General features: G+C 72.5%; 89 protein-coding genes, 4 pseudogenes and 2 riboswitches (1 of these 95 cut by a window edge). Of the genes and pseudogenes, 37 read left to right on the forward strand and 56 right to left on the reverse strand.

Translation table 11 applies throughout. The features are described 5' to 3' along the window. Positions 1-1,663, forward strand: partial view of a 5-methyltetrahydropteroyltriglutamate--homocysteine S-methyltransferase gene (gene metE / locus ACZ6AA_RS07170; RefSeq protein WP_468457987.1) — the 3' portion only. It extends 656 nt beyond the left edge of the window; the window shows 1,663 of its 2,319 coding nt (coding positions 657-2,319); its start codon lies off the left edge, out of view; its stop codon occupies positions 1,661-1,663. Between the two features lie 51 nt (positions 1,664-1,714). On the opposite strand, the gene ACZ6AA_RS07175 is transcribed toward metE, so the two are convergent. Together ACZ6AA_RS07175 and cimA are read right to left on the reverse strand one after the other, a co-directional pair. Then, positions 1,715-4,042 (reverse strand): transketolase-like TK C-terminal-containing protein, encoded by a 2,328-nt coding sequence (locus tag ACZ6AA_RS07175; protein WP_471456704.1) that lies wholly within the window; start codon positions 4,040-4,042, stop codon positions 1,715-1,717. A gap of 108 nt (positions 4,043-4,150) precedes the next feature. Then, a complete protein-coding gene (gene cimA, locus ACZ6AA_RS07180; protein ID WP_468457983.1) occupies positions 4,151-5,878 on the reverse strand; it encodes a citramalate synthase in 1,728 nt (575 codons plus the stop codon). Between the two features lie 590 nt (positions 5,879-6,468). Then, positions 6,469-6,565, reverse strand: a riboswitch (adenosylcobalamin (AdoCbl) riboswitch). Between the two features lie 139 nt (positions 6,566-6,704). Then, positions 6,705-6,900: riboswitch (cobalamin riboswitch) on the forward strand. A gap of 189 nt (positions 6,901-7,089) precedes the next feature. Here cimA and ACZ6AA_RS07185 point away from each other — a divergent pair. From ACZ6AA_RS07185 to cpt, 3 genes are all read left to right on the forward strand, one after another. Continuing rightward, positions 7,090-7,470, forward strand: coding sequence for a hypothetical protein (locus ACZ6AA_RS07185; RefSeq protein ID WP_468457981.1), 381 nt, complete (start codon positions 7,090-7,092; stop codon positions 7,468-7,470). 112 nt (positions 7,471-7,582) lie between these two features. Next, entirely contained in the window at positions 7,583-8,053 is a 471-nt protein-coding gene (locus ACZ6AA_RS07190) for an NUDIX hydrolase (protein ID WP_471456706.1), read from the forward strand. A 104-nt stretch (positions 8,054-8,157) separates the two neighbouring features. After that, the gene (gene cpt / locus ACZ6AA_RS07195; RefSeq protein ID WP_468457977.1) at positions 8,158-8,691 is read left to right on the forward strand and encodes a chloramphenicol phosphotransferase CPT; all 534 of its coding nucleotides are present in this window, start codon (positions 8,158-8,160) and stop codon (positions 8,689-8,691) included. On the opposite strand, the gene ACZ6AA_RS07200 is transcribed toward cpt, so the two are convergent. Then, a complete protein-coding gene (locus ACZ6AA_RS07200) occupies positions 8,684-9,709 on the reverse strand; it encodes a GlxA family transcriptional regulator (protein ID WP_471456708.1) in 1,026 nt (341 codons plus the stop codon). The genes cpt and ACZ6AA_RS07200 overlap by 8 nt on opposite strands. Positions 9,710-9,876: 167 nt before the next feature. Between ACZ6AA_RS07200 and ACZ6AA_RS07205 the strand changes: the two genes are divergently transcribed. The 4 genes from ACZ6AA_RS07205 (at position 9,877) to ACZ6AA_RS07220 (ending at position 14,310) form a co-directional block, all read left to right on the forward strand. Next, entirely contained in the window at positions 9,877-10,719 is an 843-nt protein-coding gene (locus tag ACZ6AA_RS07205; protein WP_468457973.1) for a dienelactone hydrolase family protein, read from the forward strand. Between the two features lie 98 nt (positions 10,720-10,817). Then, positions 10,818-11,234 (forward strand): DUF6463 family protein, encoded by a 417-nt coding sequence (locus ACZ6AA_RS07210; protein ID WP_468457971.1) that lies wholly within the window; start codon positions 10,818-10,820, stop codon positions 11,232-11,234. A 177-nt stretch (positions 11,235-11,411) separates the two neighbouring features. Then, the gene (locus tag ACZ6AA_RS07215) at positions 11,412-13,043 is read left to right on the forward strand and encodes a serine/threonine-protein kinase (RefSeq protein WP_471456710.1); all 1,632 of its coding nucleotides are present in this window, start codon (positions 11,412-11,414) and stop codon (positions 13,041-13,043) included. 157 nt (positions 13,044-13,200) lie between these two features. Further along, a complete protein-coding gene (locus ACZ6AA_RS07220) occupies positions 13,201-14,310 on the forward strand; it encodes an alpha/beta hydrolase (RefSeq protein ID WP_468457967.1) in 1,110 nt (369 codons plus the stop codon). On the opposite strand, the gene ACZ6AA_RS07225 is transcribed toward ACZ6AA_RS07220, so the two are convergent. From ACZ6AA_RS07225 to ACZ6AA_RS07250, 6 genes are all read right to left on the reverse strand, one after another. Next, positions 14,264-14,776 carry a hypothetical protein gene (locus ACZ6AA_RS07225; RefSeq protein ID WP_468457965.1) on the reverse strand — a complete coding sequence of 171 codons (513 nt, stop codon included), beginning with the start codon at positions 14,774-14,776 and terminating at the stop codon, positions 14,264-14,266. The genes ACZ6AA_RS07220 and ACZ6AA_RS07225 overlap by 47 nt on opposite strands. Before the next feature lie 109 nt (positions 14,777-14,885). After that, the gene (locus ACZ6AA_RS07230) at positions 14,886-15,656 is read right to left on the reverse strand and encodes a hypothetical protein (RefSeq protein WP_471456713.1); all 771 of its coding nucleotides are present in this window, start codon (positions 15,654-15,656) and stop codon (positions 14,886-14,888) included. Positions 15,657-15,980: 324 nt separating this feature from the next. After that, complete coding sequence (locus tag ACZ6AA_RS07235; protein WP_471456715.1) at positions 15,981-17,888, reverse strand: ATP-binding cassette domain-containing protein; 1,908 nt, start codon at positions 17,886-17,888, stop codon at positions 15,981-15,983. A gap of 304 nt (positions 17,889-18,192) precedes the next feature. Continuing rightward, positions 18,193-20,175, reverse strand: coding sequence for a tetratricopeptide repeat protein (locus ACZ6AA_RS07240; protein ID WP_471456717.1), 1,983 nt, complete (start codon positions 20,173-20,175; stop codon positions 18,193-18,195). Continuing rightward, positions 20,172-20,621 (reverse strand): hypothetical protein, encoded by a 450-nt coding sequence (locus ACZ6AA_RS07245; RefSeq protein ID WP_471456718.1) that lies wholly within the window; start codon positions 20,619-20,621, stop codon positions 20,172-20,174. Before ACZ6AA_RS07245 ends, ACZ6AA_RS07240 begins: the two co-directional genes overlap by 4 nt. A 201-nt stretch (positions 20,622-20,822) precedes the next feature. After that, positions 20,823-21,386, reverse strand: coding sequence for a DinB family protein (locus tag ACZ6AA_RS07250; protein ID WP_471456720.1), 564 nt, complete (start codon positions 21,384-21,386; stop codon positions 20,823-20,825). Positions 21,387-21,607: 221 nt separating this feature from the next. Between ACZ6AA_RS07250 and ACZ6AA_RS07255 the strand changes: the two genes are divergently transcribed. Next, positions 21,608-22,219: a dihydrofolate reductase family protein gene (locus tag ACZ6AA_RS07255; RefSeq protein ID WP_468457952.1), complete on the forward strand. Its 612-nt coding sequence runs from the start codon at positions 21,608-21,610 to the stop codon at positions 22,217-22,219. 42 nt (positions 22,220-22,261) lie between these two features. On the opposite strand, the gene ACZ6AA_RS07260 is transcribed toward ACZ6AA_RS07255, so the two are convergent. The 5 genes from ACZ6AA_RS07260 to ACZ6AA_RS07280 form a co-directional block, all read right to left on the reverse strand. Beyond that, positions 22,262-23,401, reverse strand: coding sequence for an alpha/beta hydrolase (locus ACZ6AA_RS07260; RefSeq protein ID WP_471456722.1), 1,140 nt, complete (start codon positions 23,399-23,401; stop codon positions 22,262-22,264). 222 nt (positions 23,402-23,623) lie between these two features. After that, positions 23,624-24,226, reverse strand: a complete 603-nt coding sequence (locus tag ACZ6AA_RS07265; protein WP_471456724.1) for a DinB family protein — start codon at positions 24,224-24,226, stop codon at positions 23,624-23,626. Positions 24,227-24,262: 36 nt separating this feature from the next. Further along, positions 24,263-24,802: a DUF1707 SHOCT-like domain-containing protein gene (locus tag ACZ6AA_RS07270; RefSeq protein WP_471456726.1), complete on the reverse strand. Its 540-nt coding sequence runs from the start codon at positions 24,800-24,802 to the stop codon at positions 24,263-24,265. 122 nt (positions 24,803-24,924) lie between these two features. Beyond that, on the reverse strand, positions 24,925-25,950 hold the full coding sequence (locus ACZ6AA_RS07275; RefSeq protein ID WP_471456728.1) for a YncE family protein: 1,026 nt from the start codon (positions 25,948-25,950) through the stop codon (positions 24,925-24,927). A 177-nt stretch (positions 25,951-26,127) separates the two neighbouring features. Further along, a complete protein-coding gene (locus ACZ6AA_RS07280) occupies positions 26,128-27,177 on the reverse strand; it encodes an aldo/keto reductase (RefSeq protein ID WP_471456730.1) in 1,050 nt (349 codons plus the stop codon). 178 nt (positions 27,178-27,355) lie between these two features. On the opposite strand from ACZ6AA_RS07280, the gene ACZ6AA_RS07285 reads away from it, so the two are divergent. After that, positions 27,356-28,051 carry a M15 family metallopeptidase gene (locus ACZ6AA_RS07285; protein ID WP_471456732.1) on the forward strand — a complete coding sequence of 232 codons (696 nt, stop codon included), beginning with the start codon at positions 27,356-27,358 and terminating at the stop codon, positions 28,049-28,051. Between the two features lie 15 nt (positions 28,052-28,066). Here ACZ6AA_RS07285 and ACZ6AA_RS07290 read toward each other — a convergent pair whose 3' ends face one another. The 7 genes from ACZ6AA_RS07290 to ACZ6AA_RS07320 all read right to left on the reverse strand — a co-directional run bounded on the left by ACZ6AA_RS07290 (position 28,067) and on the right by ACZ6AA_RS07320 (position 36,537). After that, complete coding sequence (locus tag ACZ6AA_RS07290) at positions 28,067-29,308, reverse strand: glycosyltransferase (protein WP_468457937.1); 1,242 nt, start codon at positions 29,306-29,308, stop codon at positions 28,067-28,069. A 42-nt stretch (positions 29,309-29,350) separates the two neighbouring features. Then, positions 29,351-30,685, reverse strand: a complete 1,335-nt coding sequence (locus tag ACZ6AA_RS07295) for a HAMP domain-containing sensor histidine kinase (RefSeq protein ID WP_468458089.1) — start codon at positions 30,683-30,685, stop codon at positions 29,351-29,353. Continuing rightward, positions 30,685-31,383 (reverse strand): response regulator transcription factor, encoded by a 699-nt coding sequence (locus ACZ6AA_RS07300; RefSeq protein ID WP_468457934.1) that lies wholly within the window; start codon positions 31,381-31,383, stop codon positions 30,685-30,687. Before ACZ6AA_RS07300 ends, ACZ6AA_RS07295 begins: the two co-directional genes overlap by 1 nt. Before the next feature lie 46 nt (positions 31,384-31,429). Continuing rightward, positions 31,430-32,980, reverse strand: a complete 1,551-nt coding sequence (locus ACZ6AA_RS07305; RefSeq protein ID WP_471456735.1) for an alpha/beta fold hydrolase — start codon at positions 32,978-32,980, stop codon at positions 31,430-31,432. A 163-nt stretch (positions 32,981-33,143) separates the two neighbouring features. Next, positions 33,144-34,115 (reverse strand): immunity 49 family protein, encoded by a 972-nt coding sequence (locus tag ACZ6AA_RS07310; RefSeq protein WP_471456737.1) that lies wholly within the window; start codon positions 34,113-34,115, stop codon positions 33,144-33,146. Between the two features lie 109 nt (positions 34,116-34,224). Next, a complete protein-coding gene (locus ACZ6AA_RS07315) occupies positions 34,225-35,007 on the reverse strand; it encodes a thioesterase family protein (protein ID WP_471456739.1) in 783 nt (260 codons plus the stop codon). Between the two features lie 123 nt (positions 35,008-35,130). Next, positions 35,131-36,537 carry an MFS transporter gene (locus ACZ6AA_RS07320; RefSeq protein WP_471456741.1) on the reverse strand — a complete coding sequence of 469 codons (1,407 nt, stop codon included), beginning with the start codon at positions 36,535-36,537 and terminating at the stop codon, positions 35,131-35,133. Positions 36,538-36,608: 71 nt separating this feature from the next. Here ACZ6AA_RS07320 and ACZ6AA_RS07325 point away from each other — a divergent pair, with 71 nt between their 5' ends. After that, positions 36,609-37,598, forward strand: coding sequence for a helix-turn-helix domain-containing protein (locus ACZ6AA_RS07325; protein ID WP_471456743.1), 990 nt, complete (start codon positions 36,609-36,611; stop codon positions 37,596-37,598). A gap of 95 nt (positions 37,599-37,693) precedes the next feature. After that, positions 37,694-38,575, forward strand: coding sequence for a barstar family protein (locus ACZ6AA_RS07330; RefSeq protein WP_471456745.1), 882 nt, complete (start codon positions 37,694-37,696; stop codon positions 38,573-38,575). An 81-nt stretch (positions 38,576-38,656) separates the two neighbouring features. Here ACZ6AA_RS07330 and ACZ6AA_RS07335 read toward each other — a convergent pair whose 3' ends face one another. The 3 genes from ACZ6AA_RS07335 to ACZ6AA_RS07345 all read right to left on the reverse strand — a co-directional run bounded on the left by ACZ6AA_RS07335 (position 38,657) and on the right by ACZ6AA_RS07345 (position 42,532). Further along, positions 38,657-39,391, reverse strand: coding sequence for a hypothetical protein (locus tag ACZ6AA_RS07335; RefSeq protein ID WP_468457920.1), 735 nt, complete (start codon positions 39,389-39,391; stop codon positions 38,657-38,659). Between the two features lie 248 nt (positions 39,392-39,639). Next, positions 39,640-41,094, reverse strand: a complete 1,455-nt coding sequence (locus ACZ6AA_RS07340) for a DEAD/DEAH box helicase (protein ID WP_471456747.1) — start codon at positions 41,092-41,094, stop codon at positions 39,640-39,642. 214 nt (positions 41,095-41,308) lie between these two features. Beyond that, positions 41,309-42,532 (reverse strand): MFS transporter, encoded by a 1,224-nt coding sequence (locus ACZ6AA_RS07345; RefSeq protein WP_471456749.1) that lies wholly within the window; start codon positions 42,530-42,532, stop codon positions 41,309-41,311. A gap of 100 nt (positions 42,533-42,632) precedes the next feature. On the opposite strand from ACZ6AA_RS07345, the gene ACZ6AA_RS07350 reads away from it, so the two are divergent. Next, entirely contained in the window at positions 42,633-43,112 is a 480-nt protein-coding gene (locus ACZ6AA_RS07350; RefSeq protein WP_468457914.1) for a winged helix-turn-helix transcriptional regulator, read from the forward strand. Here the strand turns inward: ACZ6AA_RS07350 and ACZ6AA_RS07355 are convergent. Then, the gene (locus ACZ6AA_RS07355) at positions 43,109-43,795 is read right to left on the reverse strand and encodes a response regulator (protein ID WP_471456751.1); all 687 of its coding nucleotides are present in this window, start codon (positions 43,793-43,795) and stop codon (positions 43,109-43,111) included. The two genes, ACZ6AA_RS07350 and ACZ6AA_RS07355, sit on opposite strands and share 4 nt — an antisense overlap. After that, positions 43,792-44,976, reverse strand: coding sequence for a sensor histidine kinase (locus ACZ6AA_RS07360; RefSeq protein ID WP_468482386.1), 1,185 nt, complete (start codon positions 44,974-44,976; stop codon positions 43,792-43,794). Before ACZ6AA_RS07360 ends, ACZ6AA_RS07355 begins: the two co-directional genes overlap by 4 nt. Before the next feature lie 111 nt (positions 44,977-45,087). On the opposite strand from ACZ6AA_RS07360, the gene ACZ6AA_RS07365 reads away from it, so the two are divergent. The 3 genes from ACZ6AA_RS07365 (at position 45,088) to ACZ6AA_RS07375 (ending at position 48,478) form a co-directional block, all read left to right on the forward strand. Beyond that, positions 45,088-46,056 (forward strand): ABC transporter ATP-binding protein, encoded by a 969-nt coding sequence (locus ACZ6AA_RS07365; protein WP_468482387.1) that lies wholly within the window; start codon positions 45,088-45,090, stop codon positions 46,054-46,056. Beyond that, positions 46,053-47,600: an ABC transporter permease subunit gene (locus ACZ6AA_RS07370; protein ID WP_471456753.1), complete on the forward strand. Its 1,548-nt coding sequence runs from the start codon at positions 46,053-46,055 to the stop codon at positions 47,598-47,600. The genes ACZ6AA_RS07365 and ACZ6AA_RS07370 overlap by 4 nt, the downstream gene beginning before the upstream one ends. 92 nt (positions 47,601-47,692) lie before the next feature. Next, positions 47,693-48,478: an ABC transporter permease gene (locus ACZ6AA_RS07375; RefSeq protein WP_471456755.1), complete on the forward strand. Its 786-nt coding sequence runs from the start codon at positions 47,693-47,695 to the stop codon at positions 48,476-48,478. Between the two features lie 45 nt (positions 48,479-48,523). Here the strand turns inward: ACZ6AA_RS07375 and ACZ6AA_RS07380 are convergent, their stop codons facing one another. Both ACZ6AA_RS07380 and ACZ6AA_RS07385 read right to left on the reverse strand, forming a co-directional pair. Continuing rightward, positions 48,524-49,786: a sensor histidine kinase gene (locus ACZ6AA_RS07380; protein WP_471456757.1), complete on the reverse strand. Its 1,263-nt coding sequence runs from the start codon at positions 49,784-49,786 to the stop codon at positions 48,524-48,526. Position 49,787: 1 nt separating this feature from the next. Next, the gene (locus ACZ6AA_RS07385) at positions 49,788-50,456 is read right to left on the reverse strand and encodes a response regulator transcription factor (protein WP_471456759.1); all 669 of its coding nucleotides are present in this window, start codon (positions 50,454-50,456) and stop codon (positions 49,788-49,790) included. Between the two features lie 157 nt (positions 50,457-50,613). Between ACZ6AA_RS07385 and ACZ6AA_RS07390 the strand changes: the two genes are divergently transcribed. Next, complete coding sequence (locus ACZ6AA_RS07390; RefSeq protein WP_471456761.1) at positions 50,614-51,228, forward strand: hypothetical protein; 615 nt, start codon at positions 50,614-50,616, stop codon at positions 51,226-51,228. Between the two features lie 139 nt (positions 51,229-51,367). Here the strand turns inward: ACZ6AA_RS07390 and ACZ6AA_RS07395 are convergent. The 5 genes and pseudogenes from ACZ6AA_RS07395 to ACZ6AA_RS07415 form a co-directional block, all read right to left on the reverse strand. Next, positions 51,368-51,637 (reverse strand): annotated as a pseudogene (locus ACZ6AA_RS07395) (recombinase family protein); the annotation flags it as partial. 26 nt (positions 51,638-51,663) lie between these two features. Beyond that, positions 51,664-52,545, reverse strand: coding sequence for an alpha/beta fold hydrolase (locus ACZ6AA_RS07400; RefSeq protein WP_468457897.1), 882 nt, complete (start codon positions 52,543-52,545; stop codon positions 51,664-51,666). A gap of 117 nt (positions 52,546-52,662) precedes the next feature. Next, positions 52,663-53,241, reverse strand: coding sequence for a TetR/AcrR family transcriptional regulator (locus ACZ6AA_RS07405; RefSeq protein ID WP_471457825.1), 579 nt, complete (start codon positions 53,239-53,241; stop codon positions 52,663-52,665). A 39-nt stretch (positions 53,242-53,280) separates the two neighbouring features. Beyond that, positions 53,281-53,879 (reverse strand): annotated as a pseudogene (locus ACZ6AA_RS07410) (Tn3 family transposase); the annotation flags it as partial. Positions 53,880-54,044: 165 nt separating this feature from the next. After that, positions 54,045-55,232: a serine hydrolase domain-containing protein gene (locus ACZ6AA_RS07415; protein WP_471456763.1), complete on the reverse strand. Its 1,188-nt coding sequence runs from the start codon at positions 55,230-55,232 to the stop codon at positions 54,045-54,047. A 355-nt stretch (positions 55,233-55,587) separates the two neighbouring features. On the opposite strand from ACZ6AA_RS07415, the gene ACZ6AA_RS07420 reads away from it, so the two are divergent. Then, positions 55,588-56,736: a serine hydrolase domain-containing protein gene (locus ACZ6AA_RS07420; RefSeq protein ID WP_471456765.1), complete on the forward strand. Its 1,149-nt coding sequence runs from the start codon at positions 55,588-55,590 to the stop codon at positions 56,734-56,736. 45 nt (positions 56,737-56,781) lie between these two features. On the opposite strand, the gene ACZ6AA_RS07425 is transcribed toward ACZ6AA_RS07420, so the two are convergent. The 3 genes from ACZ6AA_RS07425 to ACZ6AA_RS07435 all read right to left on the reverse strand — a co-directional run bounded on the left by ACZ6AA_RS07425 (position 56,782) and on the right by ACZ6AA_RS07435 (position 58,279). Next, the gene (locus ACZ6AA_RS07425; RefSeq protein ID WP_468457891.1) at positions 56,782-57,288 is read right to left on the reverse strand and encodes a carboxymuconolactone decarboxylase family protein; all 507 of its coding nucleotides are present in this window, start codon (positions 57,286-57,288) and stop codon (positions 56,782-56,784) included. A gap of 107 nt (positions 57,289-57,395) precedes the next feature. After that, positions 57,396-57,764, reverse strand: a complete 369-nt coding sequence (locus ACZ6AA_RS07430; RefSeq protein WP_468457889.1) for a hypothetical protein — start codon at positions 57,762-57,764, stop codon at positions 57,396-57,398. A gap of 128 nt (positions 57,765-57,892) precedes the next feature. Continuing rightward, positions 57,893-58,279, reverse strand: a complete 387-nt coding sequence (locus ACZ6AA_RS07435) for an HGxxPAAW family protein (protein WP_468482393.1) — start codon at positions 58,277-58,279, stop codon at positions 57,893-57,895. Positions 58,280-58,386: 107 nt separating this feature from the next. On the opposite strand from ACZ6AA_RS07435, the gene ACZ6AA_RS07440 reads away from it, so the two are divergent. After that, positions 58,387-58,896 carry a MarR family winged helix-turn-helix transcriptional regulator gene (locus ACZ6AA_RS07440; RefSeq protein WP_468457885.1) on the forward strand — a complete coding sequence of 170 codons (510 nt, stop codon included), beginning with the start codon at positions 58,387-58,389 and terminating at the stop codon, positions 58,894-58,896. 61 nt (positions 58,897-58,957) lie between these two features. Here ACZ6AA_RS07440 and ACZ6AA_RS07445 read toward each other — a convergent pair whose 3' ends face one another. Together ACZ6AA_RS07445 and ACZ6AA_RS07450 are read right to left on the reverse strand one after the other, a co-directional pair. Continuing rightward, entirely contained in the window at positions 58,958-60,085 is a 1,128-nt protein-coding gene (locus ACZ6AA_RS07445; protein ID WP_471456767.1) for an alpha/beta fold hydrolase, read from the reverse strand. 311 nt (positions 60,086-60,396) lie between these two features. Beyond that, the gene (locus ACZ6AA_RS07450; protein ID WP_471456769.1) at positions 60,397-61,137 is read right to left on the reverse strand and encodes an SDR family oxidoreductase; all 741 of its coding nucleotides are present in this window, start codon (positions 61,135-61,137) and stop codon (positions 60,397-60,399) included. 136 nt (positions 61,138-61,273) lie between these two features. Between ACZ6AA_RS07450 and ACZ6AA_RS07455 the strand changes: the two genes are divergently transcribed. Next, the gene (locus tag ACZ6AA_RS07455; RefSeq protein WP_471456771.1) at positions 61,274-61,765 is read left to right on the forward strand and encodes an RrF2 family transcriptional regulator; all 492 of its coding nucleotides are present in this window, start codon (positions 61,274-61,276) and stop codon (positions 61,763-61,765) included. 39 nt (positions 61,766-61,804) lie between these two features. On the opposite strand, the gene ACZ6AA_RS07460 is transcribed toward ACZ6AA_RS07455, so the two are convergent. After that, a complete protein-coding gene (locus tag ACZ6AA_RS07460) occupies positions 61,805-62,584 on the reverse strand; it encodes a hypothetical protein (RefSeq protein WP_471456773.1) in 780 nt (259 codons plus the stop codon). A 233-nt stretch (positions 62,585-62,817) separates the two neighbouring features. Between ACZ6AA_RS07460 and ACZ6AA_RS07465 the strand changes: the two genes are divergently transcribed. Together ACZ6AA_RS07465 and ACZ6AA_RS07470 are read left to right on the forward strand one after the other, a co-directional pair. Further along, positions 62,818-63,618 carry an SAM-dependent methyltransferase gene (locus tag ACZ6AA_RS07465; protein ID WP_468457876.1) on the forward strand — a complete coding sequence of 267 codons (801 nt, stop codon included), beginning with the start codon at positions 62,818-62,820 and terminating at the stop codon, positions 63,616-63,618. Between the two features lie 75 nt (positions 63,619-63,693). Continuing rightward, on the forward strand, positions 63,694-64,275 hold the full coding sequence (locus tag ACZ6AA_RS07470) for a snapalysin family zinc-dependent metalloprotease (protein ID WP_471456775.1): 582 nt from the start codon (positions 63,694-63,696) through the stop codon (positions 64,273-64,275). A 109-nt stretch (positions 64,276-64,384) separates the two neighbouring features. On the opposite strand, the gene ACZ6AA_RS07475 is transcribed toward ACZ6AA_RS07470, so the two are convergent. The 3 genes from ACZ6AA_RS07475 to ACZ6AA_RS07485 all read right to left on the reverse strand — a co-directional run bounded on the left by ACZ6AA_RS07475 (position 64,385) and on the right by ACZ6AA_RS07485 (position 68,589). Next, the gene (locus ACZ6AA_RS07475; RefSeq protein WP_468482395.1) at positions 64,385-66,115 is read right to left on the reverse strand and encodes an acyl-CoA dehydrogenase family protein; all 1,731 of its coding nucleotides are present in this window, start codon (positions 66,113-66,115) and stop codon (positions 64,385-64,387) included. Positions 66,116-66,186: 71 nt separating this feature from the next. Beyond that, positions 66,187-66,744, reverse strand: coding sequence for a PadR family transcriptional regulator (locus ACZ6AA_RS07480; protein WP_468457871.1), 558 nt, complete (start codon positions 66,742-66,744; stop codon positions 66,187-66,189). Positions 66,745-66,840: 96 nt separating this feature from the next. Then, on the reverse strand, positions 66,841-68,589 hold the full coding sequence (locus tag ACZ6AA_RS07485; RefSeq protein ID WP_468482397.1) for a dihydroxyacetone kinase family protein: 1,749 nt from the start codon (positions 68,587-68,589) through the stop codon (positions 66,841-66,843). Positions 68,590-68,839: 250 nt separating this feature from the next. Between ACZ6AA_RS07485 and ACZ6AA_RS07490 the strand changes: the two genes are divergently transcribed. After that, on the forward strand, positions 68,840-69,643 hold the full coding sequence (locus tag ACZ6AA_RS07490; protein WP_471456778.1) for a helix-turn-helix domain-containing protein: 804 nt from the start codon (positions 68,840-68,842) through the stop codon (positions 69,641-69,643). A 12-nt stretch (positions 69,644-69,655) separates the two neighbouring features. Here ACZ6AA_RS07490 and ACZ6AA_RS07495 read toward each other — a convergent pair whose 3' ends face one another. The 3 genes from ACZ6AA_RS07495 to ACZ6AA_RS07505 all read right to left on the reverse strand — a co-directional run bounded on the left by ACZ6AA_RS07495 (position 69,656) and on the right by ACZ6AA_RS07505 (position 72,734). Then, entirely contained in the window at positions 69,656-70,861 is a 1,206-nt protein-coding gene (locus ACZ6AA_RS07495; RefSeq protein ID WP_468457866.1) for a serine hydrolase domain-containing protein, read from the reverse strand. 97 nt (positions 70,862-70,958) lie between these two features. Then, positions 70,959-71,399, reverse strand: a complete 441-nt coding sequence (locus ACZ6AA_RS07500) for a cupin domain-containing protein (RefSeq protein WP_471456780.1) — start codon at positions 71,397-71,399, stop codon at positions 70,959-70,961. 75 nt (positions 71,400-71,474) lie between these two features. Then, entirely contained in the window at positions 71,475-72,734 is a 1,260-nt protein-coding gene (locus ACZ6AA_RS07505; RefSeq protein WP_471456782.1) for a serine hydrolase domain-containing protein, read from the reverse strand. Between the two features lie 245 nt (positions 72,735-72,979). On the opposite strand from ACZ6AA_RS07505, the gene ACZ6AA_RS07510 reads away from it, so the two are divergent. Then, the gene (locus ACZ6AA_RS07510) at positions 72,980-74,512 is read left to right on the forward strand and encodes a sensor histidine kinase (RefSeq protein ID WP_471456784.1); all 1,533 of its coding nucleotides are present in this window, start codon (positions 72,980-72,982) and stop codon (positions 74,510-74,512) included. Further along, positions 74,512-75,339, forward strand: coding sequence for a response regulator transcription factor (locus ACZ6AA_RS07515; RefSeq protein WP_468482402.1), 828 nt, complete (start codon positions 74,512-74,514; stop codon positions 75,337-75,339). The genes ACZ6AA_RS07510 and ACZ6AA_RS07515 overlap by 1 nt, the downstream gene beginning before the upstream one ends. A gap of 62 nt (positions 75,340-75,401) precedes the next feature. Here ACZ6AA_RS07515 and ACZ6AA_RS07520 read toward each other — a convergent pair whose 3' ends face one another. Further along, a complete protein-coding gene (locus ACZ6AA_RS07520) occupies positions 75,402-75,749 on the reverse strand; it encodes an ASCH domain-containing protein (RefSeq protein ID WP_468457857.1) in 348 nt (115 codons plus the stop codon). A 157-nt stretch (positions 75,750-75,906) separates the two neighbouring features. Between ACZ6AA_RS07520 and ACZ6AA_RS07525 the strand changes: the two genes are divergently transcribed. From ACZ6AA_RS07525 to ACZ6AA_RS07550, 6 genes are all read left to right on the forward strand, one after another. After that, positions 75,907-76,851, forward strand: a complete 945-nt coding sequence (locus tag ACZ6AA_RS07525; RefSeq protein ID WP_468457855.1) for an NADP-dependent oxidoreductase — start codon at positions 75,907-75,909, stop codon at positions 76,849-76,851. A 167-nt stretch (positions 76,852-77,018) separates the two neighbouring features. Then, positions 77,019-77,672 carry a DNA alkylation repair protein gene (locus tag ACZ6AA_RS07530; protein ID WP_471457827.1) on the forward strand — a complete coding sequence of 218 codons (654 nt, stop codon included), beginning with the start codon at positions 77,019-77,021 and terminating at the stop codon, positions 77,670-77,672. An 84-nt stretch (positions 77,673-77,756) separates the two neighbouring features. Then, positions 77,757-78,425, forward strand: a complete 669-nt coding sequence (locus tag ACZ6AA_RS07535; RefSeq protein WP_468457853.1) for a HEAT repeat domain-containing protein — start codon at positions 77,757-77,759, stop codon at positions 78,423-78,425. Between the two features lie 27 nt (positions 78,426-78,452). Then, the gene (locus ACZ6AA_RS07540) at positions 78,453-79,457 is read left to right on the forward strand and encodes a HEAT repeat domain-containing protein (protein WP_468457851.1); all 1,005 of its coding nucleotides are present in this window, start codon (positions 78,453-78,455) and stop codon (positions 79,455-79,457) included. Between the two features lie 161 nt (positions 79,458-79,618). Then, entirely contained in the window at positions 79,619-80,575 is a 957-nt protein-coding gene (locus tag ACZ6AA_RS07545) for a GlxA family transcriptional regulator (RefSeq protein WP_468457849.1), read from the forward strand. A gap of 62 nt (positions 80,576-80,637) precedes the next feature. Continuing rightward, positions 80,638-81,036 carry a GNAT family N-acetyltransferase gene (locus tag ACZ6AA_RS07550; protein ID WP_468457847.1) on the forward strand — a complete coding sequence of 133 codons (399 nt, stop codon included), beginning with the start codon at positions 80,638-80,640 and terminating at the stop codon, positions 81,034-81,036. A gap of 49 nt (positions 81,037-81,085) precedes the next feature. On the opposite strand, the gene ACZ6AA_RS07555 is transcribed toward ACZ6AA_RS07550, so the two are convergent. From ACZ6AA_RS07555 to ACZ6AA_RS07570, 4 genes are all read right to left on the reverse strand, one after another. After that, complete coding sequence (locus ACZ6AA_RS07555; RefSeq protein WP_468457845.1) at positions 81,086-81,757, reverse strand: hypothetical protein; 672 nt, start codon at positions 81,755-81,757, stop codon at positions 81,086-81,088. Further along, positions 81,754-82,398: an RNA polymerase sigma factor gene (locus tag ACZ6AA_RS07560; RefSeq protein ID WP_468457843.1), complete on the reverse strand. Its 645-nt coding sequence runs from the start codon at positions 82,396-82,398 to the stop codon at positions 81,754-81,756. Before ACZ6AA_RS07560 ends, ACZ6AA_RS07555 begins: the two co-directional genes overlap by 4 nt. 94 nt (positions 82,399-82,492) lie before the next feature. After that, positions 82,493-84,370 carry a reprolysin-like metallopeptidase gene (locus ACZ6AA_RS07565; RefSeq protein WP_471456785.1) on the reverse strand — a complete coding sequence of 626 codons (1,878 nt, stop codon included), beginning with the start codon at positions 84,368-84,370 and terminating at the stop codon, positions 82,493-82,495. Positions 84,371-84,604: 234 nt separating this feature from the next. After that, positions 84,605-86,161 carry a carboxylesterase/lipase family protein gene (locus ACZ6AA_RS07570; RefSeq protein ID WP_471456786.1) on the reverse strand — a complete coding sequence of 519 codons (1,557 nt, stop codon included), beginning with the start codon at positions 86,159-86,161 and terminating at the stop codon, positions 84,605-84,607. 333 nt (positions 86,162-86,494) lie between these two features. Here ACZ6AA_RS07570 and ACZ6AA_RS07575 point away from each other — a divergent pair. The 3 genes and pseudogenes from ACZ6AA_RS07575 to ACZ6AA_RS07585 form a co-directional block, all read left to right on the forward strand. Further along, positions 86,495-87,151: pseudogene (locus tag ACZ6AA_RS07575) on the forward strand (GntR family transcriptional regulator); the annotation flags it as partial. After that, positions 87,152-88,211 (forward strand): annotated as a pseudogene (locus ACZ6AA_RS07580) (HEAT repeat domain-containing protein); the annotation flags it as partial. It lies immediately after the preceding pseudogene. Positions 88,212-88,369: 158 nt separating this feature from the next. Next, the gene (locus ACZ6AA_RS07585; RefSeq protein WP_468457837.1) at positions 88,370-88,813 is read left to right on the forward strand and encodes a nuclear transport factor 2 family protein; all 444 of its coding nucleotides are present in this window, start codon (positions 88,370-88,372) and stop codon (positions 88,811-88,813) included. A gap of 72 nt (positions 88,814-88,885) precedes the next feature. Here ACZ6AA_RS07585 and ACZ6AA_RS07590 read toward each other — a convergent pair whose 3' ends face one another. Then, entirely contained in the window at positions 88,886-89,455 is a 570-nt protein-coding gene (locus ACZ6AA_RS07590) for a TetR/AcrR family transcriptional regulator (protein ID WP_471456787.1), read from the reverse strand. Positions 89,456-89,524: 69 nt separating this feature from the next. On the opposite strand from ACZ6AA_RS07590, the gene ACZ6AA_RS07595 reads away from it, so the two are divergent. Together ACZ6AA_RS07595 and ACZ6AA_RS07600 are read left to right on the forward strand one after the other, a co-directional pair. Next, complete coding sequence (locus tag ACZ6AA_RS07595; RefSeq protein ID WP_468457833.1) at positions 89,525-90,418, forward strand: NADP-dependent oxidoreductase; 894 nt, start codon at positions 89,525-89,527, stop codon at positions 90,416-90,418. A gap of 124 nt (positions 90,419-90,542) precedes the next feature. After that, entirely contained in the window at positions 90,543-91,682 is a 1,140-nt protein-coding gene (locus ACZ6AA_RS07600) for an FAD-dependent oxidoreductase (protein ID WP_471456788.1), read from the forward strand. On the opposite strand, the gene ACZ6AA_RS07605 is transcribed toward ACZ6AA_RS07600, so the two are convergent. The 5 genes from ACZ6AA_RS07605 to ACZ6AA_RS07625 all read right to left on the reverse strand — a co-directional run bounded on the left by ACZ6AA_RS07605 (position 91,627) and on the right by ACZ6AA_RS07625 (position 96,457). Next, positions 91,627-92,424 carry an ABC transporter ATP-binding protein gene (locus ACZ6AA_RS07605; protein ID WP_468482409.1) on the reverse strand — a complete coding sequence of 266 codons (798 nt, stop codon included), beginning with the start codon at positions 92,422-92,424 and terminating at the stop codon, positions 91,627-91,629. The genes ACZ6AA_RS07600 and ACZ6AA_RS07605 overlap by 56 nt on opposite strands. Continuing rightward, entirely contained in the window at positions 92,421-93,416 is a 996-nt protein-coding gene (locus ACZ6AA_RS07610; protein WP_468482484.1) for a FecCD family ABC transporter permease, read from the reverse strand. Before ACZ6AA_RS07610 ends, ACZ6AA_RS07605 begins: the two co-directional genes overlap by 4 nt. A gap of 44 nt (positions 93,417-93,460) precedes the next feature. Further along, entirely contained in the window at positions 93,461-94,483 is a 1,023-nt protein-coding gene (locus ACZ6AA_RS07615) for a FecCD family ABC transporter permease (RefSeq protein ID WP_471456789.1), read from the reverse strand. Beyond that, on the reverse strand, positions 94,480-95,475 hold the full coding sequence (locus ACZ6AA_RS07620) for an ABC transporter substrate-binding protein (RefSeq protein ID WP_471456790.1): 996 nt from the start codon (positions 95,473-95,475) through the stop codon (positions 94,480-94,482). Before ACZ6AA_RS07620 ends, ACZ6AA_RS07615 begins: the two co-directional genes overlap by 4 nt. An 85-nt stretch (positions 95,476-95,560) precedes the next feature. Beyond that, the gene (locus ACZ6AA_RS07625) at positions 95,561-96,457 is read right to left on the reverse strand and encodes a siderophore-interacting protein (protein ID WP_468457823.1); all 897 of its coding nucleotides are present in this window, start codon (positions 96,455-96,457) and stop codon (positions 95,561-95,563) included. A gap of 498 nt (positions 96,458-96,955) precedes the next feature. Here ACZ6AA_RS07625 and ACZ6AA_RS07630 point away from each other — a divergent pair, with 498 nt between their 5' ends. Beyond that, positions 96,956-98,884 (forward strand): family 20 glycosylhydrolase, encoded by a 1,929-nt coding sequence (locus ACZ6AA_RS07630; RefSeq protein ID WP_471457830.1) that lies wholly within the window; start codon positions 96,956-96,958, stop codon positions 98,882-98,884. Positions 98,885-99,000 lie beyond the last annotated feature (116 nt).

Consider the following 99,000-nt stretch of genomic DNA (forward strand, 5'->3'; position numbering starts at 1 on the left):
GGTCCAGGACCGCACCCCGGCCGACCTGAACGCCGCCGAGCGCGCCTACCGCGACCTCGGCGCCCTCACCGACCGGCCGAAGCTCCTCGTCGCCTCCTACTTCGACCGGCTCGGCGACGCCCTGCCGGTCCTGGCGAAGGCCCCGATCGACGGCCTCGCGCTCGACTTCACCGACGCGGCCGCCGCCAACCTCGACGCGCTCGCGGCGGTGGGCGGACTGCCCGGCAAGCGCCTCGTCGCCGGTGTCGTCAACGGCCGCAACATCTGGATCAACGACCTGGAGAAGTCCCTGTCGACCCTCGGGACGCTCCTCGGCCTCGCCGACCAGGTCGACGTCGCCGCGTCCTGCTCGCTCCTGCACGTCCCGATCGACGCCGCGGCCGAGCGGGACATCGACCCGCAGATCCTGCGCTGGCTCGCCTTCGCCCAGCAGAAGACCGGCGAGATCGTCACCCTGGCCAAGGGCCTCGCCCAGGGCACGGACACCATCGCCGCCGAACTCGCCGCGAACCGGGCCGACCTGGCCTCCCGCGCCGGTTCCGCGATCACCCACGACCCGGCCGTCCGGGCCAGGGCCGCGGCCGTCACCGACGCCGACGGGCGCCGCTCCCAGCCGTACGCCACGCGGGCCGCCGCCCAGCGTGCCCACCTCGGCCTGCCGCTGCTCCCCACGACCACCATCGGCTCGTTCCCGCAGACCACGGAGTTGCGCACGGCCCGCGCCGACCTGCGCGCGGGGCGCATCGACACCGTCGGGTACGAGCAGCGCATCGAGCACGAGATCCGCGAGGTCATCTCCTTCCAGGAGAAGACCGGCATCGACGTCCTGGTGCACGGCGAGCCCGAGCGCAACGACATGGTGCAGTACTTCGCCGAGCAGCTCACCGGCTATCTCGCCACGCAGCACGGCTGGGTCCAGTCGTACGGCACCCGCTATGTGCGCCCGCCGGTCCTCGCCGGCGACATCTCCCGCCCCGAGCCGATGACGGTGCGCTGGACGTCGTACGCCAACTCCCTGACGGAGCGCCCGGTCAAGGGCATGCTCACCGGGCCCGTGACCATGCTCGCCTGGTCCTTCGTGCGCGACGACCAGCCGCTCGGCGACACCGCGCGCCAGGTGGCCCTCGCCCTGCGCGACGAGGTGAACGACCTGGAGGCGGCGGGCACTTCGGTCATCCAGGTCGACGAGCCCGCCCTGCGCGAGACGCTGCCGCTGCGCGCCGCCGACCGCCCGGCCTATCTGGACTGGGCCACCGAGTCCTTCCGCCTCACCACCAGTGGGGTGCGGCCCGACACCCAGATCCACACCCACATGTGCTACGCGGAGTTCGGCGACATCGTCCAGGCCATCGACGACCTCGACGCCGACGTCATCAGCCTGGAGGCCGCCCGCTCGCACATGCAGGTGGCCCGCGAACTGGCCGAGCACGGCTATCCGCGCGAGGCGGGCCCGGGCGTCTACGACATCCACTCCCCGCGCGTGCCCGGCACGGAGGAGGCCGCGGCCCTGCTGCGCAAGGGACTTGAGGCCATCCCCGCCGAGCGCCTGTGGGTCAACCCGGACTGCGGCCTGAAGACCCGCGGCTGGCCCGAGACCCGTGCCTCGCTGGAGAACCTGGTCGCGGCGGCCCGCACGGTCCGCGGGGAGCTGTCCGCGTCCTGACCGCCGTCCCTCCCGGGGCCGGGGCACCCGTGGGTGCCCCGGCCCCGGGTCTCAGTCGGTGACGTCGAGGGCGGCGGCCACGATGCTGTCGGCGTCGATCCCGTGGTGCCGGTAGACGTCGGTGAGCGAACCGGACTGGCCGAACCCCGTGACGCCGAGTGCGCTGGTGGCGACCTTGTTCACCGTGGCCAGGAACGACAGCGTGTGCGGATGACCGTCGAGAACCGTGACCAACGGTGTGGCGCGGTCCGCGGGGAACACCTGGTCCAGGATCCAGCTGTCGGCCTGCTCGTCGTGGCCCTGCCGGGCGCGCAGGGCTCGGTACAGCAGATCGGGGCTCGTCACGCAGACGACGTCGGCGGCCACCTGCTCCTGCTCCAGCCGGTCGGCCGCGGCCAGGGCCTCCGTGACCACGGCCCCCATGGCCACGATGGTCACCTGCGCGCCGGTGCGCCGCCGCAGCGGGTAGGCCCCAGCCACGACTTGGCGGCGGCGCCGCTCCCGAGCGGCCGGATCGGCCGGGACGGCGGCCAGCGACTGGTCCACGGGACGGGTGGAAAGGCGCAGGTAGGAGGAGCTGCCGTCGGCGCGGCCCAGCCGGGAGAGGCAGGCGAGCAGGGCCCATTCGGTGTCGATCGCGAAGGCCGGTTCGTACGTCACGCACCCCGGCTGTTGCAGGCCGATCGACGGGGTCTTGAGGGACTGGTGGGCTCCGCCCTCGGCGGCGAGGGAGACGCCGGACGGGGTGCCGACGAGGAGGGACTGTCCGCCCGCGTAGATTCCGTAGGACCAGGGTTCCAGCGCCCGTTCGATGAACGGGTCGTACAGGACTCCGATCGGCAGCAAGGGCTCGCCCCAGCGGCTCCAGGTCGCGCCGAGTTCGGACAGCAGGCCCACCAGGTTGGTCTCGGCGATGCCCAGTTCGATGTGCTGTCCGGTGGGCTTCTCGCGCCAGTGCAGGATGGTCTCCGCGTCGTCGGCGAACCAGTCCCGGCGTTCCCGCGGGGACCAGACGCCCACCTTGTTCACCCAGCCCCCGAGGTTGGTCGTGGAGCTGACGTCCGGGCTGACGGTCACGATCCTGCGGGCGGCTCCGGGGGCCTGCCGGGTCAGGTCGAGCAGGACGCGGCCCAGGGCCGCCTGTGTGGTGCCCGTTCCCTTGGGGGTGCGGCCGAAGTCCGTGGGCAGTTCGGGCGGCACGGACTGCTTGACGGCAGGGCGGCGCAGCAGTTCGCCCGTCTTCCCGCACAGACGGTGCGCCTCGCCGGTGGCGGGGAGGGCACGCCACGGGTCGTCCGGGTGCGCGCCGACGCGGGCGGCGAGGTCCCGCATCTCCTGCGTGGTCAGGAGCGCCGAGTGGTTCTGCGGATGCCCCTTCGTCGCCAGGCGGTGGCCCTTGACGGTGTACGCGAGGACGACGGTCGGCCGGGTGTCGTCGATCGCGGTGAAGGCGGCGTCGAGGGCGTGCAGGTCGTGGCCGCCGAGGTGGGCCACCGCTTCGACGAGGGTGTCGTCGTCGACATCGGCGATCAGTTCGGCGATGCGGGGTGCGGCCGGTCCGGTGCCGGGCAGTCGCCGGCGCAGTTCGGGGCCCTCGCAGCGCAGCAGCCGCTGGTACTCGGGGTTGGTCATCTCGTCGAGGCGCAGGCGGAGTTCGTCGCCGCCGGGGCGGGCGAAGATCTCCTCCAGCAACCGGCCGTACTTCACCGTCAGGACCTGCCACCCGGCGGCGGCGAACATGCCGCGGAGCTTCTCGGCCGCGATGCCGGGCACGACCCGGTCCAGCGACTGCCGGTTCATGTCGACGACCCAGACGATCTCGCCGAGGTCGGCCACCGCCGGGTCGAGGACCGCCTCCCAGATCGCTCCCTCGTCCAGCTCGGCGTCGCCGAGCAGCGAGTACTGGCGTCCCGTGCCCGGATCGCCCCCCGCCGACGCCGTGTAGCGGCGTGCGAGAGCGCCCCAGATCGTGGCGGTGGCGCCGATGCCGACCGACCCGGTCGAGTAGTCCACCGGGTCCGGGTCCTTGGTCCTGCTCGGGTAGCTCTGCAGGCCCCCGAACTCCCGCAGCCGCGTCAGATACGAGGCGTCGAGCTCCCCGAGCAGGTGGTTGATCGCATGGAGCACGGGGGACGCGTGCGGCTTCACCGAGACCCGGTCCTCGGGCCGCAGATGCCGGAACCACAACAACGTCATGATCGACACCATGGACGCGGACGAGGCCTGGTGCCCGCCGACCTTGAGGCCGGACGGATTCGGGCGCACCCGGTTGGCGTGGTGGACGATCGCCGAGGAGAGCCACAGCACCCGGTCCTCTATCTCGGCCAGAACCTCAAGCTCCGCGCCGACCGGTGGCGCGCCGGTCGTGGAGTCATTCATCGTCGAACCTCTTCCGCATGATTCCTGCATGTTCCTGTGTTCCTCGGGCCCTTCGAGCGATTCGTCCGGGCGGGCCGGGCCGGTACGCGGTGTGCCTCGTGGCGTGCCTCAAGGGCTGGGGACAGTCGCCTTGGTCTTCGCGCGGGAGCGTGCGTCGCTCAAGGCCTTGTGGGTGAGGCCGTCGCGGAGCGCGAGCAGGGCGGCCGCGGCCACGCCGGTGTGGACGCCGACGGTGGTCCACTCGCGTTCCGCGTCCCGGGTGACGACGAGCACGCGGGTCACGGCGGGGCCGCCGGAAGCGCTGTCGAGGACGCGCACGCTGTGGCCGACGAGGGCGGTCTCCGCGACCCACGGCAGACACGGGGCGAGTGCGCGGCGCAGGGCCGAGTCCAGGGCGCCGACCGGCCCTTCGCCCTCGGACGTCGCACCGACTTCCCTGGCGCCTCCCCCGGGGGGACGGCCGCCGTCGGGGGTCGGCGTATCGTCGGAGGCGCCCGCAGACTGTTCCACCCGCAGCCGCACGCTCGCCTCGAAGGTGACGCGGTCGTCCGTGGCACGGCGCTCGACGACCTGGTAGGTCAGGGGCGTGAAGGCCTGGGGATGCCGTCGCGTTCCGTTCGCGGCCGTGTCGGCCAGTTCCTCGTGCAGGAGCAGTTCGAGCGACGCGTCGGCGGCCTCGAAGGACCAGCCGTCTGCCTCCAGTCGCTTGACGCGGGTGACGGCGCGGGTGACGGCCTCCGTGTCCTGGATGTCGAGGCCGAGTTGAAGGCACTTCAGCTCCAGGCTGGCGCGCCCGGCCATCTCCGTCACCAGGATGCGGGACGCGTTGCCGACGACGTCCGGGTCGATGTGCTGATAGAGCCCGGGATCGACCTTCATCGCGCTGGCGTGCAGGCCCGCCTTGTGCGCGAAGGCGGCGGCGCCCACATAGGGCTGGTGGCGGTCGGGGCTGACGTGGGCGGTCGCGGCCAGGGCCTGGGCGGTCCTGGTGAGTTCGGGCAGTCGCTCCTGCGGCAGCACGGGCAGGTCCAGCTTGGTGGCGAGGTTCCCGATGACCGCGAACAGGTCCGCGTTGCCCGTGCGTTCGCCGTAGCCGTTGCCGGTGCACTGGACGTGGGTGGCGCCGGCCTCGACGGCCGCGATCGTGTTGGCCACGGCGCATCCGGTGTCGTCCTGGCAGTGGATGCCGATCCGGAATCCGGTGCGCTCGATGACCTGGGCGACGGTGTCGGCGAGACGGCCGGGGAGCTGGCCTCCGTTGGTGTCGCAGAGCACGGCGACGTCGGCGCCCGCCGCCATGGCCGCGTCCAGGACGCGCAGCGCGGTGTCGGGGTCGTCGGCGTACCCGTCGAAGAAGTGCTCGCCGTCGAGGAACACCCTGCGCCCCTCGGCCGCGAGGAAGCGGACGGTGTCCCGGACCATCGCGCAGTTCTCCGCCACGTCCGTGCGCAGCGCACGCTCGATGTGTCGCCTGTCGGTCTTGGCGACCAGGGTGATCACCGGGGCGTGCGACTCCAGCAGCGCGCGGACCTGCGGGTCCTGGTCCGCTCTGCGGCCCGCCTTGCGCGTGCTGCCGAAGGCGACCAGCGCCGCGTGTCTCAGGTCGAGTTCGGTGGCGGCGCGCGCGAAGAAGGCGGTGTCCTTGGGCAGGGCGCCGGGCCAGCCGCCTTCGATGAAGCCGACACCGAGCGAGTCCAGTAAGCGGGCCGTGGCGAGTTTGTCGTGGACGGAGTAGGAGATTCCCTCGCCCTGCGCGCCGTCGCGCAGGGTGGTGTCGTAGAGGTGGAAGCTGTCGCCGAGCGGGGTTTCGGCCGGTGTGGTGCGCGTGTGAGTCACCGGGCGTCCTTCCTGAGCGGTTGTCGTTGTGGGGTTGCCTGGTTCGGCGGGCGCCGTCGGCCGCGCGTGGGCGCTCTTCGAACCAGGGCCGCGGCGTCGGGGCAGGCCGCGAGGGCAGGTGGACGCCGCCGCGGGAGGGGGGGACACGCGGGGTCGGCGCAGGGGGCGCGGGTGAGCGCGGGGGCACCTGGCCCGAGGGACCGTTTCCGTGCCGTCTTGCCGCCAACCCTGTTGGGGCGGGGGCGAGCATCGGCGTCGGCCGTCCGGTCTTCGGGTACGAAGTCGCTCGGAGTCGGCCACGCGGAAACAGCGGCACAACGCTGTGCCTGCTTCGCCGGGCCGCCTGAGGTGGTCCACGGCGATGGACATGCTTGCTTCAAGGGCGTGCGTACGACTGGAAAGTCAGGCGGGCCGCGGCGCGGGGCGTCGAAGGCGCGGGCCGCCGCGCACCGTTCACATCAGGGCAGGTCCGCCCCGCCCCTGTGCGGAGAACGGGCGGCTGCGGCTCCGCTCGTGCGGGAGAAGACGCGGCAAGGCATGCAGGGGACTCCCCGACGTTTCGGCTCCATCCTCGTGGGCCTCGTCGTGGTACCCGCGGACGGCGATCTGACTTCCGGGAGCGTGGGCTCGTCCGGTCACAGTGGCGGGACCGTGCCGGATTCTCACCGGCTTCCCCGTGCCGCAGGTTTGACGTCCCCATGTGTAGCAGCCGCTCCCGTCCCCGTCACCCCCTAGTGACCCCCACCCAGCCGCACCGGGCGGGGTGCCCTTACGGATTCCCACGGCCCTGTTCCGCGCGGATCGACAGCCCGTAGGCTGGCCGCAGCAGCTGGTTCGACCCGTCCGCCAGGCGGGGGCGTCGCAAGAGGGAACCCGGTGGGAGTCCGGGACTGCCCCGCAGCGGTGAGCGGGAACGACCGCCGTCACACGCACTGGGCCCGACGAACGGGGCCCGGGAAGCGACGGCCAGTAGGTGTCCTCCCTCGGGGGGCGGGTCCGCGAGTCCGAAGACCTGCCAACTGCCCGCGTGCGGACCACTCCGCGCACGGACATCCCGGTGACCTCGAGGGCGGGTCGGCGTACAGATCGGACGGACGATCGCGCCATGCCTCGCGGGGTCGATTCCGTCCCGTCCGTCATGCCTTCGCGCTCCCACCCCGTCGCCGGTACCTCAGGGCACCGCCCTGACCAAGGCGCGAAGGGGGCCATCGGTGCGGAACAACAGACCGCAGGAGATCATCGTGGACGGCAAGCCCATGATGGCTGTGGCCGTGAAGGAGTTCGAGAGTCTGCTCGCCACCCGCAGACAGCTCGGGAGCCAGACCGCGAGGCTGCGGATGCTGCGCGACACACTCGTCGACATGACCGAGTTCCTGGACACCCTGGTCGAGGCGCTCGACGACGACGCCCCGCCCCGGACGCCGAGTCCGGGCCCTCCGGACACCCGCCCGGCACTGGTCACCGAGATACGGCGACGCGCGCACCAGGTGCGTGCCATCACCGGAGCAGGGCGCACCGGACGCGGCGGTCACCCGACCGAACGCAGACTGGGCAAGGCCGAGGACACCGCCGACGGCAATGGGGACTGCTGATGCCGGAGTCCGCACCGCCCTTGACGCCCTCGCCCGGAGCGACGCACGCGTACAGCCCCTCGTTCGTCAGTAGTTCTCGGACGCCGCAACGGCGTCCTGCAGGAGGTGTCGGATGAGTTTCCGGCTCGCGGCGTACGCCGTGTGCGTCGAGGACGGCCGGGTGCTGCTCGCCCGGCACGTGCCGCCGAGCGGCGAGAGCAACTGGACTCTGCCGGGCGGCAGGGTGGAGCACGCGGAGGATCCGTTCGACGCGGTGATCCGGGAAGTCGCCGAGGAGACGGGCTGCGACGCGGTGGTCGAACGCCTCCTGGGCGTGGACTCACGGTTGATCCCCGCGGCGGACCGCGCCCCCGGCCTCCCCGACCACCAGAACGTCGGCATCTTCTACCACTGCCGCATCACCGGCGGCCACCTGCGCCCCGAACCGAACGGCGAGACCGCCGAGTCCCGCTGGACCCCGATCCCGGACGTCGCCCGCCTGCGGCGGTCGTCACTGGTCGACATCGGCCTCGACCTGGCACGGACGGTCCCGCCGACCGGGCATGTGGAGCCTGTCGCGGTCGGTGGCCTCATCCAGCACTGACCGCCGCGCCGACGCCGAGCAGAGAGTCGCAAGGGTGGCCATCCGCGCACCCCGGCCCCTGAAATCTGTTTGGTGTGGTGTCACCGCGTGCCTAGTGTGGCGCCGTGAAGACCCAGGTGATCGTTCTCAACGGTGGTTCCAGCTCGGGGAAGTCCGGGATCGTGCGGTGTCTGCAGGACGTGCTGCCGGGGCCGTGGTTGGCCTTCGGGGTCGACACGTTCGTTGACGCGCTGCCCGCGGCGATGCGGGCGTCGGATGCGGGGATCGCGTTCGGGCCGGACGGCGAGGTGGTCGTCGGGCCGGAGTTCCGGGCGCTGGAGGGGGCCTGGATCGCGGGGCTCGCCGCGATGGCCGGTGCGGGGGCGCGAATCATCGTCGACGAGGTCTTCCTCGGCGGTGCACAGTCGCAGCGGCGGTGGCAGGAGGCGCTGGGCGGGCTGCGGGTGCTGTGGGTGGGCGTGCGGTGCGACAGCGCCATCGCCGCGGACCGTGAGATCGCACGCGGGGACCGCGTCGTCGGGATGGCGGCGTCCCAGGCCGATGTGGTCCACCGGGGCATGGTGTACGACGTGGAGGTGGACACCGGGCATGCCGAGTCGATGGCGTGTGCGCGGGCCATCGCGGGGCGTGTCAGGTAGGCGCGGGCGCGGTGCGGGCGGGTGCGGGGGGCTCCGGGGTGTCGTGGCGGCGGAAGGTCGCGCGGTACGTGCTCGGCTGGTGGCCCGTGTGGCGGATGAAGACCTGGGCGAAGGCGCCGGGGTTGCGGTATCCGACGTCGGCGGCGACGCGTGCGACGGTTCTGTCCGTTGTCTCCAGCAGGTGTCTGGCTCGCCGTACCCGGGCGGTGTGCAGGTAGGACAGGGGGGTCTCGCCGGCTTCGTCGCCGAAGCGGCGGAGCAGGGTTCTCGTGCTGACGCCGAACTCCTTGGCGAGGGCGGACAGGTCGTAGCGCGCCCCGAGGTTCTGGTCGAGCCACCGCTTCACGCCGAGCGAGAAGCTCCTGCCCACGGCGGGCAGGAGCCCCACGTCCACGTACGCGGACTGCGTGGCACGGGCGTCGTCGAGCAGGGCGATGCGCGCCGTGCTGCGGGCCACGCGGGGGCCGTCGTGCTCGCGGACGAAGCGGAGCGCGAAGTCGTACATCGCGCTGAAGGCCGCCGTGGTCGTCACGCCGCGGTCGGTCACGACCAGCTTCTCGGCGCGGACCGCCACATCGGCGTACCGCCGCGCGAACCGGTCCGCGTACAGCCAGGACGTCGTCGCCTCGCGGCCCGCGAGCAGTCCGGCCTCGGCGAGGAGGAAGGCGCCCACGCAGATCGACACGACCGCCGTCCCGGCGGCGACCCGCGCGCGGATGGCCGCCACTTCCGGCTTCAGGTCAGCGAGGGTGGCGTCGAGGTCGAGCGCGGGTGAGATCTCGAATCCCGGCACGATCAGTACGTCCGCGGGGCGCATCGCCGACACGTCGACGCCCGTGCCGCCGGACACGGTCACCCGTCGGCGGGGCGAGACGACCGAGGTCTCGTACGACGACTCCCCCGCTCCGTGCGCGGCGGCGACGTGCCCGGCCATGGTGAGGAGGTCGAGGACGCCGAACACCTCCGACCCGAAGCAGCCGGGGTAGGCGAGCACACTCACACGCAGCGGGACCACCATGCGGCATCTGCCTCCGACACTTGGGTACTTCGAGACTCTTGGTACTTCGGCACTTCGCCGCTGCGGCTCTTCGGCGCTTCGGCGCTTCGGCGCTTGGCGAGATCGCGGTGAAGCGTGGCGATGTCGCCGCTTCTCGGTGGGGGCAGCATCTCGTCATCCTGTGCGTCATGACAACCGTGCGAGGGCAACGTGACGACCTCCTTGGGGACTTCTCCCGGAGGACCGTCGACGTCGATGGCATCAGCAAGACCGTGTACGTCTGCGGGGCCGGACCGGCCGTCGTCCTCATGCCGGAGATGCCGGGCATCAGCCCCGACCTCGCGCGGTTCGCACGCTGGATGCGCGACGCGGGCTTCTCCGTCTACATGCCGTCCCTGTTCGGGACCGACGGCGCCCATCCGCTCGTCGAGGCGGGCGAGGCCGTCGTGCGCCGCGCCTGTGTCAGCGCCGAGTTCCGGGCCTTCGCCGGTGGCGGCACCAGCCCCGTCGTCTCCTGGCTGCGCGGTCTCGCCCGCATCGCCCACGCCGAGCGCGGCGGGCCCGGTGTCGGCGCCGTGGGCCTGTGCTTCACCGGCAACTTCGCCCTGACCATGGCGCTGGAACCCGCGGTCGTCGCGCCGGTGGTCAACCATCCGTCGCTGCCGCTCGACGACCCCGGCGGCCTGGAGATCGGCGCCGAGGACGCCGCCGCCGTGGCCGAACGCGTCGAGCGCGACGGCCTGAAGGTCCTCGCGTACCGCTTCGCCAACGACAAGTGGTGCACGGGCCGGCGCTTCGCGGCGTATCGCGCGCTGCTCGGCGACGCGTTCGACGGCCGTGTGCTGCCCGACGAGGTGGCGAACACGGACCCTCCGCCCTTCTTCCGCGACAGCGTCGGCTGCGCCCACAGTGTCGTCACCGCGCATCTCGTCGACGAGGAGGGTCACCCGACCGTGCGGGCCCGCGACGAGATCATCGCGTTCCTCGCCGAACGGCTCGGGCCCCGGGGCGACCCGAGCGTCCGCCTCTGAGGCAATCCCGTGGCCCGCTGCGTCTGACTCAGTGGATCTGACTCAGCTGAAGGCGTGGCCGCCCCGGGCGGCTCCGCCCACGAGAACGGAGAGTTCGGATGATCAAGTGGGCAGGTTGGCTCATCGCGATATTCGGCGCGGCGCACACGCTGCTCGCCCTGACCGTGGAGGAAGCCGGGTCTCACGCCGGGGACTGGTTCAGTGGGGAGCTGTGGGGCGAGGACCTCTCCGCGATGAGCGAGGCGAACAGCGCGTACTGGCTGAGTTGGAACAGCTTCGGCCCGCCGCTCGTCCTCGTCGGTCTGACGGTCCTTTGGCTGGAGCGCCGGGGCATCGTGCCGCCATCGTTCATCGCGTGGGTGCTGGGGGTCTGGGCCGTGGGCGACACCGTGATCCTCGGGCTCTCGCCCTCCCCGGTCATCCTGCTCGCGAGCGTGCTGCTGCTCGTCGGGGCCCGCCGCGCCGCCCGCCACGGCGATCCCGCACCCGCCACCGACACGACACGGGCTCCGTAGGCGGCCAGAGCAGCCAGAACGGCCAGGACGGCCGGAGCAGCCAGGACGGCCGGAGCAGCCAGAGCGAGCAGACCGCTCCCGGATCCCCCTCCGCTCCCCCTTGTTTGCCGCCCGTTTAAGCTTCTGTCGCTGGTCAGGCCATCCGCTGGCCAGTTGGGGACGGGGGGAAGAGCGCCGATGAATCATCCGGCTGAGGTGTTCAAAGCATTGCAGGCGGACGATCCGCCGCTGGTGGCCGGTTACCGTCTCGCGGCCCGGCTCGGCGCGGGCGGCATGGGCCGGGTCTATCTGTCGCACACGCAGGGCGGCCGCCCGGTGGCGATCAAGGTGGTACGGCCGGAGCTCGCCGACAACCCGGAGTTCCGGCGGCGGTTCCGCCGGGAGGTGGAGGCCGCCCGGCGCGTCCGGGGCGCGTACACCGCCGAGCTGATCGACGCCGACGCGGACGGCGTACCGCCCTGGCTGGCCACGCTGTACGTACCCGGGCCCTCCCTCGCGGAGGCCGTCGTGCGGCGCGGGCCGCTTCCGGTGTCCGCGGTGCTGTGGCTCATGGCGGGGGTGGCCGAGGCGCTGCAGGCCATCCACGACGCGGGCATCGTGCACCGGGACCTCAAGCCGTCGAACGTGCTGCTCGCCGCCGACGGACCACGGGTGATCGACTTCGGCATCTCGCTGGCCTCCGACATCACCTCGCACACGGTCACGGGCTCGGCCGTCGGCACTCCCCAGTTCATGGCTCCCGAGCAGGCGTCCGGCGGCGAGGTCACGGCGGCGACGGACGTCTTCGCGCTGGGGCAGACGGCGGCGTTCGCGGCGCTCGGGGAGCCGCTGTACGGGGACGGGCCTTCGGTCAGCGTGCTGTACCGGATCGTGCACTCCGAGCCCGATCTGTCCCTGCTGCCCGTGCAGTTGCGCCCGCTGATCGCCCGGTGCCTGGTCGCCGATCCCGCGCGGCGGGCCACCCTCGCGGAGGTCGTGCACTGGTGCCGACAGCGGCTCGGCCAGGACGCGGGCCCGGGGCCGGAGGTCTGGCGGGAGGTCAGGGGGCCGGAAGTGCGGGTTCCGGCGCCGGTCCCCGACCCCACTCCGGTGTACACGACGCCGCTGGTGGCGCGGACCCGGCCGACGGGGCCGGACGACCGGCGGGTCCGCAGGAGACGTATCACGCTGATCACCGCCGCGGCCATGGCGGCGGGGGCGCTGGTGCTCGGTGGCGTGGCCTGGACGGTCATGGAGGCGAGGGACGGGTCCCGCGACCGCAAGGCCGCAGGGGCGTCGACGGCGGGGGCGTCCGGCCGGTCGGACGGGTCCTCGTCGGGGTCGGACTCCGGGTCGGGGCCCGGTGGTTCGGGGTCGGACGGCTCGGCGTCGGGTGAGGCGGAGGCGGGAGAGGCGGGAGTAGAGGGATCCTCGTCGAACACACCCAAGCCGCCGCAGGCCATCCCGTACCCCTTCCAGTGGCTCGACGAGAAGAACTCGCTGAACATCAAGGAGCCGGTCGAGCGCAAGGACCGCAAGGGCGACATCCGCTTCGTCTGCAACGACACCAACTGCTCGCTGGAGAGCGACACCAGCGTCATCACCATGCTGTACAGCAAGCCGGGCGCCACCCGCGAGTCCTGTCGCATCGCCCTCAGCGGCGCCGACAGCCGTCGCCTCCCCCTGGCCGCCGCGGCGGCGGGCAGCGAGATCTGCGTCAAGCATCCCTCCGGGGACATCGCGCTGCTCGTGATCCAGGTGAAGTCGACCGCGCTGCCGAAGAGCGGGATCAGCTTCATGACCGCCGACATGACGGTGTGGCGGGCGTAGTGACGCACTCGCCGGGCCTGCCGGTCCTTCCGGGGCTTCCAGCCTTCCCTGGCTTACGTGAACACGAGGGCCGCCGACCACGCGTCCTGCCGACCGCTCCGGCCTAGGCGTCGCGTCGCCACGCCGTCCGACCCGCAACCGAACCGTGGAGTGAATCATGAGTGATCGTCACGCGCCCGCCCGGCCGGGCCCTGTCACGACGCCGCGCCCGGCGCCCCCGTTCGACCCCGAACTGAGCCCCGTCCTGGACGCCTTGGGCAGAGCGTCGTGGGAGTCGATCACCCCGGACAACCTTCCGGCCCGGCAGGAGCGGGACGCCACGGCCCGGCCCAGGCCGACGGTCGAGGTCCTGCGCGCCGACGGCCGGTTCGAGGTGACGGAGCTGCGTGTGCCGGGGCCGCCCGGCGGGCCGGAGGTCACGCTCGTGAGCGCGCGCCCGGCGGGGGCCGCCGGGCCGCTTCCCCTCCTGTACTACATGCACGGCGGCGCCATGGTCATGGGCAACGCGTGGTCGGTACTGCCGCGGATCCTTCAGGAGTGGGTGCTCCCGCTGAACCTGGCGGTCCTCTCGGTCGAGTACCGGCTGGCGCCGCACGCGCGGTACCCGGCGCCGCTGGAGGACTGCTACGCCGGACTCGTCTGGGCGGTGGAACACGCGGCCGAGCTGGGCATCGACGCGGACCGCGTCATCATCGGCGGCAAGAGCGCGGGAGGCGGGCTCGCCGCGGCGCTCGCCCTGCTGGCCCGCGACCGGGGCGGCCCCGGGGCGCTGGGGCAGCTGCTGCTGTGCCCGATGCTCGACGACCGCGGCAGCACGTTCTCCAGCCGTCAGATGACGGGCATCGGCATGTGGGACCTCACCTCGAACGCGACCGCGTGGCAGGCGCTCCTCGGTGAGCGTCACGGCGCCGCGGACCTTCCGCCGTACGCGGCGCCCGCCCGCGCCACGGATCTCTCCGGCCTGCCCCCGGCGTACATCGACGTCGGCTCGGCGGAGATGTTCCGCGACGAGGACATGGCGTACGCGAACGCGATATGGCAGGCCGGTGGTCAGGCCGAACTGCATGTGTGGTCCGGCGCGTACCACGGCTTCGACGGCATCGCGCCGCGCGCGGCCGTCACCCAGGACGCACGCGACGCGCGCACGCGCTGGCTGCGACGCCTCCTCACGCAGTCCGGATACCGCCTCCCCGGCCCCGAACACCCCGCCGAAGGAACGCTCAGCGGCTCTGCGGCCGGAAGTTCCAGTGCGCGCTCGGATCAGTGACGCTCACTGTGGTGGAGAAGACCACGACTTGGTTTCCCCAGGCCTGGGTCTCGTGCATGAGGGCGCTCGGCACCCGGGACGCGACGGAGGCGCTGAACAGGACCATCAGCTTCGACCCGTCGTTGGGATCACAGGTGCCCCGGTAGGCGCCGACCAGGCCCGCGACGGGTCGCGCCCACAGGCAGCCGCCCGTGGCGTTGCGGGCCAGCCGGTCGCTGCCGGAGACGACCTCGGGCCACCAGAGCTGCGCCGCTCGCCCCGCCTCGCACGGCGCGAGGTTGACCACGTCGTTGTCGAAGGCGGTCAGGCACTTCCCCGTCGACTCGCTCACCCACTGGCCCCAGGTCGCCGCCTGGCTCGGGTTTCCCCCCGACAGGCCGAGCCCCAGGAACAACGCGGTCGCCGCAGCCGTGGCCCCGGCGCGGCGCCGCGTGCCCGGCCACCCGCATGTGCGTGGACGTCCCACCTCGGCCTCCTCAGGTCGCGAAACTCCTGGGCTGGCCTTACCCCGGGACGACCCCGACGAGGCGTCACGTCACTCGTTCGGGTCGCGCGGGGTCGCCCCCGGGCCCTGCCTAGGAGAGGAAGCCGCGGGTGATGTGCGTGCCCGATCCGTCGTTCTCGGCGCGGTAGTTGGCCTGGCCGACGCAGTCGCTGTACTCGTAGTTGGCCCTGGACGTGCCGCTCAGGCCGCCCGCGTCGGTGCTGGTGGGTCCGCCGAGGACGACGTCCGACCTGGGCATTTCGGCGCAGCTGGGGATCCCGGCGTAGTACTCGACGAACCCTCCCTGGGAGCCCTTCAGGTTCCCGCTGCCGGACGGCAGGGTGTAGGTGCCGAGGTGGGTGGAGGCTCCGGTGACCGTGTTCCTGGCCGTGCCGGTCCAGGTGTCGGGCCCGGTCCGCTGGACCTTGATGTCGTAGCGGTGACCATAGACGGCGTCGAAGTCCACCGCGCAGGTCACGCCGGGGCCGCCGTCGGCTCCCTCGTGGCAGTTGGGGTCGGAGGTGGTCGCGCCGGCGGTGAACGTCGAGAAGCGGGCCGAGAGCCGCTCCTTGCCACCGCTGTTCTCCCTCGGCTGCAGGCCCGTGTAACCCATGCCGTTCGCGAAGTCGTACTGCTGGGCGAAGTAGATCCCGGCCTTGTGGGCCGTGGCGGGCCGCACCGTGAGGGGGAAGGTGATGTTGGTCAGGCCGGTGGAGGGGGTGCCGGGTATGGACCAGCTGACCGAGACGTTCCCGCCGCCGACGGAGGCAGAGGTGGAGGCGGAGGCGGTGTGGGGAGAGAGCAGGAGCAGGCCCGCGGCCGCACCGGCTGCGGCACTGAGGCGAAGAGTCCGGACTGGCATGTGCGATTCCTCTCTGTGGGGGTGTCGAGGAGGAAGTGGCCGCCGATGTCCACGGCTTGAAGGCGTTTCACGGCTTGCTTGAAGGCGTTTCACGGCTTGCTCGATGGCGTTCCGGAGCTTCATGGGCGTTAGGCGGCTTGGTGGCGCCCTCCACTTGTACTCAGCTGCCGACTTCGGCGACATGGACTCGTACGGGGCCGGGCTTGGACTCTTGACGGCGCCGGGGCCGGGGCCGGGCGGCCCGCCGGAGGTGGTCGGCCAGAACGGCCACGGGGAGCGGCCCCATTGCGCCCAGCATGCCGCGCGCGGACCGAATGAGGGCAATCACCGGTCCTGGGAGAGGTCGTACAGCTCGGCGAACAGGGAGCCCGGGGTGGCGCGGAGTTCGTCGAAGGTGCCGTGTTCGGCGATGTGGCCTCGGTCGAGGACGACGATGCGGTCCGCCAGGCGGGTGTTGTCGAGGCGGTGGGTGACGATCACGGTGATGCGGTCGGCGCGCAGTTGTCGCAGGGCGTCGAAGATCTGGTGTTCGCCGCGGGCGTCGAGCTGGCTGGTGGGCTCGTCCAGGATCAGCAGGGCCGGTCGGCGGTAGAGGGCGCGGGCGCAGGCGAAGCGCTGCCACTGGCCGCCGGAGAGTTCCGCTCCGCCGAACACCTCGCGCGCGAGCAGGGTGTCGAGGCTGTGGGGCAGTTCGTCGACGGCTTCGCGGAGCCCGACCTGGTCGATGGCCTCCCACACGGGGTCGTCGTGGTGGGTGCGGGGTTGCCCCTGGGTGACGTTCTCCCGGGCCCGCAGGGGCCATTTGGCGAAGTCCTGAGTGACGACCCCGGTGTGGGTCCAGACGGCGTCGGCGTCGAGTTCGCGGGTGTCCACGCCGTCCCACAGGACGCGGCCCTTGTCGGGGAGGGTGACGGCGGTGATCAGGTTCATGAGGGTGGACTTGCCCGCGCCGTTCACTCCGACCACCGCGACGACCTCGCCCCGGGTGAGGGTGAGCGACAGTTCGTCGAGGGCGGGCTGGTCCTTGCCGGGGTAGCTGTAGGACGCGGTGTCGACCCGGACCACGGCCGGGGCGTCGGGGATGCGGGTTCCGCGGTTCCAGGCGGCGTTCTCGACGCGCTCGAGGAAGCGGTGCAGATCCTCCAAGTACATGCCGGTGTTCAGGGTGTTCGCCGCGTAGCTGACCGCGTCGGCCAGGGCCCCGATGACGGTGCGCAGCCCGACGACGGCGGTTCCGGCGACGGCCAGGCCGATGTGCCCGTGGGTGGCGAGATAGGCGAGCGCGCCCCAGATGAGGGCCATGAACAGCCCGCCGACGGCGGAGGCCGCCAGGATGGTGCGGGCCATGCGCGGGGCCACCGCGACGGTGCGCGCGTCCATGCGCCGGGAGATCGCGTCGTACCAGAACTTCACGTACCCGGTCATGCCGTTCGCGCGGACCTCGGTGGCGAACTTCGGGTGCGTGGCCCACCAGCGGACCATGAACCGCACGCTCTGGTCGGACCGGTTGTCCTGGTGGGTGCGGTAGATGATGCGGGCCGCCAGCACCTCGCCGACCCCGGCCGGGACGACCGCGAGCACGACCAGCGGCAGCAGCACCGGGTGCAGCACGGTCAGTGCCCCCATGGCGCCGATGATCTGCATGAGCGCCGACATGCCCCGCTGGACGTCCGTGACGAGACTCGTGGTGCGGGAGACCCCGGCCTGCGCGGCCGTCTTCTCGTCGTGGAAGCCCGGCTCCTCCATCGCGGTCAGTTCCGCGCGGCAGATCGCCTCCACGAACCGGGTGTCGGCCTCGGTGGTCAGCTTCGGCGTGACGCGGCCGGAGGCGTAGGAGCCGAGGACGGTGAACACCCGGGCCACCGCGGCGGCCGCCACTACGACGCACAGCGCGGGGAGCGCGGCGTCGATCCGCGAGCCCGCGTCCGCCCCGCCCAGCAGCGGGCCCATGGCGCGGGCGGTCGCGGCCAGCAGTACGGCTTGTGAGATCCCGGCGACGAGTTGGCACACCCCGAGCAGGATCACCGCCGCCCGGTCGACGCGCCAGGCCATCCTCATCGTCCACGCCACCGCCCCGGGCAGACGGCGCACCACCGTGCCGAGCGTGATGCCCTCCAGCCGGTTCTTCACGTCCTTGGCGTCCAGCCGCAGATCGGCCGGGGGCGGCGGAGGAGGCGGGGTGCCGGGCACGGTCGTGTTCGTGGCGGTCGTCGGGCTCGGAATGCCGGGCATGCTCAACTGCGTACCTCCTGGACGGCGTTGGGGCCCTGAGGGCGTGATGCCGGACTCAACGACGAACGCCAGGCTTTCGAACACACGTGTTTCAGACGGGGTGGTGAGCGCGCTATCTCGCGGCAGGCGCCGGGTGCCGGGTACATCGACCGTTGCGGCATCCGGCTCGGCCGGTGACGATCACTGGCCGAAACGCCGGGGGGTGCCGTGGCGCACCGCGGTCGGCCGCCGCGCTGCTCCACGTCACCTCGCGCCCGGGTGTGGGCGCCCGGGTTCCCGGCCGCCCAGGGTGCCGCCGGAACGGCTAAGTGGACCGCGCCCGTTCCAGCTTCGCCCGCACCACGGCGATCAACGGATAGCCCGGACTCAGCACCCGCTCGCAGTCCTCCAGGGTGCGTTCGTACAGCGCGATCGCGCGCCCCGGATCCCCCGCCGACGCGTACGCGCCCGCGAGGTTGCTCCGGGAAACCAGCGTGTCGGGATGGTCGTTGCCCAGGACCCGCTCGCAGTCCCCCAGGGTGCGCTCGCACAGCGGGATCGCGCGCCCCAGATCACCCGCCAACTCGTACACGTACGCAAGGTTGCTGCGCGAGGTCAGCGTGGAGGGGTGATAGCCCCCCAGCACCCGCTCGCGCTCCGCCAGAGTCCGCTCGCACAGCGGGATCGCCCGGTCCAGGTCCCCCGCCGAGGCGTACGCGGCCGCGAGGTTGCTGCGCGAGACCAGTGTGTTGGGGTGATCGTTGCCCAGGACCCGCTCGCACTCCTCCAGGGCGCGCTCGTACAGAACGATCGCGCGCCCCAGGTCTCCCGCCGACGCGTATGCGTGCGCGAGGTTGCTGCGCGAGACCAGCGTGGAGCGATGGTCGACCCCACGCAGTCGCTCGTTGGCGGTGAGGGCGCGGCGGAGGGCGTGGATGGCGGGGGTGAGTGCGCCCTGTCCGGCTCGGTAGACGGCGGCGCGGTCGAGGGCGTGGACGGTGTGGGTGGTGTCGTGGTCGGGGGTGTGGTGGTGGGTGAGGGCGTCGATGTGTGGGAGGAGGGCCCTGCACCGGGGCCAGGTTTCGGGGTGGTCGACGTCGGCGGGGAAGGTGTCGGAGAGGAGTGCGGCGGCCCGGTCGCGGGCGTGGTCGATGGCCTCGGGGAGGCGGTGGGGGTCGTCGGGGTCGGGGGTGCGGGCCAGGGCCTGGAGGAGGCGGTGGACGCTCAGGGTGCCGTCGTGGTGGTCGGTGACCATGCTGTACGCAGTGAGTCGACCGATCGCGGTGGCCAGCTGGGGTGGTTCGGCGAGGCCGTGGAGCAGGTCGCGGGGGATGTGGTCGGGGGCGTACCAGGCCAGGATGCGCAGGAGCCTGACGGCCAGTGGGGTGTCGTCGGCCAAGCGGTCGAGGGTGAGGTGCCAGATGCGGGCCATGGTGCGTTCGGAGTCGCCGCCCGCGGTGCCGGAGGCGAACATCGTGGCGGGCCAGCGGGCCAGCATGTGCAGGTAGGCGCGAGGGGTGGTGCCGGTCTCGGCGCAGTACGCGGCAGCCTGCTCCACGGCCAGGGCCAGGTGCCCGAGTTCTGCGCACACGGCGTCGGCGCCGTCGGTGTCGTGGGGGCCCTGGTGGGTGAGGACGCGGGTGAACAGGTCGAGTGCTTCGGCGGGGGCGAACACGTCGAGGTGGATGGTGGTGGCCTGGTGGTGCCAGCCGGTCGCGCGGCGGGTGGTGACCAGGACCCGGCCGCCCGGGATGCGGTCCAGAAGGGGGCGGATGTGCCGGGGGTCCTCGACGTTGTCCAGCACGAGCAGCCATCCGCCGTGGCCGGTGAGCCAGGCCAGCGCGCGTTCGGTCTGCAGCTCGGCGGGCAGCCCGGTCAGTCCGGGCTGCAGCGCCCGTGCCAGCGCGGCCAGTCCCGCGTCGAGCCCGGCCGTGGTGTCGGCGGTGATCCACCAGCGCACCTTCTCGTTCCTCCGGGCCGCCCAGTGCGCGGCGAGTGCGGACTTGCCGACGCCGCCCAGCCCGTGCACGGCGTGCACGACGACCTCGCCGGGTCGGGCGAACGCCGCCTCCAGCGCGCCCAGTTCCTCGGCGCGGCCGATGAACAGCCCGGTCCCGATGTTCGACGCGGCGACGTCGTCGGGGACCGGCGCGTACGCCTGCGGAGGAAGCACGAGCGCCTGTTCGGCGTTGATGGTCTGTGTCGAGGAGCCGGACACGTTGCCGCCCGCGACGATCGCGCCGCCACTCCCCTGGAGTCCGTCCGGCACAGTCGGCCGCTCCCGCGCCTCCTCGGGGTTCCCGGTCACGGGCCGTACTCGGTGTGGGAGTCCTCCACGTCCTGGCCCGCGACGATCGCGCCGTCGCTGCCCGCCAGCCCCGCCGGACCGCCCTGCGGCGCCGCGGAGGCGGGGGGTATCGGTCCGGTGTACCGGGTGGAGGAACCGGTCACGTTCCCTCGTGCCACGATCGCCCCCCGCTGCCCGGCCGCCGACTCGGGCGGCTCCACCGGCCCGGGCGGCGGAACCGCGGAGGGCGGGGCAGCAGGGGGCCCACCCGCCAAGGCCGGGCGCGGCGCGCGCAGTTGCCACAACGACACCCCCAGCGCGGCGACCCCGGCCACCGACCCGGCAACACCCCAGGCCTGAGCGGAACCGTCCGGGTGCACGGCCGTCACCCACACCAACAGCCCCACCGCCGCACCCGCTCCCAGCAGAGCAAGCCCCCACCAACACAGCCGCTGCCAGCCCGTCATGCCCCCATAGTCACCCCGAAGGCACCATCAAGTCTGCCGCTCTGCGAGACGTACCGGCGTCGTCTCCCTGGCCCCGGCCCGGGCCCGTGCACAGCCACCGCTCAAGCTCGCAGCCGTGGAGTGTCACGGAGTCCACATAGGGTTCCGGTGCCCGATCGCCGATCGCCAATCGCCAATCGCCAATTGCCGGTTACCGGAGAGTCAGATTCGACGGGGTGCCGCTCCGTCCTGCCAGAGGTAAAGGTCACGCAGCAGGGAAATCTCGGCGCCGTGATGGATCAGCTCCCTGTTGACGTGCAGGACGATCCCCTCCATGGGAAACCGCTCGGGCCCCACCGCGGGCGGATTCTCCAGGTCGGCGCCCGAGAGCTCGCGGACCCCGGCGATCCATGTCCCATACATCTCATCGAGCTGTTTCAGCGCCTCGTCAGCGGTGCCCGCGTAGGCGAAGGTCTCGGATTCGACGTCCTGGCCACCGAAGTGCCACGCGGCCCGATAGCCCAGGACGGAGACGATGACGTGCGCCAGCCGCCAGGCGATCGTGGTCACGGGCGCCGGCTCCGGGCCGGGCCACGCGAAGTCCATCGTCCATTCCCCCGAGCCTTCCGACATCGGTGCGGCCGATGTGCCACGTGGGCGGATGCTCCAACAGCCGCGCACCGGCTCCCAGAAGTACTCCTCATCGGTAAGACCGTGCAGCCGCGGCCGCAGGTTCTTCTGCCAGTGCCGGTCCAACTGGTCCGCGATTCGTTCACTTCTTGTCATTTCCGCACACTACATACAACACATACAACAGAGACCTGGCTGCGCCGAGCGCAACGCCCCCACAGAGCGTCCACAAAGTGAAGCGGCGGGTCGAAGGGCTTCGTCATGAAGACTCGGGCCCGCGGTGGCACATTCTGTGATGAGGGAGCCGACGCAGAGCGGCGGACCCTGGCCGCAGAGATGCCGAAACGGCCGCGAGGCCGGAGAGAGTGTGGTGCGCCATGAAGCTGGTCGTGCAGGAGTTCCTGTCGCTTGACGGTGTTTCGCAGGGGCCGGGGTCCCCGGACGAGGACACCAGTGACGGGTTCACGCGGGGCGGCTGGTTCGTGCCGCACATGGACGAGGCGTTCGTGGACCTCGTCGGTACGTGGCTCGGCGAGGCGGACGCGCTGCTGTTGGGCCGTCGTACGTACGAGAACTTCGCGCGGGACTGGCCGACGATGACCGATCATCCCTTCGCCCCCACCATGAACGGCCTGCCGAAGTACGTGGCCGCCCACAGCCTGACCGAGGCCGACTGGAACCCGACCACCATCCTGTCCGGCGAGGTCCCCGCCCAGGTCGCCGAGCTCAAGCGGCAGCCGGGGCGGGAACTGCAGATCCACGGCAGTGCCCTGCTGGCCCAGTCCCTGCTGGCCGCCGGGCTCGTCGACACGTTGCGGCTCGCCATCGCGCCGGTCGTGGTGGGCAAGGGCCGACGGCTGTTCCCGGAGGGCGGCGCACCGGCCGGGCTGCGGCTCGTCGACCACCGGACGACGCCGGGCGGCCTGTCCGTGCACACCTTCGAGGCGGCGGGGCTTCCGGAGTACGGGCACTACGGGGCCGGGGCGTAGCTCCCTGCCGCCGGATGGCCTGCCGCCGACAGCAGCCCGAAGTCAGCTTCCGGACGTCCAGCCGACCGTGATCTCGGGGTAGTCGGCGTCCGGTCCGTCCAGGGACGGCGAGGTCGTGCTGCGGCCGCGCAGCCACCGGTCGAAGAACGCGCGTACGTACGCCCCCGTGACCGCCTGCGAACGGCGGCCCTCGGCCGTGCCGAAGAACCTGGCGTAGCGCTCCGCGGTCCATGCCTGGTCCAGGCGCAGCCCGACGCCGAGCGCGGCGAGGTCGTTGAAGCTGTAGTGGCGCGCGCCCGCGAGGACCATGCGGCGGCCCCAGGCCGTGTGGTGTGCCATGAAGTCGGTCCAGGTCGGCAGCTCCATCGGCTCGGTGAAGAGCAGGAAGGGCTGCTTGAGTCCCGTTTTCACCGCGTCCGTCTGGAGGGCCCCGTCCAGGCAGGCGCCCGCCGTGAACCGCGGGTCGGTGCGCAGCGCTTCGGCGGCCGCCGAGCCCCCGAGGGAGTGGCCGAACACACCGAAGCCGGTGTGCCGCGGCGCCCGCGAGAACTCCGCGGGCAGGCGCGTCGCGCGCTGACCGGTCAGGACGTCGAGCACGAAGCTCAGGTCGGCGGCCCGGACATCGGAGTACTTGCGCAGCAGTGCCTGGTCCCCGGTGGCGGGGTTCTGCGGGACGATCCGGCCGTCGGGGAACTGCGTCGGGCCGTCGTAGGTGTGGTTCACGCCGATGACTACGTAGCCGTGGCTCGCCAGGTCCTGGGCGAAGGCCGTGCCGGTGGCCGCGGGGTCCTGGCGGCCCGGGCCGAAGAACACCACGGGCGCCCGGCACACGCGCGGGTCCACCGGAGCGTCCTGCCAGGCGTGGGTGCGTACCGACCCCAAGGAGCCCTCGGGGAGTTCGAAGCGCCGCTCGACGACCGGTTCGAGGCCGACCGGGAGGTAGCGGGCGCGCTCAAGGCCGCGGTGCCCGGCGGCCGCGTACCAGATCTGGATCATGAGTTCGCGCGGTGCCGGGGCGGACGCGAAGGGGTCCTCGCGGCGGTCGTCGACGAGGTGGAAGGTCCGGGTGCCGACCGGGTGCGGGCCGGTTGCCGCGGGGAGGGGGACGGCGGTTCCGGCCGGGGCTGCGAAGGCCGCTCCCGCTCCGAGACCACCGGCGAGCGCCGCCGTCGCGCCCGTCACCGATGCGCGAAGTATCGAACGGCGGGACACCCTCACTGAGGGTCCGTCAGGGACAGAGCCGTGGGGCGAAGACCCGTCGGGCAGGGGGGCGGGCAGAGGCTGGTTCGTCATGAGAGGTCTCCTTGATAGCGCCCGTGCGCCAGTCGGTTCGACAGCACCCGTGCGCCGATCGGTCGCGCGCAAGGGCTGGGCCCAACATCATCTCCCGGGCCGCACGCCCGCTCAGAGGCCGATCGCCCCGTCGATCCGCTCCCGCAGCAGGTCGGCGTGGCCGTTGTGGCGCGCGTACTCCTCGATCATGTGGATGAGCACCCAGCGCAGGGACACCGTGCCGCGCCAGGAGTCCGTGCCTTCCACGTCGAGGTGGGGCGCGTCGGTCACGAAGCGTTCGGAGAAGGCGACTTCGGTGCGCCAGGCGTCCCAGGCCTCCGTGGCGAGGGCGGGGTCGGGCAGCGCGCCGGTGAAGTCCGCGTCGGGCGCGGCCGGGGAGGAGAACAGGGGCGGCGCGTCGTGCGCGGCGAGTACGCGCCGGAACCAGCGGCGCTCCACGTCGGCGAGGTGCCTCACCAGGCCGAGCAGGGAGAGCGTGGAGGGGGTGACCGACCGCTGCGCCAACTCCGCACCGAGGCCCGCGCACTTGACCGTGAGCGTCACGCGCTGCGCCGCGAGGACTCCGACGAGCAGCGCGCGCTCGTCGCCGGTGGCGGGCCCGCTGAACCGGTCCTCGCCGGAACGGCTCGTCGTCGACGTCCCGTCGGCGGCCGGGGCGGCTTCGAACAGCTCGGCTCGTCGCCGGGCGACGCGTTCTTGGGGAAGGTGTGTCATCCGTCCATCATCATGCGTACGGCCCGCGAGATCATCTCACTTCCGCCGCTCGACGATCTTCGCGTGCAGGAGCTTCCCGACGAGCTCGATACGGAGCCGGGGCTTGGCGGCGGTCGTCTTGGGGCGGAGCTTGAGCTTGGAGTACGTGAGGTTGAGCCCGTCGGTGTCCATCTCGATGTCCGGAGAGCCGACGAAGACCAACTTGCCGTGCGTCAGGTCCGTCTCGATGCGCAGGACGTCCGAGGTGATCACGGCGTGGGTGAAGTCGAAGGTGACGCGGCACTCCTGCGTGCGCAGCTCGATGCGCGAGGGGACCGACCAGCGACCCTCCCGTACGAACTTGCCGCCGTGCTGCTCGACCACGAGCACGTCCTTGCCCTGGGCGGCGGGCGGGCCCGGCAGGTCGGTCGTCAGCTCGGCCAGCTCGCCGAGCGTCTTGGCCGACAGCGCGCGCTCAAGGCGCATGTCGAGTTCCTCGGCGTCGAGTCGGCCGTCACCGGCGGCGACCCGCAGCGCGTCCACGACGCGGTCGCGATCCTCGTGCGATGCCCTCAGGTCGGGCAGATCATTCGACATGGCGCCACGTTAGCCGCACCGCACGGCGGCGACCAGCTACGCCGAACTCATGGGCGCCCGGCGGTGGTCGGCCTCGGGCGCCGAGCGGGCGCCTTCGACATTCCGGGCACAGGAGGGAGGAGCTAGGCGGTGGCGGGCAGCAGCACCGAGGAGTCCGGTTCCAGTTGGGTCGCGAAGCCGCCGACGACGGCGAGGCGGTCCAGGTCGACGACGGCGATCCGGTTGTTGCCCAGCTGGGAGACGTACGCGCGGGGCTTGTCGGGGTGGAACGACACGGCGGCCGGGGTTCCGTCGAGCTGGAGGGAGCGGATCGGTCGCAGGTCGGCGGCGCTGAACACGGTGAGGGTGTTGGCGGCGATATCCGTCGCCAACAGCCGTTCGTCGTCGACGGTGTAGACCCGCAGGGGGTCTCCCCCGACCGTGCGGCTCCGGCGCACCTTCATGGTGTGCGCGTCCACCGCGACCAGGGACCCGCTCCTGCGGGCGCCGACGAACAGGGTCTTCTCGTCCCGGCTCAGGCAGCTGCTCTCGGGGAGCTGGCCGGGCGTCACCAGAAGCGGCGGGACCGCCGCGTCGTGGGGGCGCACGAGGCTCACCGTGTGCGACAACAGGCCGGTGACGTAGGCGCGTTCACCGTCGCGGCTGAGCGAGAAGAGGTGGGTCTTCACACCGTGCGTGGGCACCGCCCGGGTCGGGGCCGTGTCGGTGGCGGGGGCGTCGAAGCCGAGCAGGACGGCCTTCTCCTCGCTCAGCGCGTACAGCCGGTCGTGGCGGTCGATGCCCATGCCGTGGATGCGGTGGAACGGCCGGGTGTCGATGGTGCGGGCCAGGGTCCGCTCGGCCAGGTCGACGACGAGGACGGCGGCGCCGCCCTCGCCGACGGTGGCGGCCATGCGTACTCCGTAGTGCCCGACATAGGCGAAGCGCCGACGGGAGTCGACGACCATCTCGTGCGGATAGTCGGGCAGTTGGACGCTCCGCAGGCGCCGCCCCGAGGCGACGTCGTAGAAGCTCACCGCGTGGCTGCTCTTCTCCACGACCGCCAGGACGTCACTGTCCCGCGCCCGGGAGGCGCTCGCGGCGGGCGCGGTCAGCCCGGTCGCCACCGTCCCGGCCCCCGCTGCCTTGATCACCGTACGCCGCGTCACCACAGCCCCTCACTCCGATCTCCCGACCCGATCCCTGGAGCCGGGCTCTCGACCCGATCTTCCGACCCGACCCCTGAAGCCCGGCTCTCGACCCGATCCCTGAAGCCGACCTCTTGACCCCATCTTCCGACCCGAGCTCCGGACGTGATCCGGCACCCTCGATTCCCACCGGGGACCTCAGGCCGCGGCCCTAGACCCGGCCGCGCGGCGCCGGAGCGACGGCGTGCTGAGCGACGGCGGCGTCCACGCGCCGTCCGGAGGATAGACGTCGGTCCCGGGCGGCACGATCGCGTCGATGCGGTCGAGGGCGGCGTCGTCCAGGGCCACGGAGGCGCCCTTGAGCGTGGAGCGCAGGTGCTCCATCGTGCGCGGGCCGATGATCACCGAGGTGACGGCGGGGTGCGCGAGCGGGAAGGCGATCGCCAACTCCGGCAGCGTGCAGCCCACTTCGTCGGCCACGGCCACGAGCTGCTCGACGACGTCCAGCTTCGCGGCTGTGCGCGGCGCCGACGGATCGAAGCGGTCGGGGTTCAGGGTGGGGCGGCCGCTGCTCAGGTCGAGCGCCCGGCCCTTGCGGTAGCGGCCGGTCAGGAAGCCCGAGGCCAGCGGGCTCCAGGTCAGCACCCCCATGCCCAGGCGCCGCGCGACCGGCAGGACCTGCCTCTCGATTCCCCGGGCGAGGAGCGAGTAGGGCGGCTGCTCGGTGCGGAACCGCTGGAGACCCCGGCGGTCGGCGACGTGGTACGCCTCGACGATGTCGTCCGCCGGGAACGTCGAGCAGCCGAACGCCCTGATCTTGCCCTGGCGCACCAGGTCGGTCAGCGCGGAGAGCGTCTCCTCGATGTCGGTCGTGTGGTCCGGCCGGTGCACCTGGTACAGGTCGATCCAGTCCGTGCCGAGGCGCCGCAGGCTGTTCTCCACCTCCCGGACGATCCAGCGCCGGGAGTTGCCGCCCTGGTTGGGGCCCTCCCCCATCGGGAAGTGGACCTTCGTCGCGAGGACCACGTCGTCGCGGCGGCCCTTGAGTGCCTTGCCGACGATCGTCTCCGACTCCCCGGCCGAGTACATGTCGGCGGTGTCGACGAAGTTGATGCCCTCGTCCAGCGCGGCGTGGATGATCCGGGCGCAGTCGTCGTGGTCGGTGTTGCCGACGGAGCCGAACATCATCGTGCCGAGGCAGTAGGGGCTGACCTGGATCCCGGTACCGCCCAGTACGCGGTGGCGCATGCGACTCTCCTTGACCGTCGTCGTGTGGGCCCTCGCAGGCCTCTTCGCCCTCGTGGCCCCTGCGGTCCTCGTGAGTGCCGTGACTCTACGAGCTGGAGTGCGCTCCAGGGCAAGTGCTTACGTCGGCGAGCCGGGGCCGCCCTCACGGCGCGGCCATACCGCAGGAGATGATCTCGGCATGAGCGAGATCATCCTGATGTCCGATCCGAAGGTCACCTCGACTCCCGTACGGGAATGCGGTGAACCGCTGGTGGATGTGCGGACCGAGGCCGCCCTGCTGGTCGACGACCGCCTCAAGGACCCGGCGCACGCCTTCGCGTATCTGCGGAAGGGCGTCGTCGGCCGGCTCCTGGAGGCCCAGTCGCTGCTGCCCGACGGGCTGCGGCTGCTCTTCGTCGAGGGCTACCGGCCGCTGTCGTTGCAGCGCGCGTACTTCGAGGAGTATGCGGACGAGCTGGCGGCGCTCCACCCGGACTGGCCGGCCGACCGGATCCACGCGGCGGCGAGCCGCTATGTCTCCCCGCCCACCATCGCGCCGCACAGCGCGGGCGCCGCCGTGGACCTGACACTGGCCGACGCCGACGGGCGCGAACGGGACCTGGGCACCCGCATGAACGCCTCCCCGGAGGAGAGCGCGGGCGCCTGCTACACGGGGGCCGACAACATCAGCGCCGAGGCGCGCGAGAACCGCCGGGTCCTCGGGGCCGCGCTGACCGCGGCGGGCTTGGTGAACTACCCCACCGAGTGGTGGCACTGGTCGCTCGGCGACCGCTACTGGGCCCTGGCCACGGGCTCCGAGCACGCCTACTACGGGCCGCGGGAACTGCCCGGCGACTCGGCGGCACCGGAGCCCGGGCAGCCACAAGCCGGTTGAGCGCGGAGCCGAGGCCTAGCCGAGCCGGTCGAGGGCCGCGACGACCTGCCGACCGCCGTCCTCCCGTGCGAGGGCGGCGGCGAGGTCGTGCGCGCGGGTCCGCAGGGCGGGGCTGTGCACGGCGGCGGTGACGGCGTCGGCGAGGCGCCGGGCGGTCAGACGCTGGAAGCGCAGGGGGCGGGGCGCCACGCCCAGGGCGTGCAGGCGGGCGGCCCAGAAGTGCTGGTCGAGCTGGACCGGGACGGGGACGGCGGGCGTTCCGGCGCGCAGTCCCGCCGCCGTCGTGCCCGCGCCCGCGTGGTGGATCACGGCGGCGGTCCTGGGGAACAGCCAGGCGTGCGGGACGTCCCGCACGGTGATGAGGTCGTCGTTCTCGGCGTGCAGGCCGCTCCACCCGGCCTGGATGATCCCGCGTACCTTCGCGCGGCGCATGGCCTCGGCGAGGAGGGCGCTCAGCCGCTCGGCGTCGGCGGTGACGAAGCTGCCGAAGCCCGCGAAGACCGGTGGCGGGCCCGCGTCGAGGAAGTCCGAGAGGCGGGTGTCGGGCCGCCAGCCGGGCGGGGTGTGCGGCCACCAGTAGCCGCACACCTCGTGTCCCGCGGGCCAGTCCGTCGGGCGGGGCACGACCGTCGGGCTGAAGCCGTGCAGGACGGTGCGCCCGCGGGGCAGCCCCAGCGGGCCGGCGAACCTCCGCTGCGGCAGGCCGAGTTCGCGCCGCAGCGCGCCGACGGCGGGGGCGAAGATCCGGTCCGTACCCGCCCACAGGGCCAGCGCGGCCAGGCGGTTGCCGTGGGATCCGAACGAGCGGGCGCGGATCATCATCGGCGGGAACGCGCCGGTGGGATGGATGGGCTGGAGGTACGCCCCGATGCTCGGCAGCCGCAGCGCCTCGCCGAGCGCCGCGCACATGGGGTCGGTGACCGTGGAGCTCAGGACGACGTCGGCGCCTTCTCGTACGGCGTCCGCGACGCCGACGGTCAGCCGGGGCATGAACGCCCGTGCCATGCGCGTGATGCGCGCCATCTCCACCGGCGGGCTTGCCGCCTTCGCAAGGCCCTGGCCGACCTGGGAGGCCAGCTCCTGCCGCGGGTCCACGGGCAGGGCCCGGAAGCCGAGGCCGTGGACCCGCACCGCCTGCTCGAAGCGCTCATGCGTGGCGAGGACGACCTCGTGGCCCGCGGCGCGCAGCCGCACGCCGAGCCCGGTGTACGGGGCGACGTCGCCCCAGCTTCCCGCCGTCACGATCAGTACGCGCACGACGGCAGGATGTCAGAGACACCTGGTCCTGGTCAGGGTGCCTCACCCGGGTGACCGGGTGTCGTCCTCGCCCCCGGTCCGTGGCGGCAGCCGGAAGCCGACCTCCGCGCCGCCCCCGGCCGCTTCGGCGGCGAAGACGGTGCCGTGCTCCGCCTCGACGAGGTCGTGGACGATCGCCAGACCGAGCCCGGATCCGGGTGTGGCCTGGGTGCCGGGGCCCCGGTAGAAGCGGTCGAAGACGGCCTGCCGTTCGTCGGCCGGGATGCCGGGGCCCCGGTCGCGTACGGACAGTTGGCAGCCGTCGACGTGGAGGGTGATGGCGGTGCCCGGAGGGCTGAACTTGACGGCGTTGCTGAGGAGGTTGTCGACGCAGCGCTGCAGGGCGCGGGCCCGGGCGTGCACCGGGGTGGGCCGGGCGGTCGTGACGGTGATGGTGCGCCCGGTGCGCTGGCTGTGGCGGCGTGCGCTGTCCTCGGCGAGGGTGGGCAGGTCGACGCTCGTGGGGTCGTCCTCGGTGTAGCGGTCGGTGGCCAGTTCGACCAGTTCACGGACCAGGTCGTCGAGGGCGACCGCCTCGGTGACCAGGGTGGCGAGGATCTTCTCCTCGTCCTTGGGGTCGAGTCGGCCCCGGGCGCGTTGCAGGAGTTCGGCGCTGCCGCGCACCGAGGTGAGGGGGGTGCGCAGTTCGTGGCTGGCGTTGTGGACCAGCTCCTGCTGCTGGGAGCGGGAGCGGCGCAGCGCGCTCAGCATGGTGTCGAAGCTGAGGGTGAGCTGACCGATCTCGTCCTTCCCCGCGGGCGGCAGCGGCGTGGAGAGGTCCTGGGTGCTGGTGATGCGCCGGGTCGTACGGGCCAGGCGGCGCACCGGGCGCAGGATCCGGCCGACGGCGAGCCAGCCGAGCAGGGCCGAGACGCCGGTGGCGGCGGCCGTGGTGAGGGAGATGCGCCACATGAAGTCGCGTTCGAGGCGCACGGCGTCGCGGTAGCTCTGGCCGACCATGACCGCGCCGCCGTCGGGAAGGGGCCGGGTGAGGATTCCGTACTCGGTGCCGGAGACCACGACGTCCTTGCGGCTCGTGCCCTTGCCCGTGCGGGCGACGCGGCGGTCCGCGGCCGAGACGGGCAGCGCGGTCCGCCCCGGTGCCAGGGCTCGCACGGCGCCCTTCGGGGACAGGACCTGCTCGATCATGTCGTCCCGCTCGGGCGGGGTGCGGTCGGCGGCGAGCAGGGTGACGACCGTGTCGGTGCGGTCCTCCAGGCCGCGTTCGAGTTCGTCGCCGACGACGTCGCTCACGTTGCGGAAGGAGGCGAAGGCGGTGACGGCGATGGCGAGCGCGGCGGCCGCGACGACCAGAACGGTGAACTTGGTGCGCAGCATCACGCGGGCCTGATGGTGTAGCCGACGTTGCGCACGGTGTGGATCAGGCGCTCGCCGCCGCCCTCTTCGGTCTTGCGGCGCAGGTAGCCGATGTACACGTCGAGGGAGCGCGAGGAGGTGTCGAGGTCGTAGCCCCAGATGCGCTCGTAGATCTGGGTGCGGGTGAGGACGGCTCCCTGGTGCCGCAGCAGCAGTTCCAGTACGTCGAACTCGGTCTTGGTGAGGTCCAGGGACCGCGGTCCGCGCTCGGCCCGGCGGGCGGTGGGGTCCAGGGTGAGGTCGGCGGCCCGCAGGAGGCCCGCGTCCGCGGGCGGGTCGGTGCGGCGCAGCAAGGCGCGTATGCGGGCCAGGAGTTCCTCGGTCGCGAAGGGCTTGGCCAGGTAGTCGTCGGCCCCGGCGTCCAGGCCCGCGACGCGGTCGCCGACCTGGTGGCGGGCGGTGAGCACGAGGATGGGCAGGCGCTCGCCGCGCCTGCGCAGCATCCGGCACAGTTCCAGGCCGTCGAGGCCCGGCATGACCACGTCCACCATCGCGAGGTCGGGCCGCCGCTCCTCGAACACGCTCAGGGCGCCGAACCCGTCGGCTGCCACGCGTACGTGGTAGCCCTCGAAGCGGAGGAGCTGCTCCAGGGTGCTGCGCACCCCCGGGTCGTCCTCGACGACCAGCACGGTGCGGTGGGACTCGACAGCGTTCGTCATGGGGACATCTTCGCTGGTGGTAGACGTGGTCACGGCGGTGGCCCCGTCAGCGGCGCACGGGGGCGACGGCGATCGGCGGGAGACTCTTCAGGCAGGAGGTGTCTCCCGGGGTGCCGGTCCGGATGAAGCGTCCGGTGACTCCTGTGACGCAGCCGCTCTGCTCCAGGTCGGGCACGTGCCCGACGTTGCGCACCGAGAAGAACTCGCTGTTCTCGAACTGCCGTGCGGCGGCTCGGCCGTTGGCGTCGGGGGTGTTGGCGTCGAGGTCGCCGGAGATCACCAGGACCGGCACGTCGGGCATCTCGGGGCGCGTGGGCTGCGGGCTCGCGGTGTTCTTCCGGGGCCAGCCGATGCACACGTCACCGCCGTCGGTCGGGCCCTCGGTGAACCCCTTGGCGCTGAACGCCCCGTACGCGCCGGGCTTGGTGGCCGCGAGTGCCGCGCGGTACTGGCGCCACCGCTCGCCCCGCGACGCCTGCGTGGACCACGCCCTGCGGTAGTCGTTGCAGACCACGGCCACGTACGGCGCCTGGTCCTCCGTGCCGACCGACGACGCCTGGTCCTTGACGAGGCGCCGCAGTGGCGCGGGGTCGTCGTGGACGAAGCGGTCCAGGGCGCGTGGCACGCTGCCGAGCAGTGACGGCTCGCCGGGGACCGCGCCCGCTCCGCTGCTGGCCGCCTCGAAGAGCAGGTTGGCGAGTTGCCCCTCGGTGAACCGCAGGTTCCGCTTGACCCCGGCGGACGTGAACGGCACGTCCAGGGGCCGCTCCCGCAGCCGCGCGGCGGTGGTGCCGAGGTCCCGCACGGCCTTCTCGCCGTCGCAGGCCGCGGGGACGGAGCGGTCGCAGATCCGGCGCAGGGCCAGCGACACGGCTTGCGCGCTGGGGCGGACGAGCGGGTCGAACCCGAGGGGGTACGCCCCGGACAGCACGATGGACCGCACGCGCTCGGGGTGCCGGCTCGCGTACACCGGCATCAGGTAGGTGCCGTAGGACAGCCCGTACAGCGTCAGCTTCTTCGCGCCGAGCCGGGCCCGGATCGCGTCGATGTCGTCGGCGGTGGCCGCCGTGGTGTACCCCTCGGCCTTGGGGCCGAGATTCCGGGCACAGCGGGTGACGGCGTCGCGCTGCTTCTGCCGCGAGCTGTAGCGGTACTCGACGTCGGTCACCCCGCACGGGATCCGCTCGGACCTGCCGGTGCCCCGCGGGTCGACGAGCAGGACGTCGTGGTCCTTCAGGACGGTGTCGAGGCCCGTCGCGAACTCGGGGGCCCGGTCGATGGCGACCTCGCCGGGGCCTCCCGGGTTCACGGCCACGGTCCCCTTGGCGGCACCGGGACCCCGGTGCCGTACGACCGCGTAACTCACGTCGACCGTGCCGAGCTTCGGCTTCCCGGCGACGAGGGGGCGGGTGATCGATCCGCAGTCCACCCGGTGGTCGTCCACGGTGGGGCACCACGTGGGGCCGCTGCCGCGCTCGATCGGCGCTGCCACCTTCGTGGGTGTCGGCGCGGCCACCGCCGTGGGAGTCGCCGAGGCCAGCACCGCCATCATGCTCACAGCAAGCACTGTCCGCCGCACCGTGTTCTGGTAGGTCATTGTTGCTCCTCTCCTGTGGCCACCACAGTGGCCGGGCCACTTCAGAGGGACGGCAAAGCAATGACAAGAACAGGTAAGAATGCGCGGGCACCAGGAAGGAGGCCTCATGCGCGGCTGGGATGTGTGCGGGCGCGTGGGGCGTGCGCCCGCGCGCCCGCACGGGCTACTTCGCGGCCCACTTCCCCAGGGTGTTCGCAGCGGTGTCCGCAGCCTGCCGCGGAGCGTCCGGGGAACCCACCAGCTCACCCGGCAGATATCCGGAGCGCACGCGCAGCTCCCACCCGTGCGCCTGGACCGCGAGTGCGGCCAGGGCGAGGGGGCCGAGCGGCAGCAGGGTCCTGGGGGCGGGGTCGGCGCCGACACTCTCCCGGTGCTCGACGAGCCGGGCCGCGAGGGCCTCTTCGAAGGCGTCCTGGTCGTCGTCGAGGAGGACACGCAGGAGCCGGTGGTCCGGCGGGAGCGCACCGACTGCGTCCAAGCGCCGGGCGGCCTCGGCGCGCTCGCCGGCGTCCGGCTCGCACAGCGGCACGGTGGGCCAGTCGCGCGGGAGGTGCCCCTGCGCCTCGGTGAGGTACCCGCACAGCGCGCCCATCGCGGCGAGGTCCGCCGGATCCGACTTCGAGGGCAGCGTCGAGTACGGCACCCCGTCACGGATCGCGGGCGCGTAGTCGCTCCGCAGCAGCAGCCCGATCACCCGCTGCCAGTCCCGCACAAGCCCGCTGACCACGCACACGGCGAAGGTGTCGAGCCACGTCCGGGCCGATGGCGCCTGCCCGGTCCCGCTGCCGTACGCGACGACGTCGCCGAACCCGATGTCGTCGCTGCTGAGTTGCTCGCCGATGAGCGGAAGAACGATCTCCTGGTCACCGCTGGGGAAACAGCCGACGCTCAACTCGCCCAGGAAGCATTCGGCGGCGGTCAGCAGCGCCGTACGCGGGGTCTCGTCGAGCGCGCCGCCCGCCACCGTGCGGGCCGCGACGTGATCGAGGAGTTCGTCCCCCGCCTCCCGTATCTTCCTGGGCGACGGATCGTCGTACCGCATCCACCGCCACCGCTCCCGGGTGCGCCCGGTGATGTCGTCGAGTGCCTGGGCCAGGCGCTCTTCCCCCACTTCGTGGCGTGTCACGTCCCGCACGGCTTTCGCCCTCCCCCGTGATCTTCAACTCGGACGCGGCACGCTATCAGCGGCCACTGACATCGCCCTGGGCCTGCCCGCGGGGACCGCTCCCCGCGCCTGAAGGGACCTACAGAGGGCGGACGGTGAGCATCTGCTGTGCGGTGCCGACCGGGCCGTTCAGGTCGTGCAGGACGGTGCTGGTGATGCCCTGCCCTGTGGGGCCGAAGGTGACGGTGGTGTCGAGGCCGGTCCAGCGGCCTTCGGGCTGGCGGTGCAGGTGGATGGTCAGGTCGACGTTGGGGTACATCCAGGCGGTGGGCGGCTGGCGTACGGCGATGCCGTTGGCGGTGTCGACGAGCGTGAGGTAGGACGCGAGGGGGCTGCTGGCCTGGCCCCCGACGAGGTCGAGGTCGGTGGAGGTCCAGGCGGTGGTGCGTCCCGGCTGCGGGGGTGCGAGCGGGCGTACGTCCACGGAGGCGATGTACCCTCCGGGCCACACGGAGCCCATCTCCCAGGGCGTGAGCGCGTCGGGAGCTGTGAGTCGGCCGACGGCGCCACCCTCGACGGCGGTGGTGTCGAGGGCGGCGAGCAGCCAGGCCCGGGCCCGGACCACCGGGCGGTCGCCGATGAGCACGACGGCTTCGACGAGTTCGATGGTGCGGCCGGGCCGGACGGTCTCGACGCGGATCTCGCACTCGTCCAGGGCGGGGCGTCCGAGGATGTCGAAGCTGATCCGCGACAACAGGAGACCGTTGTCGGGACGGTCGGCCAGGTGGCGGTCGATGGCATGGACGACGAGGCCGCTGAGCGGGCTGAAGTGCTGTTCGTCCGAGCTCCAGGCACCACCGGCGTGGAGCGTGGGCTTGTAGCGGTGCGCGTCGATGGGCTCGTAGTAGCTGCCGGTGTTCAACGGTGCTGACCTCTCGGCTGGGCGGATCAGGGCGCAAATACGTGCAGGATACAAAAGGGTGCCGGGGCGCGGATGTTGAGCGGGGCGCGGGTCCTTGATCGGCGAAGACCGTGCTGGTCAGGGCTACGTGGACGGCGGTGCCGCCGAGCGGCGCAGGGTTCGGATCGCCGGGATCGCGAACAGCGCCGCGCAGCCCGCCAGGCAGGCCCCGGCCGACACCAGCAGCAGCCGCCCCGGGGAGGCCAGCGCGGTGGCCGGACCCGCGACGATCTGGCCGAGCGAGATCCCGGACACCGAGCCCGCCAGCTCATAGGCGGAGACCCGGTTGAGGACGCCCGGCGGAGTGTGGGTCTGCACGCTGGTCGCCCACATCACCGACCAGAACGCCAGGGCGCCGCCGCCGAGGACGTGACCCGTCAGGAGCACCGGCAGGTCCGCGCTCGACGCCACGCACAACGGCAGCACGGTGTACAGCGCCATCGCCACCGACCCGGCGGCGAGCGGCCGGGCCGGGCGCAGCCGCAGGGCAAGCAGACCGCCGAGCACCGTGCCGACGCCGAGGAAGGAGACCGCCAGGCCGTAGGCGTTCGCGCCGAGCCGGGCACCGACCAGGGCCGAGCTCAGCGGTACCAGCGGGCCGAAGACCAGCACGCCGTAGACCATCCAGATCAGGATCACCGCCCACATCCAGGTGCGGGCGCGGAACTCCTGCCAGCCCTGGCGCAGGTCGCGCCGGAGTGCACTGCCCGTGCGCACGCCGGAGTCGGCGTCGGCCGGGGTACCCGTGTGCGCTGCGGCCGGGGCGAGCCTGATCAGCGCCAGGCACAGAGCGCTGAGCAGGAAGGTCCCCGCGTCGATGGCGTAGACGGTCCCGGCGTTGGTCAGCGTGATCAGCAGCCCCGCCAGGGCCGGGCCGACCAGATGCGCGAGCGCGTCGGCCACCTTGAGCGTGGCGTTGGCCCGCTGCGGCTCGCGGGCGACCAGCGGGACCATCCCGTTCACGCCCGGCAGGAACATCGCCACGGCCGCACCGGCCACCGCCGCCATGGACACGAGCAGCCAGAACGGCGGCGCTCCGGCGAAGAACGCGGCGGCAAGCACCCCTTGGGTGAGCACCCGGACGACGTCCGCGCCGACCATCATCCGGCGCGCCCCGAACCGGTCGGCGAACACCCCGCCGAACAGGACCAGGAAGACGAACGTCCCGGTCCAGACGCCGAGGACGAGGCCCACCCCGGAGATCCCGTACAGCGGGCCGACCGCGAGCGCGGCGGCCACCGGCATCATCGCGTCGCCGAGCAGGGAGACCGCGCGGGCGGTGAAGTAGAGGGTGAAGCGCCGGTTCCACAAAGGGGGTTGGCTGGGTGGTCGGGTGGTCGGCGGATCGGCCTGGGCGGCCCGCGCAGTCCGCGAGACCGGGCCGGTCGGGTCGGTCGGGTCGGTCGGAGTCTGCTTCTGAAGCCGTGTCTGGTTCTGCGTCTGGTTCCGTGTCTGGTTCTGCGTCTGGTTCCGCGTCTGCCTGCTGGTCACAGGACAGATGCTGGACTGGACCAATCGGCCACCCCAGTGTCCTGACTGACATGATGGGGTACTTTCGCGCCATGACGCCCCGTCCGCTGCCGAAGTCACCGGAGCCGCACCGGGTCGTGGCCCTGCTCCAGCCCCCGCAGTCGACCTTCACGCTGGCCTGCGCGACCGAGGTGTTCGGCGACCACGGCCCGGCGATCCCCGCGCGCTACGCGTTCGAGGTCTGCACCGAGCACCCCGGCCCGGTGCGTACGCAGGCCGGGTACGACCTGCTGGTCACGGCGGGCCTGGACGCGTTGGAGCGCGCGGACACCGTGCTGGTGCCCGGCTGGCGGCAACCGGCCGACGCCGAGGTGCCGGAGGCGGTTCTCGCGGCGGTCGGCCGGGCGCACCGGCGTGGCGCGCGGATCGTCGGCATCTGCTCGGGCGCCTTCGTACTCGCCGCGGCCGGACTGCTCGACGGCCGACGGGCCGCCACCCACTGGGCCGGGGCAGCCGAGTTGGCCGCCCGGTTCCCGCGGGTCCACGTCGATCCCGCGGTGCTTTACGTGGACCACGGCGACGTCGCCACCAGCGCCGGGTCGGCGGCGGGAGTGGACCTCTGCCTGCATCTGGTGAGCGCCGACCAGGGCTCCGCGTACGCGATGCGGGTCGCCCGGCAGATGGTGATGCCGCCGCACCGCGAGGGCTGCCAGCTGCAGTACGCCGAACTGCCCACCTCCGGGCCGGTCACGGACTCGTTGGCGCCGCTCCTCGAATGGCTGGCGGGGCACCTCGACCAGCCGGTCAGCGTCGCCGACATGGCGGTCCGCTCGCAGGTCTCCACCCGCACGCTGACCCGGCGCTTCACCGAGCAGTTGGGCATCAGCCCGGGACGCTGGCTGCTCGACCGGCGGATCGCCGCCACCCGGGCGCTCCTGGAGGAGACCGACCTGCCCGTGGAGACCATCGCGCACCGGGTCGGCCTCTCCTCGGCCGTCAATCTGCGCCGCCGCTTCCACGAGGCGCTGCGCACCACGCCCGCCGCCTACCGGCGCGCCTTCCGCGCGGACAAGGCCGGGTAGGCCGGGTACGGGCAGGCGCGGTCCCGCTGAAGGGGGCGCCCCGCCAGGCCCTGCCCGCCCCCCTGCGCGAAGATCCGCGTCCGTAGGCTGGCCCCATGCCGACCGACCACAGCTCCGCCGACGCCATCAGCCACGTACGGGGATGCTCCGACGTGTACGACGTCCTGGAGCAGATCCGCCTGCGGCCCGGCATGTGGCTGCCGGGCGGCTCGCTCAACGACCTGCGGTCCCTCCTCATCGGCTACGTCATGGCGCTCGCCGTGCACTCCGAGAGCGAGCCCTTCCCCTTCTGGCCCGAGGGGGAGTTCACCGACTGGCTCCACGGTCACTACGGCACCGTCAGCTCCCTCGACTGGGCCGCGGAGATCGAACGCCGCACACCGGCCGACTCCTCCCCCATCGACGAGTTCTTCCGGCTCCTGGACGCCTTCAAGGACGACCCGGCGCGGCGGCCCACGCCGGACGACCTGAGGGCTCGGCGGCCCGACCTCCCGTACATGAGCGGCACGTTCGTGACGCTCTTCTGGCGCCGCGAGCTTCTCGACCAGGCTGTCCAGCGACTCGAAGGCCACGGCTTCCGCGTCGTCCAGGTGGCGGCGAGCGGCTGGACCACCGCGAAGGACATGCACCAAGGCCTGGCCACGGCCCTGGAGTTCCCCTCCTACTACGGCCACAACCTGTCCGCGCTCAACGACTGCCTCGGCGACGTGGCCCTCTCCGGTACGTACGACGACTCCCCCGCGGGCGCCGGACTCGTGCTGTCGTTCACCGGCTACGACCGCTTCGCCGCCGCGTGCCCCGAGGACGCCCACAGCGTCCTCGACATCATCGCGAACCTCGCCCGTCGTGCGGCGGTGGGGCGGCGCCGCTTCTTCGCCCTGGTCCACAGCGACGACCCCGACATCCGGTTCGAACCGGTCGGGGCGATGCCCGTCCTGTGGAACGGCGATGAGTGGCTCGATTCCCACCGCCGTTGAGGGTCCCGCCGTCGAAGGTCCCGCCGCTGAAGGCCCCGCCGCTGAAGGTCCGGCCCCACCCCGACGGGCCGGACGCACCCCCTAGTTGTCCCGCAGCCTGACCATCGCGCGCCCTGACGCCGGGTCACGCTCCAGCAGTACGTACCGGCTGAGGATGGCGAGGGCGACGATGCAGCCGCTCATCTCCAGCCCCTCCTCCACCAGTGTCCCCAACATGAGCACGAGGCTGTGGTCGTTCTCCAGCGCCCAGCCGTTGAACGCCTCCGTCAGGAGCGCCCCGCCCAAGTACACCCCCAGTGCGGCGAGAAGGCCGTTCCGCAGGTCGCGTGGGAGCTTCCGCGCCCACAGCACGGCGATCACGGTGCCCGTCACCGCGAGCAGCGCGCCGGGCAGCACCCAGGCGTGGGTGGGCAGCGATCCCCCGGCCCACTCCTTCCACGACTTGCCGACCTCGCCGAGGCGTTCGTGCAGCGAGACCGACTCGTCGATGCTGAGCAGCGCGGTCGCGGCCGCGAGGCCCAGCCAGGACAGCCGCCCGGGGCGCGCGTCGCGCCCGCTGAGCAGGGCGGCGATCAGTGCCACGCCCGCCACGGCCAACAGGAGCGTGCTGTTCCACCACGTGGCCAGGTTGGCCTCGACGTCGACGTTCACCAACTTGCGGATGGTGGGTATGGAGTCGTACCGGTTGTAGGCACGCGTGCCCAGGTCGGCGAGGAGCAAGGCCGCGGTGGCGCCCGCTGCGAACCACAGGACACGGCGGGCCGGGGGTCTCGCGCCCTTGTCCGCAAGTTGGTCAGGAATTTGAAGATCGGTCATGTGTACGGAGGCTAGCCGCTTGATCAGCGGACGAAGCGGCTGGGGCGCCCCGGATGATGCCCTTTCGGACAGACCCGGTGCGACCGCGCGTACACGGTGAACTCAGCCCGGACATCGTCCTGGTGGCCAGGACACCTCGGACGCTTTGCCGACGAGGATCGCCGCCCGACGCCTTGCCGTCGACGATCGCCGCCGCCCACGCGAAGAGACCGAAGGGCGCGCGCCGGCAGACAGAATGGCGGGGCGGGTCAGCCGCCGCGGCGCACCCGGGCCGCCTTGCGGGCCTCGGCGAGCTTGCGGGCCTCGCCGGACTTGCGGCCGCCCTTACCTCCGGTGCCGCCGGTGCCGCGTGAGGTGTCCTTGCTGGTGCCGAGGCCGCGGAAGGGGAGGTTGGTGTTCTTGGGCCGGGGCGCGGCGGGCCCGCCGTCGAGCGGGGTGCCGGAGGGGGCCTTCGCGCCGGTGATCCGGCTCAGTTCGGCCTCGCCCGAGCGCACCTTGGTGGTCCTGGCCTCGATGCCCGCGTCGGCCATCAGCTTGCTCATCTCGCGGCGCTGGCCCGAGAGGACCAGGGTGACGACGCTGCCGCGCTCCCCTGCCCGGGCGGTGCGGCCCGCGCGGTGCACATAGTCCTTGGGGTCGGCGGGCGGGTCGACGTTGACCACGAGGTCGAGGTCGTCGATGTGCAGGCCGCGGGCCGCGACGTTGGTCGCCACGAGGACGGTGATCTGGCCGTTCTTGAACTGCGCGAGGGTCCGGGTGCGCTGCGGCTGGGACTTGCCGCTGTGCAGGGCCGCCGCGTGCACGCCGCTGGCGCGCAGGTGCCGGGTGAGCTGGTCGACGCCGTGCTTGGTGTCGAGGAACAGCAGGACGCGGCCGTCGCGGGCGGCGATCTCCGTGGTGACGGCGTACCGGTCGGGGCCGTGCACGACCAGGACGTGGTGGTCCATCGTCGTGACCGCGCCCGCGGCCGGGTCGACCGAGTGGACGGTGGGGTCGTGCAGGTAGCTGCGGACCAGGTGGTCGACGTCGCGGTCCAGCGTGGCCGAGAACAGCATCCGCTGTCCGTCGGGGTGCACCTGGTCGAGCGCCTCGGTGACCTGCGGCAGGAAGCCCATGTCGCACATCTGGTCGGCCTCGTCGAGCACGGTGATCCGCACCCGGCCCAGGCGGCACGCCTTGCGCTCGATGAGGTCGTGCAGGCGGCCGGGGGTGGCGACGACGACTTCGGCCCCGTCGCGCAGCGCGGCCACCTGGCGGCCGATCGAGATGCCGCCGACGACCGTGGCCATCCGCAGCCGCAGCGCCTCGGCGTACGGCGTGAGTGCCTCGGTGACCTGCTGGGCCAGCTCCCGGGTGGGCACCAGGATCAGGGCGAGGGGCTGCTTCGCGTCCGCGCGCCGCCCGGCCGTCCGTACGAGAAGCGGCAGGCCGAAGGCGAGCGTCTTGCCCGACCCGGTCCGCCCGCGCCCCAGGACGTCGCGACCCGCGAGGGCGTTCGGCAGCGTGGCCGCCTGGATGGGGAAGGGCTCGGTCACGTCGAGCTCAGCGAGCGTGCGCAGCACCGCAGGGGGCAGGTCCAGGTCGGCGAAGGAGGTCACCGGGGGTGCGGCGGGGGTGGCGGCCTCCGGCCCGGCGGGGTCGCTCTGCGGAGTGTCGGGGCGGTCCGGGTGGTCGGCGCCGTCCGGGTGGTCCGAGTGGTTCATGACGAGCCTTCCGTATGAGGGACGTACCGAGGAAGGCCCGGCAGGAATCAGGAAGCGGTGAGTGGGCGGCCACGAGCGGAGGCGGCTGCCTGGCCTGGCGGAAGTCGCCAGCCCTCATCACCGTACAAACGGTTGAGGATAACACAAAGTGACTGGTCGGCCCGTCGCGGTGGGCTGGGCGGCCAAGCCTTGCCCAGGCCCGCGGCCCGGCCGCTCAGCCCCTCGCGCCACGTCGCGTCACCGCCCACAGGACAAGAGCCGTCACACTGATCCCCGCGCCCAGGACGCAGACGGCTCCCCACCCGGCCGCCGCGTAGACCGTGGTCGACGCGAGCGCCCCCGCGGCGCTGCCGATGGAGTAGAAGACCATGTAGCCGCCGATCAGGCGGCCTCCGGCGTCGGGGCGGAGGCCGTAGATCAGGCTCTGGTTGGTGACGTGGACGGCCTGGACGGCGAGGTCGAGGACGATCGCGCCGACGGCCAGTGCCCACAGCGAGTGCCGGGTGAAGGCCAGGGGGAGCCAGGAGGCGACGAGGAGGGCGAGGGCCGTGCCGGTGGTGCGCTGGGCGAAGCCGCGGTCGTGCAGGCGCCCGGCCGGAGCGGCGGCGAGGGCGCCCGCCGCGCCGACGAGCCCGAAGGCCCCGATCGCGGTGTGCGTCAGCGACTGGGGAGGCTCGCTCAACAGCAGGGCGACGCAGCTCCACAGGGTGCTGAAGGCGGCGAAGACGAGGAGGGCGAGCAGGGCGCGGTCGCGGAACACGCGTTCCCGGGTGAACAGGGTGATCGTCGAGGCGAGAAGCTGGCCGTAGCTGAGCGCGGGGCGGGGCGTGGTCCGGCGCGGCAGTTCGCGGTGGAGGGCCAGAGTGAGGGCGAGGGTGAGTGCCGCCGACGCGAGGTAGACCGCCCGCCAGCTCGCGAGGTCGGCGAGGAGGCCTGAGGCCGTGCGGGCGAGCAGGATGCCGATGACCACGCCGCTGGTCACCAGGCCGACGACGCGCCCGCGTTGGGCCGGTCCGGCAAGCGACGCGGCGAAGACGACCAGGGACTGGGTCACGACCGCGAGGAAGCCCATCAGGGTCATGCCGATCAGCAGGACCGAAGCCGTCCCAGAGAGGCCGACTGCTATCAGTGCCAGGGCCAGCAGGAGGAGTTGGGCGACGATGAGGCGCTTGCGGTCGATCAGGTCGCCGAGCGGCACGATCAGGAACAGCCCGAGGCCGTAGCCGATCTGCGTCAGGGTGACGATCGCTCCGACGGCGCCCTCGCTGATCCCGAAGTCCTGGCTCAGGGTGGCCAGGAGCGGTTGGGCGAAGTAGACGTTGGCGACCGCCACCGCGCCGGCGAGGGCGAAGAGCAGTGTGGTGCGGCGGGAGAGTGCGGGTGTCGGCGCTTCTCCGGGCGCCTCGACGGCCCGGGTCGTTTCGTCGCAGGAGGTCACGGGATCCCTTTCCGTTGAATGGTTGCATGTTGCTACCAGATGGGAAACGTAGCCGCACCTGGTAGCATGTTGCAACCATTAACGTCGGACGGAGGCCGCCGTGGTCAGAAGGACCCGCTTGGACGAGAGCACCTGTCCGGTCGCCCGGTCGGTCGACGCGATCGGCGACTGGTGGTCACTGCTGATCGTGCGGGACGCCTTCGACGGCAGCCGGCGCTTCGGGGAGTTCCAGCGCAGCCTGGGCGTGGCGAAGAACATCCTGTCCACACGCCTGCGCGGCCTCGTCGCGGGCGGCGTCCTCGACGTCGTACCGGCATCGGACGGCAGCGCCTACCACGAGTACGTCCTCACTCCCAAGGGGCAGGACCTCTTCCCCGTCATCGTGGCGCTGCGGCAGTGGGGCGAGGGCCACTTCTTCGAGCCCGGCGAACCGCACTCGGAGCTGGTGGACCGCCGCAGCGGGCGCCCGCTGCGCGCCCTCGAGGCCCATGCGGCCGACGGGCGCCGCCTCGACCCCGAGGACACTGTGGTGAAGAAGGTCGAGGGGGCGGAGGCAGCCGATCCGTCGGACAGGGCCTAGCCCCCGCCCACCCGCGGCACCACAAGACCCGACTCGTAAGCCGCCACCACCGCCTGCGTCCGATCCCGCAGGCCGAGCTTGCCGAGCACCCGGCTCACATGGGTCTTCACCGTCTCCTCGCTGACGTGCAGGCGGGCCGCGATCTCCGGGTTCGACAGGCCTTCGGCGATCAGTCTCAGGACCTGGGTCTCGCGCGGAGTCAGGGCGCCCAGGCGGGCCGTGCCGCGGGTGGACGGAGTCGGGCGCTGGCGGGCGAACTCCGCGACGAGGCGGCGGGTCACGGTGGGCGCGAGCAGGGCCTCGCCGCTCGCGACCACCCGTACCGCGTCGAAGAGGCGCTCCGCCGTGACGTCCTTGAGGAGAAAGCCCCCGGCGCCCGCGCCGAGTGCGTCGTAGACGTGCTCGTCCAGGTCGAACGTGGTGAGGATGAGGACCCGCGTGGCGGTGTCCGCGGCGAGTCGCGCGGTCGCCTCTATCCCGTCCATCACCGGCATCCGCACATCCATCAGGACGAGATCCGGCTGAAGCTCCCGGCACAGCCGCACCGCCCGGGCGCCGTCCTCGGCCGTTCCCACGACGGTGAAGTCGGGCTGGGTGGCGAGGAGTTCGGCATAGCCGACGCGGATCACCTCGTGGTCGTCGGCGACGACGACGCGGATGGGGGCGGGCTGGGGCGTGCTCACGGTCGCTGCTCCTGGGCCGATTCGGTGGGAGGTGGGGACGGCAGCAGGGCCTCGACGAGGAAGCCGCCGTCGCGGGCCGGCCCGGTGCGCAGGCTTCCGCCGACCGTGGTGGCCCGCTCGCGCATCCCGAGCAGGCCGTGGCTGCCGTCCTGCGTCGGGCCGGGCGGGCTCGGGCCGTTGTCGCGCACGCGGACCCGCAAGTCCGCGTCGGAGTAGCGGAGTTCCACGTCGACCGCCGCCCCCGGGGCGTGTCTGCGTACGTTGCTGAGTGCTTCCTGGACGATGCGGTAGGCGGTGAGTTCCACCCCCGGGTCGAGTGCGCGGACGGGGCCCCTGACGATGAGCCGGGCGCCCGCGCCGGTGGCGTCGCGGGCCGTGTCGACGAGTTCGTTGAGCTCGGCCAGGCCCGGCTGGGGGCGTCGGCCGGGGTCGTCGGCGGCGTCCTCGCGCAGGACGCCGAGCAGCCGCCGCATCTCGGTGAGCGCGGTCCGCGCGGTGTCGCCGATGGCCAGGAATCGTTTGGCCCCGTCGGGCGGCAGCCCTTGGGTGGCCAGGCGGGCGGTCTCCGCCTGGACGGCGATCATCGAGATGTGATGGGCGACCACGTCGTGCAACTCCCTGGCGATGCGGGCCCGTTCACCGCGTGCCGCGTTTTCGAGCAGGGTGTCGGCGATGGCCCGCTCGGTGGACCGGTGGGCGAGCGCCGCGTCCTGGGCGCGGCGGGCGAGCCCTGCCCCGGCGGCCGCCCCGGCCACCGCGGCCACGAGGACGGTGCCGAGGCGGGTGGTGACCGTCGCGTCGGCTGGGGCCGCCACCGCGTACGCCACGAAGGGCAGCGGCAGCAGCGCGGCGGCGGGGCGGGGGCCGCGGCGGGCCAGGACGTACAGGCAGAGGGCGAGCGAGAGCAGGCCCGCGGCCGTGAACGCGTGGAAGGGCGCGAGGGACAGCGCGCTCGCGGCCGTGACCGTGACCGCCACGGTCAGGGCGTGGCCGCGCAGCACGGCGACCGGCGCCGTGGTGCCGAGGGCGAGGAGCAGCGCCGCCGGGAGGCTCGCCGAGGACGGCTGTCGTAGGACCACCTGACTTGCCGCGGCGAGCGCGAGCAGCGTGGCGAGAGCCACCGGCCCCTCCGGGAGTCGCAGGAATGTCCGCACCCGCGCGGCGGCGGTCTTCGCTGTCACGGCAGCCATTCTTGCTGGCTGGATCGCGATGCGGGTCCCTCGCGCGAGGGATACGAACATCGCTCCGCCCCGGGACGCCGCACGGTCGGCGGCTCCTTAGCCTCCCTGAGTATGGAAAGCACGGAGAACACGACGGCCTCCGGTCCGGCCGCGGCGATCGAAGTCCGGGGACTGCGCAAACGGTTCGGGGCGGTCACCGCGGTCGACGGCCTCAGCTTCACGGTGGCGTACGGCCACGTCACCGGCTTCGTCGGCCCCAACGGCGCCGGGAAGTCCACGACGATGCGCGCCCTGCTCGGCCTCGACACCCCCGACGAGGGCACCGCCCTGATCGGCGGCAAGCCCTACCACGCCCTGCGCAAGCCCCTGACCCACGTCGGCGCGCTGCTCGACGCGGGCGCCGTGCACCCGAGCCGACGCGGCCGTGACCATCTGCTGTGGCTGGCGCACTCGCACCGCATTCCGGCCAGGCGCGTGGACGAGGTCCTGGAGCAGGTCGGGCTGACGTCCGCGGCGAGGAGGCGCGCGGGGGGCTACTCGCTCGGGATGCGCCAGCGCCTGGGGATCGCGGGCGCGCTGCTCGGCGACCCGCCGGTGCTGCTCTTCGACGAACCCGTCAACGGCCTCGACCCGGAGGGCATCCGGTGGATCCGCGGCTTCCTGCGGTCCCTGGCCGCCGAGGGGCGCGCCGTGCTCGTCTCCAGCCATCTCATGAGCGAGCTGGAGGACAGCGCCGACCATCTGGTGGTGATCGGGCGCGGTCGGGTCCTCGCGGACACGAGCGTCAGCGAACTGCTCGCCACCGCCTCCGCGGACCGGGTCGCGCTGCGGACCGGCGCCAGGGAGCAGGCGATGACCGTGCTCGCGGCGGCGGGTGCCACGGTGGCCGTCAACGGCCGGGAGACCCTCACCGTCTCCGGCCTGGACGCGGAGCGGATCGTCCAGCTCCTCGCCACGGCCGCCGTGCCCTTCTCCGGGGTCGCGGCGCACCGGGCCACGCTCGAGGAGGCCTACATGGAACTCACCGCCGACGCCGTGGAGTTCGCAGCCGCCCCCGTCGACAAGGAGGGCGCACGATGACCACACAGGCCCCTGCCCCCGTGCCGCCGAGCGCCCCCTACCGCTCCAGCGCCGAACCCGCCGCCCGAGACGGGTTCCCCCAGCTGCTCCGCGCCGAGTGGACCAAGTTCCGTACCGTGCGCCGCTGGTGGTCGACCCTGTTCGCGGCCGTCGTCGTCACCGTTCTCATCTCCCTCTTCTCCGCGTCGAGTTCCACCTTCGCCACAGAACACGCCGGACCGGGACATCCACCTCCCCCTGCCACGGACGCGGCGGGTCTGGCCGTCCGCGACGCCTTCCACTTCGTGCACCGGGACCTCGCGGGCGACGGCTCCCTCACCGCCCGGGTCTCCGGGCTCACCGGGACGCGGCCCCGGCAGGCCCCCGAGTGGGCCAAGGCCGGGATCATCCTCAAGGAGACGACCGACGCCGGTGCGCCCTACGCGGCCCTGATGATGACCGCGGAGCACGGGGTCCGGCTGCAGAGCGGGTTCACCGAGGACACCCCTGGCAGCGACATCCCGGCGAGCGAGGCGCGTTGGCTGCGCCTGGACCGGTCCGGCGCCACGGTCACCGGCTACGAGTCGGCCGACGGCAAGCGGTGGCGCCAGGTCGGCGAGGTGCGCCTCGACAAGGCTCCCCGGACCGTGCGGGCCGGGATGTTCGTGGCCTCGCCCTCCCTCCGCGACCTCCAGCGGAGCTTCGGCGGCGCCTCGGCCGGGGACCGGCCCACCCGGTCCACGGCGACCTTCGACCACGTACGACTGAAGGATTCCCGTGCCGCTTCCGGGTCCTGGAAGAGCGAGGACGTGGGTGAGACCCCGGAGGCCGAGGGCGGGTCGACCCGTGACGGGGCCACCTTCACCGTCACCGGCTCGGGGGACATCGCACCGGGGGCGCAGGAGATGGACCTGGTCGCCGCGGGGCTCAGCGGCACCCAGTTGGGGCTGGTCCTGGTCGCGGCGCTCGCGGTCCTGTTCATCACCGCCGAGTACCGGCGCGGAATGATCCGCACCACGCTCGCCGCCAGCCCGCACCGGCCCCGCGTCCTCGCCGCCAAGGCCCTGGTGATCGGCGCCGTGGTGTTCGTCGCCGGGCTCATCGCCTCGGCCGTGTCCTTCGAGTTCAGCCAGCGGATGCTGCGCGACAACGGCCACCGGCGGCCGTACTTCCCCGAGTGGGCCCTCAGCGACGGCCCCGCCCTGCGCGCCGTCGTCGGCTCCGCGGTGCTCCTCGCCCTGATCGCGGTCCTCGCGCTCGGCCTCGGCGCGCTCCTGCGGCACACCGCCGCCGCGATCACCGCGGTCGTGGTGCTCTTCGCCCTGCCGCTGATCCTCGTCAACGGGCTGCCGCTCGGGCTCTCCCGGTGGCTCCAGGAGGCCACGCCGCTGGCGGGCTTCGCCATCCAGCAGACGACTCCGCGGTACGACCAGGTGGCCGCCGTCTGCTCCCCCAGCGACGGCTGCTACCCGCAGGGGCCGTGGACGGGTCTCCTCACCCTCTTCCTGTACGCCGTCGCCGTACTCGCTCTCGCGATGTGGCGCCTGCGGAAGCGGGACGCGTGAGGATGGCGGCCGGGCGCGGTCGGCCTGGCGGCGGGCACGGTCGTCCCAGCGACGGCGACGGACACGTCGGCCTCGGGCAACGCGCGGAATCCATGACCGCGGCCCTCCACACCGAGTGGACCAAACTCCGCACTCTACCCAGCACTTGGTGGCTCCTGGCCGGTGTCGTCGCCCTCACCGTCGCGGCGAGCGCCGCCACCACCGCCGGGCTCGCCGCCGACGGCTGCGCCGCCGAGGCCTGCCACGAGGACCTCGTCAAGCAGAGCCTCACCGGCGTGTGGCTCGGCCAGGCGGCCGTGGCGGTGCTCGGCGCGCTGGCCCTCAGCGCCGAATACGGCACCGGCACCATCCGCACCTCGCTCACGGCGCTCCCCGCCCGCCTGCGGCTGCTCACCGCCAAGGCGGTCGTGGTGAGCGGCCTCGCCCTGTGCTCCGGCACCCTGGCGGTCCTCGGCGCCCTCGGCGCGGGACGCCTGCTGCTCCCCGACGGCGGCTTCACGAAGGCGCTCGGCTACCCGCCGGCCAGCCTCACCGACGGGCCGACCCTGCGCGCAGCCACCGGCAGCGTCCTCTACTTCGCCCTGGTCGCGCTGCTCGCCCTCGGGATGGCCGCGGCCTTGCGGGACACGGCGGCCGCCGTCACCGCCGCCCTCGGACTCCTCTACGCCTTCCCGCTGTTGGTCGGCATGATCCAGAACGAGACGTGGCACGAGCACCTTGAGCGCCTTTCCCCGGCGTCTGCGGGGCTGGCCGTGCAGACCACCCAGGGCCTGGAACACCTGCCCATCGGCCCCTGGCAGGGGCTCGCCGTCGTGGCCGGGTACGCGGCGGGCGGGCTGGTTCTCGGCGGGGTGCTGCTCAGGGGGAGGGATGCCTGAGCCAGAGGAGGGACGACTGAGTGCCGCCTCCGCGCTCGGGGGCGTTCACATGCGAGTGGGGTCGGTCAACAGCGGCAGAAGTACCCGGAGTTGCGCCCCCGTGGCTGTCGCGACGATCCGCACGGTTCCGCCGTGAGCCTGGGCGATGTCCCGCGCGATGGGCAGGCCAAGGCCCGAGCCGCCCGTGTCCCGGGTGCGGGCGTGGTCGAGGCGGGTGAAGCGGTCGAAGACGGTGGCGTGGTGGTGGGGCGGGATGCCGGGGCCGTCGTCGATGACGTCCAGGGTCGCTTGGCCGGCCCGGGTGGTGAGGGTGACGTCGACCGTGGTGGTGGCGTGCCGGACGGCGTTGTCGACGAGGTTGGCGACCAGGCGGCGCAGGCGGTCGGGGGAACCGTCGACGATGAGGTCGGGGGTCAGGTCGAGACGTACCCGCACGTGCGGGCGGGGGCGTCGGCGGGTGGCTTCCTCCGCGACGAGCTGGGCGAGGTCGACGATCGAGGTGCGCTGCGGTTCGCGGGCGTCGAGGCGGGCCAGCAGGAGGAGGTCGGCGGTGAGGGACTGGAGGCGTTCGACGTCCCCCAGCGCGTCGGCGGCGAGCTGCTTGTCCTCGGGCGTGGCCAGCTCGGGCGCGGCCAGTTCGAGCCGGGTGCGCAGGACGGCCATGGGGCTGCGCAGTTCGTGCGCGGCGTCGGCCACGAACTGGCGGTGCGCGTCGACGGCGCCGCGCAGCCGGTCCAGGGTCGCGTTGACGGTGCGGGCGAGCGCCGCGATCTCGTCCCGGGTGCCGGGTTGCGGGACGCGTTCGTGCAGGTCGCGTGCCGTGATGTCGGCGAGCTTCGCCCTGATCGCGGAGACCGGGCGCAGCACCCGGCCGACGGAGAGCCAGGTGAAGAGCGCCACGAGCGCGAGGAGCGCGGGAACACCGGGGAGCAGGACCTGCTTCAGGGTGGTCATCGCCGCGCGGGCGGGGGCCGTGGACGCGGTCCCGGTCACCGTCACCGGGCCCTCGCTGGTCTCGATCACCTCGTCGACCGTCACCTTGCCCTCCCGCATCTTCGGCATGCTCTCGCCCTCGCCCCTGGAACCGTGCTTCCACGGCTCGGCCCGGTACGTGACACTGCCCTTCGGCTCCCGCTCCGGCGGCGACGCAACCCAACCGGCCTTGGCCCTCGCGTCCTGCGCCGCCACCTGCCGGGTGGACGCGTCGAGGCTGGAGTCGAGCGCCAGGAACAGCGCGAACGAGGCCAGGCACAGGGCGACCGCCACCGCGACCGTGGCCGTCAGCGTCGTCCGCAGGCGTACGCCCATGTCAGGCCTCCAGCCGGTATCCGGCGCCGCGCACGGTGCGCAGCGTGGTTCTGCCGAACGGCTTGTCGATCTTGCGGCGCAGTGCGCTGATGTAGACCTCGACGACGTTGGAGTCGCCGTCGTAGGCGAAGTCCCAGGCCTGGGAAAGCAGTTCGGACTTGGGGACCACTTCGCCGGTGCGCCGGGCCAGGCAGTGCAGGATCGCGAACTCCTTGGGGGTGAGGGCGATCCTTACGTCGCCGCGGGCGCACGTGAGGCGCGCCGGGTCGACGCTGAGGTCGCCCACCGTGAGGACGGTGGGCCGCTGCCGGACGGCGCGGCGGGTCAGGGCGCGGAGCCGGGCGAGCAGCACGACGAAGGAGAAGGGCTTGGTCAGATAGTCGTCGGCGCCGGTGTCGAGGGCCTCCGCCTCGTCGTACTCCCCGTCCTTGGACGTCAGCATCAGGATCGGGGTCCAACCCCCGCTCTGCCGCAGCTCCTTGCAGACCTCGTAGCCGTTCAGCGACGGCAGCATCACGTCGAGCACGATCACGTCGTAGAGCTGCTCGGTCGCGAGCCACAGGCCGTCGCGGCCGTCATGGGCGAGGTCGACGGCGAACCCCTCCTTGGCCAGGCCTACCTTGAGCAGCTCCGCCAACTGGACTTCGTCCTCCACCACGAGTATGCGCACGTTCCCAGGATGCCGTCGGCACATGAGACCAACCTGAAGATCACTTGCGGCTTCTTCAGGTTGGCCTCATGTGCCGCGGGCGAGTCTGTGCGCCGTCCGATCAACCCACCACCGGCAGCCCGCCCCTGGGCCTCCGGTCCACGGAAGGAATCCGACCGTGCGCACATCCCGCATCCTGGCGGCCACCGTCCTCACGGCGGGCCTCGGCCTGTCCGGAGTGGCCACCGCGTCGGCGAGCGGCACCGCCGACTCCACCGACTCGCCGTCCAGGCACGCCGCTTCGGCCGCGAGCCGCGGTCACGGCGCGCCCGTTCACTGCATCACGACCGGCAGCCGGGCGAAGGCCGGGCCGCCGAAGACGGCCGTCAAGATCATCGACGGCAGGTTCCGCGCCGGGGACCCGACCGCGCACGGCATATGGGACGCGCGGGAGAAGGCGCAGGCGAAGGCGCGCGCCAAGTGCGGCAAGCTCCTCCCGCTGCCCGGCCGCGGCGGCAAGGGAGAGCTGATCACCTGCGTCGTCCTCGACGGCAAGGGCGTCGCCCGGCCGGGTGGCAAGCCGGGCAAGTCCACCGTCAAGGTCGAGAAGAAGGGGAAGGTGTACGTCAACGGCGAGCTCGCCCCGAAGGGCAGGCCGAAGGGCGACTGCCTCGCCGAGCCGCCTGCGCTGGGCAAGGGCGGCAAACCCGCCAAGGGCGTGGCCGCGGGCAGCGCCGCCGCCCACGCGGGTGCCGAGCGGGGTCTCGCGACAAGCACGACACGCAGCGAGTGACCCGGCGGGTCCACCCACGTCCGTGACATGGGTGGACCCGCATCTGGGGCATGCCCGGTCCTGCCCTGATCCTGCCCTGACCGCCGCCGGGGGGGGCGGTCAGGACAGGTCTGCGACCGCCGCTCAGCGCGAGCCGACCGCCGCGGGTGGTGGTGTCCAGGTTCTCGTGCAGCGAGGTGAAGCCGATCCCGCGCTCGCGTAGTTCGGCGACCATGTTGATGAGGTCCGGAAGGCTGCTGCCGTAGCGGTCCAGACTCGGGCCGACGAGGGTGTTCCCAGGGTCGAGGAAGGCGTGGCACGCCTTCAGTTCGGGGCGGAGCGCGTCCTTGCCGGACTTCTTGTCCGCGAGGATTTTCCGGCACCCGGCGGCGGCAAGCGCGTCGAGCTGCCGCTCCGGCTTCTGCCCGCTGGTCGAGACTCGGGAGCCGGGTGCGGTTACTGGTGCGCGGCCAGGAACGGCAGGAGGACGTCAGCCATCTCGTCGGGTACCTCTTCTGCGAGGTCGTGGCCGGCGTCGAACACGTGCCCGGTGACGTCGTGGGCCATGAGCCGCATCTGGGACTCGTTGCGGTCGCCGATGAACGCGGATCCACCGAGCGCCAGGACCGGGATGTCCAGCTTCTTCTGCGCGGCCTGCCGGTTCTGTTCGGCGTCCACGAGCATCGCCCGGTAGACCGAGAGCATCGCGCGGATGCCGCCGGGCATGGAGTAGCAGCGCACGTATTCGTCGACCGCGTCGGGGGTGGCGCTGTCGGGCCGACTGCGCTCGAACTTGATCATGTAGGTGATCAGCTCACGCTCGTGACCGGCGATCAGCATCTCGGGTATGTCCGGCTGGAAGTAGAAGCCCAGATGCCACAGGTGCATGCCGTTGGAGACGTTCTCGGGGGTGAGGGCCGTGTGGTCCTCGAATCCGAACCCGGGGAACAGGGCCTCGGCAAACACGAGAGCCGTGACGTGGTCGCGGTGACGGGCGGCGAGCTGGTAGCCGATCACCGCTCCCCAGTCCTCGCCCACCACGGCGTACGTCTCGTGTCCGAGGTGGTTCATCAGCTCGGCGATGTCGTCGCTCATCGTCGCGGAGTCGTAGCCGTCCGACGGGCGGGCAGAGTCGCCGAGACCGCGAAGGTCCGGCACGACGACGGTGTAGTGGGGCGTCAGCTTCGGGACGAGGTGACGCCAGTGGTAGCTGGTCTTGGGCACGCCGTGCAGGAGCACCACGGCGGGGCCGGACCCGGCGGTGCGGTAGTGCAGGCTCGTTCCGTTGACGGCGGTTCGGCCCGTGCGGACGGGCGTTCCGTCATGGTCGAACATCATGTTCTTCCAACTTCCTGGTGCACTTCGCGATGTGGGTGTCAGTGGGCTCATCCCGTGTCCGAGCGGACACCGGCGACTTTTCTGGATCGCCTGATACAGATTCCGGGCATGAAAAAGTCAGTCGAGGGCGCCCAGCGCGACCTCCACAAGGGGTTCGAGGGCGCGGGCGTCTGGCGTGATCTTCGAGGAGACCAGCAGTCCGTTGAGGAAGGTGACGAGGAAAGAGGCGAGGGTGTGCGGGTCGTGCCGCTTCGCGATCTCGCCCCGCTCCGCCGCGACCCGCAGCACTTCGGCGAGCGCGTCCCGGCTGACGTCCTGCATGTCGCGCACGGTACGCCTGGTCGCCGCATCCTCCGGCAGGCGCTCGCAGGCGGCGTTGACCACCAGGCACCCCCGGCCGTCGTCTTCCACGGCGATCCGGACCCGCTCGACCAGCATGGTGCGGATCGCCGACCGGGCGTCCGTCCCCTCCTCCAGGCTGCGCAGGGCGGCCGCCGCGAGGGTGGTGCGGTAGTGCTCCAGGGCCGCCCGATACAGGCCGCCCTTGTCGCCGAACGCGGCATACAAGGACCCCTGCCCGATCCCCAGGTGCCTGGTCAGGTCGCGCACTGAGGTGGCCTCGTAGCCGCGCGTCCAGAACAGCTCCATCGCACGGCTCACCGCCGCCTCGGTGTCGAACTCCCGGGTCCTTGCCATGACCCCACCGTAACCTATCTGGATCGATCGCTCCAGAAAAGGGTCGATGACCGGGGCCAAGCCGATGTTGCAGCTCTGCGCCACCAGCAGGGAGACAAGCGGCCCGTCCATGCGGGTGCGCCGGTCGGAAACGTGGCCGATGAAGTCGAGGAATCCGGTCCAGGAGTGGACCTCGAACAGCAGGTCCGGCAGGGCGATCCTCGGGAGCATCGCGCCCATGGCGGCCTCAACCAGGTCAGCGACTCCGGCTCGCCCACCGCGCCCACCTTGTCCACGCTCAGCCGGGCCCGGCCGCCGCCCTCAGGGACGACTACCTCCACCTTCGCGTCGGCACCGGCCTCCTCCAACCGGTCGGCCATCTGCCGCTGGGCCAGATGCTCGCCGGTGTCCTCGCTCAGGGACAGACCCGCCGGCACGTCCGGGCGCATCGCCTCCCGCCGAGGCCCGTCCAGCAGCCTCGCCCGCGGATCGGCCCACCGGTTCGACGGAGCGGCGAACACACCACGCCGGTTCAGCGCGCGGTGCGGCTGCTCCAACACGCACACCACGTACGCGTCCCGGTCGACCGCCCCCTGCGGCAGCTTGCCGTTGGAGAACGCCGCCCCGCGCCACATCGCCGGCACCAGCTCGGCGTCGATCGGGGCCGCTCCCGCGACGACGACGTACGGTCCCGAGCGCACCGCCCGGGAGAAGCCGATCTGCGGCTCCAACGGCGATCCTGAGCTGACGGTCCGACGCACGTGTTCCATCGCGTCATGCTGCTCAGACCCGCGACGGACAGCCGGGGGCGGTGCGTCCGGCGGTCACCGCGTGGAAGGAGGGCGCGTTCCGCAGAATTCGGCGAGGAGTACGTACGCGGCCGCATCGGTGTCGCCCGCCCAGTCGGTGTTGAAGTTGACCACCAGGCGCCGGCGGCCGTCGCGGGTGGTGTACGCCATGGACTGAGAGCCGGGCAGGAAGCCGGTGTGTCCCCAGACCACCTTGCCACAGGGCAGCTTGGCCCGGAAGATTCCCAGGCCGTCGTCCTGGCCGTCGCCGAAGTCGGGTGAGGGGACGGTGGTCGTCATCTTCTCGAGCTGGGCCTCGGGGAGCAGTTCTCCGCGCATCAGGGCGGTGAGGAAGCGGTCGAGGTCGCCGGTGCTGGAGATGATCTCACCGGCCGCCCAGCCCCAGGACGGGTTGAACTCGGTGATGTCGTGGACGGTGTGCTGCGGGTCGTCGGGAAACTTGGTGTACATCCGCCCGCTCGGCGCGGGAATCCGGACGCCGGTGCCGGGCAGGCTGGTGGCGTGCAGCCCGAGCGGCTCGAAGATCCGCCGCTCGGCCTCGGCGGCGTAGCTGCGGCCCGTCGCCCGTTCGACGACCATCGCGGCGATGACGTACTCGGTGGTGGTGTAGTTCCAGCCGGATCCGGGCGCGAACTTGGGCTTGTGGCGCATGGCGAGCGCCACGAGCTGTTCGGGCTGCCAGGTGTCGTAGCGGTGGGACAGGAAGACCTTGCCGCCGAGGTGCAGGCCGGGGTCCTCGGTGTAGTCGTAGATGCCGCTGGTGTGGTTGAGGAGCTGGCGGAGGCTGACCTTGCGGCCGTCGTGGCCGTGGCCGCGGACCAGTCCCGGCAGCCACTTGTCCACGGAGTCCGACATGCTCAGCCTGCCCTCGGCCTCCAGTTGGAGAAGGACCGTGGCGATGAACACCTTGGAGATGCTGCCCGCCCGGAACCGGTCGGCCGGCAGCGGCGGGCGCCCCGTGCGGAGGTCGGCGACCCCCGCACCGCCGCGCCAGGCGCCGTGGGCGTCGTGCGCCCGCACCAGCACGCCGGGGACTCCCTCCCGTACCGCGGCGTCCATGGCGGCGCGGGTCGCCCCATGTCCCCGGTCCTGCGCGGCGGTTGCCCCGGCCGCCGTGGACGGGGTGCTCAGCCCGGCCGCGGCGACCGTCGCGGCCGCCGCGACCAGGGTGGTCAGTGTGGTCCGTACCGTACGCAGCGTCATGCGAACCTCCCTCTCACCGGCAGGGACCCATGCTGCACGGGAAACGGTTGGCTCCCGGGCAGGGCGCGAGGAAGGCAACCCGTTCGGATCGGGGCCGCCCGCCGCCTCTCCGCGCGCCTCCGCGCCCCTGGCCCGCGGTGCGGGGCGCCGGTTGCCCCGCGCTCCCACTGGGGCTGTCCCCCGCCACCGCACTGAGGACAGCACCTCGACGCGTCAGGGGGAAAGCCGGATGGGCCGATCCCCACTCCGCTGGTGGGATGGTCGCCGACCCCACCGGCTCGGGACGCGGCAGCGGCGGGGCACAGCCCGAGTGGTCCCTGAGGACACACGCAACTTGAACAGAGAGGGGACCACCATGCACGCGTCACGAAGGCGTCGGCGCGGACTGCTCGTCCTGACCGGCTCGATCGCCGTCCTCGTCGCCGCGTCGGCCGGGCCGACGGCGGTGGCGAAGCCGCAGCGGGCCGATCCGCTCCAGGAGCGGGTGAACGCGATCCGTGACAGCGGGGCCGTCGGCGTGTTCGCCGAGACAGCGGCTCCGGGCACACGCGACACGGCGCGCGCCGGGACGGCCGAGAGGGGCACCACGAAGCCGATGCCCCGGCACGGCAGGTTCCGCATCGGCAGCGCCACCAAGACCTTCACCGCCACCGTCGTGCTGCAACTCGTCGGCGAGGGGCGCCTGTCCCTGGACGACACCGTCGAGAAGTGGCTGCCTGGACTGGTCCAGGGCAACGGCTACGACGGCGGCGCCATCACCGTGCGGCAGTTGTTGCGACACACCAGCGGCATCCAGGACACCCTGCCCTGGATTCCCGCGCTGAACAGCGCGAAGGGGTACCGGGCCGAGCGGTTCCGCACATACACGCCCGAGGAGCTTGTGGGGCTCGCGATGCGGAAGCCGCCCGCGTTCCGGCCGGACAGGGGCTGGTCGTACTCCAACACCAACTACGTTCTCGCCGCGATGATCATCCGCAAGGTCACGGGCCGGAGTTGGGCACGGGAGGTGAACGCCCGGATCATCCGGCCGCTGGGCCTGAAGGGCACCAGCGCACCCGGCGGATTCCCGTTCATCCGGGGCCCGCACGCCCGGGCCTACGCCTCCTTCCGCACCGGCACCGGCGTCGACGTCACGACCCTCGATCCGAGCATGGCCGTCGGCTCCGGCTCGATCATCAGCACCACGCGCGACCTGACGCGGTTCTCCAGGGCCCTGCTCCGCGGCCGGCTGCTGGATCCGGCGCAGCTGGACCAGATGACGGCCACCGTGTCCGCGCCCGAACTCGGCGTGAAGTACGGACTCGGCCTGGGCGAGCTCCCGTTGTCCTGCGGCGGCAGCTACTTCGGGCACCCGGGCGAACTGCTCGGCTACCACACCTGGAGCGGTGTCACCCGGGACGGCTCCCGTACCGCCGTGGTGTACGTCAACAGCGATGGCGGCAAGGACACCCAGAAGGCCATGCGCACGCTCGTGGACAAGGAGCTGTGCCGGACGCGTTCATAGATGCCTGGATCTTTCGTAGATGCCTGGATCCTCGGGCCTTGCCTCCTACTTCCAGGGGTCGGTGAACGCCCGGCCCGGCACCGGCTTGGCGATGAGCGCCGCTGCGGTGAAGAAGTTGACCTGGCCGATCGCGAACATCAAGGTGGCGAGCGCCTTGGGCTCGTAGTGCCCGGCGACCTCGGCGTACAGCGCGTCGGGGACCCGCTCACCGCCGGAGGACGGCTGAAGTACGGCCTCGACGAGGGCCAGCGCGGCCCGCTCGGCGGCGGTGAAGTACGGCGAGTCCTGCCAGGACGCCACCGAGGTGATCCGCTCCTCCGACTGCCCGGCCGCGCGCAGGAATCCGGTGTGCAGCACCGTCAGATAGGTACTGCCGACGATCTGTCCGGCCCGCAGGTGGACCAGGCTGATGGTGGGGCGCGGCACCGAGCCGTTGCCGACGACCTTGAACAGGGCCGCCGCCACCTCCGCGACCTCCGGAACGAGCTGCGCGGGGTCCTCCGCCATGCGCGGGGCGAGCGGGATCTCAGCGGTGATCGAACGTGTTGCCATGGTCTTCTCCCTCGGTGTCAGTCAGCCTGTCGTGCGTCGTTCTCACTCAGCTGACGAATCCCGGCGGGGAAGTGTGACCGGTCGGCGGCAGAAAGACCCGGGAGGATTCAGGGGCTCTTCGGATAGAACTCCACGGCTTCCGGGATGACGGCGACGAGGTGTTCCTGCCAGCAGTCCGTCTTCCGCGTGGCGACCTCGGCGCCACAGCCGGCGCACACGAGGTTGGGGCCGTCGAGGCCGTCGGGTTCGCAGCAGCCGTTCTGCCGCCCGGGACCGCGGTGCCGGCGCGTACCCGGGGCACCGTCGGGGTGCAGGGTGATCGCCCCCGTCTCAGGGTTGATCGCGTAGGTCCCCTGCTGCAACAGGGGCAGGCCCAGGCGCTCCCCCGTGAACTTCTCCGGGGTGGGCGGGAAGGGGACTTGGCTGAGTATGTCGGTCAGGAGCTCGCCGCAGTTCACGCAGGTGATGATGGACACCGGAGAATTTTCCCGCGCTCGGGCCGCGCCCGCCCAGGCTCTGGCGGCTACGGCTGAGTGCCCGTTGCCACAAGTGGGTCCCGGCGGCAACAACTGGGTCTCAGGGGTCTCCGTCCCGGCTCCCGCAGTTACGAGCGCTGCGGCGCCGGTGCGCGTTCGGGCGTGGCAGCGGCAGCGGGTACGAGGGCGGGGACGACGACCGGCGCCGCGGCCCCCCTGCGTCCCGCCAGGCGGCAGCCGAGGCAGTCGGGGTGGCCGCGGCGCGCCGCCGTGTCGCGGACCCGCCAGGGCTGCTGCGCGACCGGCCGCGGCCCCGTGGGCTTGCCCCACCCGGCGAGATGGAGGAACCAGGTGGCCAGCGCGGCGAGGACGACGACGGCGCCGCCCGCCACCAGTACCCCGGTCGAGTCCGCGGCGAGCCCCACCCCCGCCACCGCGCCGCCGAGCACGGCCGTGCAGGTGCCCGTCCAGCCCGCGAGCGTGTGACCCATGTCGTGGTCTCCGTGCATGCTCATGGCCGTCTCCTCGGGAAATGGGATGCTGTGACGGGTGATCGGGACTCACCCGCGCGAATATGTCTTATCTCGCGAGATAATTTACTTAGATGCTAAGGGGATCTGTGGTGCAGGGCAAGACGCGCCCGGCGGCGACGGCCGACCAGGCGCTGTACGCGATGGACCGGATGATCGCCACGGCCCAGTTCGGGCAGCAGGACATCGCCCGACGCATGGGCCTCAACGTCACGGACCTGACCTGTCTCGGCTTCCTCATCGAGGCGGCCAACGCCGGTGAGTCCCTGGTGGCGGGCGACCTCGCCGGGCGGGCCCGGCTGACCACCGGGGCGGTGACCGGTGTCCTCAACCGCCTGGAGAAGGCCGGTTACGTACGGCGCGAGGCCGACCCGAAGGACCGCCGACGCGTCCACGTGACCATGGAGGAGGCCGCCCAGAGCCGCGTCATGGAGGTCTACGGCCCCTTCTACGAGCGCCTGGGCCTGCTGTTCGCCGACTACGGCCCGGACGAGATCGCCGTACTCGCGGACTGGTTCACCCGCGCCAAGGCGCTGCTCCAGGACTCGCTGGACGAGATCCGTCAGGACGGCGACGCCGAACCGGCCGAGGGCGAGGACTGAGGACCCCGGCACGCACCGGAGCACGGAAGCCCACACCCAGGACGGCCCCCGCCCAGGTCGGTCAGTCCTTGCGGCCGCTCAGATAGCCGTCGACGACCCGCATCGCCTTCTCCGTGCCGCCCCTGCGGTACAGCCAGTGTCCGACGACGTCCATCGTGAACAGAGACGCCTTCGGGTACACGGCCGCCATGCGCCGCGCGCCCGCCAGCGGGGTCGCCATGTCGTGGGTGGCATTGACCACGAGGACGGGCGGGTGGCCGCCCGGCGCCCGGGCCGGGCGGGGTTTGGGCGGCATGGTCCAGCCCTGGCAGCTGAGGACGGCGTTCAGGGCCTGGGCGTTGTGGCGGACGTGGGGAGCGGCCTTCGCCACCCGCGCGCGGAGAGCCCGGTAGTGCGCGTAGTCGCGGATCCGGAAGTCGTGGTCCCGGCACATCACGAGCCGTGCGTACGGGTCGGCGCCGCCGCCGTCGGCCCGGTCGATCCTGCCCTTCCCGGTGTGCAGCGCGGCCAGTTGCCGCGCCGTCCGCGCCGGGAACCATCCCCTGAGCCCGGCGTTGAGGAAGTCGGACAGCTGATCGGCGTCCATCCTGGCCCGCGTCGGTCCGTCGGGGCCCGGGACGCGGAGTGTGCCCGCGTCGGCGCGGGCGAACAGCTTGTCCACGACGTCTGTCAGGTCCTGCCCCTTCAGCGCGCAGGAGGCGCTCTTCGCGCACCAGTCCGCGAGCCGCTTCAGAGTCCGTTCGACGGAGACGCTGCCCGTCCTGAGGTACTGCTCGGCGGTCGGCCGGTTCGGGTCCATCGCGCTGTCGAGGGCCAGCGCGCGAAGCCTGTCCGGGAAGAGGCGCGCGTAGCGCTCGCCGATGAACGTGCCGTAGGAGTGGCCGAGGAAGCTGATGCGGCGTTCGCCGAGGGCGGCGCGGATGGCGTCCATGTCGCGGGCGACGCTCTCACTGTCCATGTGTGCGGCGAGCGGGCCCGTCAGCTCGCGGCAGCTGTCCGCGAACCGACCGTTCAGGGTGCGCAGGCGCGCGAACTCGGCCGCGTCGCGCGGGCGGGCCGGGATCGCGTCGAGTATCGACTCGTCGCAGCGGGCGCCCCGGCTCCGGCCGATGCCGCGCTTCGGGTCGGTGGCCGGGTGGCGGGCGACGAAGATGCCCGTCCTGGGCCCGTCGGGCTTCGACCAGTCCACCGGAACCTCGACCGTCGCGCACCGCGCCTTGGGACCGGGGGCGGGCTCGGGCGGTTCGGCCTTCGGGCGGTCAGGGCGGTCGAGGCGGCCAGGGCCCGGAGTACGGTCCCGGTTCCGGTCGCGTTCAGGGTCGTGCGCATGCTGCTGTTCATGCGCGTCACTGTTGCGCTCGTGCGTGATGGTGCCTCTATCGGCCCATGATGGATACGTAACAGCCTGACGGGGCACGGGAGATGACGCTCCCTCACCCGTCCGCGCGCCCGGGCCGGAGACGTGCGCCGCCTCGGGCGCGACGGCGGGTCCGGCGCCCGCTACCGGGAAGCGCCGAGCCAGTCCTCGTAGCGAGTGGTGGCCAGGCGGGCGCCGGGACGCGGGACCAGGACGTCGCCCTCGACGGCGGCGAACATGCCCGCCTTGTCGTCGGTGACGACGGTGCGCGGGTCCTTCCGGTGCTCCAGCGTGAGGCGGCCGAGGTCGTCCAGGGAGAAGGCGTCGGGGCCCGCGACGTCGAGCGTGCCGTTGAGGGGCGGGGCGGTGGCGACGTCGGCGAGGGCGGCGACCACGTCGGCCGTGGCGATGGGCCGGACCGGGGTGGCGGGCAGCCGGACGGTCTCGTCGTCGGAGGTCCAGGACATGACCGCGTCCATGAACTCGAAGAACTGGGTGGCGCGCACGATCGAGTAGGGCGTGGGCCCGCCGCGCAGCAGCTCCTCCTGGAGGGTCTTCGCGCGGTAGTAGTCCAGCTGCGGCACCTGGTCGACGCCGACGATGGAGAGGATGACCTGGTGGGTCACGCCCGCGCGCTCCCCCGCGGCCAGCAGGTTCTCCATGGTGGTGCGGAAGAACGCCGGGGATGCCTCGTCGAACGTGGGCGAGTTCGACACGTTCACGACCGTGTCCGCGCCGTCCAGCGCCTCGTCGAGCCCCGCGCCGGTGAGCAGGTCGAGCCCGGTCGACAGGGACGAGGCGACCACCTCGTGCCCGGCCTCGCGGAGCCTGGAGACCAGCTGGGAACCGATGAGGCCGGTGCCGCCGATGACGGTGATCTTCATGATCCTGCCCTTTCGTGAACCGAGCGCCACAGCCGTGTCACACGACGCAGTTAACTCGGATATTCGATGTCCGAGATAATACTCGGATACCCTGTGTCCGAGTCAAGCGAGCGAGCGCGTCACACGGGGAGAGCACATGAAGATGTCCGGCGGCGTGGAGTGGGCGGTGCACTGCTGTGTGGTGCTGACCGCGGCGAGCGAGCCGGTACCGGCCGCCCGCCTTGCGCAGCTGCACGACGTCTCCCCCAGCTACCTGGCCAAGCAGATGCAGGCCCTGTCCCGCGCGGGCCTCGTCGAGTCCGTCCAGGGCAAGACCGGTGGATACGTACTGACCAGGCCCGCCGCCGAGATCACGGTCCTGGACGTGGTCCAGGCGGTCGACGGGGCGGGCCCGGCGTTCGTGTGCACCGAGATCCGCCAGCGGGGCCCGTTCGGGACCCCGCCCGAGGAGTGCACGAAGGCGTGCCCCGTGGCGCGCACCATGGCCGCCGCCGAAGCGGCCTGGCGGGCGTCCCTGGGAGGCGTCTCCATCGCCGACCTCGTCGGCACCGTGGAGCAGGACAGCGGACCCGAGGCCCTGCCCACGATCGGCGTGTGGCTCAACACGGCGAACAGCTCCGGCGGCTGAGCGACCACACCCACGGCCACCTCCACAACCACAGTCGCTTCAGGTCTGCGGCGCGTCCGGTGGCCGGTCCTCGTCGGTGACGGGTGCGGCGCGGTCGTCGATGACGATGTGGACGGGTTCGGCGCCGGGGTGCGGTGAAGCGGTCAGGGAGCGCACGGTGCCCGCGACGCGCTCATACAGGTGGCGGGCGATGGCCGCGGTGCCGGGGTCGACGCCTGGGGCGCGCTCGACACCGCGCAGGCTCGTGAGGGCCGCGACCAGGCTGAGGCCGGAGACGTCGACGTCGACCGTGCCGTGGTCCTCCGTGACGGCGCCGGGGATGTGGAAGTGCCGGTCCTGCCCGGCGTGTTCGACGAGGAAGGCCCAGGTGTCGCGGTGCACCGTGAGCCGCGCGGCGGAGATGCCTGCGGCCCGGCTGAGCAGGTCGAGGTGGTCGCCGTCGGGTTCTTCGTGACGCACGTGCTCTCCCTCCCGGCGTCCGGCCTCTTCGACCCCGGACGGCGGTTCCTCCTGGGCGGGCGGTGACCCTTCGGGTCCCGGCCGCCCGCGGCCGATGTCGTTGAGCGCGGCACGGATGGCGACCAGTTCCGTACCGAGGGTCGCGAGCGGGTCGCGGAGGGTGTCGTGGCCGCGGTTCAGTCCCTCGCGGACGACGGCCCGGATCTCGGCGAGGCCGGTGGTGATGGCCGCGTTGGCGTCCCGACGGGCCTGGTCGACGGCGTGCCGCTGGTCGTCGACCTGCTGCCGCAGTTCGGCGAGGTCGACGTGGATCCGGTTGAGGTGTTCGGTGATGTCGGGTCGCTTGTCGAAGATCGTCATATGCCCCCCTGCCTGGCGGAAACGGCCAGCGTGGCGAGAGGGCGACCTGTCGACAAGCGCGCGAACCGGACACGCGGGACGCGGAATCCGGCGGCACCCGAGGGCCCCGCCGACCCCGCATCCGTACAACTGCCGTGAGCCAAGCCTTTGTTGGCCGTGGGGCCGCTGTTCGCGCAGAGGTTCAGCGCTGTACCGTCTGGCACGACCCACAGCAGCAAGGAACGGAGCCCCGCATGCCCAGCCCCCTGGATCGAGTCGACACCTCAACCGCGCACTCCGCCCGGGTGTACGACTACATCCTGGGCGGCAAGGACCACTACGTCGTGGACATCGAGGCGGGCGACGCGATGTGCAGGCACTGGCCGTCGCTGCCGGTGCACATGCGGGAGAACCGCCGGTTCATGCACCGCGCCGGGCACTTCCTGGCGCGGGAGAAGGGCATCCGGCAGTTCCTGGACATCGGGACCGGGCTGCCCACCGCCCCGAACCTGCACGAGGTGGTGCAGGAGGTGGCCCCGGAGTCGCACGTGGTCTACGTGGACAACGACCCCATCGTCCTCACCCACGCCCGCGCCCTGCTGCAGAGCTCCCCCGAGGGCGCGACCGCGTACGTCGACGCCGACATGCACGACCCCGACGCCATCCTCGACAGCCCGGAACTGCGCGCGCTCATCGACCTGAACCAGCCGGTCGCCCTGATGGTCATCGGCATGCTGCACTTCATCCTGCCGCCCGACGACGAGCAGTTGGTGCGGCGCCTGCTCGACCCGCTCCCCTCCGGCAGCTATCTCGCGATGACCATCGGCACCGCCGACTTCGCGCCCGAGGAGGTCGGCCGGGTCGCCGAGGAGTACGCCCGGCAGAACATGCCCATGGTGCTCCGCGACCTGCCGACCACCACCGCGTTCTTCGACGGGCTCGACCTGGTCGGGCCCGGAGTGACCCAGGTCCACAAGTGGCGTCCTGGCAGCGGGCAGCGGGACGTCCGCGACCGGGACATCGCCATGTACGGGGCGGTGGCGCGCAAGCCCTGAGACCGCGCCGCACCCCTCTCCCCGCACTCTCGGCGCCACACGGAGCCGAGACCCCCCACAAGTGAAGGGACAGCAATGGTGCACTACATACGGCTAGGAATAGCCGGCACCGCCGCAGCGGTCGCCCTGACCCTGGCGCCCGCCGCGAACGCCTTGTCCGCGCCCGAACCGGCCGCAGCGAAGAAGGCATCGGCCGTCGTGACGCTCCGCTACGACGACAGCCGCGCCGCGGGCTGGGAGGCGGCCATCGCGGCCGGAGTCGCCTCGTGGAACGCGAACGTCGACAACGTCAAGCTCGTCGAGGCCGCGCCCGGCACCCGGGCCGAGATCCAGATCGTGGCCACCAGCGGCTGGCCGCAGGCCACCCTCGGCCCGGTCCGCCCCGGCGGCAGGGCCCAGGTCCAGCTCGGCCAGCAGGCGGTCACGGACGGCCACGACAAGACCCGTATCGCCGCCCACGAGCTCGGCCACAACCTGGGCCTGCCGGACACCAAGCCCGGCCCGTGCTCCCAGCTGATGTCGGGCTCAAGCGCCGGTACCAGCTGCAAGAACGCGGTCCCCGACGCGCGCGAGCAGGCCCGCGTCGAGGCCGCCTACCGCACTGGCGCCGCATCGCACGTCCCGACCGACGGCCGCACCCTGGTCGACGCGCGGTAGCCAACTCCCGCCAGGGCGAAGGCCCCTGGGGCACAGCACGGCCACAGCGCCACGGTGGCTGACCGCGCGCACGCGCGGTCAGGCACCTCGCCGTCGGCCCGGCGAATCGCTACGGCGCCATCTCGTACGCCCCGGCCAGCGCCTCCACGCGCTCCCAGACCCGCGCCGAGCGGGCCTCGTCGACGACCGGGCGGCGGACCGCGCCGAGGGCCCAGTCCTGCTGCGCCTCGGTCGCGGAGTCCTTGCCGTGCAGCTCGACGGCGTACGCGGAGAAGTCCCGCACGAGCACGGCGAACAGCTCGTCGAGGACGTCCTGCTCCAGGCCGGTCAGGCGGGCCTGCTCCAGGATCAGCTGGCCGTGCACGACGAGCGCGAAGAGCTGGCCGATGGCGAGCAGCAGGTCGAGGTCGCGGCTCTGCTTCTCGTCGGGCGCCGCGGTGGTGACGAACTCGCAGAGCGCGTCGGCCTGTTCGCGGAAACGGGCGACGTTCGGCACCTCGGCGTACGCGTCGTAGGCGGTGCGCCAGTCGTGGAAGCGGATCGCGCCGAGGCCGCGGGCGGGGCCTTGCCGGAAGAGGAAGTCGTCGTCGGTCGCGTCCAGGCGGGTGGGCACGGGCGCGTACTCGGCCGGGTTCAGGAGGTGGTTGCCCATGAACTTCAGGATCAGGGCGAGGTTGACGTGGACCGTGCCCTCCAGCTTCGGAAGGCCGCGGATCTCGGTGGCCGCCTGGGCGAAGTAGGTGTCCTTCTCGAAGCCCTTGGCCGCGATGACGTCCCACATCAGGTCGATGACCTTCTCGCCCTCGGTGGTCACCTTCATCTTCGTCATGGGGTTGAAGAGGAGGTAGCGGCGGTCCTCGGGACCCGCGGAGCGGAAGTAGTCCACGGCGCGGTCGCTGAACAGCTTCATGCCGACGAGGCGGACGTAGGCGTCGGTCAACTCCCGGCGCACGTGCGGGAAGGCGGTGACGGGGCGGCCGTAGAGGATGCGGCCCGTGGCGTGGGTGACGGCCTCGTACATCGCGTGCTCGCAGATGCCGATCGCGCCGGTGCAGAGGTTGAACTTGCCGACGTTGACGGTGTTGAGCGCGGCGTCGAAGGCGGCACGGCCCGTGTGCAGGACGTCGGCGGCGGCCACCGGGTAGTTCTCCAGGCGGAACTCGCTGACGTACTTCGAGGAGTCGACGACGTTCTTGACCAGGTGGTACGCCTCGTGGCGGCTGTCGGCGGCGAAGAAGACATAGCCGTCGGGGCCCTCGACGTCGGTACGGCGGCCGAAGACCGAGACGAGGCCCGCGGCGTTGCCGTTGCCGATGTAGTACTTGGAGCCGGTGGCGCGGAACCCACCGGCACCGTCAGCGTCCGGCTCCAAGAGCATGTCGGTGGAGTAGATGTCGGCGCCGTGCGACTTCTCCGACAGGCCGAAGGCGAACACCTCGCCCTGGGTGAGGAGTTCGGCCGCGCGGGCGCGGGCGGCGGCGTTGTCGCTCTGCCAGACCGGGCCGAGGCCGAGGATGGTGACCTGCCAGGCGTACCAGTAGTCGAGGCCGTAGAAGCCGAAGATCTCGTTCAGGGCCGCGATGCGGGCGGTGTCCCAGCGCTTGTCGCCGTGCCCCTCCTGGGCGTCGGCAGCCGGGGTGAGGAAGGTCGCGAACAGCCCTTCCTTCGCGGAGAACGCGAGGAAGTCCGCGAGCCAGGCACGGGAGCGGTAGTCCTCGATCAGCTTGCGCTTGCCACGCGCCTCGAACCAGTCGACGGTCGCGCGCAGCAGCCTGCGCGTCTCGGGGTCGAAGTGGGTCGGGTCGTACGTGCGCGGGTTGAACAGCAGCTGGTCGGCCATGGCAATTCGCCTTTCCGGCTCGGGAGTTGAGGAAGGGAGAGCTTCGGGGAACGGACGGCTCCGGGCCCGGTTCAGCGCTCGGGGCCGAGCCGTCGGAGGGTGGCGATCACGTCGTCGAGCCAGGCGAGCGTCATGCGTTCGTAGGCGATGCCGCCGCGCAGCACGACGTGCTGGAGCTCCTGACCGGCGTCGGGCGTCCCGGGGGCCTCGGGTCCGGTGAAGTCGCGCCGCTCCCCCGCGAGATAGTGCGCGAGCCGGTCGGTGTGCGCCTGGCGGTGACGTTCCACCTCGTCGATCAGGGCGACCGGGTCGTCGAAGGCGGCGCCGCGGATCTTCACGGCGAGCTCGTGCCGGACGCTCTCCGGTTCGATCGGCTCGTGCAGCCACCGGGAGAGCGCGCTCCGCCCGGGCGCGGCGACGGAGTACTCCTTCTTGTCCGGCCGGTCCGGTTGCGCCACCTCACGGACGTCGACCCAGCCGTCGTTCTCCATGCGCTTGAGGACGCGGTAGATCTGCTGGTGGGTCGCGGCCCAGAAGTAGCCGATGGACCGGTCGAAGCGCCGGGCCAGCTCATATCCGGAGCCCGGCTTCTCAAGGAGGGAGACGAGAATCGCGTGCTCGAGCGCCATGCCCGAATCCTTCTATGCAACTCGTTGCATAGACAAGTGGCACTGCCCAGGTGAGACACGGCTCACCTGGGCAGTGCGATGTCCTGCGGTGCCGGGTCAGAGCACGGTCACGTACCCGGGGGCCGGGAGGCGGGTCGCCATCGTGGGCTCGTGGATGTCGGCCAGCGCCACGAAGAGCAGCGCGACAGCGAGCGCGCCCGGGTCCGGTACGCCGAGCGCGTGATCGCCGACGTAGCTCGCGCGGCCGCGCCGGGGGCGCAGCGACGCGGTGGAGAGGGCGCCCCGGATCGCGGCCTGCGCGGCGGTGGTGAGCGGGGCCTCCGCGCTCTCGGAACCGTCGGCGGGCTCGCCCCCGGCCGCGGCGGCCAGCGACTCGGCGGCGGGCGCCAGCGCGTCGACGATCGTGCAGTCGCCCACCCGCGCCCCGCCCACGCGGTGGATCGCGGCCTGCGCGCCCGCCGTGGCCTCGGCGAGGGCCGCGACGGAAGGCGCCTGTCCCGTGCCGGGCTCGGCGGCCGCCAGGTGCTGGAAGAGCAGGCCGAACAGCGGGCCGCTGGTGCCGCCGACGTCGTTGAGGAACGCCTCGGCGAGCGCGGCCACGCCGTCGGCTCCCGTCTCGTCGGCGAGCTTCACGGCGCGCCGGACGCCGCCGGAGAGGTTGTCGCCGAAGTCGCCGTCGCCGACGAGCTGGTCGAGCTTGGTCAGGTTGTCGCGGACCTGGGCCACGATGTCCGCGTAGCGGTCGAGCACCACGCGGCTGCCGGTGGCGAGTGCGGGCGCGGCGGCCGGGGTGGCGGAGGCGGGGCGCTCCGGGGCGCGGTCCCCCGCCGTGGCGGGGCCCTCGGCGTTCATGGGCCGGGGCAGGACGAGCGGCGTCTCGGCGGGTGCCGTCCACAGGTCGGCCCAGCCCTCGTCGAGGCGGGTGAGGGTGAGCGAGAACCCGGACATGTCCAGGGCGGAGGTGTACGTCCCGGCGACGGTCAGCACGGGGCGCAGGCCGCGCTCGGCGAGCCGCTCGGTCAGCAGGACGCTGATGGCGTGCAGTTCGAGGTCGGTGGTGGCGCCGAGGCCGTTGACCAGGGCAAGGACTTCGTCGGGGCCCGGCGGCAGCGCGTCGAGCAGGTCGTCGGCCATGCGTCGGACGAGGTCGCGGACCGGGGGCCTGGCGATGGTGCGGGTGCCGCGCTCGCCGTGGATGCCGACGCCGTAGTCGAGGACTCCGGCGTCCAGGGTGAAGGCGGGGGCCGACGTCGTGGGCGAGGTCTGGGCGCGGGCCGCGACGGCGATGCTGCGGGACTGGGCCACGACGCGGGTGCCGAGCTCCTGGAGTTCCGCCAGGGAGGCGCCCCGGTCGGCGGCGGCGCCGAGCAGCTTCTCCACGACCACCGTCGCGGCGGTGCCCCGCCGGCCCGTGGCGCTGTCGGCGGCGTCGGTGGCCAGGTCGTCGTCGACGAGAACGGTCGCGACGGGGATGCCGTCGTGCCGCAGGCGCTCGGCCGCGATCTGGAAGTTGATCACGTCGCCCGTGTAGTTCTTGACGACCAGGAGCACGCCCTCGCTCTTGGCGGCGGCGACGCCGGCCTCGTAGATCTGCCGGTTGTGCGGGGAGGCGAACACCTCACCGGGACACACCGCGTCCAGGCCGCCTCGCCCGAGCAGCCCGGTGTGCAGCGGCTCGTGCCCCGAGCCGCCGCCGGACACCAGGGCGACCCGCCGGTCGGGGTGCGGGTCGCGCGCCCGCAGGAACAGCGGCGCGGCGTTGACCTCGACCTTGTCGGGGTGGACGAGGGCGAGACCGCGCGCGGCGGTCAGGACGGGGTCGGTTTCCGGCAGGAAGTAGGTCATCGGTCGTATCTCCGTAGGTCAGGGCGCGGGGTCGGGGGCGGAGCGTCGTTGGCGCCGCCGGCCGTGCCGACCGGGCCCACCCTGGACGTCGTACCGCGCCCAAGATCGGAACGCTGGCGTTCCGGAACCGGGAGGTTCCGGTGCGGGCGTCCGGCATGCGATCCTGCCACCTGCGCCGCAAGGCCGCGAATCGGACTTCGACACCGAGAAACCCCTGATCAGCCCAGTCATCTTTGCGAGGTCTTTACCCGTGACGAACGCGCGACGCGAGGACCTCGGCCGCATGCTCCGCACCTGGCGCATGGCCCGCGACCCCGCGCGGGTGCCCGGCATCGCCCCCGCGCGCGGCCATCGCAGCTACCTCACCCAGCTCGACATCGCGCTGCTGCTCGGCGTCTCCGAGCGCTGGTACCGGGCGCTGGAGAAGGGCGAGGACCGGCGGTACGGCCGCGAGATGATCGCCGGGATCGCCCGGATCCTGGAGCTGTCCCCGCGCCAGACGGCCGCACTGCACCGGGGCACCGGCCACGAGCCCCCGGCACGGTCGGGAACGAGCGCCGCCCCCGACCCCGCGCTCGTCCAGCTCATGCGCGAGCAGCGCCACATCAGCTTCCTCTGCGACCAGGCCTGGGACGTGGTCGACGCGAACACCGTCGCCGCCCGCCACTGCCCCTGGCTGGTGCGCCCCGGCGCGAACGTCATGACCTGGGCGTTCTCGCACGAGGCCCGCTATCAGCTGCGGGACTGGGAGAGCCGCTGGGCCGTGCACCTGCTCACCCGCCTGCGCCTGGCCTGGCAGCGCTGGCCGGACAACGCCCGCCTCGACGAGGTCGTCCAGGCGGTGCGCGCCGAGCCGGGTGTCGCGGCGTTCTGGGACGCCCCGGCACCCGCCCCGCCGGAGCCGGACCCGTCCGACGACGTCCGCCCGATGTACTTCCCGCTGCTCGCGCCGGACCCCGTCGACGTCCGGGTCCTTGCCTGCGGCCCGTACGACGACACCTCGCTGCGCTGGTACCTGGTGATCCCGGTGGACGGGACCCTCACGTTCCCGTAGCCGTCGGGCCCCTCATCCGCCGCTGCGGCACAGGGCGCCGTCGACCAGCTCCCGCATGACGTCCTCCTGGCGGGCCGCCTCCTCCGGGTCCGCGGAGCGGCTGTGCGCGGAGACGGTGACGGTGCGCTTGCCGTCGGTCGTGGTGGCGGTCCGCAGGACGTAGCCGAAGCCGCTGCCGCCGTGCGTGAGGTAGCTCCCGCCGCAGGACAGCGGGGTGGCGAAGAGACCGAGGCCGTCCTCGGTCCCCGCCGGGTGACCGCTCCCCCGCGGCACCGGGACGGTGGTCCGCATGGCGGCAAGCTCGGTCGGCTTCAGGAGACGACCGTCGGCGAGGGCGGCGAAGAAGCGGTTGGCCTCGTGTGCCGTACCGGTCATCGAGCCGTCGGCCCCGCTGTCGAAGGGGCGGTAGGGGATCGTGGTGTCGATCATCGGGCCGCCCTCGGCGAACTGCTGGTAGTTCACGGTGTGCGGATCCGGCAGGAACGGCGAGCTGCCGGTGTCCGTCCGGCGCAGCCCCAGGGGGCGCAGGATGCGGTCCTCGACCTGCCGTTCCCAGGTCCTGCCGGTGAGCTTCTCGATGATCATTCCGGCGAGTACGTAGTTGGTGTTGGAGTACGCCCAGCCCTTGCCCGCCGCGAAGTCCGGCTCGTGGCGCATGGCCAGGGCCACCAACTGCTCGGGCCGGTAGGACTGCCAGCGTTTGGCGAAGTACGTCCGGGCGCCGGGGTCGGGGAAGACGTCCCGCGTGTAGTCGTGGAGGCCGCTGGTGTGCCGCAGCAGATCGCGGACGGTGATGGTCCGCCCGTCGTTCCCGGAGCCGGAGACGACACCGGGGAGGAGGTCCTCCACCGACTGGTCGAGGGACAGCCGCCGCTCGCCCACGAGTTGCATCACGACGGTAGCGACGTACGTCTTCGTGATGCTGCCGAGCCGCAGAGGGCCGTCCTGCGGGACCGGCCGCCCGCTCTTCAGATCGCGCACGCCGGAGCGGGCCTTGACGGTCCCGCGCGGGGTTTCGAGGCGGGCGGCCACGCCCGTGACCCCGGCGTCGCGCAGGGCGTCGGCGTCCCGCTGCAGGGCTTCGCGCTGTCCGGCGTCGCGCTGCGCGGGCCGGTCCTCCGCGACGGGGCGGGGCAGCGCCGAGGCCGCGGCGGACGGCAGGGCCGAAGCGGCCAGCGTCAACGCGCCGACTGACAACCACAAACGACGAATGATCATGCCCCGAGGCTAGGAACAGCACAGGCCACGGCCCATCCGGCCGCCCCCCTGACGGAACGGGGGCCAGCCGGATGGACACCGTGGCGTGAGGCCACGACTACGCCTGCGCGCCGGTGTGTTGGTACAGCTCGGACACGGAGACCTTGATCGGCTCCTGGGTGGTGCGCGCGATCACGACGACCACGGGCTCGACCGGGTCGGGGTTCTCCTCCCGGTGCGGGACGAACGGCGGCACGAGCACGAAGTCGCCGGGGTCGGCGGTGATCCGCACCTCCTGCGTACCGTCGTGGAACACGAACACGGGGTGGCCGCTGACCACGAAGATCCCCGCCTCCGACTCGCCGTGATGGTGGTTGTCCGTCGCGCTCAGCGGCGGGTTCTCCACCCGCCCCATCCAGAGCCTCTTGGAGCCGACCGTGCCGCCGCTGATGGCGGCGTAACCGTCAAGCTCGTCGGAACGGACGTGGTGGACACGGTTGTTGAGCGGCGCCTCGGCGCCCGGGCCCAGCACGGATCCGGTGTCTTCACGGGTGGTCATCGTCTGTCCTCCTGATGGGGTACGTGGGCCCGTCGGCCGGACACCAGGTTGCGACGACCGGGGCCAGGACGACAACTAATGTTGCTGCTCTGGCAAGTTGCGCTGTGCGCACAGCGCCCGGGTGACCATGCGGATCGCGGCCCGGTGCTGGGGCAGGGTGTCCGCGGCGGACGTGCTCCACTCCGTGGACATCGAGGCGGTGACGGCGACACGCCCGTCGTCGCCGACGGCGTTGCGGCTCATGTAGCCGATCTCGTCGCCACCGTGGCTCCAGTACCAGCCCCCGCACGGCAGCTTGTTCTTCAGGAGCCCGAGGCCGTAGCGCGCCCCGGGGTAGGGCACCTGGAACTCCTTGTTCAGCGGGACGGTGCGCTTCATCTCCTTGAGCTGGGCGGGCTTCAGCACCTTGCCGCCGAGCAGGGCGCGGAAGAAGCGGTTCAGGTCGGCGGTGGTCCCGATGAGGCCGCCCGAGGCGTTGGCGTCCTTCAGCAGGGTGACGTCCACCAGCTTGGGCGCGGTGGCGAAGCGCTGGTACCCGCGGGCGTGCGGCGTCCTGATGGCGGGTGAGCCGCCCGGGAAGTACGTGTGCCGCAGCCCGAGCGGCTTCAGGATCCGCTCGCGCACCTCGGCGTGCCAGGTGCGGCCGGTCACCTTCTCGATGACCATGCCGAGCAGCATGTAGCCGACGTTCGAGTACGCCCAGCCCTCGCCGGGCCGGAAGTCGGGGCGGTGCCGCATGGCCCGCTCGACGAGCTGCCGCGGGGTGTAGGGGTCGAAGCGTCCCTGGTAGTACTCCGCCGCGCTGTCGAAGCCGGGGTAGTCGTCGTGGATGCCGCTGGTGTGCTGGAGCAGCTGCCGCAGGGTGATGCGACGGCCGTCGTTGCCGTTGCCCCGCACCAGACCGGGCAGCCGGCGCTCGACGGTGTCGTCCAGGGAGAGCCTGCGCTCGGCGGACAGTTGCAGGACGACGGTGGCCACGAAGGTCTTGGTGTTGCTGGCGATGCGGAAGTAGCCGTTGGCGGGGACCGGGCGGCCCGTGCGGATGTCGGCGGTGCCGCTGGTGACGGTGCGGGGGCCGGAGGTGGGGGTGATGCGTCCGCCGGTGATGCGGGCCTGGACACCGACCGCTCCGGTGGCGCGCACGGCGTCGGCGTCGCGCTGGAAGTCCGAGTCCGCGGCCCGCCCGGAGCCGGGATGCCCGGGCTCCCCCGGGTGCGCCGAGGCGAGGGCGGGCGGGAGTGCGACGGCGGCCGCGGCGAGGGTGGCCGTGACGGCCAGGGCCGCTCGGTGGCGTCGGGGGGTGGTGGTCCGGTCTCGGGGCGGGTGTGCGGGCATGCGGAATCCTCCGGGGTTCGTCGTGGGATGTCCTTCGACCGCTTCCGGTCGTCTCGTGGGCTGTCGCTGACGCTACGGACGGGGGGTGCGGCCGGGCGTCCTGCGTGGGGAGGGGACGGCCGGGCAACTTTCGTTGGCCTCGCGTGCCAGGTGGGGAGGCCGGTCGTACGCTGACGCGAGGTTCTGGCCGCGCAGGTCCGGACGCGCGGGGCGGAGGACGGGGGCGGCTCGTGACGGAGACAGGAATGACGCCGGTACGGAAGCGGAAGGGGCCCGCTCGCCCGCGCGGCGCGGATTCGCCCGTGCCGCCCGTCCGCGAGGTGTGGTGGGTCCGGGCGGAGGGCGCGTGGACGGCGGCATGGACCGGAGCATGGGCTCGATGCGCGCCGCTGCGGCGCAGGCTCTCCGGGCGCCCCGGCGACGCCCTGGTCGCGGCCGGGCTCACCGTCCTCGCGGTGCTGCTGCGCCTTGAGCATCCGCTGCCGGACGGTGTCGCGGCGTCCGTGCTCGCCCTCGGGCTGCTGGTCGGCGCGTCCGTGCCGTTGGCGTGGGGGCGTACGCGACCGGGCCTCGTCCTCGCCGTGAGCGTGGGCTGCTATCTGCTCGGCGAACTGCTCGACCCCGCCGGTGACAACGCGCAGTCCGCCCTCCTGGCCTGCTATGTGATGGCGCGCCGCGCGCCCGCGCCCCGGAGCCTCCTCGCCCCCGTCGCCATGACCGTGGCCTTCCTCGCCCCCGACCGGGTCGGCGGCCGCTTCCACCTGCTGTCGTCACCGACGCCCGAAGTGCCACTGGCCTTCGCCGACATGGTGGTGGCCGCCGGGATCTCGACGGCCGTCTGGCTGCTCGGCGCCTCCCGGCGGCGGCTGTACGCGGACGCGGCGCGGCTGCGCGACCTGGCGGCCCGCCTCCGCGCCGAGCAACAGGTCAACGCCCGGCGGGCGGTGACGGCCGAACGCACCCGTATCGCCCGCGAGCTGCACGACCTGGTGGCCCATCACATCAGCGCGATCGCCCTCCAGGCACGCGCCGCGGGCGTCGTCCTGCCCGACGATCCGCAGGCCGCAGGCCAGGGTGTGACGGCCATCGGCGAGGCGGCCGACGTCGCGCTTGAGGAGATGCGCGGCCTGGTGTGCCTGCTCGCCGACCCGCCGCCGCTCGCTGCTGGGGAGGCGGGCGCCGGCGTGGGCGATCTCGGCGGGGTGCCTGACCTGGGTGGGGTGGGCGACGTGGGCGGGGAGGCCGACCTTGGCGAGGTGGGCGACCTGGGCGGGGAGGGCACCCCAGGCGGGATAGGCGTCCCGGGCGCCGAGTCGTCGCCGGAACGCGGTTGGGGCCCGCTGCCGGAACCTTCCCTGCGTCACCTGGACCGGCTGGCGGCCGAGTCCACCGCGGTGGGCTGCCCCGTCGCGCTCGTGGTGACCGGGCCGGTCGCGAGCCTGGCGCCCGCCGTGCAGGTCTCCGCGTACCGAGTGGTCCAGGAGGCGCTGTCCAACGTCCGCAAGCACGCCGGTGCGGTGCGGGTACGCGTCGAACTGGTCTGGCGGGACGACCTGTTGACGGTCACCGTGGCCAACTCGGCGCCGACGGCGACGGATCCGCCGCGTCCGCTGCCCGGCTCCCGGCTGGGCCTGATCGGCATGCGGGAGCGCGCCGCCCTGTTCAAGGGCACGCTGCGGGCCGGGCCGGACGAGGGCGGCGGGTGGTGCGTCGTGGCCACGTTCCGCGCCGCGGCGCCGGATGCGGCGCGGGAACGTACCGGAACGGGGTCGAACTGATGGCGGCAGCGATCCGAGTACTGACGGTGGACGACCAGGAACTGGTCAGGACCGCGCTGCGGGCGATGCTCCGGCGCACCGACGTGGAGGTGGTGGGCGAGGCGGCGGACGGCGAGCGGGCCGTCGAGGCCGCGTTCGCGCTGCGTCCGGACGTGGTGCTGATGGATGTGCGGATGCCCGGCATGACCGGGGTGGAGGCGACCCGGCGGATCCTCGACGGCTGGCCGCACCCGGGCCCGCGGCCGCGCGTGCTGATGCTGACCACCTTCGACCTGGACGAGTACGTGCATGCCGCGCTGCGCGCCGGGGCGAGCGGGTTCCTCCTGAAGAACACGACGCCGCAGGCGCTGGTCGAGGCGATCGGCGTGGTGGCGGCCGGAGAGGCGATGCTCGCGCCCACGGTGACCCGGCGCCTCATCCGCGCCTTCTCCGACCTCCCGCCCCCGCTGCTTCCCGGCGCCCCCTGCCCCGCCCCGGGGCCGCGTACGGACGGCCCTCTCGGCGCCCTCACCGCCCGGGAGCGGGAAGTCGCCCGGCTGGTGGCCCAGGGCATGTCGAACGCGCGGATCGCGGCCGCGCTGGGCCTTGCGCAGCCGGGCGTCAAGAGCACGATCAACCGGATCCTGACCCGGCTCGGCCTGGAGAACCGCGTCCAGATCGCGGTGCTGGTCCTCACGTCCGAACCGGAGGGCGCGACGGACGCCGAGGGGGCCCAGGACGCCGTGGGTGCCAAGACCGCCGAAGGCACTGCGCACGCCGAGGGCACCACGGGCACCACCAGCCTCGCCGACCTCACTGACTCGCCCTACAGGAAGAGAAGTTCGTAGCCGACCCCATGCGGCTGGTGCTGCACGGGGAGTCACTCCAGTCGATGCCTGAGGTCACTCACCTACTTCGCCAACCGGAAGTGCACGACGGCGACGGTGTCGGTCGGCTCGATCCGGGGGTAGTGAAACCGCAGTCTGTCGTGAAGCTCGGCGAGATCGCGGAAACCGTCCGCTCGGGCGTCCGACTCGCTCAGCTGGGCCATCGTCTTGGCAGTGACCTGTGTGACGACACCCGGCAGTGCCACCTCGTCGTCCGACTCGAAGACCAGGCTCACCGGGCCCGTCTCCACCGGGTCACGGAAACGCACCGTGGTCGTCTTCTGTTCGGCGCGTACCGCATCGAGATAGTCAGGATGGAAGTACAGGGTCTGAGTCGCCGTTGAGTGCTGCCGTGAAGTGCTGTCGTCCATTCGGCGCACCCTAACGGAACGAGCAAACCCTCCGTGTCACACGAGCCGGTGGATGCCCCGGGCGCCGGGCCGGTGCGTTTGCTGTCGCAGCCCTAGACGCGGCGCACGCTCCACCCCCGCCCGGAATGCCAGGCAGACACCCGCAGTTGCAGACGGCATGAAAGCAATAGGTGTCCACGACTTCGGCGGCCCGGAAGCACTGCGGGTCCTGGATCTGCCCGCACCGCAGGCGGGCCCCGGTGAGGTCCGCATCCGCGTGCACGCGGCCGCCGTCAATCCCACCGACGTGATGCTGCGCACCGGCGGCCACGCCGTCCGCATGGCCGACCGGCGCCCCCCGTTCGTGCCCGGCATGGACGCCGCCGGGGTGATCGACCAGCTCGGGCCGGGAGCGGACGACCGCCTCGCCGTCGGCCAACGGGTGGTCGCCATGGTCCTGTTCACAGGCCCGAACGGCGGGGCCTACGCCGAGCAGGTCGTCGTACCCGCCGCGTCGGTGGTACCGGCACCGGAGGGGGCGGACCTCGCCGCCGCGTCCACCCTCCTCATGAACGCCATGACCGCACGCCTCGCCCTGGACGCCCTGGCCGTGCCGCACGGCGGGACCGTCGCCGTGACGGGTGCCGCGGGTGCCGTCGGCGGGTACGCGGTCGAGCTGGCGAAGGCCGACGGGCTGACCGTGATCGCGGACGCCGCCCGGCCGGACTTCGAGGTGGTGCGCGGATTCGGCGCCGACCACGTCGTCGAGCGCGGCGCCGAGGTCGCCGCCCGGATCCGCGCGCTGGCCCCGGACGGCGTCCCCGGCCTCGTGGACGGTTCGCTGCAGACCACCGAGGTGGCGCCCGCCATCGCCGACGGCGGCGCGCTGGCCGAGCTGCGGGGCTGGTCCGGCCCGGCCGGGCGCGGCATCCGGGTGCACCCCGTGATGGTGTCGGACGGCATCACCGACACCGAGAGGCTCGACACACTGCGGCGGCAGGCCGAGGACGGCACCCTGACGTTGCGCGTGGCCGAGGTGCTGCCCGCCGACGAGGCGGCCAAGGCCCACCGCATGCTGGAGTCGGGCGGCCTGCGGGGCCGGTTGGTCCTCGACTTCTCCTGAGGCCGCGCCGGGGCCCGGCCGATTCTCCTGAGGCGGCGCCGGGGCCCGGCCGACCGGCGCGTTCGGCGAGCGGTCCCGGCTTCCGTCGTAGGGTGAATCCCGCCCGTGACGGACAGGAGGCCGACGTGGCAGGGACGACGCCGACCGAGACGACGGTCGCCGAGGTGATGGCCGAGCTGGCCGGGCTCGATGACCCCAAAGCACGCGCGGTGAACGAGAGACACGGCGACGACCACGGCGTGAACCTCAGCAGGCTGCGCGCGCTCGCCAAGCGGCTCAAGACGCAGCAGGACCTCGCCCGCGACCTGTGGGCGACGGACGACAGCGCGGCGCGGCTCCTCGCCCTCCTCATCTGCCGCCCGAAGGCGTTCGAGCGCGACGAGCTGGACGGCATGCTGCGCGAGGCCCGCACGCCCAAGGTGCACGACTGGCTCGTGAACTACGTGGTGAAGAAGAACCCGCACGCCGAAGAGCTGCGCCTGGCCTGGTCCGACGATCCGGATCCCGTGGTCGCGAGCGCAGGCTGGGCGCTGACCACCGAACGCGTGACGAAGAAGCCCGACGGCCTCGACCTCACCGGGCTCCTCGACGTCATCGAGGCGCGGATGAAGGACGCCCCGGACCGGCTGCAGTGGGCGATGAACCACTGCCTGGCCCAGATCGGCATCGACCACGCAGAGCACCGCGCCCGCGCCATCGCCATCGGCGAGCGCCTGGAGGTCCTCAAGGACTACCCGACGTCGCCGGGCTGCACGTCTCCGTACGCCCCCGTCTGGATCACGGAGCTGGTGCGCCGACAGCAGGACAAGGCGGGGGCTTGACGGACGGGGACGCGCTTGACCTTGACACGGTGACAAGGTCTTCACTGCGGTCAAGGTCATCACTGCGTCTAGGAGGTGGTCCGGATGACCCTGCCGGTACAGGACACGGAAGCGATGCGGGCCGTTCAGGGGCTGGGGGACGGCAACGCGTCCGTGCGGCTTCGGGCGGCCCTCGCGGTCGGCACGAGCCCCGACCCGCGTTTCCTCGACAAGCTCGTCGAACGGTGCGCGATCGAGCCCGATTTCTCCGTACGCGAAATGCTGACGTGGGCCCTCACCCGTCACGCGGCGTCGACGACGGTCCCGGCGCTGCTCCTTGAACTCCGCTCGGAGCATGCGCAGGCACGCAGCCAGGCGCTGCACACGCTGTCCAAGATCGGCGATCGGCGGGCATGGCCCGCGATCACGCGGGAGCTGCTGTCCGACGCCGACGACGAAGTGGCGCGGAGCGCTTGGCGGACCGCGGTCGTGCTCGTACCGGAAGGTGCGGAGCCCGAGCTGGCGGGGGTGTTGTCGACACAGCTCGGGCGCGGCGGACATGAGACGCAGCTGAGCCTCAGCCGGGCGCTGATCGCGCTCGGCGAGGCGGCTTCGCCGACGCTGCGCGCCGCGATGACGGATCGGGACCCGCACGTGCGCGAGCACGCGATCGCCACGGATCGGCTGTCGCGCGATCCGGACGCCGGATTCGCGTTCGCGGTCGAGGAGGCGAAGCGGATCATGGTGCTCGGCACGACCGGCCAGGAGGAGTGAGGAGTGACGCGTGAGGAGTGAGGCGCCGTGCTGATCGGTGAGGTGGCCCGGCGGTCCGGGGTCAGCGCCCGCATGCTCAGGCACTACGAGTCGCTGGGCCTGCTGCGGCCGACGGGGCGTACCGGCGGCGGCTATCGGGAGTACGCCGACGAGGACATCCGGCGCATCTTCCACATCGAGAGCCTGCGGGCGCTGGGTCTCTCGCTGCGTGAGGTCGGCTCCGCGCTCGACGATCCCGGCTTCACGCCCTCGTCCCTCATCGACGACCTCGTGCGGCAGACGCACGAACGCATCGCGCAGGAGACGGCGTTGCTCACGCGGCTCCGTCGGATCGGTGCCGCGGAGCCCACCGGCTGGGAGGACGTCCTCCAGACCGTGGCGCTGCTCCAGGCGTTGGGGTCGGAGAGCGCGGGGAAGCGGCAGCGCGCGGCCCTGTCCTCCGTCGACGAGGTTCCGGTGCCCGTGGAGGCCCTGGTCGAGGCGGTCCTGAGCGAGACGGACCCGAACGTCGCCGGGGCCCTCCGCTGGGCTCTGGCGCGGTCGGACGACGGCGGACTGCCGCTGCTTGCGGAGGGGCTCGGCTCACCGGTCGCCGACGTCCGCAGGCGTGCCGTCCAGTCCATCGCCGAGATCCCGCACGACGAGGCCACCGCGGTGCTGCGGGACGCCCTCACGCACGCCGACCTCGTGGTCCGCAGAGGTGCGGCCCTGGCGCTCGGGGCCCGCGGAGTCGCCGACGCGGTTCCGACGCTCATCGGCATGGTCGTCGAGCAGGCGAACGACGTCGACGCGGCCGACGCCCTGAGCACGCTGGCGAGCGGTCCCGCGTCGGCGGACCAGATCACGGCCGGACTCGTCGCCTTCCTCGCCGACGGCGCCGTCGGCGCGGCCGCACGGCTGCGCCTGACCCAGGCGCTCGCGGAGATCCCGGGAACCGCGGCGACACGGGCGCTCACGGATCTGTCCCACGACGAGGACCGGAGCATCGCGCTGACCGCCGCGTACATTCTCACGATGCGCGACAGCCACTAGCGGTTCCTGCCCGGGGTGCTGTGTGCGCGGGCGCACGACGAACAGCGACCGCGTCCCCCACGTCCACCGCCGCGACGAACGCCGACGGGGCCGACGGGGCCGACGGTGAGCACATCTACCGCCGACCGCAGGATTCCTGCCGCCCGTGCCACACTGCTCCCGTGCCGCCCTTCAAGACCATCGCCGCGTACGCCCCGCCCGGAGTCGGCATCCTCGCCGTCGGTGTCGTCTGCGAGGTGTTCGCCCCTCGTGGGACGGGCTTCCCCGGCTTCGAGTTCGCCCTGTGCGCCGACCGGCCGGGACCCCTGGCGACGGACTCGAACGTGCCGCTCACCGTCGAGCACGGCCTGGACCGGTTCGCCTCCGCCGACCTGCTGATCGCCCTGCCGGGCACCGACTTCCGTACGCCGCCCCCGCCCGCCGTGCTCGACGCGCTGACGGCCGCGCACGCACACGGCGCGCTGGTGGCGGCCCACTGTGTCGGCGCGTTCGCGCTGGCCGCCGCCGGGCTCCTGGACGGCCGCCGGGCGACCACCCACTGGCGGTTCGCCGAGCTGCTGGCCGGCCGCCACCCGGACGTGACCGTGGAACCCGACGCCCTCTACATCGACGAAGGGCACATCGTCACGGGCGCGGGCGCTGCCGCGGGCTTCGACATGTGTCTCCACCTGCTGCGGCGGGAGTACGGCGCGGCGACGGCCAACGCCATCGCCCGCGACATGGTGCTGCCGTCCCACCGCGACGGCGGGCAGGCCCAGTACCTGTCCGCGCCCGTCCCCGAGGACTGCGAGGACGAGCGGCTCGCCGAGGTCCTCACCTGGGCCCGCGAGCACCTGCACGAGCCGCTTCCCGTGGCGGAGTTGGCCCGGCGCGCCATGATGAGCAAACGCTCCTTCGCCCGCCGCTTCACCGCCGCGACCGGCACCACCCCGCACGCCTGGCTCCGCAACCTCCGACTCAGCAGCGCCGAGGAACTCCTGGAAACCACCGACCTCCCGGTCGAGGAGATCGCCCACCGGGTGGGCTACGGCAGCGCGGCCGTGCTCCGCGAACAGTTCGTACGCCGCCGGGGGGTACCGCCGAGGTCGTACCGGCGCTCGTTCACCAACGCCCTGTAGTTCCTGCGGTACTGGCGATCGTTCCTGCGGTACCGCCCGACGCCCCGGCCTACGATGCGCCCATGACGATCACGTACGAGTGGCGCGGTGGCTTCGACAACGCGGACGTCAACGCGCTTCACGCCGAGGCGTTCGAGCACGCCGTGATGCCCATCGACTGGCTGGCGCAGGTGCGGCGGCACAGCCTCGGGTGGGTCTGTGCCCGTGCGGGCGGGAGGCTGGTGGGGTTCGTCAATGTCGCCTGGGACGGGGGCGTGCACGCCTTCGTGCTCGACACGATGGTGGCCGCGGATGTGCGCAGGGCCGGGGTGGGGAGCGAGCTCGTGGCGGTCGCGGCGCGCGAGGCGCGGGCGGCGCACTGCGAGTGGCTGCACGTCGATTTCGACGAGGAGCTGCGGGGCTTCTACTTCGACGCGTGCGGCTTCAGGCCGACGGACGCGGGGCTCATCGCGCTGCGGTGAGCCCCGTGCCCGCCCGGTGCGGGGCCGGGCGGGCGCGGTCGGCCATCCGTCAGTTCTTCCCCCACGGGTTCGGGACCAGCTCGCAGGGTGCGGCCTTGCCCCGGATGCCGTAGAAGCTCGTGAAGGCCTTGTCGTTGCCGGGGGAGAAGCCGCTGCCGCGCTCCATCACCATGGTGTCGCCCCGGTGGAAGACCAGCTTCCACACCTTGCCCTTCGGGCCGGGCCTGCCCGGGCGCTTCTGGGCCTCGTCGGGCCGCTTCTCCCCCGCCTTCCCGCCCGCGCTGTCGCCGCTGCCGTCCCGCTCGGCGGAGTTGAGCAGGCTGATGACGGTGTCACTGATCATCTTGCCGCGCGGCATGCGGCAGGCCTTGCCCTTGGGCGCATCGTCCACCGACACCCTGACTCCGGCCGCGCGCAGCTTGTCGGCCAGCGCCTCCTGCTCGTCGACGTCGAGCGTCAGGTCGTTGAGGGTGACACGCACCGCACCGCCGGAGAGCCGCTCCACGGCATACGCCGACGAGCCCCCTTCGTCGCCCGGCACGACGATCGCCGTCACGGTCGCCGCCGCGCAGGCCACCAGGACCGCACCGGCCCGCACCGGCGTCACCACCCGTCGGCGCACCGGCACCACCACCGGCCGCGAGCCCTCCCCGGCTCCCTGGAGCCGTACCTCACGCTGCAGTTCCTCCAGCAGGCGGTCCTCGAATGTCTGGGTGCTCATGACTCTCCCCCCGCGTAGGCGATGTTGGCGGTACGTGACTCGGCCTGCCGCGCGTGCTCGGCCTGCTGGAACTCCTGCTGCTCCCCCGCGAGTTCGGCGACGCCCCGCAGTTTTCTGCGCGCACGGTGCAGCCGTACGCGGGCGGCGACCTGGGTGGTCCCCAGGGCCGCCGCGGCCTCGCCCACCGTCAGCTGGTCGACGGCGACGAGTTCGAGCACGGCCCGCTCGCTCTCGGGCAGATCCGCGAGCAGTTCGAGGGCCCGGCGCCCGCCCCGCTCGGCGTCGAGCTTCTCCTCGAGCCGCGCGATGTCGTCGTCGTCGAGCAGCCGCCGTCCCGCGATCCGCGCCCCCAGTCCGGCCTGCCGCGAACTGCGCCGGTACTCGGCACGGACGACGTTGCGGCCTATCCCGAACAGCCAGGCCGCCTCGCTCCCGAGCCCGGGACGGTACCCGTCGGCGGAGTCGACCACCGCGAGAAAGACATCGGCGGTGAGATCCGCGACGGTGTGCGGATCGCTCACCCGCCGCGCCACGAACCGCGTCACGGCGTCCACGTGCCGCCGGTAGAACTCCTCGAACACGTGAGGATCCCGCAGCCCACCCCCGGCGGGCCCGCCTCTGCTTCTGCTCTCGGTCCCCATAACTCTCCTCGTCGCCCTGATCGATCCTGACCGATGCTCCGTCGTACGACTGTTCTTGGCCGGAGGGGGCGCGGGCGTTACATCGGGCATGAGGTCAGTCGGTGTAGGTGAAGCCGATGGACGCGGTCATCGCGTTGCCGCGGGCGGTGGCGATCTTGACGGGGCCCGCGTCCGGGTACGCGGGCGCGGTGAACGTGACCCGGCCGTCGTCGACGACGCGCACGTTCGTCGCCGCGACCCCGCGGAAGCCGCCCGCGGTCGGGGTGCCCACCAGGATCTGGGTGGTGCCGGTGAGCCCGCCGCCGGTGAGGGTGATGGTGAAACCGCCGTCGACGGAGCCGGAGTCGGGGCTGACGGCGGTGAGCGCGGCCGGGATCGGGCTGAGCGGGGCGTCGGCCTCGACGAACTTCACGGCGACGTAGTGGTCGCTGTTCATGGTGACGCTGAGGGACGCCGCGCGGGTGGGCTGCGCCTTGCCGTCGACGATCCACCGGTCGATCTTGTTGCCGGAGTCCGGCGTCGCGGTGATCGTGACCTGGTCCCCAGCGGCGAACAGGCCTGTGGAGGGGGCGGTGACGGTGCCGCCCGTGCCGTCCTGCGGCACCGCGGTGAGGGCGTGGCGCTTGGGGGCGGTGCTGTCGGCGGGCGTGCGGTAGTTGGCGAGCACCGGCCCGGTGAGGTTCATGACGCGGGTGGAGTCGGCGGGTTCCGGCGAACCGAGGGCCACGCCGCGCGGCTTTCCGTCGTGGTCCTGGCGGGGGTTGGAGAACCACATCTTGTTCTCGCACGCGGCCTGGCTCGCGCAGCTCATGTTGTAGCCCATGATGTCGACCCAGGTGCGGTCCTCGGGCAGGAAGCCGTGGTTGTCCGGGTAGTAGGGGTTGTAGTTGCCTGCCCGGTAGTTGTCGGCCGTGGGCTCGACGGGGTCGGTGACGTAGTCGTGGTTGAGGCCGAAGTTGTGGCCGATCTCGTGGGCGAGGTGGTGGGTGCCGAAGGTATCGGCCTGCTGCGCCCCGAAGCCGGTGTCGTCCGTGCTGTACCGGCCGTTGTCGCCGGGGATGAGCCGGGGCAGGAAGGGCGTCATGCCGGTTCCGGCCGTGTACGTGCCCGGGCCGGGGGTGAACTTGGACAGGACGTGCACGAGGTCGGCGCCCTTCGCGTCGCGGGTGGCGCGCACGCTGGTGGCCCAGTCGTCGGAGTACCGCGGGTCGTCCGGATTGGCGAGCGCGCCCGTCATGCCGTCCAGGTCGTCCGCGCTCCCGGACCACTCCGGCGTCTCGAAGGTGCCGAGCAGGTTCAGACGGGCCTTGACCTGGCTGTCGGCGTACGCCTGGTTGGTGCCCTCGACGGCGGTCTTCGCCTGGAGTTCGAGGGTGGCCGCGCCGCCCTCGGTGTCCTGGAGGGTGTCGGGCGTGTAGCCGATCAGGACCTCGATGACCGGATCCGCAGGATCGGCCCGTCTGCTCGGTGGCGCCGCCGGGCGCGCCGGCCGCTCCGGGCGCAGTCCGTCGCGTACGAGCGGTGTCTGGCGCGCGGTGTCGAACGACCGGATGCGGGACACGCCGGGCCGCACGGCTTCCAGTACGTAGCGGACCTGCCCCGCGGTGATCTCACCGGCGACCCGCGGCCTGCCTCCGGCGCAGGCACCGTCGACCGCGAGAGTGACCGGCCGGTCGGGGTGCCCGGCGAGGTGCCCGCTCCACAACAGGGTGCCCTCCCGGTCCCGTGACACCTTCTTGGCGTGGGCGGTGACGCTCTCGCCGTCGAACAGCGGGAGGGCCCGCCGGTCGGGGGCCGTGACGGTGCCGCGTCGGCACAGGGCTCCGAAGGTGTCCTCGGCCCAGGTGACCTCGCCGGAGCGGAGCTGGCCGGGCAGGCCGGGCGTCGGGGCCGCGGCGGGGCTCGGGGCGGCGGTCAAGGTGGCGGTGAGCGCGGCGACGGCGCCGATGACGATGAACCTGACGGGGACCAAGGGAAGGCTCCTTCGTGCACACATGCGAACAGCTCGGACATGAGTACGGTCCCCCGGGGTGGGCGGGGGCGCGGGAGGAGCGGGGCCGAATGGCGGTCTGAGCAGGGTGAATGAGGGGATGAAGGAGGGCGCGGGCTGCCGTCGTCGAAGGCTGGGTGAGGCGGGTGCAGCGGCTCGGCGCCGGGGCCGGTGCGGCGAGGGCCGTCGTGGCACGGGCCCTCGCCGACGTGGGCCCTAAGGCCTGTCCGACGGGTCGAGCAGCGGCAGCGCGGCGAAGGGATGGTCCTGCCACAGCAGGCGGGACGTCCGCTCCGGGTCGGAGGCGACGGTCGGGTGTGTGTCGAAGAGCCGGGTCAGGCGCCGCGCGCTGTCGTACGCGGGCCAGCCCGGGTCGCCGTGGGTGGCGAACGCCGTCCACGCGCCCCGGATGTGCGCCGACAGCACCTCGGCCTCCGGGCAGGTGCCTTCGCCGAGCAGCGCGGCGGTCTGCCCGTGGGCCAGGTTGCCGAAGACGAGCGGTACGTCGAGGCCGTGGCAGGCCCCGAGGGCGCCGCCCATGCCCGGCGCAGCCCAGGTCAGTTCGTAGACGTGGGCGCGGCCACCGGCCTGGATCTGGGCCTCGGCGAGGTGGAGGGACGGCATGCGGAACAGCCAGTCCGCGTGGACGCGTTCGTACAGCTCGTCCGGTCCGGCGTCCGGGAGCGCGTCGCGGTAGCGCCGGGGGCCGTCGGGGGCCGGGGCGAAGATCTCCAGGGCGGTCGTGGCCTGTTCCTCGGTGACCTGGCCCAGCGTGCCGTCGATCGCGCCGAACAGCCGGTGCTCGTCGCGCGCGTGACCGGCGATCAGCTCGATGTCCCGGGCGGCGCCCTCGGCCAGCGCCTGCCAGGGCGTGGTCGGCAGGACGTCGCCGTCGACGACGGCCGCGAACGGGATCGTCCGGTGTGCGGGGCGGCCCCAGCGCTCCGCCCACTGGGCGATCTTCGCGGTGACCGCGTCGCCGGTGGCGGAGAGGCGGACGGGGTCCACGGTGGCCAGGTCCGCCGCCGTGGGCCGCAGGGACAGCTCGGCGGCGCAGGCGGCCGTCACGTCGGCGGCGAGTTCCGGGGAGAAGTACGTGCCCTGGACGCTCTGCGCGACGGCCCGGTGGAACAGCCCCCTGGCGCGGTCCGTCGCGAGCAGCGCGGCGACCGATCCGCCGCCCGCCGACTGCCCGAAGACGGTGACCCGGTCGGGGTCACCGCCGAACGCCCGGATGTGGTCACGCACCCATTCCAGCGCGGCGACCTGGTCGAGCAGGCCCCGGTTGGCCGGTGCCCCTTCGATCTGCGCGAATCCCTCGATCCCCACGCGGTAGTTGAACGTCACGACCACGACGCCGCCTTCACGCGCGAGGCGCCCGCCGTCGTACTCGGGCAGCCCGGACATGCCGATCACATAGGCGCCGCCCTGGATCCACACCATCACCGGCAGCCCCGCGCCCGTACCCGGATCGGGCGACCAGACATTCACCGTCAGCCAGTCGTGCCCGGGCGCCTCCTGCGACAGCGCGTCCATCCCGAACACTCCGGCCTGGGGCGGCGGCGGCCCGTACGCGACCGCCTCCCGCTCCCCGTCCCACCGGGCCACCGCCCGGGGCGCGGCGAACCGCAGCTCGCCGACGGGCGGTTCGGCGAACGGGATGCCCCGGAACACCGCCACGCCCCCTTCGCTGCTGCCGCGCACCGCTCCGGCCTCCGTGCGGACCAGCGGAGCGGAGGGGGACTCGGACGACTGGGACGCGGCAACGGACATCACAGCTACCTCTCGGAAGGAAGGAAGGAAGGAAGGAAGGGAGTCGGGGAGCCGGCGGTTCGCAATCCCCCACCGCCGGACATTCGGTACGCCTCGCGGATCGTCCCACCCGGCCGATCCGGACGCGAACGATTTACCCCTCCCCAAGCACCGGACGCGCGCTCCGCGCGAAGCCGGTCCAGCCCGCCCGGCTGTCCACGTCGCGGGCACCGAAGTGGCGGATCTTCGCCCTCGGCCGTCAAGGTCCCAGGTCAGCGCGGTGCCGCGGGCCTTCCAGGTGGCGCAATGCCGCCGCAACACCATCGGCGCGGGTACGCCGGTACGTTTCCTGCCATGCCAGCCGAACGCATCCCCGCCTCGCTCCCCGTCGCCGCCGCGCGGCGCCGGCGGCTGCGTGCGGACCAGGCCGGGCAACTCGCCGACCTGCTGCGCCACCAGATCCTGACGGGCGGGTTCCCGCGCGGTGTGCTCCCCCTGGAGGACGTCATCGCCGCCGACTACCGGGCCAGCCGCAACACCGTCCGCCAGGCCCTCGACCTGCTGCGCGGCGAGCAGCTCGTCGACCGGAGGGCCGGTGTCGGCACCGTCGTGGTCTGCGAGAAGTTCCCGCACGGCCTGGACCGGCTGCAGGGTCTGGCCGAGACGCTGCACGAGCACGGCCGGGTCACCAACGAGGTCCGCACGGTCGAACCGGTCAGCGCCCCCGGCCCGGTGGCGCACCGGCTCGGCCTGCCCGACCACACCGACGTGCTCTGTATCGAGCGGCTGCGGCACCTGAACGGCCTTCCGCTCTCCCTGGACCTGTCCTACCTCCCCATGGACGTGGGCGGTGAACTCCTCGGCTGCGACCTGGAGAACACGGACGTGTTCCGGCTCCTGGAGGCGCTGACCGGCGGGCCGCTCGGGCATGCCGAGATCACGCTCGAAGCCGTGAACGCCGACGCGCACTCCGCCGCCGTGCTGCGGGCCCCGCGCGGGAGCGCGGTGCTGCACCACCTCGACCTGTACAAGTCCCCTGTGGGCGCCATGGAGTTCAGGGCGCGGCCGGTCGAGCCGTATGTGGTTCCGGTGCCGGAGTTCGATCCGGTGGGCGGGGCGGAGCGGGTGCTGGGCGGAGCGGAGCGGGTGCTGGGCGGGGCGGCTCTGGTGGCGGTGGCGACGGCGGGACGCCGGGACGCGGCTCGCGGCGCGTGCGGGGGCAGGGGCAGGGGCAGCACCGGCGACACCCACTTCACCGACGACGGCCACCGAGGAGCCTGCCCCGGGCTACGAGGCCACGGCACCGAACCCCGCCCTCCTGCGCCTGCTCGCCCTCGCCGAGGAGTCCCCCGACCTGGCCGACCTGGCCCCCTATCTCGCGGACGCCGACCCGGCGGTGCGGGCGGCGGCCGTCGCCGTGGTCGCCGAGACGGTGCCCGCCGGTGCGGGGCCCGCGCTCGCCACCCGGCTCCGGGACAGCGCGCCCGAGGTCCGGTCGGCCGCCGCCGTGCTGCGCGAGCTGGTCGAAGTGCTGCCCCCTGACGCCGACTTGAGGTCCGGGCTGCGGGCAGCCCTCGACGGGTCCGACCCGGCGGTGCGCGCCGCCGCGCTGGACGTGCTGCGGGCGCTGCGGCTCGGCGAGACCTCCCTGTACGCTGCCGCGCTGGCCGACGCCGACATCGACGTGCGCATCCACGCCGTCCGGGCCCTTGTTTCGGTGGACGCGACCGTCGACCTGGCGGCGGCCGCGGCCGACCCGGCCCGTGAGGTCAGGGTCTCGGTGGCCCGCGGTCTCGCCGCGGTCGACGCCCCGGCGCCGGACCCGCTCGCACCTCTCCTCGACGACCCCGACCCCCTGGTCAGGGCGGCAGCACTGACCGCGCTCCGCGACACGGGCTGCCCGCCCCCGTACGCCGAGCGGGCCGTGGCCGCGCTCGACGACCCCGCCTGGCAGGTCCGCGCCGGGGCCGCGACCGCCCTCCGTGCGGCCCCGCCCGACCCGGCCGTCCCCGCCCTGGCCAAGGCCTCGTCCGACCCCGACGCGGACGTCCGCGCGTACGCGGCCCGCGCCACGCCCTGAGGCCGAGCGCCCGGTCCCAGGGCGTGCCTACCTCAGAGGTAATCGCCGCGACGGGCCCGCGTCGACAGGATGGGTGATCTCGCCGCGTCCAAGGACGCGGCCCAGAGCGGACCGGAACGGAGAGGTCAGCCATGACGGAGAGGTCAGCCATGTCCACAGCCGAGCCCACGAACACCCGCAGTGTGGTTGAGGAGTTGCTCCGCAGAATCGGCGAGGGCGATCCCGAGCGCATCGCCGAGCTGTATGCCGAGCGGGGCGATTGGAAGCTCGCCTGGCCCGAGGCCGAGCACGGCCGTACGGCCACGCCCTGGATCCGTCACCGGTCCACCCGGGCGGACGCGGCCGCCCACTATCGGGAGCTTGCCGAGCACCACGTGCCGGAGTGCGTGGCGACCGAGGTCGAGCGCATCCTCGTCGACGGGAGCGACGCGGTCGTGCTCGGCGAGATCCGGCAGACCGCCCGGCCCACCGGACGCGCGTATCACGCGCGGTTCGCGCTGCATCTCACCGTCGAGGACGGCCTGGTCACCCGGCACCACGTGTACGAGGACAGCCTGGCCGTCGCCCAGGCATTCGAGCCGGAGAACCGGTGAAGGACCACGGGGTGGCCGACGCGTCGCACGGGTCCGCGGTCGGCCGCGGACCCGGCCGTTGCCCGCCGTAGGTCAGGCGACGCCCCAGGCCGCCTCGATCATCTGGAAGATCTCGTCCACGGCGGCCCCCGGGTCGGCCGCCTCGCGGGCCAGCGCGTAGGCGTCGACCACGAACCTCGCGATCGTCCGGCAGGCCGTCGCGCTCTGCGGCAGGCCGGGATCGGCGACGAGCGCCGCCGCCAGCGACTCCGCGTGGCGCAGCCGCATCGACTCCTCGTACTCCCGCAGGGCACGTGACTCGTCGATCATGCGGTAGATCGGGGCGGAGCCGTCCGCCGTGCAGTGCCGGACCATGGCCTCGACCTCGCGGCGCAGCGCGGGGATGAGCGGTTCCTGCGGCGCCCGGTCGGTGACCGCCCGCGTGAGGCGCTGCTCGAAGTCGTCGTCGCGCTCGAACACCAGGGCCTCTTTGGAGGCGAAGTGGGAGAAGAGCGTGGTGACGGCCACGTCGGCCTCGGCGGCGACATCGCGGATGCCCACCGCGTCGTACCCGCGTTCGAGGAAGAGCCGCAGGGCGGTGTCGGCGATCTTCTGACGGGTCGCGGCCTTCTTGCGCTCACGGCGTCCGGTCGGCACGGTCATGCCCTGACGCTATCAGGTGCAAAGCCGTAGCTGTTCCAAAACACTAACCGTTAGTGTTACGTTCGAGGCATGAAGAGAGTGAGCTTCGCCGAGTTCGGCGGTCCGGACGTTCTCCAACTCGTGGACGCCGATGAGCCCCATGCGGGCCCCGGCCAGATACGCGTCGCCGTGCGGGCGGCGGGTGTGAACCCCGTCGACTGGCGGATCAGGGAGGGGCAGTTCCAGCAGGTCCGTCCGGTCGAGTTGCCTTCCGGAGTCGGGCAGGACGGCGCCGGGGTGGTGGACGAGGTCGGTGCGGGCGTGGCGGGGGTCGAGGTCGGTGACCGCGTGTTCGGGCGCGGCTCGGACACCTACGCCGAGTTCGCCGTGCTGTCGGCCTGGGCCCGGATACCCGAGGGGCTGACATACGAGGAGGCGGCCGGGTATCCCTCCGTGGTGGAGACCGCGCTGCGCATCATCGGCCAGGCCGGTGTGCGGCCCGGGGAGACGCTGCTGGTCAGCGGCGCCTCCGGGGGCGTCGGGTCGGCGGTCCTGCAGATCGCCCGCGACCGCGGGATCGCCGTGATCGGTACGGCAGGCGCCGCGAACCAGGACTACCTGCGGGGCCTCGGCGCCCTCGCGACGACGTACGGCGACGGCTGGGTCGAGCGGGTGCGGCGGCTCGGCCGCGTCGACGCCGCGCTCGACCTGGCCGGTTCGGGGGTGATCCGCGAACTCGTCGCACTGACCGGGGACCCGGGGAAGGTGGTCTCCATCGCCGACCTGGGTGCGCCGGACCACGGCGCCCGGTTCTCCGGCGTGACCGGGGACGTGCCGAAGGCCCTCGCCGAGGCCGTCGACCTCATCGAGCGCGGCAGGCTCCACATCCCCGTCGAGAAGACGTACGCGCTCGCCGACGCCGCGGCGGCGCACATCGACAGCCAGGCCGGTCATACGCGCGGACGCCGGGTCGTAGTCGTCTGAGCCGCTTCCCGCCCGGGCGCACTGCCGGGCGCTTCCTGCCCGGGCGCACGGCCGGGCCCGTCATCTTCCTTCCAGCGGTCCCGCCGGGTCCCACCCGGCGGGACCGCGACACACGAGGAGCCCCATGCGTACCCCTGTCACCATCATCGGAGCCGGACTCGGCGGCCTCTTACTGGCCCGCGTCCTGCACCTCCACGACTTCCCCGTCACGGTCTACGAGGCGGAGTCCTCCCCGACGTCACGCGCACAGGGCGGGATGCTCGACATCCACGCAGACAGCGGCCAACTCGCCCTCAAGGCAGCCGACTTGACGGACGAGTTCCGCGGCCTCGTCCTGGAGGGCCGCCAAGCGATACGGCTCCTGGACCGCAGCGGGACCGTCCTGTTCGACAAGGCCGACGACGGCACGGGCACGAGCCCCGAGGTGCAGCGCGGCGAGCTGCGTCGGCTCCTGCTCGACGCGCTCCCCGACGGCACCGTCCGCTGGGGCCACAAGGTCACGGGCGTCCGCGCCCTCCCCGGGGGCCGCCACGAGGTGGCCTTCGCGGGCGGCACCGCCGCCGTCACGAGCCTGCTGGTCGGCGCGGACGGCGCATGGTCACGAGTCCGGCCGCTGCTCTCCGACGCCGTACCCGCGTACGTCGGCCGGACCTTCGTGGAGACCTTCCTGCACGACGCCGACACCCGGCACCCCGCCACCGCGAAGGCGGTCGGCGGCGGGACGCTCGTAGCGCTCGACCCGCACGAGCACGGGAAGTGGCTCGTCGCCCACCGGGAGAAGGACGGAACACTGCACGCCCACATCTCCCTGACGAAGCCTCAGGACTGGTTCGCCACCGTCGATTTCACCGATGCCGCCGCAGCCGCCGCACGGATCGCGGCGGAGTACGAGGGCTGGGCGCCGGAACTCACCGCCCTGATCACCGGCGGCCGAACCGGGCCGGTCCCGCGCCCCCTGCACGCCCTGCCCGTCGGGCACCGCTGGGACCGGGTGCCGGGAGTGACCCTGCTCGGCGACGCCGCCCATCTCTCACCCCCCGACGGCGCGGGCGCCAACCTGGCGATGCTGGACGGCGCCGAACTCGGCATGGCCCTCGCCGCGCACCCCGGCGACATCGAGGCCGCCCTCACGGCGTACGAGCAGGCGCTGTTCCCGCGCAGTGCGGCGGCCGCCGCCGTGGCCCCCCGCGACCCCGCGCCCCAGGAGATCATCGACTTCTTCGCGCCCCCTGCAGCGTCGGCACCACCATCGGCGTCTCCGTGACCGGGTCCGCGATGATGACGCTCGGCAGGTCGAAGACGTCCTTGACCAGAGCGGCGTCGACGATTGTGCCGGGGTCGCCCTCGGCGACCACGCGGCCGTTCTTCATGGCGATCAGGTGGTCGGCGAACCGGCAGGCCTGATTGATGTCGTGCAGGACCGCGATCACCGTGCGGCCTTCGTCGCGCAGCTCGGCGAGGAGGCCGAGGAGTTGGTACTGGTGCGTGATGTCGAGGAACGACGTCGGCTCGTCCAGGAGCAGGTAGGGCGTCTCCTGGGCGAGCACCATCGCCATCCAGACCCGCTGGCGCTGGCCGCCGGACAGCTCCTGCACCGGCCGGTCGGCCAGGTCCTCGACACCGGCGGCGGCCATCGCGTCGACGACGGCCTCCTCGTCCCGCGCCGACCACAGCGCGAGCAGCGACTGGTGCGGGAAACGGCCGCGGCCGACGAGTTGGCGGACCTTGATGTCGTCGGGGGCGAGGGGATCCTGCGGCAGGAAGCCGAGTTGCTTGGCCAGTGACTTGGTCGCGTAACCGCCGACCTCGCGGCCGTCGAGGCGCACCTCCCCCGTGTCGGGGCGAAGGAGGCGGACGAGTGCGCGCAACAGGGTCGACTTTCCGCAGGCGTTGGGGCCGACGATGGCGGTGAAGGCGCCGTCGGGGACGTCGAGGCTCAGATGGGTGGACACCACCCGGTCTCCGTAGCGCAGGGTGATGTCCCGCGCGGTCAGGCGTGCGGTCACGCGCGCGCCACCTCCTTGGTGAGCAGCCAGATCAGATAGCAGCCGCCGATCGCGGTGCTGACCACTCCGACGGGCAGGGCGACGGGGGCGAGGAGCATTTGCGCGATCAGGTCGGCGCCCTGGAGCAGGACCGCCCCGGTGAGCGCGGCGGGCAGCAGCGGCACCCCGGCCGCGCCCGCGAGCCTGCGGCCGATCTGTGGTGCCGCGAGCGCGATGAACGCGATCGGTCCGGCGACCGCGGTGACCGTGGCCGTGCAGCCGACGCCGACGAGGACCATGAGGAGGCGCAGCCGGTCGAGGCTGACGCCGGTGGTCACCGCGACGGCGTCGCCGAGCGCCGCCTGGTGCATGGCGTGCGCGCGGGCGGCCATCAGGGCGAGGAGCACCCCGATCACCGTGAACGGGATGCCGAGGTCGCCCCAGCCGACGCCGTTGAGGGAGCCCGCGCTCCAGCCGACCGCGGCGATGGCGACCTCCAGGTCGGCGCGCAGCACGATCCACGAATTGAGCGCGGTCACCATCGCGTTGACGGCGACGCCGATCACGACCAGGCGCAGCCCGGAGAACCCCCGGTCGTACGCGAGGACGTAGATCACGGCCGCGACGACGAGCCCGCCGAGCACGGAGCCGACGGCCAGTTGCGCGGACGTGCCCGAGAGGACGGTCAGGGCGACCAGGGCGCCGGTGTAGGCGCCGGCGTCGAGGCCGATGACGTCCGGGCTGCCCATGGGGTTGCGGGTGAGGTTCTGGAAGAGGGCGCCGGAGACGCCGAGGGCGGCGCCGAAGACGAGGGCGGCGAGGACGCGGGGCAGCCGCCAGTCCTGGATCACGACGGAGGGTTCCGACCCGTTCAGGGCGGCGAACACCTCGCCGGGGCTCTTCCAGGACGCGCCGTAGCAGAGCCCGAGCAGGCCGAGGCCGAGGATCAGGGCGGTGAGGACCGCGACGAGGGTCACCGTGCGGCGTTCGGGCCGCAGTCCGAGCGCGGTCAGGGGGCTCCGGCGCCGCGCGGGAGCGGCGACGGCCTTGCGTGCGGTCACAGCGCCCCCGCCCCGTGGCGGCGGACGGCCCAGATCAGCATGGGGCCGCCGAGGAACGCGGTCACGACGGCGACCGGCACCTCGCCCGTGGGCAGCAGCACCCGTGATCCCATGTCGGCGACGAGCAGCAGGATCGGGCCGACGACCATCGAGTAGAGGATGAGCCACGGCACCGAGCCCCCGGCGGGCCTGCGGACCAGGTGCGGCACGATGAGGCCGACGAACAGGATCGGCCCGGCCACCGCCGTCGCCGCGCCGCTGAGCACGGTGATCAGGGCCAGTGCGGCGATCCGCACGCGGCCCACGTTCGCGCCCAGCGTGTGGGCCACGCTCTCGCCGAGAGCGAGGACGTTCAGTGCCCGGCTCAGGAGCAGCGCGCCGATCAGGCACACCCCGATCGCGGTCAACGGCCAGGCGAGCGGTGCCTGTTCGCGGGCGGCGAGGGAGCCGACCGACCAGAAGCGGTACGCGTCGAAGACGTCCGGGTGCATCAGCCGCAGGCCCATGGCGACGCCGCTCAGGACCGCGGTCAGGGCCACGCCGGTGAGCACGAGGCGCAGCGGCGAGCGCCGCCCGACCGCGGCGACGAGCAGCGCCGCGAGCACGGAGCCGACGATGGCGAAGCCCAGTTCGCCCGCCTGTCCCCCGGTCAGGCCGAGTGCCGAGCCGAGGGTGATGGCGAACCCGGCGCCCGCGGTGACGCCGAGGATGCCGGGCTCGGCCAGCGGGTTGCGGGCCAGCGTCTGGATGAGGGCGCCCGCCACGGCGAGGGCGGCGCCCACCGCGACGGCGAGGAGCGCGCGCGGCGCGCGGACGTCCCGCACGATCACGTGGTCGTCGGTGCCCCGGAAGTCGAAGAGGGCGCGGACGACTTCGGCGGGCGGCACCGAGCGGGCGCCGATGCCGATGCTGACGACGGCGACGGCCGCCAGGAGCACGAGTCCGCCGACGAGCAGGGCGATCCGCGGGGTGGCCCGCACCGGCGCCGTCGTCCCGGACGCGCGGCCCGCGACGGTCACCGCTTCAGGAGCGGAGCGAACGACTTGTCGATCGCGTCCAGGGTCTTCATGGCCGACCCGTAGGTCGCGGCCTCGGTGTAGCGCAGCGGGAAGGTCTTCCCGGCCTTGACGGCGGGCAGGTTCTTCCACAGCTTGGAGTCCATGACGTACCGCACCGCCTTGGGGACGCTGCCGTCGGCCTGGACCGAGTACGTGATGGCGTCGGCGTCGCGGAGCGAGGCGGGCAGTTCCTCGATGGACGGGGTCTCGCTGACCGCGTGCGAGCCGGGGCCGGGCTTCTTGACCTTGCCGTAGTACTTCGCGCCCAGGTCCTCGGCGATGTTCGTGCCCCACGAGTTTCCGAACTCGCGCTGGAAGGTGCCCTTGGCGACCTCGCCGTACGCGCCGACGTGGCCCAGCTTGAGCTTCGGCAGGACGCCCTTGTACTTCTTGGCGAGCTTCGCGGCCTTGGCCTCGTACCGCTCCTGCACCGCGTCGAACTTCTTCAGCGAGCCCGCGGCGTCGGACTGCTTGCGCGTCAGCTTGCGCCACGCGGACGGCACGGTCGGGCCGATCGCCACCACCGGGGCGATGGACTCCAGGCGCTTGACGTCGATGTCGCCGAGGACCGGGGCGGGGACACCGATGACGATCAGGTCGGGTTCGGCCTCGGCGATGGCCTCGTAGTTGGTCTCCTTCGCCAGTTCCCCCGCCACCTTGGGGAGTTTCTTGTACGTGGCGAGGTCCTTCTCGCTCATCAGCGGCTCGCCGCGCTTCCACGACGAGATCCCGACCAGCGACGCGTCGGCCTCGATCATGGCGGGCACGGCGTAGCCCGTCGCCACCACGCGCTTCGGGTGGGCAGGGATGGTGATCTTGCCGTTGTCCGCGGCGAACACCCGGGTCCTGCCCTTGCCTGCGGCGTCCGAGTCGTTCTTGGACGACCCGCACCCGGTGACGACCAGGGCCAGCGCCACGGCGCCGACCAAGGCCGACGATCTGCGGATGGACATGCGTTGCTCCTTGCTCGTGCGGGAGGGCGTGCCGCGTGCGACGGCGGCGCCCCGCCCCCCCCCGTTCGGCCGTTCGGCCGTTCGGTCAGTGGTTGTGGACGTGCCCGTGCTCGTGGCCGTGGTCATGGCCGTGCTCGTGCTCGTCGTCGAAGTCGGCGACGCCGCGCTTCCAGTAGCCGGTGATGTCGTGGTCGGCCTTCGCCAGCCGCAGGTCGTCGCGGGCCCAGCGGCGCAGCGGCTTGATCTGTCCCGCCTCGCCCGCGACCCACACGTAGAGCCGCTCGCCCTCGGGCACGGTCACCGCGGTCACGGCGCGTGCGAGGGCGTCGCCGGTGCCCGGCGGCCGGTCGCCGCGGTGCAGCCAGCGCACCTCGACGCCCTCGGGTGCGGACAGCTCGATCTCCTGGGCGGCGTCGGCGACTTCGACGAACGCCCAGCCCTCGGCGCTCCTGGGGAGTTCCTCCAGCCAGCGCGCGATGGCGGGCAGCGCCGTGATGTCGCCCGCGAACAGATAGCGGTCGTAGGCGTGCGGGACGATCAGTCCGCCGGGCGGCCCGGCGACATGGATCACGGCACCCGGCTCGACGGCGTGGGCCCAGTCCGAGGCGAGGCCGCCGTCGTGCGGGGCGATGTCGATGTCGATCTCGCCGGTGACGGGGTCGTAGCGGCGGACGGTGTACTCGCGCGAGGTGGGGGCCGGTCGCGGCCAGCGCAGCATGGTCCCGTTCGGCTCGGGCAGCCGCAGCGTGCCGTCGGGCTCCGGGAACAGCAACTTCACGTGCTCGTCCGGCGCGTGGGCCTCGAACCCCTCGGTGCCGGGCCCGCCCAGGGTCACCCGCAGCAGGCCCGCGCCGACCATGGCGGTCCGGACGACCTCGGTCTCCCGGACGTGGATCGGGTAGCCCACCTTCTCGGCGTGCTCGCCCGCGCGGACTTCGGCGATCCGCTCCAGATGCCGGTGCCGGTGGTCGATCAGGCTCATGCGGCACCGCCCGACGGATGTCCCGTCGACGACGACCGTTCCCGCGCCGCCCCCGCATTCCACGCAGGCATGGATTCCCCTCCCCTTGATCACGCTCAGGCAAGGCTAACCTAACCCACCGGCGGGCAGGCGCACGAGGGGAAGGACCCGCCGCACGGCGACCCCTGACTCCCCAGCACCTGCTTCCGCGTCACATTCCCGCGAGGCCCCGCCCATTGCCCCATTGACTTTCCGCCCGCGAGCGCGAACCGCGCATATTCGACGGCCACACGAGGAATGCATTGGCGTAGACCAAATGATACCTAGAGGTAGCTGGTCTACACCTCTTGACCTCTTCGGCGCACCCGAGGATGGTAGGGGCGACTCAGCGTGAAGTACCCCCTGTCGTACGCCTCCTTTCACCCCTCACAGTCGGCGACGCGGGCTCGCCCGCAATTCACGAACGTGGGCCCTGCCATGCCGCTTTCAGGAGTCGACTTGAACTCAAGACATCCCGTCATGGCCGTCATCGCCCTGAGCGCTCTCCTCGCTTCTCTCCTCGGTCTGCGCAGCGCCCCCCACGCTGCGGCCGCCCCGAATAGCGCGCCGCCGGGAGTGGTCCCCGCCGTGCAGAAGTGGGACGGTGGGAGCGGCCGCCTCACTCTCACCTCGTCAAGCCGCGTCATGGTGCCCCAAGGCGCCCCGGCGAATGTGCGGAAACTGGCCTCTCAAGTGGTCGCGGAATTCACCGAGCTGACCTCTCTGCGCTTGAGTGTCGGAACGGGAACACCGGCCACCGGTGACATCGCCGTGCAGGTCAACGCCGATGCCGACTTCGGTGCGGCCAAACCGTCGCTGCGCCCGGAGGCGTACCGCCTGAAGATCACCGATGGTTCCGTCGAGATCGTGGGCGGCGGCGACAAGGGGCTCTACTACGGCACCCGCACGCTCCTGCAGTCCGTCCTCGGCTCGCCCGACCACGCGAGCCTGCCCGTGGGTACCGTCGTCGACCACCCGAACTACGCGGTGCGCGGCTTCATGCTGGATGTGGGCCGACGCTACTTCACACCCGAGTTCATCAAGTCGTACCTGCACTGGATGGGCTGGCTGAAACTCAACACCCTCCAACTGCACCTCAACGACAACGAGATCACCCCGCCGAACGGCGACTGGTCCAAGGCCTTGTCCGCGTTCCGCCTCAAGAGCACCAATCCGAAATTCGCGGGGCTCGGAGCGGAGCAGGGATACACCCGTCAGGACTGGGACTCATTCGAGGACACGGCCGCCGCGAACAGCGTCGACATCGTCCCGGAGTTCGACTCACCGGCACATTCACGGGCCTTCATCAAGTTCAAGCCGGAGCTGGGTCTCAACAACGGAAACTCCGACCATCTGGATCTGAGCAAGCCGGAGACCACCACCTTCATGAAGAGCGTGTTCGCCGAATTCGCGCCGTGGTTCCGTGGACCCACTGTCCACATCGGCATCGACGAGTACCCGAAGGACCGGGCCGAGGATTACAAGAAGTACGTCAACACTCTGGCGCCGTATGTGCGCTCGCTCGGAAAGAACGTCCATGCCTGGGGCAGCTTTTCGCAGATGTCAGGCAGCGGCGCGGGCTACGACAAGAACATGACCATCAACAGCTGGAACAACGGCTGGTACGCGCCCAAGGCCGCCATCGCCGACGGCTACCAGGTCATCAACTCCAACGACGGCCTGCTCTACGTCGTCCCCTTCGCGAACTACTACCACGGCCAAGGACTCGACGGCCGGGACATCTTCACCACCTGGGAGCCGCACGTCTTCGGCGGCAACCAGAACCTCACCCCGCAGGACCCGAGCCTCCTCGGCGCCATGCCCGCCGTGTGGAACGACCTGGTGCGCGCCGACTACACCGAACTCCAGGTCCACGGCCTCATCGACAAGAGCTTCGACGCGCTCGCGCAGAAGATGTGGTCCGGGGGCGCGGCAGGCACCGACTACACCGCCTTCCTCAACCGGGCGGCCACCGTCGGCAGGGGTCCCGGCACCGCCCACCTCAGCCCCGACCGAACCCCCGGTGACCTGGCCTTCCGGCGTCCCACCGCCACCTCGTCCACCGAGACCGCGGCCTTCCCCGCGTCCCACGCGGTGGACGGCAGCGCCACCACCCGCTGGGCCAGCCGCTACAGCAACGACCAGTGGCTGAGCGTGGACCTGGGCGGCGACCACCGCGTCAAGTCCGTCCGCCTGAACTGGGAGGCCGCCTACGGAAAGGACTACGACATCCAGGTGTCCCCCGACGGCACCACGTGGCGCACGGTGGCCGAGCGCCGAGGCCGCACGGCGGCAGGAGAGGACACCTTGACGTTCCCGGCCACCACCGCCCGCCACGTACGCGTGCAGGGCATCACGCGCGGAACCGGCTACGGATACTCCCTGTACTCCCTCGAAGTCTTCGACTGACGGGCGAGGGTGGTGGGGGGGGGGGGGGGGGGGGGGGGGGGGAGGGGGAAGGGGGCGTGGGGGGGGGGGGGGGGGGGGGGGGGGGGGGGGGGGGGGGGGGGGGGGGGGGGGTACGT

This window comes from Streptomyces sp. NPDC040610 (assembly GCF_055594065.1).

Coding starts and splice junctions, on each gene's coding strand:
- ACZ6AA_RS07520 (WP_468457857.1), bottom strand. CDS start 75,749: ATGGACGACAGCACTTCACGGCAGCACTCAACGGCGACTCAGACCCTG.
- ACZ6AA_RS07370 (WP_471456753.1), top strand. CDS start 46,053: ATGACCACACAGGCCCCTGCCCCCGTGCCGCCGAGCGCCCCCTACCGC.
- ACZ6AA_RS07220 (WP_468457967.1), top strand. CDS start 13,201: ATGAGTGATCGTCACGCGCCCGCCCGGCCGGGCCCTGTCACGACGCCG.
- ACZ6AA_RS07470 (WP_471456775.1), top strand. CDS start 63,694: ATGGTGCACTACATACGGCTAGGAATAGCCGGCACCGCCGCAGCGGTC.
- ACZ6AA_RS07330 (WP_471456745.1), top strand. CDS start 37,694: ATGCCGACCGACCACAGCTCCGCCGACGCCATCAGCCACGTACGGGGA.
- ACZ6AA_RS07510 (WP_471456784.1), top strand. CDS start 72,980: ATGACGCCGGTACGGAAGCGGAAGGGGCCCGCTCGCCCGCGCGGCGCG.
- ACZ6AA_RS07495 (WP_468457866.1), bottom strand. CDS start 70,861: ATGATCATTCGTCGTTTGTGGTTGTCAGTCGGCGCGTTGACGCTGGCC.
- ACZ6AA_RS07525 (WP_468457855.1), top strand. CDS start 75,907: ATGAAAGCAATAGGTGTCCACGACTTCGGCGGCCCGGAAGCACTGCGG.
- ACZ6AA_RS07375 (WP_471456755.1), top strand. CDS start 47,693: ATGACCGCGGCCCTCCACACCGAGTGGACCAAACTCCGCACTCTACCC.
- ACZ6AA_RS07515 (WP_468482402.1), top strand. CDS start 74,512: ATGGCGGCAGCGATCCGAGTACTGACGGTGGACGACCAGGAACTGGTC.
- ACZ6AA_RS07555 (WP_468457845.1), bottom strand. CDS start 81,757: ATGAGCACCCAGACATTCGAGGACCGCCTGCTGGAGGAACTGCAGCGT.
- ACZ6AA_RS07295 (WP_468458089.1), bottom strand. CDS start 30,685: ATGCTGCGCACCAAGTTCACCGTTCTGGTCGTCGCGGCCGCCGCGCTC.
- ACZ6AA_RS07585 (WP_468457837.1), top strand. CDS start 88,370: ATGTCCACAGCCGAGCCCACGAACACCCGCAGTGTGGTTGAGGAGTTG.
- ACZ6AA_RS07305 (WP_471456735.1), bottom strand. CDS start 32,980: ATGACCTACCAGAACACGGTGCGGCGGACAGTGCTTGCTGTGAGCATG.
- ACZ6AA_RS07200 (WP_471456708.1), bottom strand. CDS start 9,709: ATGGTGGTCCCGCTGCGTGTGAGTGTGCTCGCCTACCCCGGCTGCTTC.
- ACZ6AA_RS07455 (WP_471456771.1), top strand. CDS start 61,274: ATGAAGATGTCCGGCGGCGTGGAGTGGGCGGTGCACTGCTGTGTGGTG.
- ACZ6AA_RS07560 (WP_468457843.1), bottom strand. CDS start 82,398: ATGGGGACCGAGAGCAGAAGCAGAGGCGGGCCCGCCGGGGGTGGGCTG.
- ACZ6AA_RS07285 (WP_471456732.1), top strand. CDS start 27,356: ATGAGCGAGATCATCCTGATGTCCGATCCGAAGGTCACCTCGACTCCC.
- ACZ6AA_RS07405 (WP_471457825.1), bottom strand. CDS start 53,241: ATGGCAAGGACCCGGGAGTTCGACACCGAGGCGGCGGTGAGCCGTGCG.
- ACZ6AA_RS07175 (WP_471456704.1), bottom strand. CDS start 4,042: ATGAATGACTCCACGACCGGCGCGCCACCGGTCGGCGCGGAGCTTGAG.
- ACZ6AA_RS07475 (WP_468482395.1), bottom strand. CDS start 66,115: ATGGCCGACCAGCTGCTGTTCAACCCGCGCACGTACGACCCGACCCAC.
- ACZ6AA_RS07255 (WP_468457952.1), top strand. CDS start 21,608: ATGAAGCTGGTCGTGCAGGAGTTCCTGTCGCTTGACGGTGTTTCGCAG.
- ACZ6AA_RS07250 (WP_471456720.1), bottom strand. CDS start 21,386: ATGACAAGAAGTGAACGAATCGCGGACCAGTTGGACCGGCACTGGCAG.
- ACZ6AA_RS07300 (WP_468457934.1), bottom strand. CDS start 31,383: ATGACGAACGCTGTCGAGTCCCACCGCACCGTGCTGGTCGTCGAGGAC.
- ACZ6AA_RS07365 (WP_468482387.1), top strand. CDS start 45,088: ATGGAAAGCACGGAGAACACGACGGCCTCCGGTCCGGCCGCGGCGATC.
- ACZ6AA_RS07400 (WP_468457897.1), bottom strand. CDS start 52,545: ATGATGTTCGACCATGACGGAACGCCCGTCCGCACGGGCCGAACCGCC.
- ACZ6AA_RS07215 (WP_471456710.1), top strand. CDS start 11,412: ATGAATCATCCGGCTGAGGTGTTCAAAGCATTGCAGGCGGACGATCCG.
- ACZ6AA_RS07190 (WP_471456706.1), top strand. CDS start 7,583: ATGAGTTTCCGGCTCGCGGCGTACGCCGTGTGCGTCGAGGACGGCCGG.
- ACZ6AA_RS07500 (WP_471456780.1), bottom strand. CDS start 71,399: ATGACCACCCGTGAAGACACCGGATCCGTGCTGGGCCCGGGCGCCGAG.
- ACZ6AA_RS07625 (WP_468457823.1), bottom strand. CDS start 96,457: ATGAGCCTGATCGACCACCGGCACCGGCATCTGGAGCGGATCGCCGAA.
- ACZ6AA_RS07270 (WP_471456726.1), bottom strand. CDS start 24,802: ATGTCGAATGATCTGCCCGACCTGAGGGCATCGCACGAGGATCGCGAC.
- ACZ6AA_RS07450 (WP_471456769.1), bottom strand. CDS start 61,137: ATGAAGATCACCGTCATCGGCGGCACCGGCCTCATCGGTTCCCAGCTG.
- ACZ6AA_RS07415 (WP_471456763.1), bottom strand. CDS start 55,232: ATGACGCTGCGTACGGTACGGACCACACTGACCACCCTGGTCGCGGCG.
- ACZ6AA_RS07620 (WP_471456790.1), bottom strand. CDS start 95,475: ATGTCCATCCGCAGATCGTCGGCCTTGGTCGGCGCCGTGGCGCTGGCC.
- ACZ6AA_RS07340 (WP_471456747.1), bottom strand. CDS start 41,094: ATGAACCACTCGGACCACCCGGACGGCGCCGACCACCCGGACCGCCCC.
- ACZ6AA_RS07570 (WP_471456786.1), bottom strand. CDS start 86,161: ATGTCCGTTGCCGCGTCCCAGTCGTCCGAGTCCCCCTCCGCTCCGCTG.
- ACZ6AA_RS07460 (WP_471456773.1), bottom strand. CDS start 62,584: ATGACGATCTTCGACAAGCGACCCGACATCACCGAACACCTCAACCGG.
- ACZ6AA_RS07205 (WP_468457973.1), top strand. CDS start 9,877: ATGACAACCGTGCGAGGGCAACGTGACGACCTCCTTGGGGACTTCTCC.
- ACZ6AA_RS07335 (WP_468457920.1), bottom strand. CDS start 39,391: ATGACCGATCTTCAAATTCCTGACCAACTTGCGGACAAGGGCGCGAGA.
- ACZ6AA_RS07230 (WP_471456713.1), bottom strand. CDS start 15,656: ATGCCAGTCCGGACTCTTCGCCTCAGTGCCGCAGCCGGTGCGGCCGCG.
- ACZ6AA_RS07435 (WP_468482393.1), bottom strand. CDS start 58,279: ATGAGCATGCACGGAGACCACGACATGGGTCACACGCTCGCGGGCTGG.
- ACZ6AA_RS07550 (WP_468457847.1), top strand. CDS start 80,638: ATGACGATCACGTACGAGTGGCGCGGTGGCTTCGACAACGCGGACGTC.
- ACZ6AA_RS07630 (WP_471457830.1), top strand. CDS start 96,956: ATGGCCGTCATCGCCCTGAGCGCTCTCCTCGCTTCTCTCCTCGGTCTG.
- ACZ6AA_RS07425 (WP_468457891.1), bottom strand. CDS start 57,288: ATGGCAACACGTTCGATCACCGCTGAGATCCCGCTCGCCCCGCGCATG.
- ACZ6AA_RS07420 (WP_471456765.1), top strand. CDS start 55,588: ATGCACGCGTCACGAAGGCGTCGGCGCGGACTGCTCGTCCTGACCGGC.
- ACZ6AA_RS07600 (WP_471456788.1), top strand. CDS start 90,543: ATGCGTACCCCTGTCACCATCATCGGAGCCGGACTCGGCGGCCTCTTA.
- ACZ6AA_RS07465 (WP_468457876.1), top strand. CDS start 62,818: ATGCCCAGCCCCCTGGATCGAGTCGACACCTCAACCGCGCACTCCGCC.
- ACZ6AA_RS07325 (WP_471456743.1), top strand. CDS start 36,609: ATGACGCCCCGTCCGCTGCCGAAGTCACCGGAGCCGCACCGGGTCGTG.
- ACZ6AA_RS07480 (WP_468457871.1), bottom strand. CDS start 66,744: ATGGCGCTCGAGCACGCGATTCTCGTCTCCCTCCTTGAGAAGCCGGGC.
- ACZ6AA_RS07595 (WP_468457833.1), top strand. CDS start 89,525: ATGAAGAGAGTGAGCTTCGCCGAGTTCGGCGGTCCGGACGTTCTCCAA.
- ACZ6AA_RS07280 (WP_471456730.1), bottom strand. CDS start 27,177: ATGCGCCACCGCGTACTGGGCGGTACCGGGATCCAGGTCAGCCCCTAC.
- ACZ6AA_RS07535 (WP_468457853.1), top strand. CDS start 77,757: ATGACCCTGCCGGTACAGGACACGGAAGCGATGCGGGCCGTTCAGGGG.
- ACZ6AA_RS07590 (WP_471456787.1), bottom strand. CDS start 89,455: ATGACCGTGCCGACCGGACGCCGTGAGCGCAAGAAGGCCGCGACCCGT.
- ACZ6AA_RS07505 (WP_471456782.1), bottom strand. CDS start 72,734: ATGCCCGCACACCCGCCCCGAGACCGGACCACCACCCCCCGACGCCAC.
- ACZ6AA_RS07245 (WP_471456718.1), bottom strand. CDS start 20,621: ATGACGGGCTGGCAGCGGCTGTGTTGGTGGGGGCTTGCTCTGCTGGGA.
- ACZ6AA_RS07530 (WP_471457827.1), top strand. CDS start 77,019: ATGGCCGAGCTGGCCGGGCTCGATGACCCCAAAGCACGCGCGGTGAAC.
- ACZ6AA_RS07265 (WP_471456724.1), bottom strand. CDS start 24,226: ATGACACACCTTCCCCAAGAACGCGTCGCCCGGCGACGAGCCGAGCTG.
- ACZ6AA_RS07210 (WP_468457971.1), top strand. CDS start 10,818: ATGATCAAGTGGGCAGGTTGGCTCATCGCGATATTCGGCGCGGCGCAC.
- ACZ6AA_RS07380 (WP_471456757.1), bottom strand. CDS start 49,786: ATGGGCGTACGCCTGCGGACGACGCTGACGGCCACGGTCGCGGTGGCG.
- ACZ6AA_RS07235 (WP_471456715.1), bottom strand. CDS start 17,888: ATGCCCGGCATTCCGAGCCCGACGACCGCCACGAACACGACCGTGCCC.
- ACZ6AA_RS07485 (WP_468482397.1), bottom strand. CDS start 68,589: ATGACCTACTTCCTGCCGGAAACCGACCCCGTCCTGACCGCCGCGCGC.